This window comes from Flavobacterium columnare (assembly GCF_014844295.1).
Taxonomy (GTDB): domain Bacteria; phylum Bacteroidota; class Bacteroidia; order Flavobacteriales; family Flavobacteriaceae; genus Flavobacterium; species Flavobacterium columnare.
The window spans coordinates 2,578,357-2,693,699 of record NZ_CP054494.1 but is presented as its reverse complement, the minus strand read 5'-3'; the positions used below and the strand labels follow the sequence as shown (position 1 = coordinate 2,693,699).

102 protein-coding genes and 6 tRNA genes (2 of these 108 only partly in view) are annotated in these 115,343 nt (G+C 31.4%); 33 read left to right on the top strand and 75 right to left on the bottom strand.

The window, feature by feature from the left end; translation table 11 throughout:
• The 4 genes from HUE53_RS11740 to HUE53_RS11725 form a co-directional block, all read right to left on the bottom strand.
• A protein-coding gene (locus HUE53_RS11740) for a S8 family serine peptidase (protein WP_014165278.1) crosses the window boundary here: on the bottom strand, positions 1–227 show its 5' portion. The gene continues 1,387 nt to the left of window position 1, outside the view; the window shows 227 of its 1,614 coding nt (coding positions 1–227); its start codon is at positions 225–227; its stop codon lies off the left edge, out of view.
• Between the two features lie 50 nt (positions 228–277).
• A complete protein-coding gene (mnmA, locus tag HUE53_RS11735; protein ID WP_065213519.1) occupies positions 278–1,465 on the bottom strand; it encodes a tRNA 2-thiouridine(34) synthase MnmA in 1,188 nt (395 codons plus the stop codon).
• 28 nt (positions 1,466–1,493) lie between these two features.
• The gene (locus HUE53_RS11730) at positions 1,494–2,216 is read right to left on the bottom strand and encodes a toxin-antitoxin system YwqK family antitoxin (protein ID WP_192188516.1); all 723 of its coding nucleotides are present in this window, start codon (positions 2,214–2,216) and stop codon (positions 1,494–1,496) included.
• Between the two features lie 228 nt (positions 2,217–2,444).
• Positions 2,445–2,726, bottom strand: a complete 282-nt coding sequence (locus HUE53_RS11725) for a putative quinol monooxygenase (protein WP_014165275.1) — start codon at positions 2,724–2,726, stop codon at positions 2,445–2,447.
• Between the two features lie 158 nt (positions 2,727–2,884).
• On the opposite strand from HUE53_RS11725, the gene HUE53_RS11720 reads away from it, so the two are divergent.
• From HUE53_RS11720 to uvrA, 15 genes are all read left to right on the top strand, one after another.
• Positions 2,885–3,328 (top strand): MarR family winged helix-turn-helix transcriptional regulator, encoded by a 444-nt coding sequence (locus tag HUE53_RS11720; protein WP_014165274.1) that lies wholly within the window; start codon positions 2,885–2,887, stop codon positions 3,326–3,328.
• Between the two features lie 7 nt (positions 3,329–3,335).
• Positions 3,336–5,726: a 3-hydroxyacyl-CoA dehydrogenase/enoyl-CoA hydratase family protein gene (locus HUE53_RS11715; protein WP_014165273.1), complete on the top strand. Its 2,391-nt coding sequence runs from the start codon at positions 3,336–3,338 to the stop codon at positions 5,724–5,726.
• Positions 5,727–5,819: 93 nt separating this feature from the next.
• Complete coding sequence (locus tag HUE53_RS11710; protein WP_192188515.1) at positions 5,820–7,004, top strand: acetyl-CoA C-acyltransferase; 1,185 nt, start codon at positions 5,820–5,822, stop codon at positions 7,002–7,004.
• Positions 7,005–7,039: 35 nt separating this feature from the next.
• Positions 7,040–7,393, top strand: a complete 354-nt coding sequence (locus tag HUE53_RS11705; RefSeq protein WP_014165271.1) for a four helix bundle protein — start codon at positions 7,040–7,042, stop codon at positions 7,391–7,393.
• Between the two features lie 37 nt (positions 7,394–7,430).
• Positions 7,431–9,227, top strand: a complete 1,797-nt coding sequence (locus tag HUE53_RS11700; RefSeq protein ID WP_065213517.1) for an acyl-CoA dehydrogenase family protein — start codon at positions 7,431–7,433, stop codon at positions 9,225–9,227.
• Positions 9,228–9,968: 741 nt separating this feature from the next.
• Complete coding sequence (locus tag HUE53_RS11695) at positions 9,969–10,490, top strand: superoxide dismutase family protein (protein WP_077225181.1); 522 nt, start codon at positions 9,969–9,971, stop codon at positions 10,488–10,490.
• A gap of 602 nt (positions 10,491–11,092) precedes the next feature.
• On the top strand, positions 11,093–11,713 hold the full coding sequence (locus HUE53_RS11690; protein ID WP_225556146.1) for a Crp/Fnr family transcriptional regulator: 621 nt from the start codon (positions 11,093–11,095) through the stop codon (positions 11,711–11,713).
• Positions 11,714–11,798: 85 nt separating this feature from the next.
• On the top strand, positions 11,799–12,389 hold the full coding sequence (locus HUE53_RS11685; RefSeq protein WP_065213516.1) for a peroxiredoxin-like family protein: 591 nt from the start codon (positions 11,799–11,801) through the stop codon (positions 12,387–12,389).
• A gap of 4 nt (positions 12,390–12,393) precedes the next feature.
• A complete protein-coding gene (locus HUE53_RS11680; protein ID WP_077225179.1) occupies positions 12,394–12,789 on the top strand; it encodes a thioredoxin family protein in 396 nt (131 codons plus the stop codon).
• 7 nt (positions 12,790–12,796) lie between these two features.
• On the top strand, positions 12,797–13,816 hold the full coding sequence (locus HUE53_RS11675; protein WP_014165265.1) for a YncE family protein: 1,020 nt from the start codon (positions 12,797–12,799) through the stop codon (positions 13,814–13,816).
• A gap of 777 nt (positions 13,817–14,593) precedes the next feature.
• On the top strand, positions 14,594–15,082 hold the full coding sequence (locus HUE53_RS11670; RefSeq protein WP_014165264.1) for a hypothetical protein: 489 nt from the start codon (positions 14,594–14,596) through the stop codon (positions 15,080–15,082).
• Entirely contained in the window at positions 15,070–15,780 is a 711-nt protein-coding gene (locus HUE53_RS11665) for an NRDE family protein (RefSeq protein ID WP_014165263.1), read from the top strand. Before HUE53_RS11670 ends, HUE53_RS11665 begins: the two co-directional genes overlap by 13 nt.
• Positions 15,780–16,802, top strand: a complete 1,023-nt coding sequence (locus HUE53_RS11660; protein WP_014165262.1) for an ATP-grasp domain-containing protein — start codon at positions 15,780–15,782, stop codon at positions 16,800–16,802. The genes HUE53_RS11665 and HUE53_RS11660 overlap by 1 nt, the downstream gene beginning before the upstream one ends.
• A 71-nt stretch (positions 16,803–16,873) precedes the next feature.
• Positions 16,874–17,515 carry a LysE family transporter gene (locus HUE53_RS11655; protein ID WP_014165261.1) on the top strand — a complete coding sequence of 214 codons (642 nt, stop codon included), beginning with the start codon at positions 16,874–16,876 and terminating at the stop codon, positions 17,513–17,515.
• A gap of 451 nt (positions 17,516–17,966) precedes the next feature.
• Positions 17,967–20,774 carry an excinuclease ABC subunit UvrA gene (gene uvrA, locus HUE53_RS11650; protein ID WP_065213515.1) on the top strand — a complete coding sequence of 936 codons (2,808 nt, stop codon included), beginning with the start codon at positions 17,967–17,969 and terminating at the stop codon, positions 20,772–20,774.
• 165 nt (positions 20,775–20,939) lie between these two features.
• On the opposite strand, the gene HUE53_RS11645 is transcribed toward uvrA, so the two are convergent.
• Complete coding sequence (locus HUE53_RS11645; protein ID WP_192188514.1) at positions 20,940–22,130, bottom strand: M28 family peptidase; 1,191 nt, start codon at positions 22,128–22,130, stop codon at positions 20,940–20,942.
• 306 nt (positions 22,131–22,436) lie between these two features.
• Here HUE53_RS11645 and HUE53_RS11640 point away from each other — a divergent pair, with 306 nt between their 5' ends.
• Positions 22,437–25,241, top strand: coding sequence for an aminopeptidase (locus HUE53_RS11640; RefSeq protein ID WP_192188513.1), 2,805 nt, complete (start codon positions 22,437–22,439; stop codon positions 25,239–25,241).
• A gap of 179 nt (positions 25,242–25,420) precedes the next feature.
• Complete coding sequence (locus HUE53_RS11635; RefSeq protein ID WP_192188512.1) at positions 25,421–27,823, top strand: alpha-ketoacid dehydrogenase subunit alpha/beta; 2,403 nt, start codon at positions 25,421–25,423, stop codon at positions 27,821–27,823.
• Positions 27,824–28,126: 303 nt separating this feature from the next.
• Here HUE53_RS11635 and katG read toward each other — a convergent pair whose 3' ends face one another.
• The 10 genes from katG to HUE53_RS11590 form a co-directional block, all read right to left on the bottom strand.
• Complete coding sequence (gene katG, locus HUE53_RS11630) at positions 28,127–30,304, bottom strand: catalase/peroxidase HPI (RefSeq protein WP_014165256.1); 2,178 nt, start codon at positions 30,302–30,304, stop codon at positions 28,127–28,129.
• Between the two features lie 393 nt (positions 30,305–30,697).
• On the bottom strand, positions 30,698–31,081 hold the full coding sequence (gene gloA2, locus HUE53_RS11625) for an SMU1112c/YaeR family gloxylase I-like metalloprotein (RefSeq protein ID WP_014165255.1): 384 nt from the start codon (positions 31,079–31,081) through the stop codon (positions 30,698–30,700).
• 233 nt (positions 31,082–31,314) lie between these two features.
• Entirely contained in the window at positions 31,315–32,100 is a 786-nt protein-coding gene (locus HUE53_RS11620; protein ID WP_014165254.1) for a type 1 glutamine amidotransferase domain-containing protein, read from the bottom strand.
• A 93-nt stretch (positions 32,101–32,193) separates the two neighbouring features.
• Complete coding sequence (locus tag HUE53_RS11615; RefSeq protein WP_097609725.1) at positions 32,194–32,757, bottom strand: Crp/Fnr family transcriptional regulator; 564 nt, start codon at positions 32,755–32,757, stop codon at positions 32,194–32,196.
• A 199-nt stretch (positions 32,758–32,956) separates the two neighbouring features.
• Complete coding sequence (locus tag HUE53_RS14595) at positions 32,957–33,433, bottom strand: DUF3592 domain-containing protein (RefSeq protein ID WP_421638132.1); 477 nt, start codon at positions 33,431–33,433, stop codon at positions 32,957–32,959.
• Positions 33,433–33,582 carry a hypothetical protein gene (locus HUE53_RS11610; protein ID WP_192188511.1) on the bottom strand — a complete coding sequence of 50 codons (150 nt, stop codon included), beginning with the start codon at positions 33,580–33,582 and terminating at the stop codon, positions 33,433–33,435. The genes HUE53_RS14595 and HUE53_RS11610 overlap by 1 nt, the downstream gene beginning before the upstream one ends.
• A 431-nt stretch (positions 33,583–34,013) precedes the next feature.
• Complete coding sequence (locus HUE53_RS11605) at positions 34,014–34,415, bottom strand: DoxX family protein (protein WP_014165252.1); 402 nt, start codon at positions 34,413–34,415, stop codon at positions 34,014–34,016.
• 25 nt (positions 34,416–34,440) lie between these two features.
• Positions 34,441–34,974 carry a carboxymuconolactone decarboxylase family protein gene (locus HUE53_RS11600; RefSeq protein WP_014165251.1) on the bottom strand — a complete coding sequence of 178 codons (534 nt, stop codon included), beginning with the start codon at positions 34,972–34,974 and terminating at the stop codon, positions 34,441–34,443.
• Between the two features lie 67 nt (positions 34,975–35,041).
• The gene (locus HUE53_RS11595; protein WP_014165250.1) at positions 35,042–35,902 is read right to left on the bottom strand and encodes a helix-turn-helix domain-containing protein; all 861 of its coding nucleotides are present in this window, start codon (positions 35,900–35,902) and stop codon (positions 35,042–35,044) included.
• A gap of 567 nt (positions 35,903–36,469) precedes the next feature.
• Positions 36,470–36,751, bottom strand: a complete 282-nt coding sequence (locus HUE53_RS11590) for a hypothetical protein (protein ID WP_014165249.1) — start codon at positions 36,749–36,751, stop codon at positions 36,470–36,472.
• 73 nt (positions 36,752–36,824) lie between these two features.
• Between HUE53_RS11590 and HUE53_RS11585 the strand changes: the two genes are divergently transcribed.
• Positions 36,825–37,400, top strand: a complete 576-nt coding sequence (locus HUE53_RS11585) for a GNAT family N-acetyltransferase (protein ID WP_014165248.1) — start codon at positions 36,825–36,827, stop codon at positions 37,398–37,400.
• A gap of 138 nt (positions 37,401–37,538) precedes the next feature.
• Here HUE53_RS11585 and HUE53_RS11580 read toward each other — a convergent pair whose 3' ends face one another.
• The 3 genes from HUE53_RS11580 to glyA form a co-directional block, all read right to left on the bottom strand.
• A complete protein-coding gene (locus HUE53_RS11580) occupies positions 37,539–38,798 on the bottom strand; it encodes a dicarboxylate/amino acid:cation symporter (RefSeq protein ID WP_014165247.1) in 1,260 nt (419 codons plus the stop codon).
• Positions 38,798–39,865, bottom strand: coding sequence for a chorismate synthase (gene aroC / locus HUE53_RS11575; protein ID WP_065213510.1), 1,068 nt, complete (start codon positions 39,863–39,865; stop codon positions 38,798–38,800). The genes HUE53_RS11580 and aroC overlap by 1 nt, the downstream gene beginning before the upstream one ends.
• A 130-nt stretch (positions 39,866–39,995) precedes the next feature.
• A complete protein-coding gene (gene glyA, locus HUE53_RS11570) occupies positions 39,996–41,270 on the bottom strand; it encodes a serine hydroxymethyltransferase (protein ID WP_014165245.1) in 1,275 nt (424 codons plus the stop codon).
• 114 nt (positions 41,271–41,384) lie between these two features.
• Between glyA and fahA the strand changes: the two genes are divergently transcribed.
• Together fahA and HUE53_RS11560 are read left to right on the top strand one after the other, a co-directional pair.
• Positions 41,385–42,668 carry a fumarylacetoacetase gene (gene fahA, locus HUE53_RS11565; protein WP_014165244.1) on the top strand — a complete coding sequence of 428 codons (1,284 nt, stop codon included), beginning with the start codon at positions 41,385–41,387 and terminating at the stop codon, positions 42,666–42,668.
• 79 nt (positions 42,669–42,747) lie between these two features.
• Complete coding sequence (locus HUE53_RS11560; RefSeq protein WP_014165243.1) at positions 42,748–43,935, top strand: hypothetical protein; 1,188 nt, start codon at positions 42,748–42,750, stop codon at positions 43,933–43,935.
• A 199-nt stretch (positions 43,936–44,134) separates the two neighbouring features.
• On the opposite strand, the gene pheT is transcribed toward HUE53_RS11560, so the two are convergent.
• Complete coding sequence (gene pheT, locus HUE53_RS11555; protein WP_014165242.1) at positions 44,135–46,555, bottom strand: phenylalanine--tRNA ligase subunit beta; 2,421 nt, start codon at positions 46,553–46,555, stop codon at positions 44,135–44,137.
• A 764-nt stretch (positions 46,556–47,319) separates the two neighbouring features.
• Between pheT and HUE53_RS11550 the strand changes: the two genes are divergently transcribed.
• Entirely contained in the window at positions 47,320–47,937 is a 618-nt protein-coding gene (locus HUE53_RS11550) for an outer membrane beta-barrel protein (RefSeq protein ID WP_014165241.1), read from the top strand.
• A 281-nt stretch (positions 47,938–48,218) separates the two neighbouring features.
• Here the strand turns inward: HUE53_RS11550 and ytxJ are convergent, their stop codons facing one another.
• The 24 genes from ytxJ to HUE53_RS11430 form a co-directional block, all read right to left on the bottom strand.
• Positions 48,219–48,578, bottom strand: a complete 360-nt coding sequence (ytxJ, locus tag HUE53_RS11545) for a bacillithiol system redox-active protein YtxJ (protein WP_014165240.1) — start codon at positions 48,576–48,578, stop codon at positions 48,219–48,221.
• Between the two features lie 40 nt (positions 48,579–48,618).
• Positions 48,619–49,158: a peptide-methionine (S)-S-oxide reductase MsrA gene (gene msrA, locus HUE53_RS11540; protein ID WP_014165239.1), complete on the bottom strand. Its 540-nt coding sequence runs from the start codon at positions 49,156–49,158 to the stop codon at positions 48,619–48,621.
• Positions 49,159–49,171: 13 nt separating this feature from the next.
• On the bottom strand, positions 49,172–49,630 hold the full coding sequence (gene msrB, locus HUE53_RS11535; protein WP_192188510.1) for a peptide-methionine (R)-S-oxide reductase MsrB: 459 nt from the start codon (positions 49,628–49,630) through the stop codon (positions 49,172–49,174).
• A 282-nt stretch (positions 49,631–49,912) separates the two neighbouring features.
• A complete protein-coding gene (locus HUE53_RS11530) occupies positions 49,913–50,251 on the bottom strand; it encodes a DUF4280 domain-containing protein (RefSeq protein ID WP_065213507.1) in 339 nt (112 codons plus the stop codon).
• Positions 50,252–50,379: 128 nt separating this feature from the next.
• Complete coding sequence (locus tag HUE53_RS11525; protein WP_077225170.1) at positions 50,380–51,237, bottom strand: hypothetical protein; 858 nt, start codon at positions 51,235–51,237, stop codon at positions 50,380–50,382.
• A 1-nt stretch (position 51,238) separates the two neighbouring features.
• Positions 51,239–51,544 carry a zinc metalloprotease gene (locus HUE53_RS11520; protein WP_065213505.1) on the bottom strand — a complete coding sequence of 102 codons (306 nt, stop codon included), beginning with the start codon at positions 51,542–51,544 and terminating at the stop codon, positions 51,239–51,241.
• Positions 51,545–51,618: 74 nt separating this feature from the next.
• Entirely contained in the window at positions 51,619–52,266 is a 648-nt protein-coding gene (locus tag HUE53_RS11515; RefSeq protein ID WP_077225168.1) for a hypothetical protein, read from the bottom strand.
• Entirely contained in the window at positions 52,263–53,810 is a 1,548-nt protein-coding gene (locus HUE53_RS11510) for a hypothetical protein (protein WP_097609543.1), read from the bottom strand. Before HUE53_RS11510 ends, HUE53_RS11515 begins: the two co-directional genes overlap by 4 nt.
• Before the next feature lie 2 nt (positions 53,811–53,812).
• The gene (locus HUE53_RS11505; protein ID WP_225556145.1) at positions 53,813–54,538 is read right to left on the bottom strand and encodes a phage baseplate assembly protein V; all 726 of its coding nucleotides are present in this window, start codon (positions 54,536–54,538) and stop codon (positions 53,813–53,815) included.
• Positions 54,539–54,556: 18 nt separating this feature from the next.
• Entirely contained in the window at positions 54,557–55,174 is a 618-nt protein-coding gene (locus HUE53_RS11500) for a hypothetical protein (protein WP_138425104.1), read from the bottom strand.
• Positions 55,131–56,084 (bottom strand): hypothetical protein, encoded by a 954-nt coding sequence (locus HUE53_RS11495; protein ID WP_065213501.1) that lies wholly within the window; start codon positions 56,082–56,084, stop codon positions 55,131–55,133. Before HUE53_RS11495 ends, HUE53_RS11500 begins: the two co-directional genes overlap by 44 nt.
• 2 nt (positions 56,085–56,086) lie before the next feature.
• The gene (locus tag HUE53_RS11490) at positions 56,087–56,479 is read right to left on the bottom strand and encodes a hypothetical protein (protein WP_060383334.1); all 393 of its coding nucleotides are present in this window, start codon (positions 56,477–56,479) and stop codon (positions 56,087–56,089) included.
• Positions 56,480–56,481: 2 nt separating this feature from the next.
• The gene (locus tag HUE53_RS11485) at positions 56,482–57,153 is read right to left on the bottom strand and encodes a phage baseplate assembly protein V (protein ID WP_065213499.1); all 672 of its coding nucleotides are present in this window, start codon (positions 57,151–57,153) and stop codon (positions 56,482–56,484) included.
• 115 nt (positions 57,154–57,268) lie between these two features.
• Entirely contained in the window at positions 57,269–57,439 is a 171-nt protein-coding gene (locus HUE53_RS11480; RefSeq protein WP_155761355.1) for a hypothetical protein, read from the bottom strand.
• Positions 57,429–58,502, bottom strand: coding sequence for a DUF2931 family protein (locus tag HUE53_RS11475; RefSeq protein WP_075348581.1), 1,074 nt, complete (start codon positions 58,500–58,502; stop codon positions 57,429–57,431). Before HUE53_RS11475 ends, HUE53_RS11480 begins: the two co-directional genes overlap by 11 nt.
• 235 nt (positions 58,503–58,737) lie before the next feature.
• Complete coding sequence (locus HUE53_RS11470) at positions 58,738–59,337, bottom strand: hypothetical protein (RefSeq protein ID WP_123906709.1); 600 nt, start codon at positions 59,335–59,337, stop codon at positions 58,738–58,740.
• A gap of 127 nt (positions 59,338–59,464) precedes the next feature.
• Positions 59,465–59,950 carry a hypothetical protein gene (locus HUE53_RS11465; protein ID WP_065213496.1) on the bottom strand — a complete coding sequence of 162 codons (486 nt, stop codon included), beginning with the start codon at positions 59,948–59,950 and terminating at the stop codon, positions 59,465–59,467.
• 243 nt (positions 59,951–60,193) lie between these two features.
• Complete coding sequence (locus HUE53_RS11460) at positions 60,194–60,832, bottom strand: hypothetical protein (protein WP_123907317.1); 639 nt, start codon at positions 60,830–60,832, stop codon at positions 60,194–60,196.
• A gap of 2 nt (positions 60,833–60,834) precedes the next feature.
• Positions 60,835–61,854 carry a zinc metalloprotease gene (locus HUE53_RS11455; protein WP_192188509.1) on the bottom strand — a complete coding sequence of 340 codons (1,020 nt, stop codon included), beginning with the start codon at positions 61,852–61,854 and terminating at the stop codon, positions 60,835–60,837.
• Positions 61,855–61,907: 53 nt separating this feature from the next.
• Positions 61,908–62,222 (bottom strand): hypothetical protein, encoded by a 315-nt coding sequence (locus HUE53_RS11450; protein WP_192188508.1) that lies wholly within the window; start codon positions 62,220–62,222, stop codon positions 61,908–61,910.
• A gap of 2 nt (positions 62,223–62,224) precedes the next feature.
• Positions 62,225–63,094, bottom strand: coding sequence for a phage baseplate assembly protein V (locus tag HUE53_RS11445; RefSeq protein ID WP_225556144.1), 870 nt, complete (start codon positions 63,092–63,094; stop codon positions 62,225–62,227).
• 79 nt (positions 63,095–63,173) lie between these two features.
• Positions 63,174–63,404 (bottom strand): hypothetical protein, encoded by a 231-nt coding sequence (locus tag HUE53_RS11440; protein ID WP_192188507.1) that lies wholly within the window; start codon positions 63,402–63,404, stop codon positions 63,174–63,176.
• Between the two features lie 366 nt (positions 63,405–63,770).
• A complete protein-coding gene (locus HUE53_RS11435; protein WP_077225163.1) occupies positions 63,771–65,288 on the bottom strand; it encodes a hypothetical protein in 1,518 nt (505 codons plus the stop codon).
• Between the two features lie 3 nt (positions 65,289–65,291).
• Positions 65,292–67,211: a type VI secretion system Vgr family protein gene (locus tag HUE53_RS11430; RefSeq protein ID WP_192188506.1), complete on the bottom strand. Its 1,920-nt coding sequence runs from the start codon at positions 67,209–67,211 to the stop codon at positions 65,292–65,294.
• Between the two features lie 550 nt (positions 67,212–67,761).
• On the opposite strand from HUE53_RS11430, the gene HUE53_RS11425 reads away from it, so the two are divergent.
• Positions 67,762–68,235 (top strand): hypothetical protein, encoded by a 474-nt coding sequence (locus tag HUE53_RS11425; RefSeq protein ID WP_065213182.1) that lies wholly within the window; start codon positions 67,762–67,764, stop codon positions 68,233–68,235.
• A 236-nt stretch (positions 68,236–68,471) separates the two neighbouring features.
• Positions 68,472–68,678, top strand: a complete 207-nt coding sequence (locus HUE53_RS11420; protein ID WP_192188505.1) for a hypothetical protein — start codon at positions 68,472–68,474, stop codon at positions 68,676–68,678.
• Between the two features lie 422 nt (positions 68,679–69,100).
• Here the strand turns inward: HUE53_RS11420 and HUE53_RS11415 are convergent, their stop codons facing one another.
• The 8 genes from HUE53_RS11415 to HUE53_RS11380 all read right to left on the bottom strand — a co-directional run bounded on the left by HUE53_RS11415 (position 69,101) and on the right by HUE53_RS11380 (position 81,020).
• Positions 69,101–69,796 (bottom strand): M48 family metallopeptidase, encoded by a 696-nt coding sequence (locus HUE53_RS11415; protein ID WP_192188504.1) that lies wholly within the window; start codon positions 69,794–69,796, stop codon positions 69,101–69,103.
• Positions 69,796–72,846, bottom strand: a complete 3,051-nt coding sequence (locus HUE53_RS11410; RefSeq protein ID WP_192188503.1) for a type I restriction endonuclease subunit R — start codon at positions 72,844–72,846, stop codon at positions 69,796–69,798. The genes HUE53_RS11415 and HUE53_RS11410 overlap by 1 nt, the downstream gene beginning before the upstream one ends.
• A gap of 4 nt (positions 72,847–72,850) precedes the next feature.
• Positions 72,851–73,834, bottom strand: a complete 984-nt coding sequence (gene rhuM, locus HUE53_RS11405) for a RhuM family protein (protein WP_192188502.1) — start codon at positions 73,832–73,834, stop codon at positions 72,851–72,853.
• A 12-nt stretch (positions 73,835–73,846) separates the two neighbouring features.
• Positions 73,847–75,028 carry a restriction endonuclease subunit S gene (locus HUE53_RS11400; protein ID WP_192188501.1) on the bottom strand — a complete coding sequence of 394 codons (1,182 nt, stop codon included), beginning with the start codon at positions 75,026–75,028 and terminating at the stop codon, positions 73,847–73,849.
• Entirely contained in the window at positions 75,022–77,466 is a 2,445-nt protein-coding gene (locus tag HUE53_RS11395; RefSeq protein WP_192188500.1) for a type I restriction-modification system subunit M, read from the bottom strand. The genes HUE53_RS11400 and HUE53_RS11395 overlap by 7 nt, the downstream gene beginning before the upstream one ends.
• A gap of 51 nt (positions 77,467–77,517) precedes the next feature.
• Complete coding sequence (mnmE, locus tag HUE53_RS11390; RefSeq protein ID WP_192188499.1) at positions 77,518–78,915, bottom strand: tRNA uridine-5-carboxymethylaminomethyl(34) synthesis GTPase MnmE; 1,398 nt, start codon at positions 78,913–78,915, stop codon at positions 77,518–77,520.
• Positions 78,916–78,998: 83 nt separating this feature from the next.
• Complete coding sequence (locus tag HUE53_RS11385; protein ID WP_014165376.1) at positions 78,999–79,760, bottom strand: C40 family peptidase; 762 nt, start codon at positions 79,758–79,760, stop codon at positions 78,999–79,001.
• An 84-nt stretch (positions 79,761–79,844) separates the two neighbouring features.
• A complete protein-coding gene (locus tag HUE53_RS11380; RefSeq protein WP_014165377.1) occupies positions 79,845–81,020 on the bottom strand; it encodes an acetyl-CoA C-acyltransferase in 1,176 nt (391 codons plus the stop codon).
• A 378-nt stretch (positions 81,021–81,398) separates the two neighbouring features.
• Here HUE53_RS11380 and HUE53_RS11375 point away from each other — a divergent pair.
• From HUE53_RS11375 to HUE53_RS11350, 6 genes are all read left to right on the top strand, one after another.
• Positions 81,399–81,482, top strand: a tRNA-Ser gene (locus tag HUE53_RS11375).
• 16 nt (positions 81,483–81,498) lie between these two features.
• A tRNA-Pro gene (locus HUE53_RS11370) sits at positions 81,499–81,573 on the top strand.
• A gap of 27 nt (positions 81,574–81,600) precedes the next feature.
• Positions 81,601–81,674 (top strand) — tRNA-Arg (locus HUE53_RS11365).
• Between the two features lie 50 nt (positions 81,675–81,724).
• Positions 81,725–81,808: transfer RNA gene (locus tag HUE53_RS11360), tRNA-Ser, on the top strand.
• 16 nt (positions 81,809–81,824) lie between these two features.
• A tRNA-Pro gene (locus HUE53_RS11355) sits at positions 81,825–81,899 on the top strand.
• Between the two features lie 27 nt (positions 81,900–81,926).
• Positions 81,927–82,000: transfer RNA gene (locus HUE53_RS11350), tRNA-Arg, on the top strand.
• A 267-nt stretch (positions 82,001–82,267) separates the two neighbouring features.
• Here HUE53_RS11350 and HUE53_RS11345 read toward each other — a convergent pair.
• The 3 genes from HUE53_RS11345 to HUE53_RS11340 all read right to left on the bottom strand — a co-directional run bounded on the left by HUE53_RS11345 (position 82,268) and on the right by HUE53_RS11340 (position 84,684).
• Positions 82,268–83,191, bottom strand: coding sequence for an ISAon1 family transposase (locus tag HUE53_RS11345; protein ID WP_421498117.1), 924 nt, complete (start codon positions 83,189–83,191; stop codon positions 82,268–82,270).
• A gap of 49 nt (positions 83,192–83,240) precedes the next feature.
• The gene (locus HUE53_RS14590; RefSeq protein ID WP_421498119.1) at positions 83,241–83,522 is read right to left on the bottom strand and encodes an ISAon1 family transposase N-terminal region protein; all 282 of its coding nucleotides are present in this window, start codon (positions 83,520–83,522) and stop codon (positions 83,241–83,243) included.
• An 895-nt stretch (positions 83,523–84,417) separates the two neighbouring features.
• A complete protein-coding gene (locus tag HUE53_RS11340; protein WP_014165379.1) occupies positions 84,418–84,684 on the bottom strand; it encodes a hypothetical protein in 267 nt (88 codons plus the stop codon).
• A 186-nt stretch (positions 84,685–84,870) separates the two neighbouring features.
• On the opposite strand from HUE53_RS11340, the gene HUE53_RS11335 reads away from it, so the two are divergent.
• On the top strand, positions 84,871–85,281 hold the full coding sequence (locus HUE53_RS11335; protein WP_014165380.1) for a helix-turn-helix domain-containing protein: 411 nt from the start codon (positions 84,871–84,873) through the stop codon (positions 85,279–85,281).
• 644 nt (positions 85,282–85,925) lie between these two features.
• On the opposite strand, the gene HUE53_RS11330 is transcribed toward HUE53_RS11335, so the two are convergent.
• The 8 genes from HUE53_RS11330 to HUE53_RS11295 all read right to left on the bottom strand — a co-directional run bounded on the left by HUE53_RS11330 (position 85,926) and on the right by HUE53_RS11295 (position 96,979).
• The gene (locus HUE53_RS11330) at positions 85,926–86,702 is read right to left on the bottom strand and encodes an alpha/beta fold hydrolase (protein WP_077225151.1); all 777 of its coding nucleotides are present in this window, start codon (positions 86,700–86,702) and stop codon (positions 85,926–85,928) included.
• A gap of 23 nt (positions 86,703–86,725) precedes the next feature.
• A complete protein-coding gene (locus HUE53_RS11325) occupies positions 86,726–87,562 on the bottom strand; it encodes an ABC transporter substrate-binding protein (RefSeq protein WP_014165382.1) in 837 nt (278 codons plus the stop codon).
• A 45-nt stretch (positions 87,563–87,607) separates the two neighbouring features.
• Positions 87,608–88,435 carry an orotidine-5'-phosphate decarboxylase gene (gene pyrF / locus HUE53_RS11320; protein WP_014165383.1) on the bottom strand — a complete coding sequence of 276 codons (828 nt, stop codon included), beginning with the start codon at positions 88,433–88,435 and terminating at the stop codon, positions 87,608–87,610.
• A gap of 72 nt (positions 88,436–88,507) precedes the next feature.
• On the bottom strand, positions 88,508–88,849 hold the full coding sequence (locus HUE53_RS11315) for a hypothetical protein (protein ID WP_014165384.1): 342 nt from the start codon (positions 88,847–88,849) through the stop codon (positions 88,508–88,510).
• 305 nt (positions 88,850–89,154) lie between these two features.
• Positions 89,155–91,182, bottom strand: a complete 2,028-nt coding sequence (locus HUE53_RS11310) for a DUF5723 family protein (RefSeq protein ID WP_192188498.1) — start codon at positions 91,180–91,182, stop codon at positions 89,155–89,157.
• A 177-nt stretch (positions 91,183–91,359) separates the two neighbouring features.
• Complete coding sequence (gene prfA / locus HUE53_RS11305) at positions 91,360–92,433, bottom strand: peptide chain release factor 1 (protein WP_065213478.1); 1,074 nt, start codon at positions 92,431–92,433, stop codon at positions 91,360–91,362.
• 204 nt (positions 92,434–92,637) lie between these two features.
• Positions 92,638–93,939, bottom strand: a complete 1,302-nt coding sequence (locus HUE53_RS11300) for an amidohydrolase family protein (RefSeq protein ID WP_041253210.1) — start codon at positions 93,937–93,939, stop codon at positions 92,638–92,640.
• 34 nt (positions 93,940–93,973) lie between these two features.
• A complete protein-coding gene (locus tag HUE53_RS11295) occupies positions 93,974–96,979 on the bottom strand; it encodes an amidohydrolase family protein (protein WP_014165388.1) in 3,006 nt (1,001 codons plus the stop codon).
• 151 nt (positions 96,980–97,130) lie between these two features.
• On the opposite strand from HUE53_RS11295, the gene HUE53_RS11290 reads away from it, so the two are divergent.
• Positions 97,131–98,666, top strand: coding sequence for a YifB family Mg chelatase-like AAA ATPase (locus HUE53_RS11290; protein WP_065213476.1), 1,536 nt, complete (start codon positions 97,131–97,133; stop codon positions 98,664–98,666).
• A 248-nt stretch (positions 98,667–98,914) separates the two neighbouring features.
• On the opposite strand, the gene HUE53_RS11285 is transcribed toward HUE53_RS11290, so the two are convergent.
• The 3 genes from HUE53_RS11285 to HUE53_RS11275 form a co-directional block, all read right to left on the bottom strand.
• Positions 98,915–100,141 (bottom strand): Glu/Leu/Phe/Val dehydrogenase, encoded by a 1,227-nt coding sequence (locus tag HUE53_RS11285; RefSeq protein ID WP_192188497.1) that lies wholly within the window; start codon positions 100,139–100,141, stop codon positions 98,915–98,917.
• A gap of 91 nt (positions 100,142–100,232) precedes the next feature.
• Complete coding sequence (locus tag HUE53_RS11280) at positions 100,233–100,811, bottom strand: chalcone isomerase family protein (protein WP_225556143.1); 579 nt, start codon at positions 100,809–100,811, stop codon at positions 100,233–100,235.
• Positions 100,812–100,882: 71 nt separating this feature from the next.
• A complete protein-coding gene (locus tag HUE53_RS11275; protein WP_014165392.1) occupies positions 100,883–101,956 on the bottom strand; it encodes an anhydro-N-acetylmuramic acid kinase in 1,074 nt (357 codons plus the stop codon).
• 88 nt (positions 101,957–102,044) lie between these two features.
• Between HUE53_RS11275 and HUE53_RS11270 the strand changes: the two genes are divergently transcribed.
• A complete protein-coding gene (locus HUE53_RS11270) occupies positions 102,045–103,184 on the top strand; it encodes an acyl-CoA dehydrogenase (protein WP_014165393.1) in 1,140 nt (379 codons plus the stop codon).
• 846 nt (positions 103,185–104,030) lie between these two features.
• Here the strand turns inward: HUE53_RS11270 and HUE53_RS11265 are convergent.
• From HUE53_RS11265 to HUE53_RS11225, 9 genes are all read right to left on the bottom strand, one after another.
• The gene (locus HUE53_RS11265; RefSeq protein WP_014165394.1) at positions 104,031–104,261 is read right to left on the bottom strand and encodes a YdcH family protein; all 231 of its coding nucleotides are present in this window, start codon (positions 104,259–104,261) and stop codon (positions 104,031–104,033) included.
• A 61-nt stretch (positions 104,262–104,322) separates the two neighbouring features.
• Positions 104,323–105,024: a sulfite exporter TauE/SafE family protein gene (locus HUE53_RS11260; RefSeq protein WP_041253212.1), complete on the bottom strand. Its 702-nt coding sequence runs from the start codon at positions 105,022–105,024 to the stop codon at positions 104,323–104,325.
• A gap of 38 nt (positions 105,025–105,062) precedes the next feature.
• Positions 105,063–105,509, bottom strand: coding sequence for a FixH family protein (locus HUE53_RS11255; RefSeq protein ID WP_014165396.1), 447 nt, complete (start codon positions 105,507–105,509; stop codon positions 105,063–105,065).
• 112 nt (positions 105,510–105,621) lie between these two features.
• Complete coding sequence (gene ccoG / locus HUE53_RS11250; RefSeq protein ID WP_014165397.1) at positions 105,622–107,043, bottom strand: cytochrome c oxidase accessory protein CcoG; 1,422 nt, start codon at positions 107,041–107,043, stop codon at positions 105,622–105,624.
• Between the two features lie 119 nt (positions 107,044–107,162).
• Complete coding sequence (locus HUE53_RS11245; protein WP_065213472.1) at positions 107,163–108,104, bottom strand: cbb3-type cytochrome c oxidase N-terminal domain-containing protein; 942 nt, start codon at positions 108,102–108,104, stop codon at positions 107,163–107,165.
• 92 nt (positions 108,105–108,196) lie between these two features.
• Positions 108,197–108,391 (bottom strand): cytochrome c oxidase subunit IV, encoded by a 195-nt coding sequence (locus tag HUE53_RS11240; protein WP_041253213.1) that lies wholly within the window; start codon positions 108,389–108,391, stop codon positions 108,197–108,199.
• Between the two features lie 6 nt (positions 108,392–108,397).
• Positions 108,398–110,584, bottom strand: coding sequence for a cytochrome-c oxidase, cbb3-type subunit I (gene ccoN, locus HUE53_RS11235; RefSeq protein WP_065213471.1), 2,187 nt, complete (start codon positions 110,582–110,584; stop codon positions 108,398–108,400).
• Between the two features lie 2 nt (positions 110,585–110,586).
• Positions 110,587–110,775, bottom strand: coding sequence for a cbb3-type cytochrome oxidase assembly protein CcoS (gene ccoS, locus HUE53_RS11230; RefSeq protein ID WP_014165402.1), 189 nt, complete (start codon positions 110,773–110,775; stop codon positions 110,587–110,589).
• A gap of 123 nt (positions 110,776–110,898) precedes the next feature.
• Positions 110,899–113,280: a heavy metal translocating P-type ATPase metal-binding domain-containing protein gene (locus tag HUE53_RS11225; RefSeq protein ID WP_192188496.1), complete on the bottom strand. Its 2,382-nt coding sequence runs from the start codon at positions 113,278–113,280 to the stop codon at positions 110,899–110,901.
• A gap of 107 nt (positions 113,281–113,387) precedes the next feature.
• On the opposite strand from HUE53_RS11225, the gene HUE53_RS11220 reads away from it, so the two are divergent.
• Positions 113,388–114,068 carry a Crp/Fnr family transcriptional regulator gene (locus HUE53_RS11220; RefSeq protein WP_014165404.1) on the top strand — a complete coding sequence of 227 codons (681 nt, stop codon included), beginning with the start codon at positions 113,388–113,390 and terminating at the stop codon, positions 114,066–114,068.
• A gap of 677 nt (positions 114,069–114,745) precedes the next feature.
• Here HUE53_RS11220 and HUE53_RS11215 read toward each other — a convergent pair.
• A protein-coding gene (locus HUE53_RS11215) for a T9SS type A sorting domain-containing protein (RefSeq protein ID WP_192188495.1) crosses the window boundary here: on the bottom strand, positions 114,746–115,343 show its 3' end. Its footprint extends 1,949 nt past the window's final position; only the last 598 of its 2,547 coding nucleotides appear in the window; the start codon falls outside the window, past its right edge; it ends in the stop codon at positions 114,746–114,748.

Here is a 115,343-nt window from a genome sequence, read left to right as displayed (position 1 = left end):
GCTGTCATTATTTCATCTACATAAGGTTGATGAATCGGTACATCTGTAATATCCAAAGCTATCCCTTGGAAATTTCTCCTATCCAACGATCGTTGTCTTAACTCTAATAATGGATTTGAAAAAAAAACAGCTGCATTAGGTTTGTCTTTAAAAAACACCCACGCCTCTTCTTGAGCTAAAAGAAAATTAGAAATTAAGAGAATTATTCCAAATAATTTTGCTTTCATATATTTGTGTACTTTTCTTTTCAAATATACACAAAAAAGGCTTAAAGAACTTAAGCTATTACCCCAGAACCTATAAGTTCTTCCCCTATGTGCCAAGATACAAATTGTCCTTGCGTTATAGCTGACATAGGCTCTTCAAATTCTACATACATTCCTGAATCAAACTGGTGCAACGTGGCATTTTTTAATTCTTGTCGATAACGAATACGCGCTTTTATTTGCATCTTCTGACCTGTTTTTAGAGTTAAATCGGTTCGAATCCAATGAATTTCTTCTTTAGCAACAAATAATGCTTTTTTGAATAAACCTGGATGTGTATTCCCTTGACCTGTATAGATGGAGTTGCTATGTATATCTGTTGCTATTATAAATAAAGGTTCTTTAGTTCCTCCAATATTAAGTCCTTTTCGCTGACCAATAGTATAATAATGAGCTCCTTGGTGTTTGCCTACAAGCTTACCCATTTGTGGTGTATATTGGATATTGGACGCTTCAAACTTTAATTTTTCTTCTTCTGTACTAAATTCAGGTTTAGGCGTACTATATATCTTATTTGTAGCATCTATTTCGTATATAAGACCTTCTTTAGGCTGTAATTGTTGTTGTAAAAATTCAGGTAAACGAACTTTTCCTATGAAACATAATCCTTGTGAATCTTTTTTCTCAGCTGTAATTAGTTCCATTTTAGCTGCTATTTCACGTACTTGAGGCTTTGTTAATTCCCCAATAGGAAATAATGCTTTTGATAATTGTTCTTGGGATAATTGACATAGAAAATAGGACTGATCTTTGTTATTATCTACACCCGCCAATAATTGGTAAATGGTTTGTCCTTCTACTTGAATTTCTGATTTACGGCAGTAATGTCCTGTTGCCACATAATCAGCACCTAAAGACATTGCTATTTTAAGAAAAACATCAAATTTAATTTCTCGATTACACAAAACATCAGGATTAGGGGTACGCCCTTTTTCATATTCAGCAAACATATAATCTACAATTTTTTCTTTGTATTGCTCACTTAAATCTACTGTTTGAAAAGGAATTCCTAATTTTTGTGCAACCAACAAGGCATCATTACTATCTTCTAACCAAGGGCATTCGTTTGAAATAGTTACTGAGTCATCATGCCAGTTTTTCATAAATAAGCCTATCACATCATACCCTTGCTCTTTTAATAAATAAGCGGCTACACTTGAATCTACTCCTCCTGATAAACCTACAACAACTCTTTTCATTTATTCCTATTTTAGCCCACAAAGATAATTATTTCTTTTTAACCAGTGAAGGCTTCTTATAACCGTTAATAGTATCCGTATTTATTTCTTTTATTAAATTTTTATTGGCATCAAAATATTTCCAAAGTCCTTTTTTCTTTCCTTCTTTGTATTGCCCTTGAATTAAAATCACGCCATTATCTTCAAAAACCTTATAATCACCATGCATAAAACCTTGTACAAAAACGGCTTCTTCCTTTAGAGTCCCTGCTTTAGAATATATTTTAGAAACTCCATCTTTAACTCCATTTTTATACATTACTTCCTCAGCCAACATACCGTCTGTAAAAAAGACTTTTTTAATTCCTTCCACCCTATCATCTACATAGTTCTCGGTACACATAATTGCTTTTAATCCTTTATGATAATATTTCCATACCCCTTGACGCAATTTATTTACAACCTTACCTTCACTTACTTTTAATCCATTTTCATCAAAAAAAATAGTATGAGCCCCCCCTTTACCATCAAATTCCCGCGTAGCTTTTAAAATTTTTTTATCAGTATCAGCATAATATTTAAACACTCCAACCTCTACTCCATTTTTAAAATTGCCTTCGTAACGAATCCTATTCGATTGCTCATAATATCCTTTCCAAAAACCCATACGCTCTCCCTTAGTATTACTCTGATTTTCCAATTCCTTCTTAATCTGGGAAAAAACACTAAATGAGCTTAAACACAAAACAACAAATAACCTATGTATTTTCATCTTTCTACTTTAAAAACAAAACTCAAAAGTATTGGTTTTATTTCGTAAACAAAAAATAAAACTCATATTAATAATATAAAATGTGTAACTCTGTTCTGGTCAACTCTTATGAAAACGTTTTAATAAAAAATTAAAACCTGCCCTCTGATATAACAATTATATAATCTGGATAAACAAACAAGTAAAAGGCTTTACAATGATTATTTTATTAACCATAAAGTACCCATATCAAGAATACCACTTCACAATAGGATCTTCTTTTAAAATAGGAGTTAACTTTCTTATAAATTCTTTGTAATAATCTGTATTTACATGAATTTCAAAAGCTTCAGAATCTACAAACTCTTCAATAAAAATAAAGCTAGATTGATCATTGTACTCGTTATATAAAGTATATGAAACGTTGCCTTTTTCTCTTCTGGTGTTTTCTATCATTATTTTAGCCATTTCTAAAAAAAGCGATACGTATTGATTTTCTACTTTTATCTTAACAGTTAAATTTTTATTCATAATCTACAATTCTATTTTAAACTACTATAAATTGAAACTTATTTCTTCAAACAAATTTATTCCTTTTTATCATTAAAAATCACAAAAAACGATAGGAAAAAGAAAAAATAATATGCGTGCATATTATTTTTTTCGTATATTTGGATTTTAGAATCTAAATGAAAGATAAAACAATAGATTATTTACTTAGAACAACTTGGCAAGCCGTTTCTAGAATGTATAATGAAGAAGGATCTAAATATGAGGGTTCTATGGCAATTGGTTTTGCCCTTTTGAGCATAGACAAAGAAGAAGGTACTCCTTCTACCAGTGTAAGTACCCGTATGGGAATGGAAGCCACTAGTTTAACTAGAACCTTGAAATCATTGGAAGAAAAAGGATTAATTGAAAGAAAACCAAATCCTAAAGATGGAAGAGGCGTTTTGATTTATCTTACTAAAGAAGGAAAATTAAAACGAGAACTATCTAAACAAACTGTTCTTAGATTTAATGAAGTCATCAAACAACATATCAATGAAGAAAAATTAATGCACTTCATAGAGGTCACAGAAAAAATAAATGAATTAATACAAGATAAAAAAATATTCAATCAACCAGAGTAATTACAAAATGAAGAGAACAATTAAAAAAGTTGCTGTAGTTGGTTCAGGGATTATGGGTTCAGGGATTGCCTGCCATTTTGCAAATATTGGAGTCGAAGTTTTACTCCTTGACATTGTACCCCGTGAACTTACAGAAGCAGAACAAAAAAAAGGTTTAACGCTAGAAAACAAAGTAGTTAGAAACCGAATTGTAAATGATAGTTTAACAAACGCGTTAAAATCTAAACCTTCACCAATTTATCACACAAAATTTGCTGATCGTATTTCAACAGGAAATTTAACCGATGATATTGCAAAAATAAAAGAAGCAGATTGGATTATAGAAGTAGTCGTTGAAAGATTAGATATTAAAAAATCTGTTTTCGAACAAATTGACACACACAGAAAACCTGGAACATTAATAACTTCAAATACTTCAGGTATTCCTATTCATTTTATGAGCGAGGGTCGTAGCGAAGATTTCCAAAAACATTTCTGCGGTACACACTTCTTTAATCCAGCTCGTTATTTGAAATTATTCGAAATTATTCCTGGTCCACAAACTTCTTCGGATGTTTTGGATTTCTTGAATAATTATGGCGAACAATTCTTAGGAAAAACTTCGGTAGTTGCTAAAGACACCCCTGCTTTCATTGGAAACCGTATTGGTATTTTCGGAATCATGAGTTTATTCCACCAAGTGAAAGAATTAGGGCTTACTATTGAAGAAGTAGATAAATTAACAGGTCCTGTAATTGGTCGTCCAAAATCGGCTACTTTCCGCACGGTAGACGTAGTAGGTTTAGATACATTAGTACACGTAGCTAATGGTATTTACGAAAACTGTCCTAACGACGAAGCTCACGAATTGTTCAAACTACCTGAATTCATCAACAAAATGATGGAAAACAAATGGTTAGGTAGCAAAACAAAACAAGGGTTCTACAAAAAAGAAGGTAAAGATATCCTTTCTTTAGATTTAGATACATTAGAATACCGTGCCAACAAAAAAGCGTCATTTGCCACTTTAGAAATGACCAAAACGATCGAAAAACCTATCGATAGATTCAAAGTATTAGTTAAAGGAAAAGACAAAGCAGGTGATTTTTACCGTAAAAACTTCTCAGCGATGTTTGCTTATGTTTCTAACCGTGTTCCTGAAATTACAGACGACTTCTATAAAATTGACGATGCTATGAAAGCAGGTTTCGGTTGGGAAAATGGACCATTCGAAATTTGGGACGCAATAGGCGTTCAAAAAGGTATCGAAATGATGCAAGCAGAAGGCTATACGCCTGCTTCTTGGGTAACTGACATGGTTGCGTCTGGAAACACTTCTTTTTATAGTGTAAAAGAAGGAGCTACTCAATATTACAATACGGCATCAAAATCGCAAGTTAAAGTTCCTGGTCAAGACGCCTTTATCATCTTAAACAACATTAGAGAATCTAAAAAAGTTTGGGGTAATGCTGATTGTACCGTTCATAATATTGGTGATGGTATCCTAAACTTAGAGTTCCACTCTAAAATGAACTCTATTGGTGGTGGTGTTTTACAAGGAATCAACAAAGCTATTGATTTAGCTGAAAAAGAATACAACGGATTAGTAATTGGAAATCAAGGCGCTAATTTTTCTGTTGGAGCCAATATCGGAATGATTTTCATGATGGCGGTAGAGCAAGAATACGACGAGTTAAATATGGCCATCAAAATGTTCCAAGACACGATGATGCGCGCGCGTTACTCTTCTATTCCAGTGATTGCTGCACCACACGGAATGACTTTAGGTGGTGGTTGTGAACTTTCTATGCATGCGGATAAAATTGTTGCTGCTGCTGAAACATACATCGGTTTAGTTGAATTTGGTGTAGGTGTAATCCCTGGCGGCGGTGGTTCTAAAGAAATGGCATTACGCGCAGCGGATACCTTCCGTAAAAATGATGTGGAATTAAACGTTTTACAAGAATATTTCTTAACTGTAGGTATGGCAAAAGTGGCAACTTCTGCTTATGAAGCTTACGACTTAGGTATTTTACAAAAAGGTAAAGATGTTGTGGTGGTAAACAAAGACCGTCAAATTGCCGAAGCCAAAAAACATGCCTTGTTAATGGCTGAAGCAGGATACACACAACCGGTACGTCGTAAAGACATTAAAGTATTAGGAAAACAAGCTTTAGGTATGTTCCTTGTGGGTACAGACCAAATGGTTGCGGGACAATACATTTCGGAACACGACCAAAAAATAGCAAACAAATTAGCTTACGTAATGGCGGGGGGTGATTTATCAGAACCAACTTTAGTAACGGAGCAATACTTGTTAGATTTAGAAAGAGAAGCTTTCTTATCGCTTTGTACCGAAAGAAAAACATTGGAGCGTATCCAGTTTATGTTAACTAAAGGGAAACCGCTTCGTAATTAATATTTTAAATTATAAATGTTGAATTTTAAATGAAACATAAATAATTTGAAAAACAACAAATAATTTAAAATTTATAATTCAAAATTCAAAATAATGAGTAAAACAGCATATATAGTAAAAGGATATAGAACAGCAGTAGGTAAAGCACCGAAAGGACTGTTCCGTTTTAAACGTCCAGATGAATTGGCCGCTGAAACCATCGAACACATGATGGCTGAATTACCCAACTTCGACAAGTCAAGAATTGACGATGTAATGGTGGGTAATGCGATGCCTGAGGCGGAACAAGGACTAAACATGGGGCGTTTAATCTCTTTAATGGGATTAAAAGTAACTGACGTTCCTGGAGTAACTGTAAACCGTTACTGTGCTTCTGGTTTAGAAACCATTGGTATGGCTACTGCAAAAATCCAAGCAGGTATGGCACATTGTATCATTGCTGGTGGTGCCGAGAGCATGAGTTATATTCCAATGGGAGGTTATAAACCAACTCCTGATTATAAAGTAGCAGCAGCCGGTAACGAAGATTACTACTGGGGTATGGGATTAACTGCTGAAGCTGTAGCAAAACAATTTAATATTTCACGTGCAGACCAAGATGAATTTGCTTATCAGTCGCATATAAAAGCATTGAAAGCACAAGCAGAAGGTAAATTTGATGCTCAAATCGCGCCTATCACCGTAGAACAAACATTCATCAACGAAGCTGGTAAAAAAGAAACAAAATCGTATGTAGTTACTAAAGACGAAGGACCACGTGCGGGTACTTCTGTTGAAGCACTTTCAGGATTAAAGCCTGTATTTGCTGCAGATGGTTCAGTAACTGCGGGTAACTCATCACAAATGAGTGACGGTGCCGCTTTCGTACTGATTATGAGCGAAGAAATGGTGAAAGAATTAAATTTAGAACCTATTGCACGTTTGATAAACTTCGCTTCTTCGGGTGTTGAACCAAGAATTATGGGTATCGGTCCTGTAAAAGCAATTCCAAAAGCGGTACAACAAGCCGGTTTAAAAATTTCTGATATCGAATTATTCGAGTTAAATGAAGCTTTTGCTGCACAATCCTTAGCTGTTATCCGCGAGTTAGACTTAAATCCAGAAATCATCAACGTAAATGGAGGTGCCATCGCTTTAGGTCACCCACTAGGTTGTACAGGAGCTAAACTTTCAGTTCAATTATTTGACGAAATGAAGCGTCGTGGTAACAAATACGGTATGGTAACCATGTGTGTGGGTACTGGACAAGGTACGGCGGGGATTTTTGAGCTATTATAAATGATGGATTTTAAATTTTAAATTTTAAATGAATTATGAAGAACGATAATATAATTGCTATCAAAACATTTGAATTTGCACTATCTATTATCAATCTAACAATTCAACTTAAAAAAGAAAACGAGTTCATTATTTCAAAACAGTTAATGCGAAGTGCTACAAGTATAGGTGCAAATGTTGAAGAAGCTATAGCTGCTCAATCTAAAAAAGACTTTATAAGTAAAATGTCAATCGCTTCAAAAGAAGCCAGAGAGACTAAATACTGGTTGAGACTTTTAGATAAATCAGAAATAACCAAAATTAATATTGAAAATTATTTAACTGAAATTGAGCATATCATAAACATAATAACCAAAATTGTAAAAACTTCTCAGGAAAGTATAAACTAATTTAAAATTTATAATTCAACATTTAAAATAATAACAAATGGAAGATATTACAAGAGGCGGACAGTTTTTAGTAAAAGAAACGAAATGCGAAAATATATTTACTCCTGAGGATTTCTCAGAAGAACAAATCATGATGCGTGATTCTATCAAAGAATTCGTAGACAAAGAATTATGGGCTCAAAAACCGCGTTTTGAGAAAAAAGACTACGCTTACACAGAAGAATGTATGCGTAAAGCGGGTGAACTTGGTTTCTTAGGCGTAGCGGTTCCTGAAGCTTACGGTGGTTTAGGTATGGGCTTCGTATCTACCATGTTAACTTGTGACTATATTTCTGGCGCTACTGGTTCTTTCTCTACAGCTTTCGGAGCGCACACAGGTATTGGTACTATGCCAATCACTTTATACGGTACAGAAGAACAAAGATTAAAATATGTTCCAAAATTAGCATCGGGTGAATGGTTTGGTGCTTACTGTTTAACAGAACCTGGAGCAGGTTCTGACGCTAATTCTGGTAAAACAAAAGCAGAATTATCGGCAGATGGTAAATCATACAAAATCAACGGTCAGAAAATGTGGATTTCTAACGCTGGTTTCTGTAACGTAATGATTGTTTTTGCTCGTATTGAAGATGACAAAAACATCACGGGTTTCATCGTAGAGTATGACCCAGCAAATCCTAATGGAATTACTTTAGGAGAAGAAGAACACAAATTAGGTATTCGTTCGTCTTCTACACGTCAAGTATTCTTCAACGATACAATTGTTCCTGTAGAAAATATGTTAGCAGGACGCGGTGAAGGTTTTAAAATTGCAATGAATGCGTTGAACGTAGGTCGTATCAAATTGGCAGCTGCTTGTTTAGATGCTCAACGTCGTACGATTACAGAAGCCGTAAAATATGCTAATGAACGTATCCAATTTAAAACCCCAATTGCAAACTTTGGCGCTATTCAAGCTAAATTAGCTAACATGGCAACTAACGCTTATGTGGATGAAGCAGCATCGTACCGTGCCGCTAAAGATATCGAAACAAGAATTGAATTACGTGAAGCAGCGGGTAACACCCACCAAGAAGCGGAATTAAAAGGAGTGGAAGAATTTGCTATCGAATGTTCTATCCTTAAAGTAGCGGTTTCAGAAGACGTTCAAAGCTGTACGGACGAAGGTATTCAAATTTTTGGAGGTATGGGATTCTCTGAAGAAACCCCAATGGAATCGGCTTGGAGAGATGCTCGTATTGCTCGTATCTATGAAGGAACGAACGAAATTAACCGTATGTTATCAGTAGGTATGTTAGTGAAAAAAGCCATGAAAGGTCAAGTGGATTTATTAGGTCCTGCTATGAAAGTGGCTGAAGAATTAATGGGTATTCCTGATTTCAATACTCCTGATTACACGGAATTATTTGCAGAAGAAAAAGAATTAATCGGTAAATTGAAAAAAGCGTTCTTAATGGTGGCAGGATCTGCTGTACAAAAATTTGGTCCAGATTTAGAAAAACACCAACAATTATTAATGTGTGCTTCTGATATGTTAATCGAGATTTACATGGCAGAATCAGGAATTTTACGTACAGAAAAATTAGCGAAAGCTAAAGGAGCTGAAAATGTAAAAGAACAAATTGCTATGGCGCAATTGTACTTATACCAAGCGGTAGATATCGTTTCTCAAAAAGGAAAAGAGGGCATTGTTTCTTTTGCTGATGGCGATGAACAACGCATGATGTTAATGGGATTACGTCGTTTTACAAAATATACCAATATGCCAAATGTAGTAGCTTTACGCGAGACAATTACTGCTAAAATGATTGCAGAAAATGGATATTGTTATTAAGCCTTTAAATTTTAATTAGTTTGGTTAAAAAGGTCACTATTTAATAAATATAGTGGCCTTTTTTATAAATAAAATAGGCAAAAAAATTAAAAATATTCTTTTTATTACCCCGTATTAAGCATTAGAAATTGTTCACAGATCAAAAAGACTTTGAATCTAAAAAAATAATCCTTTTTTCCTCAATGTAGCAAAACTACATCTACGAGAAAAAATTCCCGTACATTTTTATCTTCTTTCTCCTTTTTATTTTCATCACAAAGGCTAACGCATAATCTGGATTAAATCTAAATTCTAGACTAGACTCCTATTTATAAATAGGTTTTGAAAAACAAGAAAGATCCCCGCTTTTTATTGATTTACAAAATCTGAAAAAAAAGCACAATTAAAAAAGGAGTTTCTTCTCTTTTTAGAATATAATTTTTTAAAGAAGAAATACAAATAAAATTACTAAACATAAAAACAATCATCCTAAATAGATCAGAGGAGGAGTAAATGCTATACAATCTCAACTAGATTTAAGCTCTTATTCAATAAAAAAAGATTCATTTGAAGGCGAAAAATCACATTCATTTTTTCTTTAACTTATATTTATATAAATTTTAACTATTGCAAATGATCAAATCATTGATTCTATATTTTAAATTTGCAATATAGTCTACTTCTATATATCTAAATAGAATATCTATCAAAAAAAGGATTAAAAAATACTTTTAAATTTTAATCTAAAACATTTTTAAAATAATGAAGAAAAAAATCGTATCTAGCTTTTTTATTTTGGCATTATATGCTAACTGTCAAAGCTCACATGTCATCAAAAATGAAATTAAAGTCGCACTTAGTTCAAAAAGTGATAGCCAAGTAAGCGGAACGGCTACCTTTTCAGAGAAAAATGGCATCATAACAATGGTAGCTAATATAAGCGGATTAGCTCCTGGAGAACACGCTATTCATTTACATGAGAAAGCAGATTGTTCTGCTCCTGACGGAACTTCAACAGGAGGTCACTGGAATCCTACTTTTAAAAAACACGGTAAATGGGGACAAACTGAATATCACAGAGGTGATATTGGAAACTTTATCGCGGATGAGAAAGGCAATGCTGTAGTTACATTTTCAACTAATGAATGGTGCATTGGTTGTGATGATCCAACAAGAGATATAATAGGAAAAGGTTTAATCGTACATAAAGGTGTAGATGATTTTACGACTCAACCAACAGGTAATGCTGGAGGCAGGATTGCTTGTGCAGGTCTCTTAAAATAATTCTAATTCCTGACAGACTTTAAATCTGTTGGGGATTTTTTTAACCCCTCTCTGTAATTATTTAGTAAAAGAACTTCAATACTCTTCTTTTTTCTTAAACTTTTCTATATTTCATAATACGTTATAAATTGTAGCTTACTGAATTTACTTTTCTTACTACCAATAAAAATTATTAATATCAAGTATTTTGAATATAAAACTACTATCTACATACCTTTGGGAAATAAACTTTTTAAGAAATGAATTTCCTCTTCATTTGAAACACTACAACCTTATTTACCCTTAGATGACGCATTAGAAATTTATTACAGACAAAAGGCCTTTGAATCAAAAAAAGTAATTCCTTTTTTACCCTCAATGTAGCAAAACTATATCTGCTAGAAATAATTTCCGTATATTTTATACTCTTTGTCCTTTTAATATTCATCACAAAAGTTAACACATAATCTGGGTTTAATTCAGATAAGTATAAACACAAAATTTTGTTAAGTCCTTCCCTTTATTAATCCAATTTATTACTTTTAGCATTCAATCTAACATTTATGTATGAAGAATTAAAATATTGGTATCTAAGGGATCATAAACTTTTTAAAACCTTAAGTATGTCGCAACTCAAACAGTTGTGCATTATTGTTGGTTTTAAAAAAGCAAAAAAAGGTGAAATCATTTATTTTTCTGATTCTGAAATGCCTCGTGTTTTTTTATTAAAAAAAGGGAGAATAAAAATTGTAGCTATAGATCAAGAAGGCAATGAAACCTTAAAAGATATAATTCAGAAAGGAGATCTTTTTGGTGAGTTAACTTTAGAACCCGACAAAACCTCTAATGAACTGGCTATAGCACTTACAGAAGAAGTTTCAATATGTAGTTTTTTATTATCTGATTTTGAAAACTTAATGCTTAAACATCCTGATTTAGCATTGAACTATATGAAATTTGTAGGTCTTAAGCTAAAACGAATTAAAAACAACTATTCAAATCTTATGTCAAAAGATGCTAAAACACGTCTTAAAGCATTTTTATTAGATTGGTGTGAAAGAGAAGGTAAAAATGAAAGAAATAGTGTGACTTTAGAAAATTATTTAACTCAAACAGATATTGCGCAAATTATTTGTACTTCCAGACCCACGGCTACCAAATTACTAATAGAACTAGAAGAGCAGGGAATTATTCAATATACTCGAAAAGAAATAATTATTCCAAATATCCATCTTTTGGAATAATTTTAAGGCTTTTGTAAACTACCTTACAAAATACATTTTCTAGTCCTCTTAATTTTACACTATAACAATAAAATAAAAGAGAATTATGAAAAATGTATTTTTTTATTTACTTTTTTTGCCTTTAACAATTTTGGGGCAAAAACATCTAGCACCTTCTTCTTCTGAAATTAGCCCTATACTGATAGGAGAAACGCTACCTAATACGCAAATTCAAAAAATAGATAGCAGTTTTGTTTCTACTCATTCTATTACTAACAAAAAGAAAACGGTATTAATTGTATACCGCGGTGGGTGGTGTCCTTATTGCAATGTTCATTTAAGCAATATAGCATCTGTAGAAAATGATATCATCAAATTAGGCTATCAAATAATTGCTGTCAGCCCTGATTCTCCTAGTTCCCTAGTAAAAACTTCTGAAAAGGATAAATTAAAATACACTCTGTATTCTGATAGCAAAGGGGAGTTACTAACTGCCATGGGAATTACATACGAAGCTCCTTTAACTTATAAACCTATCATTAGTAAAGGTTCTAATAATGTTAACAAAAATTTCTTACCTGTATCTTCTTTGTTCGTAATTAATGAAGATAATAAAGTTGTTTTTGAATATATAGCTCCCGACTATAAACATCGTATTTCTGATAAATTATTATTAACCGTATTAAAAAATTTATAACAACATGAGACTCCCTATCACAATTGCTATACTATTAATTAGTATTTCTTTTTTTGGACAAACTTCCAAAAATTTAAAAACAAATAAGCAAGAAAAAATAAAATTAGAAAAATTAACGATTGAAAAATACAATCAATTGGTTTCTCAAGATTCTATCATCATAGTTGATTTTAATGCTAAATGGTGCGGTCCTTGCAAAAAATTAGCTCCTATTTTAGAAAAAGTTTCTAAAGAGAAAAAAATAAAGCTTATTAAAATAGATACTGACAAAAATCCTGAATTAGCTCAAAAATTAAACGTTGAAGGTCTTCCTACCTTACATTACTATAAAAAAGGAAAATTACTTTGGGAAAATTTAGGTTTTATAACCGAAGAAGAGCTTCTTAAAAAATTAAATTAATCTACCTATGAAAAACAATTTTTTAATTCTAGCACTCAAAGCTTTTTTTACTAGCTTTTTTATTTTATCATGCGATAAAAATAATGATGATACTACTCACCTTTTGTACGAAGAAACTGTTGCCGTTGCAAATAGAGGATCTTCTTCAGTAAGCTTTTTTGATGCTAATACAAATGCCATTAACAGTACATTAAAAATTACAAACTCAGAACCTATGTATCTTGTTTTTGTTCCTTCAAAAGATAAACTATATGTTGGGGATCGAAAAAACAAACAGGTTCATATTATCAATCCTAGTACACAAAAATTAGAAAGTTCAATAAACGTAGGAAATGGGGTGTTTCATATGTGGGCTGATGGACTAGACAAACAACTTTGGGTTAATAATGATATAGATAATACCATTTCTGTTATTGACCTAAATACTAATTCCGTTATTAAAACTATAAATGTAGACATGAAACCTCATGATGTTTTTCTAACAAAAGACGGAACGAAGGCTTATGTATCTGTTTTAAATTCTGATCAAGGATTGCCTGACAAAGTATATATGTATTCTACTAATAACTATGAAAAGCTAAAAGAAGTAAACGTAGGAAAGGATCCTCATTTATTTCACTTATCAAATGATAATAGGTTAATTGTACCATGTCAATCTGGTGAAGTATATAATATAGATGGAGAAAAATTACAAATTATTTCTCAAAAGTTATATTCTGGTGCTCATGGTCTATATCCTAGTCCTAACTTAGAAAATATTTTTGTTACTAATATTACAGGTGGAGAAATATATTCTATTAAAACTAATGATTTAACTCAAAATCATACTCCTCTTTCAACCAGCAAACCTGTGCCTCATAATTTAGTTTTAAATAAAGATGGGAATAAAATTTTTACAACTCATTCTGGAGCAAACAATACTACAGTATCTGTGTACAAAGTAATTCAAAATAAATTAGTACACGAACAAGATATTACTGTTGATAGAAATCCATTTGGTCTGACTTATTATAAAAGAAACCAATAAAGTTTGTTTTTATCACTTAAATGATAATGATTGTAAATTTTTCTTTTAAATAAGAATTTCAATACTTTTTTAATGGAAAAGAGGCGTTTCTAATTTTTTAAACTTGTCATTAGGCTTTATTTTATTGTTTGATTAGAATAACGAAAGCTTTAAACTATAAAAGGGAATATCTTTTACCCTAATATAGATATTAGATACTAATTTTTGACTTTTGAACATCTCTTTTCCATAATTTTTTAAAGACAACATCTGAAAAAATACCTACAGAAAAATATTAAGACCAACGTAAGTACTTAATATTATTTTTTTTAGATATATATTTTATAATGTTATTAAAGTCTTAAAATAAAAACTTAAAAACAAAAACTAGTAGTAAGTTGATTTTTTTTACTCATGAACTCTTTTAAAATGCACTTTGTATTAACACTAAATTTAGTAATTATATTACTTCAAACAGTCTCTTATAAATTCATGACCAGCCCTGAATATGTTTATATCTTTAGAAAACTTGATATAAAACCTTTGGGTAGATTTTTTCAGGAATTATAGAATTAATTAGTTCTTTTTTATTATTTTTCAAGAGAACAAAGTTTTATACTTCCTTAACAATTTTAGGAATCATGACTATTGTTTTGTTATCACACGTATTAATTTTAGGTATTGAAATTATTCATTATAGAGAGGAGCTTTATACCTATTAGCCTGTGTTTTTTTACATTAAGTGCTTATTTTTCCTTTATGTATAAAAATATTTTAATCAATTGAAAAAAAATACTTATGAATTTTACCTCAATCATAAATACTCTTTTAGAGCTAAAAACAATCATTATGCAGTTAGATGATCCTGATTTTATAGCTCCTATTTCTTCTCTAAGCAACGCCTCAGTAGGTCAACATTCTCGACATATCATAGAATTATTTCAAACCCTCTTAAAAGGATATAATAAAGGTATGATTAATTACGATACTAGAAAGCGAAATGCAGCAATACAAACCGTAAGAACACAAGCTATATCGGCTATTGATCTAATTATTAATGAAGTAGAAAAAGAAAATAAAAAACTAATAATAGAGCATTGTATTTCTGGAATTCCAACTTTTATAGAAACTAATTATTTTAGAGAAGTACTTTATAATTTAGAACATTGTATTCATCATCAAGCCTTAATAAAAGTAGGTTTATTAAATTTTAGTTATGTTCAAATTTCTGAAACATTTGGTGTAGCACCATCTACTATTGAATATCGTAAAATATGTGTACAGTAAGTTATATTTTTAGTAATAATACAATTATAATCACCTCTAATAGAGATGAAAGAGTAGCTCGCCCTAAGGCTTTAGTTCCCAAATCATATATGGGTACGTATAAAAAAATGTTTTTCCCTAAAGATTCAAAAGCAGGTGGTACTTGGTATGTATTAGATGATAAAGGAAATATAATCGTTTTATTAAATGGAGCCTCAGAAAAACATACCCCTGAAGAAAATTACAGAAAAAGTCGGGGTTTAATCTTACTTGAAATATTTGACAGCTATAATTGCATTGACAAATGGCTAACTTTTAATCTTAGTAATATAGAACCCTTTACACTGGTAGTTTATGTTAACAAACAACTCTACCAGTTGCGTTGGGACGGCGCAATAAAAGACACAAAAACATTAGATCATCAAGGAAGATATATTTGGTCCTCTTCTACTCTATATCCTAACCATATTCGATTGGAAAGAGAGTTTTTATTCAATAAGTTTACTAAAAGTAAAGATATAATTTATGCTAATGATATAATTCATTTTCATCAATATACAAAAAAAGATGATACAGAAAACGGATTGGTCATTAACCGAAATAACGCTTTAATTACACAAAGCATTACCCAAACAATCATTAACCAAAACAAAATAGTTTTTACTTATAAAGACTTAATTGCTGAGCAAACTTATGAAAACACTTTTTTAATGTTATAATGAAACTTTTTATACACAAACTAACTCATTGGGAGTATTGGCCGTTTCAGGTTGTTTACATCCCTATTTATTTTTTATGGATCTATTATGCTATCCGTTCTCGTACCTTATTTTTCTTTAATACCGTAAATCCAACCATTAAAAATGGAGGTTTTTTTAATGAAAGTAAAAATGATATATACCAATTGATCCCACAGCAATACTATCCTAAAACATATTTAATAAATTACAGAGATTCTATTGAACAAGTTTCAACACATTCCCTAACTTTTCCTTTTATTGCAAAACCTGACATTGGTTTACGGGGAAGTGCTGTTAGACGAATTCACTCCTTAGAAGATTTAAAAAAATACCATACAAATGCTGGTTTTAATTACCTTCTTCAAGAATTAATTCCCTTTTCTAACGAAATTGGCATATTTTACGTTCGTTTCCCTAACGAAAAACAAGGACGTATCACAGGAATTGTTTCTAAAGAGTTTATGATTATTACAGGTGATGGAAAAAACACTATTGAAAACCTCATCAAACTAAATCCTCGTTATGAATTACAATTAAATGTCTTACGAAAAGAATTAGGCTCTAAAATTTATGATATTCTGCCCAAGGGAGAAATCTATAATCTTGTTCCTTTTGGCAATCATTCTAGAGGAACAAAATTTGTAGATATAAGCCATCAAATTTCCGAAAAACTAACACAAGTAATTGATGCTATGTGTCAACAAATAAATGGATTTTATTATGGTCGTATGGACTTAATGTATAATACTTGGGAAGAATTAGAAAATGGAAAAAATTTTATGATTGTAGAATTAAATGGCTCAGCAAGTGAACCTACCCATATTTACGATCCTAATCATTCTATTTTTTTTGCTTGGAAAGAAATTGCCAGGCATATTACCTATATGTTCCAGATTGGACAACAAAATCATACAAAAGGAATTCCTTACTTAAACCATACGGAAGGCATGAATGAATATCGTAAACATCAAGAACATTTTTATAAGCTTACTCAAATTTAGTCATTATTTTATGACTATTACCAACAGCAATTTAGGGTCGAATAATATCATCTAAAAATAAAATTATACAATTGAATCTAAAAATAAAAAATATAGCAGTAGGTTTTGCCATTAGCTTTATAGGCTCTATCCCCCTCGGTTATTTAAATATAATAGGCTTACATTATTATAAAAAAAGCAATATAGTTCCTACATTAGTTTACCTACTAGGCGTAGTACTTGTAGAAAGTTTCGTCATTTATTTTACAGCTAAGGGTATTTCTAAAATTAGTTTAAATCCAAAATTAAAATCCAAAATTTCTTTATTTAGCATCCTTTTCTTATTGCTTCTCTCCTATTTAGCTAAACAACCCATTGATTTAGAAAAGACAAACAATCAAACATTTATTTTAAAACAAATACAAAACTCCCCTTTTAGTACAGGAATACTATTCAGTGCTCTCAACTTTTCTCAAATTCCTTTTTGGTTGAGTTGGAATGTATATATGCTAAACGAAAAATATATAATCCCTTCTAAAAACGGACTCCTTTTGTATACTTTGGGGGCATTAATAGGAACTTATACTGGTATGCTAAGTTTGATCCTTTTTTTAGATAAAACGACAAACTATATCCAACTACCTCTTCAAAAATACATCTCTAGCATTTTTATCTCTTTAGCCATTTGGCAAAGTATCATTCTAATAAAAAACAGGCTTATTTATAAAAACTAAACATTCTTTTATCCAATCAAGCATTTACTTATATCAGACCAGTAATTTATAAAAGCATAAAACGCTACTATAAATATAAAAACAGTTATAGACTTGATATTATTGATTTTATAATAGATTAGTTCAATCAATAAATTACATTATAATTCGTTTAACAAATTGTATTCATCAATCAGTACACTCCGTACAATATTTTATTATATCTCATTTCTTATTTAAAACTAAAAATTTTAAATGGGTTGATTCAATTCATTCTTTTGTACTTGCAGTTAAATATTTATTTTTAAAGTATATAAAAGTCCTTATATAAATTAAAATTTTAATTATTTTTTTAAAATATTGAAGTCTATAAACCTTAACCTTTTATTGAAAAAGTCTGTAAAATGAAATTTTATATCTCTCCTTTTGAAATTATATTTCTTTACCTTTGTAGAAATTCGTTTTGCTTAAAATGATACAAGATATTCACACTCTAGACCCCAAAAAAAATATACTCATAAAAGGAGCACAAATTCACAACCTAAAAAATTTAGATGTTGCAATCCCTAGAAACAAACTCGTTGTTATCACAGGATTATCAGGCTCTGGAAAATCAAGCTTAGCATTTGACACATTATATGCTGAAGGACAGCGCAGATATGTAGAAAGCCTATCTAGTTATGCACGACAATTTTTAGGGAGACTTGATAAACCAAAAGTTGATTATATCAAAGGAATTGCACCAGCTGTAGCAATAGAACAAAAAGTAAATACTACAAACGCAAGATCTACTGTAGGCACTTCCACTGAAATTTATGATTATCTAAAACTGTTATTTGCACGAATTGGCAAAACCTATTCTCCTATTTCTGGTTTAGAAGTCAAAAAACACACAGTAACTGATGTAATAGAACACATCCAAAAGTTAGAAGAAGGAAATCGTTATTTACTTTTAGCACCAATACATTTAGAAGAAGGAAGAACATTAGAAAACAAATTAAAAGTTCTTTTACAACAAGGTTTTAGTAGAATATTAATCAATAATGAAACCATTCGTTTAGATGAGTTTACTGACTCTGAGGAAATAAATAAAAAAAACTTCCATCATGATAAAAACATCTTGTTAATTATAGACCGTTTAGTTATCAAGCATGAAGAAGATTTTTATAACCGGTTAGCTGATGCTGTTCAAACCGCTTTTTATGAAGGCAAAGGATTTTGTTATTTACAAGAATTTAATAGTACTGAAAAAATTACATTCAGCACTAATTTTGAATTAGATGGTCTTTCTTTTTTAGAACCTAACATCCATCTATTCAGTTTCAATAATCCTTATGGAGCCTGTCCTACATGCGAAGGATATGGTAATATAATAGGCATAGATCAAGATTTAGTAATACCCAACACCGCATTATCTGTGTATGAAAATTGCATAGCACCGTGGAAAGGAGAAAGCATGAGTTGGTACCGCGACCAATTAGTAAATAATTCACATAAATTTGATTTTCCTATTCATAAACCTTATTTCCAACTAGAAGAATCACAAAAACAATTAATTTGGGAAGGAAATCAATACTTTGAAGGACTTACCCATTTTTTTAAAGAATTAGAAGAAAAAAACTATAAAATTCAAAATCGCGTTTTATTATCACGCTATAGAGGCAAAACAAGATGTTCAACGTGCAAGGGAAAACGATTAAGACCTGAAGCTAGTTATATAAAAGTCCATCAAAAGACATTGCCCGAACTTGTAGATTTGCCTATCCGTAAATTAATACCCTTCTTCAAAGAGTTACCTCTATCTGAATACGATGCAAAAGTAGCCAAACGATTACTTATAGAAATCAATAATAGATTAGCTTTTTTAGAAAATGTAGGTTTAGATTATCTGACTTTAAACAGAAATTCTGCTACTCTTTCGGGGGGCGAATCACAACGAATCAACCTAGCTACGTCATTAGGAAGTAGCTTAGTCGGATCAATGTATATATTAGACGAACCTAGTATCGGATTACACCCTAAAGACACTGAAAAACTAACTAAAGTACTAGAGTCGTTACGCGATTTAGGCAATACCGTAATAGTGGTAGAACATGATGAGGATATCATGAAATCAGCTGATATGATCATAGATATTGGTCCTGAAGCAGGTACCTACGGAGGCAACTTAGTAGCACAAGGCACGTATGAAGAAATACTAAAATCTAGCTCACTTACTTCTCAATATTTAAATGGAAAACGCACCATAGATGTTCCTAAAAAAAGAAGAAAATTTAAGAATCATATAGATATTATTGGAGCTAGAGAAAACAATTTACAAAATCTAGATATTACTATCCCTCTAGATGTATTAACAATCATTACAGGTGTATCAGGATCTGGTAAAAGTACATTAGTAAAAAAAATACTATACCCTGCCCTACAAAAACAATTGGAAGGCATAAGTGAAAAACCAGGTCAATTTACTGAAATATCTGGCAACTATTCTCATATCAAGCATGTAGAATATGTAGATCAAAACCCTATAGGTCGTAGTTCTCGCTCTAACCCCGTTACGTATATAAAAGCATACGATGACATTCGTGATTTATTTGCTAAAGAAAAAGTTTCTAAACTAAGAGGATACCAACCCAAACATTTTTCTTTTAATGTAGATGGTGGCAGATGTGAAAGTTGCAAAGGAGAAGGAACAATCAATGTAGAAATGGTTTTCATGGCTGATGTTTCATTACCTTGTGAAACTTGTAATGGAAAACGTTTTAAAAAGGAAATTTTAGAAATACAATTTGAAGGTAAAAACATAGATGATCTACTTAAACTAACTATAGACGATGCCTTAGATTTCTTTAAAACAAACAATCAAAATAAAATTGTTCAAAAATTACAACCTCTACAAGATGTTGGTCTAGGCTATGTACAATTAGGACAATCCTCTTCTACTTTATCTGGAGGCGAAGCACAACGGATTAAACTTGCTTCTTTTTTAGTTAAAGGAGCTACAAAAGACAAAGCCCTTTTTATTTTTGACGAACCTACAACAGGTCTTCATTTTCACGATATCAAAAAATTATTAAAATCATTTGATGCCCTAATAGAAAAGGGACATTCTATTTTAGTCATCGAGCACAACCTTGATATGATCAAATGCGCTGACTATATCATAGATTTAGGTCCTGAAGGTGGTGAAAACGGAGGACAATTACTAGCCTTTGGTACACCTGAACAAATAGTAAAAGAAAAAAAATCAATTACTGGAAATTATTTAAAAAGCAAACTATAATTGGCATACTATTTGAATAATAACAACTTAAGAATTGAATTCATATTTAGTTTGATACTAATATAATAAGTTTTAGTTAGGTTGGTTTGTTTTTATGAGGCGGTCCGAAAAGTAACAATTTAGTGTTCCCTTTTCGGATCGCCTATTTTTTACAAATAAAAACGATTAACGTACTAAGATCTTTCTTTTAACTTTAAAATTATCACTCTGAAATACAACCAAATATACACCTTTTAACAAAGAAGCAACCTCCAATTTTTCTATTAATTGAGGCTGATAAAAACTCTTATCTATCACTTTTTTACCATTTATATCATACAATTCTACTTTATAATTGTTTAAGGAAACACCTTCTGTGTGAATTTGTAAAATATTTTCAGGCATATTTAAATAAAACAAAATCCTATTGGAATCCTCTAATTTATTCAAAGTAAGAACAGTTTCAGCCTTTGCAAAATGTAATAATCCTCCTAAAGCTGCCTGCGCTACTTTATAATTATAAACTGGATCCATATTTACTAACAAATCCGTAATCGTATGCTTATGTAAGGTTTCGTTAGTCTCAAAAAAACCAGTTATCACTTCATTATTAGACTGAAATGGCATATAATCAGATGCGTAAGCATACGACAATACAGCTTTTAAAGGCGAGTACAATTCTACACATTTCATCAATTCACGAGTATATGTATCTGAAAGTATGTTATTGGTAGAAGGCGAGTTATTTTCATCTCTTTCACAGGTAATTTTATCATTTACTAGATTGGTTACCCCTCCCACTTCATCTAAATTAAATACTAAACGAATATCCATCTTGGGTGAAGTAGCATTAACAAACGTATTCACATAATGTTCACTTCCCTTTAGATTGTCTTCTTCTCCACTAAAATTGATAAATTTAATTGAATATTCCGTATTTATATCTCTTATTAGCCGAGCCATCTCTAAAATAGAAACTATTCCACTCCCATTGTCATTCGTTCCCTTGCCATTAATACTATCATAATGCCCACAAACAATAATATAAGTATTAGGATAAGTGGTACCTGTCTTAGTTATAATTAAATTCTTACACATAGAACCAGAATAACTATAAGTATCTGTGGTTATTTGCTCATCTGTATATCCGTACGTTTTATAGCTATTAACAAGCCATTGATACGTATTTTCTAACGCTTCTGTACCACGATATTTTACTCCTAAATTTTCAAACTCAGTCAAATGATTGGTTATATTATCTTGTGATACCTGATTAACTATTTCGGCATATCGCTGTACAAAAGTTTGACCTACAAAAGTTTGACCTACAAAAGAGTGTACAAAAGTGAAAGTAAATATCAATGAAAGTTTTTTCATAGTTCTTTTTTGTTATAGTTTCTTATAAATAGCCTCTTATTTTTTTAAAAAAAAATTACAAACAACCATTTGGTTGCAAAATTTAACACAATTTTATATCCTTTGCCTTGAATTAATAAAAACCCACTAAAACTAGCATAAAAACCATTAAAAAGCATTACTATCCTATATTATTAAGCACAAATTAACAATTTATTAATACTAAGATTTTTCTGATAACAATATGCAATGAAAAAATTGATTTTCATTTATTTAGAATAATACATAATTCAAAATTCTTTATTTATATTGCAATAAAACTAAATTTTGAAAAAACAGTTCCTAATAATCATTCTATTTTTCACACTTGGTCATGTAAATTATACATACAGCCAGCAATCATTAAATTGTAAAGTTTTTCTAGAATCTCATTCTAAAAAACTAGTTGTTCAACAAAAAATAATTTATAAAAATCAGTACCCCTATCCTATTAATCAATTAACATTTAATGATTGGAATCATAGTTTTTCTAACAGACAAACCCCCCTTGGTAAAAAGTTATCGGATCAATTTGTTCGAAATTTTCACTTATCCAATAAAAGTGAAAGAGGAGAAACTTTTTTAAACACAATTACGGTCAATAACACCGTAGTGACACCACAAAGAATTCCGAATCAAATAGACCTATTTTCTATTCCTATTCTCAATCTAAAATCAGGTGATTCAATAGAAATACAATTAAACTACGAACTCCAAATACCCCATAATAAATTTACTCGATGGGGAACAAATAAAGAAGATTTTTATTTAAAAGACTGTTTTTTGTTAATCAACAAACAAATAAACAGTAATACGGGAGTTACCTATAGCAATGAAAATACAGAAGATGCTACTTATGAAGAAGTTAAGGAAATGCTGTTTTCCTTTGAGATTCCCGATCAATACAATATTATTTCTAACTTAAACTCAATAGACTCCAAAACGTTTAAAAGCATCCATTCAAAAGAATATCAATTCATAATAGAAAAAAATAAAACGTTTGAAACCCTTTCTAACGATAATACATCTATTATAACCAATTTAGAAAGTAAAAATGTTAATGAAATTCAAAAATTCCTTATCATTGATAGGATCATTAAGTATTTTGAAAAACACATAGGAAAGTCTAAAACAAAACGTTTGCTCATTTCGCAAGTTGACTATGATCGAAATCCTTTCTATGGGTTAAATCAACTACCAAGCCTTTTGAGTCCTTTTCCTGATAGTTTTTTATATGAATTAAAATTTTTAAAAGTGTATTCACAAAGTTTTTTGAAATCTAATTTAAACATTGATTGGCGAAAAGATCATTATTTATTAGATGCTATTCAACACTATTACCTGATCAATTACATTGAAGAATATTACCCCAATATAAATTTAGCAGGAACACTTAACCGATTTAAAATACTAAAAGGATATGAGTTCACAAATGCTGCGTTTAACGAACAATATTACCATGCGTACCTTATAATGGCCAGAAAAACACTAGATCAAGCGTTAAACACCCCTAAGAACAAACTCAGTAAATTCAACGAACAAATTGCACTCAAATACAAAGCTGGATTGGCATTTAAATATCTTGAAAATTACTTAGAAGATCAATCGTTAGAAAAAAGTATTCAAGAATTCTTTAATACTAATCAAAAAAAATTTTGCAACACGATTGATTTTGAAACTATTTTAAAAAAAAATACACAAAAAAATATAGATTGGTTTTTTCAGGAATTAGTCCCTTCTAAGGAATTAGTTGACTATCATTTTGGACCCATTCAAAATCAGGATAATCAAATTCAACTAGAAATTAAAAAAAGCCACAATTCTAATATACCTTTTACACTGAGCGGTTATAAAAACAAAGAAAAGATATTTCAAAAATGGATTGTTCCTCATTTTGAAAAAGATACTATTTTAAGTTTTAATACAAAAGAATTAGATCAATTCATTATCAACGAGAATAGTTATTTTCCAGAATTAAACAAAAAAAACAATTACAAAACAACCTCTTTTTTAAAACCTAACCGCCCAATACATTTTACTTTTTTTAGGGATCTAGAAAACTCTAAACACAACCAAATTTTTTATTACCCTAACATTGATTATAATGTATATGATGGTGCTTTACTTTCCTTGATTTTAAACAATGAAAGCTTTATAGCCCGCCCTTTTAACTACGAAATAAATCCTAGTTATTCGTTTAACACCCAATCCTTAACAGGTAGTGGATTTATAGGTTATTCATTAAACAAACCTTCTAATACTAATTTTCAAACTCGTTTTACCCTATCTAGTTCTTATTACCATTACATACAAAATGCTTCCTATTTTAGGGTTATACCCGCTCTTATCTTTCGATTTCGAAATTTAGATATCACAAAAAACGAATACAAAACCCTTTCTTTTAGACAAGTTTTTGTAAACAAAGAATTTAGTCCTTTATCCAAAGACACCCTATCGCCATTAAAATATTCCGTCTTCAATGCTCGTTATTCATTTGGAAATAATGAAACCGCAAAAGGATACCATATATCAAATCAAATACAAATAAGTAATGAATTTGGTAAATACATTAATGAAATTAGCTATAGAAAACTTTTTGAAAATAATTACCAAATTGGATTACGTTTTTACGGAGGTTTATTTCTTTATAAAAACACCAATTCTTCTTATTACGATTTTGGTTTAGATCGCCCAAAAGATTACCTTTTTGACTACTCTTTTTACGGAAGAAGTGAAAAATCAGGTTTCTTTAGCCAACAAATTATTATAGCAGAAGGAGGATTTAAATCAAAATTCAACAATCCTTACGCTAATCAATGGTTAACAGCTCTTAACATAACCTCCTCTTTATGGAAATGGATTCAACTATATGGAGATGTAGGTCTCTACAAAAATAAATATGGCAATCCTAATTGGGTTTATGACACTGGAATTCATTTTAATATAGTCCCTGATTATTTTGAAATATTTTGCCCTATTTATTCAAAAAATGGATGGGAAATAGGACAAAAAAATTATGCCGAAAAAATACGTTTCCAATTTACTCTTAATCCCAAAATACTTTTAGGTATTTTCAATAGAAAATGGTTTTAGAATAATAAAAAACCTATTTATATTAAATATATCTAATTAATAACAATATTTTCATAAGAAATAAACAATTAAAAAAGATTATATTGAATTAAAAATACGAATAATTAAATTTTATTTTTTCAAAATAAAGCACAACATAACCGCTTTTTAATTAAATTTGCGTACTTACATTTAAAAAAATGGCACAAGTAGAAGAAAAAAAAGAATTAACTTTTGAAGATTTTAAAACAGAAGTTTTAAATGATTATAAAATTGCACGCATCAGTCGCGAATGTAGTTTACTAGGTCGTAAAGAAGTTTTAACAGGAAAAGCAAAATTCGGGATTTTTGGCGATGGAAAAGAAGTTCCTCAACTTGCTTTAGCAAAAGCATTCCAAAATGGCGATTTTCGTTCAGGTTATTATCGTGACCAAACTTTTATGATGGCCATAGGTGCTTTAACTATTGAGCAATTTTTTGCAGGTCTTTACGGACATACAGATTTAGCATTCGACCCTATGAGTGCTGGTCGTCAAATGGGAGGTCATTTTTCAACACATTCATTAGATGAAAATGGAAATTGGAATGACTTAACCAAGCAAAAAAATTCAAGTGCTGACATCTCTCCTACAGCAGGACAAATGCCTCGCTTATTAGGTTTAGCACAAGCATCTAAAATATTTAGAAATGTAGAAGGAATAGACACTACTAATTTTTCAGTAAAAGGAAATGAAGTAGCTTGGGGAACTATTGGAAACGCCTCAACTTCAGAAGGATTATTCTTTGAAACAATCAATGCAGCAGGTGTATTACAAGTTCCTATGGTAATGAGCGTATGGGATGATGAATACGGTATTTCAGTACACGCACGTTATCAAACTACAAAAGAAAATATATCGGAAATCTTAAAAGGTTTTCAAAGAGACCAAGCAAACAATGGTTTTGAAATACTAAATGTAAAAGGTTGGGATTACCCCGGATTAGTAGAAACCTACCAACAAGCTTCCAAAATAGCAAGAGAAGAACACGTACCAGTACTAATTCACGTCAATGAATTAACCCAACCCCAAGGCCATTCAACCTCAGGATCGCATGAACGCTACAAATCCGCTGAACGTCTCGCTTGGGAAACAGAATTTGACTGCCTATCTCAAATGCGTAAATGGTTACTAGAAAATAGTTTAGCCACAACCGAAGAATTAGACGAAATTGATACTCAAGCTAAAAAGGATGTATTAGAAGGCAAAAAAACAGCTTGGAATAATTTCACAAATCCTATAAAAACCGAAAGAGACGAATTAGTAGCAATCTTACAAAACATTGCCTATCAAGCTACAAATAAAGTTTTTATAGAAAAATATGCTCATGATTTAAATAGCATAAAAGAACCTATTCGTAAAGACATTCTTACAACTGCACGCAAAGTATTAAGAATGCTAATACAAGAAAACAGCAAAATAACTCTAGCAAATTGGATCAGTCAATATATTGCTAAAATTCAACCTAAATTTAGCTCTCATTTGTTCTCCCAATCAGAAAACAATGTACTTGCTATCAATGAAATAAAACCTACTTATGATGAAAATTCAGAAGAAGTAGACGCTCGTTTAGTTATAAGAGACAATTTTGATGCTATTTTTGCAAAATACCCACAAACTTTAATCTTTGGTGAAGATTCTGGAAATATTGGAGACGTAAACCAAGGTTTAGAAGGAATGCAAGAAAAATATGGCGAAATGCGTGTAAGTGATGCTGGTATTCGTGAAGCCACTATTCTAGGTCAAGGAATTGGTATGGCTATGAGAGGATTAAGACCTATAGCAGAGATTCAATATTTAGACTACTTATTATACGCCATTCAAATCATGAGTGATGATCTTGCAACACTACAGTATCGTACAGCAGGTCGTCAAAAATCACCTTTAATCATAAGAACTCGCGGTCATCGTTTAGAAGGTATTTGGCATTCCGGATCACCTATGGGAATGATTATAAATGCAATTCGAGGCATTCATGTATTAGTTCCTCGTAATATGACAAAAGCGGCTGGATTTTACAACACTCTATTACAAACAGATGAACCCGCATTAGTAGTAGAATGTTTAAATGGTTACCGTTTAAAGGAAAAAATGCCTACAAATCTAGGCGAATTCAAAACACCTATAGGTATAACAGAAACACTCAAAGAAGGGAAAGACATAACTATAGTATCTTATGGTTCTACTTTACGTTTAGTAGAACAAGCAGCCAAAGAATTACTAGAAATAGGAATTGATATTGAAATCATTGATATTCAATCATTACTCCCTTTTGATATTAATCATGACATTGTAAAATCAGTAGCCAAAACAAATCGTTTGTTAATTGTTGATGAAGATGTACCAGGTGGTGCTGCTGCCTATATTTTACAACAAATTGTAGAAGAACAAAAAGCGTATAAATATCTAGATAGCCAACCAGAAACTCTTACTGCAAGGGCACACCGTCCAGCTTACGGTACTGATGGCGATTATTTTTCAAAACCTTCCGTAGAAGATATTTTTGAAAAAGTGTATGAAATTATGCACGAATCTAATCCTAGTAAATTTCCAAGCTTATACTAAAGTTCGATTTTTTTTTATTATAAATAGAAAAGGAAGGTATCCTAAAAAGTTACAATTTTATCATTCTGATCAAAGAATGTAAACAAACAATGCGAATTAAATAGTACTGATAATGAAGCTTTTCCTTCCCTCTAAGTAACCAAGCTAGAAGCTGCATTACTACTTTTAGACACTCTCTTTTTTATTTAGAGAATAAAAAAGACAAGGGAAATAAAAATATATGTAAATCTTATGTTAAGAAAACTAACCTCATTAATTATTTTAAACGAGGTTAGTTTTATTTTTATTATCTTATAGTAAGGACTATTTTACTAAATCATAGCGATCAGAGTTCATAACTTTTACCCAAGCTTTAACAAAATCATGTACAAATTTTTCTTTATTATCATCTTGTGCATAAACTTCTGCATAAGCTCTTAAAATAGAATTTGATCCAAATACTAAATCAACTCGTGTAGCAGTCCATTTTGTGATTCCACTTTTTCTATCAACAATGTTATAAAGATTTTCTGAAACAGGGATCCAAGTATAATTCATATCTGTAATATTTACAAAAAAGTCATTACTTAAAATACCTTCTCTTTCTGTAAAAACACCTTGTTTTACACCTCCATAATTAGTACCTAAAACTCGCATACCACCAAGTAAAACGGTCATTTCAGGAGCCGTAAGTCCCATAAGTTGTGTTCTATCTAGAAGCAACTCTTCTGGGGCAACAGCATAGTCTTTTTTTAGCCAGTTCCTGTACCCATCATGAATTGGTTCTAGAACAGAAAAAGAGTCTACATCTGTCATATCTTCTGTTGCATCCCCTCTTCCTGCATTAAAAGGTACTTTAATATTTATCCCTCCTTCTTCTGCTGCTTTTTCAATAGCTGCACAACCTCCTAAAACAATCAAGTCTGCTATACTAATATTGTGAGCCAATTCGGTTTTAATTTCTTGAAGTTTATTTAATACTTTTTCTAATCTTTGAGGCTCATTTCCTTCCCAATTTTTTTGAGGTGCTAAACGAATTCTCGAACCATTAGCTCCCCCTCTAAAATCAGAACTACGGAAAGTTCTTGCACTATCCCATGCTGTATTAATTAGTTCTGTTTTAGTTAGTCCTGAGTTCAAAAGTTTTATTTTTAACTCTTCTATTTCAGTATCATTTAATTTGTAATCAACAACGGGGATAGGATCTTGCCAGATTAAATCTTCTTTTGGTGCATCAGCTCCAAGATATTTACTTTTAGGACCTAAATCACGATGTGTTAATTTAAACCATGCTCTTGCAAATACATCTTCAAAATAAGCTGGATCTTTATAGAATTTTTCTGATATTTTTCTATATTCAGGATCTAGTTTCATAGCCATATCAGCATCTGTCATAATAGGATTTCTACGAACTCCTTGTATATGAGCATCCAACGGTTTGTCTTCTTCTTTTATGTTGATTGGTTCCCATTGCCAAGCATCTGCTGGACTTTTTCTTAGTTCCCATTCATAATTTAATAAAAGATGAAAATACGTATGATTCCATTTATCTGGAGTGGTTGTCCATGCTCCTTCTAACCCACTGGTCACAGTATTTTCGGCATTTCCTTTCCCTTCTGGATTGATCCAACCAAAACCTTGTGTTTCAACATCTGAAGATTCAGGATTTGGTCCCAAGATAGAAGCATCACCATTTCCGTGTGCTTTACCTACTGTATGTCCTCCTGCTGTTAATGCTACGGTTTCTTCATCATCCATAGCCATACGTTTAAACGTAGTTCGAACATCTTGAGCTGTTTTTAACGGATCTGGCTCTCCGTTAACTCCTTCAGGATTTACATAAATTAATCCCATTTGTACCGCTGCTAAAGGATTTTCAAGAGATTCACTATCCGCATCATCAGAATATCTTTCTTTTGCTAACCATTCTTTTTCTGCTCCCCAATAAATATCTTTTTCAGGATGCCAAATATCTTCACGTCCGCCTGCAAAACCAAATGTTTTAAACCCCATTGATTCATAAGCCATATTGCCTGCTAGGATCATTAAATCTGCCCAAGAAATTTTATTCCCATATTTTTTCTTAATGGGCCATAACAATCTACGTGCTTTATCTAAATTACCATTATCAGGCCAACTATTAAGTGGAGCAAAACGTTGATTTCCTGTATTGGCTCCACCTCGTCCATCTGCTAAACGATACGTACCTGCTGCATGCCATGCCATTCTAATCATTAAACCTCCATAATGTCCCCAATCTGCAGGCCACCAGTCTTGGCTTTCTGTCATTAGTTTTTTTAAATCATTTTTTAATGCTTCAAGATCAAGTTTTTTAAATTCTTCTGCATAATTAAATTTTTCACCTAAGGGATTTGTCTTAGTATCGTGTTGATGTAGAATATCAAGATTAAGTGCATTAGGCCACTTATCTACAACTGAATTTTGAGATTCTGTGTTAGCTCCATGATGAAAGGGGCATTTTCCTTCTTTTGAATTGTTCATTTTTTTAGTTTAAATTTTAGTTATTATTTCTCTTATCATTATTATTTGTATTAATACCCTTCTTTTTAGATTTCCCTAAAGGGTTGTTTATGAATCGAGTAATAACTTTTTAAAAAGTGTAAAACTAGATTTGGGTACTGAATTGATTACTTACAAGTATAAAACACACTTATCATATTATGGAATACTTTTACTCAAATATATTAAAAAACGATGTATTAATCAGGGAAGAATAGTTAAATTATTCGTTATTATTAACCTAAAATAGTTCAATTCAATTTATTTATAGTTTTTACAAAAAAGCCTCATTTGAAATTATCAAATGAGGCTTTTAGTTTTAATTATTTTTTTAAAATGGTAATTAGTTAGTAAATAACTTAATTGTATCTGTTTTTAAGTTTCATATAATTCAATAGGTAATTGATCGGGGTCTTGAAAAAAAGTAAATCTTTTTTGAGTAAACTCATCAACTCGTATACTTTCGGTTACAATGTTATGCTTCTTTAATTTTCTTATCATATCGTCTAAGTCTGATACTTCAAAAGCTAAATGCCTTAACCCACACGTTTCGGGTCTTGAAACCCTCATTGGGGGATTAGGAAAAGAAAATAACTCTATAACATAATTACCATTTAATGCTAAATCTAGTTTGTAAGACTGTCTTTCTTCTCTATATACTTCTCTAATAATTTCTAATTCTAAAATTTTTGTATAAAAATGTTTTGACTTTTCGTAGTCTGAACAAATAATAGCTATATGATGAATAGTCTTTAACATATTTTGTTTTACCCAGATTAGGCATTAGAATTTTATTACAGATACAATGCTTTTGAAACTAAAAAAGTACTTTTTTTGTCCTCAATATAGTAAAACTACAGCTGTGGTAAAAAATTTCCGTGTATTTTTACTTTCTTTGCCCTTTCTTTTTTCATCACAAAGTCTAACGCATAATCTGGGTTTAAATAGATTTAAGACAAAAATGATTGAATTAAATGATTTTTGAGAATTAATTAGAGTTTTTGAAGTTCTTTTAAAACAGCTTCTCCAACTCCATGAGCGGATTGTGGATTTTGTCCTGTTACGACTCTTTGGTCAACTGCTACATGAGATTGCCATAATCCTGATTTTTCAAATTTTGCACCGCGTTCAATAAGTTTAGTTTCTAGACTAAATGGTACAACATTTTCTAATTTTACAGCAATTTCTTCTTCATTAGTAAAAGCGTTGATTTTTTTACCATCAACCAAATATTTACCATTACTAAGTTTAATATTTACCAAACCTGCTGGTCCATGACAAACGGCACTTACTACTCCATTGTTTTCATAAATTTTTTGTGCAATTAGAGCCAGTTCTTCATTGTCTGCAAAATCCCACATAGTGCCATGTCCTCCTGCATATAAGATAGCTACATAGTCCGATGGATTAACATCCGATGGTTTCATTGTGTTTTGGATTTTAGCTTGATATTTTTCGTCTGCTAAAAATCTTTGATCAATAGGATCCTCATTATTTTCGCCATAATATGATGGATTACCTCCTTTAGGACTAACAAACTCTATTTCATACCCTGCATCGCTCAAAACAGCCCAAGGGTGAGTTACTTCTCCTAAATAATACCCAGTAGATTGACCTGTTTCTCCTAATTTGTCGTGGCTTGTAACCACAAATAAAATTTTTTTATTCATTTTTTTTCTATTTAAAGTTTGCGCATTTACTTGGCATAAACCACTAAAAATAACATAACTCAGAATTACTATAATTCCTGTCAAATTGTTTTGAAATAATTTATTCATTACCCTACTATTTTTAGTTGGTTACAAATTTCAACACATTCTTACTCTTATCACAGGAGATAAATCACAAGTTTTATGTGATGTATATCACACTTAAGAACTAAGACGGCTAAGGGTTTCTCTTGAAACACCTAAATAAGAAGCAATTAGGGTTTTAGGCACTCTTTGAAATAATATTGGATAATTTTCACGAAGTTGCTCGTATCTTTCTTTGGCATTGCTATTTAATAAAGAAAGTATTCTTCTTTGTAAGGCCATATAACCTGAATTGGATTTTTTTCTAAAAAAGTGTTCTATTTTGTGCATATCTGCACATAATTTTTCTCTATTACACAAGGATAGACAAAGTACTTCTGTTGCTTCAATGCAGTCTATATTTAGTATTGACTTTGTTTCATTAAAATAGGCTTGATAATCCGTAATCCACCAATCTTCCATTGCAAACTGCATGATGTGTTCTTTCCCGTCTTGATTGACATAATAAGCTTTTAAAAGACCTTTTGTGACAAAATGATCATTTTGTACAAAGTCTCCTTCTTGAATCAAATATTGGTGTTTTTTTAACTTTTTGGTTGTAAAGTGAGACAAAATATATGCAAACTCTTTATCTGTTAATGGCGTAATTTTTTCTATTTGATGTCTTAGTATCTCACTCATCTTTTTGTAAACTGTATTTTTTAAAATCGGATATTCCTTTTAGTGGCTTGACTTGCCATTAGGTAAATATAGTGTAAAAGATAAAAAATACAAAGTTAAGTTAGATGGTTTTCTGTTAATATTGATATAAATAAGTATGATTTTTTAGAAATATTTGTCCTCTAGGACTGATAACGTTTTGTATGTTTTCTTTTCTATATTATTCAGCTTTAGCAGACTCATTTTCAATTATTTTTATTTTTTCTGCTATGGAAATACAGATTGGTTTTGTAAATATTAAGTAAAAACCAATACTCCATATTATGAATACAATTTTCAATTTTTTTTTATGTCTATTTACAGAGTTCTCTTTTGTGAATAAGGGAATTAAAAATAGTGAAAGCAAGGAGTTCCACATTATAGAAAAAATTAGCATCTTAATTATTGAGTCATTGAGTCCTCTAACTAATATGGAATCTGAATAATTATACGGATTTATATAAATTCTTATTTTTTTAGCTATTTTTAATTTATTAAATAACGTTTCATGATCTTCCACGCCATTAGATCTATAACCAAAAGCAATTTTATTATTTTTATATTTTTTGTTTTTAACAATATATACGTACCTAATCTTAACTTCAGATAACTTGCCTTTGTTATTATAAGCAGGCGTTACATTTTCAACCTCAGCAATTACTTCAATCCAATACTTTTTTTTTCTGATTTACAAATATTTATTACACTAAATACTAAGGTCCATAACCCTATTAAAATAAAAGGGATAAAGAATACTATGGCACATCCTATTAAATTCTTTTTTTGTGATAATTCTTCTTTCTTCATTTTTTCCTTGAACACTATTTTCGTGGAATAACTTTTTTATTAAGCTTTTATTAACTATAAATTAAGCTTTAAAGAGACTATCAAATGGTATAAAAACTCTATATCTTATTTTAGTTAATTGAATTATTTTTTGGTGGTATTTAAAAAGAATTATTTTTAAAAAATTAAATAAAAGGTTTAATAAAAAAATTATAAATATTTATAAATCAATAAATATAGTTCCTTTATCTCATTTATTAATTCATTTATTGTGCAATCTATAATACGTAATATGCACTGCTCTAAAAAAGTTAAATCTATTTAAGTGCAGTGCATTTTTATACGTCCTTGTAATTTGCAAGTCAATTCTTATTTTTTTATTAATTTGGTTATGGTATGTGTTCCGTTAGTAATAATACATTGGTATCCTTCTGGTAAATTTTTTATCTTGATTACTGCTCCCATAATGGTTTTTCTTTTTTAAATTGATCTAATGCTAAACCTAATAATGAACCAAATAATGCTATATGAATCATAATATTCATCCAATTTGCGGAAGGTATATGAACTGTGGTTAGAGCAACAAACATAACAAATGATAAAAAGCTATAGGAATAAAATAGTTTTTTATTACTAATGAGTAAAATTCCTGCAAGCAGTTCTAATGATGCTAAAACAATTGCTAAAATAAAAACGCCTGTATCTCCTAAAAAACTCCAACCTGTGGACTTTAGAAAACCTGCCATATTTTGTAAACCTGCTCCTCCTAAGAAGCCTTCAAAGAATTTTTCAAGTCCTCCCCAAATGAATAATAAGCCAAAGGCTATTCTTATAATTAAATTTCCTAAATTCATTTTGTTTTTTTTTAAAGTTAATAAATTAAATTTCAGTTGCTATTGGAAAATCAATTTCAAAACCAGCTAAATTATGAATATAATTACTGATGATTTTATCCCCTACAGTAATAACTAAGTCTATTAAATTGGCTTCTGTATAACCCACTTCAAAAAAAGCCTTTTTACTTTCTTCCGTAGCTCTTCCTTTATTTTCTACTACTGATGCGGTAAACTTAACTAGGGCATCTAACTTAGAATCAAAAGAAGCTGTTCCTTTTCTTAATTCTATGATTTGATCATTAGTAAAACCATTCATTTTTCCCAAAACAGTATGGGCTGATTGGCAATAACGACAACCATTAATTTGACTTGTAACAAGGTTAATAACTTCTCTTTCTTTTGCTTTTAAAGTACTTTTTCTGTTTTGTAAAGTTAAATAATCCCCTAATGCTGTTTCATTTTTTGCATAATAGGCATATAAATTAGGTACGAAGCCTAAGTCTTTTTGTAAATTATCAAAAATTACTTGATTGTTTTCGGATACTTCTACTCGTGTAGGAACTGTAAACTTTGTCATTGTTTTTAATTTTAAATATTAATAAATTAATTACAATGCAAAGATGAGGTAAGAACAAAGGAATGTGTTAGGTTATCGTTCCCGATGAGTTGTCCATATTTCCCAAAAGATGTTTTTTAAATTCTGACGGACTTAGATTTTCAGATTTTTTAAAGAAACGACTGAAAGTTTGTATATCTTCAAACCCTATTTCGTATGCTATTTCTTTTATAGGTTTATCTGTATATCTAAGCATTCTTTTAGCTTCTAAAAGTTTTCTTTCATGAATAATTTGTAATGGACTTTTGTCCGAAACTTTTGAAAAAAGATTAGCAAGGGTTTTGGCAGATTTATTTAATAATTCGGCATATTCTTTTACGGTATGTTTGTTTCTAAAATGTTGTTCTACTAAATAATGATATTCTCTAACTAAATCTACTTCTTTTATCTCTAATTTAGAAAAGTTCATTTGAGATTTATAGACACGTGTACAAAGTATGATAAATCTTTTTAACATCATTTGCAACATTTCTAATTGTAAATCATCTTTTGATTGCATTTCTACTTGAAACATTTGCCAAAATATTTCAAATTTATCAATTTCTTCTTTGGGTATTTGAAAATAGGGTAATTGATTGGCTCCATAAAATAAAAGTCCTTTACAACTTACCTCACTATCATGGTCTTTAACACAATAAAACTCTCGATTGAATTTTATGATTCTTGCTGTTTCTAAGTTTACAAATTCTATTTTATGGAATGCTGTCAGACAAAAAATAGTATTATTATCAAGAGATAATTTTATGCCTTCATAAGATACTTCGGATTCATTTCCTTTTATCCATACAAATAAAAGAGGATAAGATGATGTATCATCAAAGGTTAATGAACTTCCTTTTTGTAAGTTTATTAACTCTATGTATTCGTCATTTAATCCTCTGTATATCATTTAAATTTTATTTTGTAAATGGTGAATATTTTCTTTGTTATGACTTGTTATTATTTTATAAATAAAATTGTATACAAATATAAATGAAATAATAACAGTGATAATCTTTTTCGAAATACTCAAAATCAAAACAAACAAAAGATACAAAAACAATCGTACAATAAAAAATAAAAAGTCAAATCTTGACCAGTTAACTCAATCATTTTTTTACTTAAATAAAAATACCTATTATTTTCAAATTGAACGTGAAAATTTTTTGAGATTGAGTAAACAAAGTAATAGACTAATAAATTCTTATTGCCAGATCGACTATTTTTAAAACGCTCTCTTTCATATCCTAATCAAAAGATAAAACTGATGGAATACTATTAATTGATAAGCTATATTAACCCTTAAAAAAAACAGGCAAATAGAAATCTTTTGTATTAAAACCAAATTGCCATCCGTGATCTGAAAATCCAAAATCGATAGTTTTTCAGGCATTTTCTTAAATTAACAAATAAAAAACTTCTGTTAATCTAAAAAAGCCTAACAGAAGTTACAATCATCCTTTATTTCATTAAGTTCTTACACAATTTTATAAATACGATGTATTGGAATAGTAACTCCTTTTTTTAGAATTATTTCTTGATCTGTTACTCCCCAAACTGTTGTATCCACTACTTTTTTTGAAACGGCATCTTCAAAATAAATTTTAATTTTAGCATGCTCTACATTTCCTAATACCTGTGCTCTTTCTAACTCTGCTTTTAGTTGTGTTCTATCCTTTAATTCTTCCAATACTTGTTCTGTAGGAAAATACAGATTTTCAATCAATTCTTTTTCTATTAATTCAAATTTTGTTTCCATATATTTACACTTATTTTTATGGGTCTGAGATATTATAAATTTAATGATTTTTTACACTAAATTACATTTTTTTATGAATTCCTTTACTTTTTTACCGTTTCAAAATTTAGAATCAGAACGATTAATCTTAAGAAAAATGACTCATAAGGATGTAGATGAGGTATTTGCCTTACGAAGTAATGCTGATAATATGCAATTTATACCGCGTTCGTTACTAAAAAACAAAGTAGAAGCCTTAGAACTGATTGATACAATCAATAATAAAATTGAGCAAAATGAAGGAATTAATTGGGCGATTACTGAAAAACCAAACGATAAATTAATAGGTTTTTTAGGTCATTATCGTATACAAAAAGAAAATTATCGTTCTGAAATAGGTTATATGATATTACCCGAATATAGTGGCAAAGGTATCATTACAGAGGCTACTGAACTTATATTAGACTATGGTTTTAATCAAATGGGGTTGCATTCTATAGAAGCTGTAATAGACCCTAGAAATCAAGCTTCTGCACGAGTATTAGAGAAATTGGGCTTTATAAAAGAAGGTCATTTACGAGAGAATGAATATTTTGAGGGTAAATTTTGGGATTCTGTCATTTATTCAATCTTAAAATCGGAATTTAACTTAAAAGATACAAAGAAGTAGCATTCATATTAAGCATAAAAATTTGATCAAAATATGAAACTCCATTTTTTAGACAAAAGCTCTAAAAAATGGAGTTTTAAAAAAATATGAGATCCGTCTGAACTTAGGTTCAGAAACCTCTATGAATTTATTTTTTTACTATTCTTTTTCCCAATTTCCAACTACAGAAGTTGCTAAGGCATTACCCAAAACATTCGTTGCACTTCTGAACATATCACAAAAATGATCTATTGGCAATATCAAAGCAATGCCTTCTACGGGAATATCAAACATTCCGCAAGTGGCTGCTACAACTACTAAACTAGCTCTTGGAACTCCAGCTATTCCTTTGCTTGTTAGCATTAAAACTAATAACATAGTTAATTGGGTTCCTAAGTCTAATGAAACACCGTAGGCTTGTGCTATAAAAATACTGGCAAAAGTCATATACATCATACTCCCATCTAAATTAAAAGAATAACCTAATGGCAGCATAAATGATACAATTTTGTCTTTTATACCAAATTTTTCTAATTCTTCTGTTAATTTAGGAAAAACAGCCTCGCTACTTGTTGTACCAAACGCAATTACTAAGGGTGAAACAATATGATTTAAAAGTGTTTTTATTCTTTTTCCTAAAAACAAATAACCTATGATTAGTAATACAATCCATAATGAAGTAATTCCTACTAAAAAGGAACCAAAATACTTAGCATAAGTTAATAAAAGTTCTCCTAAATCACGAATGGCAAATACACCTGCTATAGCTCCAAAAACACCTAGTGGGGCAAACTTCATTACATAGTTTACCATTTTTAAAATGATATGAGACGTTTTATCTAATGCGTTTATAACCGATTTTGTATGATCTCCTAAAGAAGCAGCTGCTAAACCAAAAAAGATTGAAAAGATTACAATTTGTAAAATTTCATTGGTTGCCATTGCTTCTACAACACTTTTAGGAATTATGTGCTCAACAAAATTTTGTGCAGAAAAATTTTGTGTTTTTTCGGTAACTTCCGCTGCTGTGGTTACATCCACTCCGCTTAAGTTTAGTCCAGCTCCTGGTTGCAAAATATTTACCCAAAACATGCCTATTAATAACGATATAAAAGAAGCGGTAAAAAACCACCCTAAAGCCTTTCCTCCTATTCGTCCAACCGCTTTGATATCTCCTAATTTAGCAATACCTACTACCAATGTTGTAAAAACTAGAGGTGAAATAATCATTTGAACTAAACGAATGAAAACAGTAGCGAACATCTTTATGTATCCACTAAAATCTTTAGCGGTAGTGTCATCACAAGTATTGTGTATAAAAATCCCTAATGCTGCACCTAAAAGCATTGCTAATAAGATTTGTACAGTAAGATTTGAAAAAATAGATTTCTTAGAAACCTCGTTTTTAGTTATTTCCATTATTTAAATTGATAAATTTTATTTAATAAATAATAATCTGCCATTACTAAAGCAGCCATGGCTTCTACAATTGGTACGGCTCTTGGCACTACACAAGGGTCATGCCTGCCTTTTCCTTGTTGTTCTACAATATGTCCATCAACCGTTAGGACTTCTTGTTTTTGAATTAGAGTTGCCACAGGTTTAAAAGCCACCCTAAAATAAATATCCATACCGTTACTTATTCCTCCTTGTATTCCTCCTGATAAATTGGTTTGGGTGGTTCCATCGGGATTAAAACGATCATTATGTTCACTCCCTTTCATTTTAGCTCCACAGAAACCACTTCCATACTCAAAACCATGAACTGCATTTATAGATAGCATAGCTTTTCCTAATTCAGCGTGTAATTTATCAAAAACAGGCTCACCTAAACCTACTGGTACATTTTGAATTACACAAGTTATGGTTCCTCCTATTGTATCGCCTTGTTTTTTGATTTCTTTAATGTGGTTTTCCATTAATTCTGCAACCTCTGAATCAGGGCATCTAACGGGATTAGATTCTATTTTAGAAAAATCCAATTCTTGATACGGTTTGTTTATACTTATTTCTCCTACGGAAGATACGAAAGCGTTTATTTTGATTTGAGGAATTATTTGTTTTGCTACGGCGCCCGCTAATACTCTACAACTCGTTTCTCTTGCAGAACTGCGTCCTCCTCCTCTGTAGTCACGAAAACCGTATTTTTGATCATAGACATAATCGGCATGACTAGGTCTGTATGTATTTTTTATATGACTATAATCCTCTGATTTTTGATTGGTATTAGGGATTATAAAACCTATAGAAGTACCTGTTGTTTTTCCTTCAAAAATTCCAGATAAAAATTGTACTTCATCTTCTTCTTTACGTTGTGTAACAATAGAGGATTGACCAGGCTTACGTCTTTGCATCTGTTGATGAATGAAGGACATATCTAACTCAATTCCTGACGGACATCCTTCAATTACACCTCCCAAAGCTTGTCCATGTGATTCTCCAAAAGTAGTTACTTTTAATATATTTCCAAAAGAATTTCCTGCCATTAGATTAGTATTATTAACGAATAGTAAAAGAATGTTTTTTAGATAAGTTTATTTTGAAATTTTTGCAGAACATTCAAAAAAATTAAGGCTGTCTATCTAAAACAGCCTTATTTAATTTTTGTACTATCAATTAAAAAACGAACATAGCTCGCTCGCTCATCATTTCGTTTACTTCATTAGCAACTTCTTCAAGAACTTCTTCGTTTGTATGATTCATCAATACACGATCTATCAGTTCTACGATCTTATCCATATCCGCTTCTACTAGACCACGAGTCGTAATAGCGGGTGTTCCAACACGAATACCTGAGGTTATAAAAGGTGATTTATCATCAAAAGGAACCATATTTTTATTTACTGTAATCTCTGCTTTTACTAATACATTTTCAGCTTCTTTTCCTGTTATTCCCTTATTACGCAAATCTATTAACATCATGTGATTGTCTGTTCCACCTGATATAATGTTATAGTCTCTTTTTATAAATGCTTCTGCCATTGCTTTTGCATTTTTTTGTACTTGCATTGCATAAGTAAAGAACTCATCTGATAAACATTCACCAAAAGCAACTGCTTTAGCAGCTATAATGTGCATTAGAGGGCCTCCTTGATTACCTGGAAAAACAGCCATATCTAATAAGTTAGACATCATCTTTACTTCTCCTTTAGGGGTTGTATAGCCCCAAGGGTTTGGAAAATCTTGTCCCATCATGATCATGCCTCCACGAGGACCACGTAATGTTTTATGAGTAGTGGTTGTTACAATATGGCAATGAGGAATTGGGTCATTCATTAATCCTTTTGCTATTAACCCTGCTGGGTGAGAAATGTCTGCCATTAAAATAGCACCTACAGAATCCGCAATTTCACGAAAACGTTTAAAGTCCATATCACGAGAATAAGCGGAAGCACCTGCGATAATTATTTTAGGTTGTTCTTTCGTAGCTATTTCCTGAATTGTATCATAATTTAACATTCCTGTTTCTTGATCTACTCCATAAAAAACAGGGTTGTATAATTTTCCTGAAAAATTCACCGGAGATCCGTGCGTTAAATGTCCCCCATGTGATAAATCAAAACCTAAAATTGTGTCTCCTGGTTGTAAACAAGCTGCAAAAACGGCTGTATTAGCTTGAGATCCTGAATGAGGTTGTACATTTACATACGCTGCTCCAAACAAAGCTTTTGCTCTATCAATAGCAATTTGTTCTACCACATCTACTACTTCACAACCTCCATAATACCTTTTACCTGGGTAACCTTCTGCATATTTATTAGTTAAACAAGAACCTGCCGCTTCCATTACTTGGTCGCTTACAAAATTCTCAGAAGCAATTAATTCAATACCGTGAATTTGTCTATCTTGTTCATCAAGAATTAAATCGAATATTTGTTCGTCGCGTAACATTTTTGAATATTTTTTTATAAATGGTTGTCAAAAATACAAAAAGTGTTTGGTATAATCCCAATAGAAACTATATTTGAGGTGTAAAAATTAATTAAAATCACAAAAAAATATAATATGCCTATTACAGCTAACAATCCTGAAAGAAGATCATGGCTAGAAGTATCATCTACCAGCGATTTTCCTATTCAAAATATTCCATTTGGTGTTTTTTTAACAAAGGACGATATTGTAACCGTTGGTACTCGCATTGGAGATTATGCTATTGACTTGGGAGCATTACATCAATTAGGATATTTTGAAGGAATTGATTTAACAGATGATGTTTTTCTTCAAGATGTTTTAAATGAATTTATTTCTTGTGGAAAAAAAACATGGCGATTAGTTCGTAACCGCATTGCGGATATTTTTGATGCTGAAAATGCAGATTTAAGAGATAATGCTAAACATCGTGAAGTAGTCATTTTTAAAATAGAAGATGTAGAAATGCAACTTCCTGTTTTTGTAGGGGATTATACCGATTTCTTTTCGAGTAGAGAACATGCTACAAATACAGGAAAAATGTTTCGTGATCCCGCTAATGCTTTATTACCAAACTGGTTACACATCCCTGTAGGGTACCATGGAAGAAGTTCTACGATTGTACCATCAGGAATTCCAGTGCATCGCCCTATGGGACAAACTATGCCTCCTGATGCAACAGCTCCAGTATTTGGTCCTTCTCGTTTGGTAGATTTTGAATTAGAAACAGCCTTTATAACTACAGATGCCAACCTAATGGGCGAAAATATTCCAGTAGCAGAAGCTGAGGATTATATTTTTGGTATGGTATTACTAAATGACTGGAGTGCTCGTGACATTCAAAAATGGGAATATGTTCCTCTGGGTCCTTTTTTAGCTAAAAATTTTGCAAGCTCTATCTCTCCTTGGATCGTTACTATGGATGCTTTAGAGCCTTTCCGTTGTGCATCACCTGTTCAGGAACCAACACCTCTTCCTTATTTACAACAAACTGGGGAGCACGCTTTTGATATCAAATTACAAGTAAGTATAACTCCTGAGGATTCGGAAGAAACAATCATCAGTAATACTAATTTCAAGTATATGTATTGGACTATGAATCAACAGTTAGCACATCATACTATTAACGGTTGTCGTATCAATTCTGGTGATATGATGGGATCCGGTACAATATCAGGGCCTACCCAAGACTCTCTTGGATCTATGTTAGAATTAACATGGGGTGGAAAAAACCCTATTCTTTTAAAAGATGGTTCTGAAAGAAAATTTATTAATGATGGAGATACTGTAATCATGAGAGGGTATTGCCAAAATGAACAAATAAGAATTGGTTTTGGAGAGGTTTCAAGCAAATTATTACCTCCTATTGCTACTAAATAAAACACTTTTTTAATACTCCGAGAGACTCGGAGTATTTTTTGGCTTGAATTTTGCGTAATCAGATTTAAAATTAAATTGTATGAAAAAAATTACTTCTCTGGTAGTACTTATTGGATTTTTGTTTAGCTGTAGTGGTGTTAAACAAACTCAATCAATGCTGAGTGATGGCAATTATGATGGAGCTATTGGTAAATCAATTGAAAATTTAAAAAACAATAAAAATTCCAAAGGCAAACAAGACTATGTTTATTTACTAGAAGAAGCTTTTTCTAAAGCCAAACAAAGGGATTTAGAAGCTATTTCTCTTTGGGAAAAAGAAGGCAATCCTAATCACTTAGAAAAAATATACAATACATATATCAAGCTACAAAACCGTCAAGAAAAAATACAACCTTTATTACCTCTAACTTTAATAAAAGAAGGTAGAAATGCACAATTTTCTTTTGAAGATTATTCAACACCCTTGGTTACTACTAAAAGTAAACTTTCTGATTTTTTATATGAAAACGCATTAAAATTAATGAAAACAAAAGATAAGATTAGTTTTCGTCGTGCTTTTGATGACTTTGAATATTTAAATACTATAAATCCAGGATATAAAGATTGTAATAAATTAATGGATGAATGTCATCTTAAGGGAACTGATTTCGTACATGTTTATACTAAAAATGAAACCAATATGGTCATTCCATCGCGTTTACAAAATGATCTTTTAGATTTTAGCACTCTTGGATTAAATGATAAGTGGACCATATATCATAGTAATAAACAAAAAAATACAAATTATGATTTTGCGATGGTTGTTAGTTTTAGAGGCATTAACATTTCTCCTGAAAAGGTTTTTGAAAGAGAGTTTTCAAAAGAAAAATTAATTAAAAATGGTACTAAACCTCAATTAAATTCAAATGGTCAACCCGTAAAAGATGAAAAAGGAAATACCATTATGATAGATAACATGATTACTGTTAGAAGTACTGTATATGAGTTTAGACAAAACAAATCGTGTAGTATTACTGCCAAAATTGATTATTTAAATTTAAATACTAATCAGTTAATAAATACCTTTCCTATAACCAGCAATTTCGTATTTGAAAACATTTATGCTAATTACAATGGCGATCCTAGAGCTTGTGATGAAAACTATTTGCCGTATTTTAATCGTAGAGCTACTTCTTTTCCAACAAATGAGCAAATGATATATGATTCAGGAGAGGATTTAAAAAATAAGTTAAAAAGTACTATTACAAGAAACAAATTTAGGCGATAACTATTTTTATTTTCTATTTTACATTTTATCGTTCTTTTTTGGTCGATTTGTTTTTAAATTTTTATAGGCTTAGCTGTATTCCTTTTTAAACCTATATTTTAGGTCGTTAAAAAGAAACCAATTAACAAGTACAATCATAAAATAAGGCTCGGATTTACAAACAAAATCCGAGCCTTATTTTGTACTTTCTATCTCTGTTTTATCTTAGAGTAGCTCCTAATTCCGTTTCAAAATTTTGAGTCAATTTACTCATTACTTTATCAATTTGCGAATCCGTAAGCGTTTTAGTACTATCTTGTAATAAGAAACTTATTGCGTATGATTTTTTACCTTCTGGTAAATTATTTCCTTGGTATACATCAAATAAATCTACTCTTTTTAATAGATTTTTTTCCGTTTTATTTGCTAAATCAAGGATTTTTTCAAATTCAATATGTTCATCTACAAGTAAGGCTAAATCACGACGTACTTCTGGATATTTTGAAATTTCTATAAATTTCACATTAGTTGATAAATGTTTTAATATAGCATTCCAATTAAAATCTGCAAAAAACACTTCTTGTTTGATATCAAAATGTTTTAGAATTGATTTTTTAATAGTTCCAAATTCTACTAAAGAAGAGGCTCCTAATTCATAAATCATCCCTTCGCTAAAAATATCACTTTTCATTGGCATAGTAACAATATTTTTGATTCCTAATCTTTCAAAAATATTTAAAATATAACCTTTAAACTGGAAAAAATCACTTGGTCTTTGGGCGTTTGTCCAAGATTCTTTTGAACGATTTCCGCTCATAGTTAAAGTTAGGTGCATTTTTTCTTCATGCCCTGCCAATTGTTTGTGATAAGTCTTACCAAATTCAAATAAACGTAAATCTGCATTTTTACGGTTTATATTGAAAGAAACGGCTTCTAACGCAGAAAACAACATAGATTGACGCATAGCGGACAAATCGTTGCTTAAAGGATTAAGCATCAAAACATTGTTTTTTTCATGTAAACTATTACTTAAATTCACATAATTTGGAGAGGTTAATGAGTTAGCCATCATTTCATTAAAACCATTCCCTACTAATAAGTTGGCAACAATATTTTGTACTTTATAATCTTCTGTTTTTGATGAATGTGCGGTTGTAGCATTTAATTTTTGTGAAAATTGTATGTTATTATAACCATAAACTCTTAGAATTTCTTCAATTACATCTATTTCACGAGTTACATCTACGCGGTAAGCTGGAACTGTCAGTCCTAATCCTACTTTAGATATACTATTTACTTTTATATCTAATGAAACTAAAATATTTTTAATTTCTTCATCGGGAATTTCTTGCCCTATAATTTTTTTAACTTTTTCTAAATTTAAGAAAACAGGAAAGTCTTCAATTTTTTTAGGATACACTTCCATGATATCGGAAGTCATTTCTCCACCCGCAATTTGACATATAAGGATTGCTGCACGTTTTAAAGCATATTCTGTGATGGTTGGATCAATTCCTCTTTCAAAGCGAAAAGACGCATCAGAATTAATTCCATGACGTTTAGCTGTTTTACGTACAGATACGGGATTAAAGTAAGCACTTTCTAAAAAGATAGAAGTAGTTCTTTCTGATACTCCTGATTTTTTACCTCCCATTACTCCTGCAATACATAAAGGTCCTTTTTCATCACAAATCATGATATCCTCTTTATGTAAACTTCTTTCTACATCATCTAGAGTAATAAATTTTTCTCCTTCTGTTGCATTTTTTACAATGATCTTACCATGTATTTTAGAGGCATCAAAGGCATGCAAAGGCTGTCCTAATTCATGCAAAACATAATTTGTTATGTCTACAATATTGTTTTTAGGTGTAAGTCCTATCGCTTTTAACCTATTTTGTAACCATGCTGGTGAGGTACCTACTTTTATATCTGAAATTGTAACGCCACAATATCTAGGGACTAATGTTGTATTTTCTACATTAACATCAATTTTTAAAGTTCTTTTTTCTACTTTATAAGAACTTACAGATGGTGTAATTAGTTCCGTGCTAATATCCTGTTGAAGCATACCTGCTCGTAAGTCTCTAGCAACCCCCCAATGACTCATAGCATCTGCCCTATTAGGAGTAAGTCCTATTTCAAAAACTTCATCAATTTCTACATTAAAAACTTTTGAAGCTAATGTTCCAACCTCTATACTTTCGTCTAGGACCATAATGCCTTCATGGCTGTCTCCTATACCTATTTCGTCTTCAGCACAGATCATTCCGTGGCTTTCTTCTCCTCTAATTTTACCTTTTTTTATTTCAAAAGAATTTCCTTCTTTATCATATAGCTTTGTGCCTATAGTTGCTACTATTACTTTTTGACCCACTGCTACATTACTGGCTCCACAAACTATTTGAACTGGCTCACCATTCCCTAGATCTACTGTAGTAATTTTAAGTTTGTCAGCATTGGGATGCTTTTCACAAGTCAATACATGTCCTACTATTAAACCTTCTAATCCTCCCTTAATTGAAAAAAACTTTTCAACCCCTTCTACTTCAAGACCTAAATCAGTTAATAATTCAGCGGTCTTTTCCGAACTCCAATCTGTCTTAATAAATTGTTTTAACCAGTTATATGAAATTTTCATTTTGAATATTTATCAAATTTTTAAAATATTGCAAAGATAAAAAATTACTTAGGAGTTTTAAGATAAATTTTTATTCTCTCTTTGTAGTCTATAATAATTAATTGCTTTTTTATTAGCTCGTTTTTTTGCTTTGACTGCCATTCAATTGTTTTTTAAAAAAATACGACGAAAGCATGAATAGTTGTTTTGATGAAGAATGAATATATTTATTGGTACAAAAAATTGATTTTGAAAGTGTTGTATATTCATTTCTATTATTTTGTCCGTTATAAATACTTTATTTATCTATGTTATATTTTCTTTGGATTTTTATGCTTTATTATTCTTTTTCATAAATCAGACAATCAATAAAAGGCAAACATCTTATTTCTTTTTATAGAATATAAAGCAACTATGTTTTATTAGACAAGTATCTTATAAGTCCACTTTCTACAACAGCATTTTAAAGAAAGTACTACATAGAACAAATAGACGGTTAAACTGCCATTTTTTCCTGTCATATTTTCACAAAAAAACACTTAGTGTCATATTGTTATATTTTTTTACCTAAAGTTATTTTTTATTATTTTAATAACATAATATTAACATACAAATATTAAATGTTTTATTTTAGAACTAAATTTCAATTTAAATCATTTTTGTTGTATTTATTTAAAAAATGATTTAAAAATAACATTAAGAAAATACCTTGCTAAAAATTTTAACTTTTTTTTTGGAATAAAATTTGAAAAAGTCACTTCGTTAATCTTTAAAACATAGTTTTTATGAAAAATTTTTTAATTGCAAGCGCAATATTAATTACCTCAGGGGTATTTGCTCAAAAAGGGAGTTTTTATGTAGGTGGTCAAGTAGGCTATTCAAGTAGTAAAACAAAAATAGAGAGTACAACTACATCAGAGGGTTCAACGTGGAACTTTTCACCAGAAGTAGGTACTTTTTTAACAAATAATGTACAATTAGGTGTGGGCTTTACAACTCAAGGTTCAACAAAAGAATCTGGAAATACAGAAATAAAAGAAAATCAATATGGAGGTACTCTTTATGGTCGTTATTTTTTTGGAGAAGGGAGCAAGGCTTTTAGACCTTTTGTAGGACTTAACATTGGATTGTTACCTGGAAACTCTACTACTACTAGAAAAACTATTTTAGGGAATCTAGAATCTAAAAATACCACTTTTGAACTTAATACAAATCTAAATGCAGGATTTGGTTATGCTCTTTCTCCTAAAATTACAGTAGTAGGTTCTTTAGGTGTTTTAGGTTTTTCATCGCATACATCAAAGAATAAGGAAACGGATGTAAAGGAAGAAAAGAATACGTTTAATTTTGATATTAATTCTCTAGGAAATAGATTTAACGTAGGTATTTACTATACTTTGTAGAATAAATAATTATTCATACTAAAAAACAATAAAATATTTGATCAAGAGGCTGTCTAAAAGCAGTTGGATTTGTCATTTTAATTCTAAAGAAGATTGGGTAACTGTAATAAGTAAAATCAATTTATTTATTTCTTCTTTTGTTTTTATGCTTGTTTAAACTCTAAACTGCATCTTTAGACAGTCTCTTTTTATAATTTTATTCATATTTCTTGTTTTCGATTTTCGAACTGAAGATATGAATCGAATCTTTCCTTTTTCAATATAATGGTTTGTTGATACTGTTATGCTTTTATGAAGGCATCTATTTTATCTGCTATTTTTCGTGCTTCAATAGTATGATGAGAATCTCTATAAATTACTTTACCGTTTATAAGAACTATGATTTGTGGCGATTGATGAATTACGTCTAATCTTTCAGCTATAAAGTTTGACACGGATCTGTAAGCTAGTAAATCTAAATAATTAAAATCACATCTATTTTCTATTAACTTAAAGTCGTTTGTCAATCGTTCTTTTGCAAAGGCACTAATACCACAAGTTACACTATCTTTAAATATAACTTGTGGTTTGTTATTAGATTTTTCAATAATATCAAGCACTTCGTTTTCTGTTTTAATCGCATTCCATTTTGTTGTTTCCATATAATATACTTTTATTCAATATTTTTTAAGTTGTTAAATTTTAGGTGTTTTCTTTGAGTTTGTCAGCATACTTTTCTTTTAGTTTAGCTATTTTGGGCGAAATCACTACCTCACAGTACCCTTGATTGGTATTTTTATTATAATAATCTTGATGATAATCCTCTGCTGGATAAAAGATATCCAATGGTGCCAATTTTGTAACAATCTTGTTTTCAAAGACAGGGTTTAACTGTTCAATCACTTCTTGTGCTAATAATTTTTGTTCTTCATTATGATAAAATATAACGGATCTATATTGAGTACCATAATCTGCTCCTTGATAATTGAGTGTTGTAGGATTGTGATTGGTCATAAAAACACCCAATAATTCTGCGTAAGATAAAAAAAGAGTATTAAAGGTTACCTGTATTACCTCAGCATGATCTGTATCCCCGTTGCAAACTTCTTTATATGTAGGATTTTTTGTTTTACCTCCTGTATAACCTGATACGACTCTTTCAACTCCTTTTAGTCTTTGAACTATTGCTTCAATACACCAAAAACACCCTCCACCAAAAGTGGCTATTTCTGTTTTTTCCATACTTTTTATTCCTTTATTTTTGATCTTTATATAATGATGTCGAGTTTACGCAATAACGTAATCCATTGGGTTCTGGTCCATCAGGAAAAACATGCCCTAAATGACTATCGCATATATTGCACATTACCTCTACCCTAATCATTCCATAAGAACTATCTTTTATGTATTGAGTAGTGTTTTCTTTAATTGGTTGTGTAAAACTGGGCCATCCTGTTCCAGAATCAAATTTTTCTCTGGAATCAAAAAGAGGTGTATTGCAACAAACACAATTGTATACTCCTGGTTTGTATTGGGTACAATGTTCGCCCGAAAAACGAGCCTCAGTACCTTTTTTTCTCGTAATATAAAATTGTTCTTGGGTTAATACCTCCTTCCATTCATCATCTGTTTTTTCAATTCTTCTGTCTGGAGTTACGTTTCCTTTAGTAGCAAATCTAATTACGTCTGCCCAATTTAATTTTTTGTTTTTCATAACTCTTTCTTTTTATTTTGTTATACAAAGTTACAATTAAGTAACTTTAGAAGAGTTGTTCATTTTTCCTTAAAATTTGCAAATACTTCCCTTTTGTTTTAAACTAATTTCTTATATGTTTGAAAAACGTAAAACAGCTCATTAAAATAATGGTCCGCCCCATATTAGGCATTAGAAATTTATTACAGGTAAAATGACTTTGAATCTAAAAAGCAATTCGTTTTTTGTCTTCATTGGAACAAAACTACAGCTGTCGTGAAAATTTTTCTTATCTTTCTGTCTTCATGTTATTTCATGTTGCTCTCCATGTCCTTTATTTTCTACAGAAATTTTTCCTCCAATAGAACATTGACAAGTACTTTCTTCTGTAAGAATTTTATAATTATTAATACTGTCTTTTTCTGTGGTATTCTCCCATTTTTTGATGGCAGAAGTACATCTACTTTTAGTAATAGCACAAACCCCAAAACTGGGAATATTAGTTTCAGGCTGTTTGTCTTCTTCTGTGGCAATGAGTTTTCCGTCTACTCTACTAAAAGTCTGACTAGTTACTTTTAATGAACTTGGTTTTGTTCCTTTGTTGCAAACTAGAAGTCCATTTTCCGTGAGTTTTTGTGGCATGATCTACCGTTTTTATTTGAACAGGTTATTCCAAAAACCTTTTTTCTTTTGGGGGCATGCTTATCTCCTTTTTCTAAATCGTCTGCAATAAAAGAATTTTTCTTAATGGTGTCTTCCCTTTTCGTAACTTAGTCTTTGGGGGTATAGGCTCTACCTGTTTTTCTACAATATTCTTCGTATTGCTTTTCTTCAAATTCTTCCCATTCGGATTGTGTATAGGATTTGCCTTGGTGAATTTTATAAACCTCTGATCCCTTTTTTTCTTTTTCTCCTTTTTGAAGAAATTTTGTTTTTGAGTGGGGAATTTTATCTCCGTTGGGTAAATTTAAACTCCTTGATTCTTCATACAAAATTTTTCCGCTACTCCCATCTATATATACCACTTTTATTGGTGGTAATATCTTATCTCTTGGTTCTATATCTGGATTACCATAAGTAAAAGATACAAGATACAGATGTTTCAATGTTGAAGGATCGTAACTTCTACTTACTCTATATTGTAGCTCTTCTTTATTAGGATTAGGCTTTACCATTAAATCTACATCATATTCTTCTTTAATTAATTTGCATAAATCTTCTGCTTTAAAAGGGTAATTTTTATCATTATCTGTTTCTTTTATAAGCTTACCGTTTTCGTCGTATTCTTTATCAATTCCTACAGAAAAACCATAAAAATTACTTCCGTTAATACGTAACGATAAATTTTTATGATAAATTTTTATTGTTTCATAGGGTGAATTTAGTTGCTCTATTTCTTCTCTATATCCTTCGTTACTTATAATAATCCTTACCCATATATTTTCTTTTATATATCTTTTATCAGTTGTAAAACTATTTTCCTTGTCAAGTTCCCAATTTTTATATTTTTCTTCGCTAAAATATTCCATAGAATCTTTTTTAATATTTTTGTTTATTTCTTCTCTTTTTTGACTTTTACAACCAATTGTATTAAATATCAGTATTACAAACAATATACTTTTTCTCATCTTACTGTACATTAGATTTTACAATTTTCCATTGCCAATGCCAAGTAGTTACTTTTGTATTGGCTGGAAATCCTGCCGAAGCACTTGCATACGACATAATATTTGTCGTTTTGTATTTATTATAAACAAATTTCTGATTTTTATTGGTTATGGTTCCATCTTTATGAGTATGAAATAATCCTAATCCGTGAAGGCCTTCGTGATTTAGTGTATAATCATTTCTGATTTTAAATAAACATACATTTTTTTTGCCTATATCTTGCACCTGACCTAATGTTCCTGAATAGCCACCTGGAAATACGACCATATCATAAGGCAATTCTGCAAAGCAAAAAAATAAAATAATTTGCGTATCTACTATTAACTGTTAGGGCAAGTAGTTTAATTTTTTTTAGAATTTAAGTATTGATCAAGTAAGCTTCCTTGCTTGCCTTCTATAAATCTTTCTCCAACGTAAATAGTTTCTCCTGTTGTACCGTTTATAATATAACAAGTGAATTTTAACGTGTTAGTTTTATGATTAGTCCAAATTTCGTATAAAGGTGTATTTAAATGCTTTTTTTCTTCATACCTGTTCATAGAATGAATTTGTTTCACGTTATAAATATCAACATCGTACTGAGTTTTCATTTTTTTTTCTAAATCTTCTATCGAAAATTTATAAGGTAAATCTAAATTAGTTTCTTTAATTAGTTTTCCTGTTTCATCATATTCTTTAATAGAATTAATAGGGAAATTATAAAAGTCATTTCCTTCAGCAACAAGATTTAATTTATCATTATACACAAATGTTTGGGTAGATGGTTTATTCTGCTTTTTTATTTTCAATATATAACCATTATTATTCGGAAAATATTGGATCATATCTCCATTCTTTTGAATTTGCATCCCAGTTATGTCATCAGTTGGCAAATCTATATATTGATTTACATCAAATTTTTTCATATTATTAATTTCTGTGTTTGATTTTATTTGGCTCCTACAAGATATAAAGATAAAAATACTTGTAATTAATATTATACTTCTCATTTTGCATTTTTTTTAATAATTTCCCATTGCCATTTCCATGTTGTTTTTCTTAATACTCCATTATAGCTCATAATGTTATCTGTACCATGAAGAGAATCTGTATGTGCATGTTTGTATGCAAATTTTTGATTTGGATTGGTAATTACACCATCTTTATGCGCATGGAATAGACCTAATCCGTGTAAACCTTCGTGACTTAATGTTAAATCATTTCTACCTTTAAATAAAACTAAATTTTTAATCCCAATTTCTTGAATTTGTCCAGCTGCATTATCATAAACATCATCAGCAATCACAAATACTGTAAAATAATCCTTGTATTTGCTATTCCCCGGTAATGCTAAAAATTTGGTACGCATATCTTTAAAAAAATGAGGAACTTTATCAGTGGCACCACTTCTATAATCCTCATTATATTTACCTCCTAAGTCAAATTTACCACCTCTACTATAATCAATATCAGTTGTTAAATCAAATGTCAATATATTTCCAGATGTATCTTTATCTTCTATTTTTGGAAAAATTAAAGATTGGTATAATGAATTTCGAAAACTTTTTTTCTCCGAATCTGTAAAAATTCCTAACTTAATATTTGTTAAACCTCCTAATAAATTAGTTCTTACTTGCACAAACACAAACTTTTGTTCTTTAATATTTTTCACTGCATTTTGTCCTGTTGTATTCTTATTAGGTAATACAATAATCTCGCCAGCCAATTTACGGGCAAAAATTTGTTCGGCTGCGGGTTTTGCAAGTGTACCTTTAGGGTAAACAAAAACTTTTATTTCTTGTTTTGTTGTAAATCCCTCAATACATTTTATTTTTATGGTATCGGCAGTAGCTTCACGTTTTGCTCCAAGTGCTTTGTCGCTGATTAATACAGGATTTGCATCGCTTCCATCTTTACCATTTATTTCAAAATAGCGTTTGTCAAAAACTATTCTTATTTGGTCAGGCTCGTCTGTTCCGCCTACTTCTACTAGTGTGCGGAGTTCTGCTTCAAAAGGAGGTTTTGGCATACCCGTAGGGACTGTTGCTGCGTCACTATACGGTTTGGGGAATAGGTTTAGGTAAGGAACAAAATAATCTTTTGTAAACGGTGCAGTTGCTGGTCTAGGAATTATATCAATAGGTATTTTATTGTATTCTTTTTGTAGTGCCTTAAAGCCTTCGTCTTTAGATTCGTATTCAGTGTTTACGTCTCTATGTGGAGCTCTGCCATTAGGGGCTTCATAACCATTTTCTAAACAATCGTAGTACTTAGCTTCTGTTGTTAAACCATTATCATCTTCACGCAACCAGTCAAAACCAAATTGTCCGGTATAACTGCCGTCTTGTTTTGTTCTAAACTCAACAATACATTCGGTGGTTATTTTGCTAACTGTAGGAGCAGTTTCTGGATTTCCGTGCGTAATTCCTTGTCTTGCGGTTATATTAACACTTCCTTCTAAAGAAGTTAAAGTAATAGGTCCTTTAGAATAAATGTTATATTCACCTCCAACAATTTCTGTAATTTTCCCTCCAACAATTCTAGTTCTACTCATAATTAATATTGCTTAGATTTATTAGCTGAATTTATTTGAACTTCTTCGCCTGAATGTTTATTTAAATTTTTTGTACTTGTTATATCCATTCCTTTACCTGAGCTGACGGAGGTCTTGCCTTTTTTAGTCTCACTATGCACATCTCCTTGAATAACTTCCGTCAACTTACCTGTTACTATCGTCATCATATCCATTGCAACTGTAGTATTTTTCATGGCTCCAATGGTTTCGTTTTTGTTGATTCCTGCACTTTCGGAGATATTCATACCAACAGTTGTGCTCATGTTTTTGCCTACATTAATAATCATATCTTCGCCTGCGGTAATGATCATGTTTTTTGGTGCATTCACACTAATATTCCCCTGTCCGTCCATCGTCCAAGTGTTGCCGCTAGGATCCTCTATAAAAACAGAACCTTGGGCATCGTTTAGAATAATTTTAGTTCCAGATCGGGTATGAATGGCTTTTACATCATTGCCGCTAGTATGGTACCCACTGGTTTCGCTTCCGTTATAATGAGTGCCTAGTACAAAAGGTTTTTCTGCATTGCCGCTTTCAAAACCTACAAGGACTTCTTCGCCTATTTCGGGGATAAAATGAAATCCTTTGCCCGAGCCTGCGTGCGAATTAGTCACACATAAATATGAGGTTGTTTTCCAAACGTTCCCAAGATTTACTCTTCCTAGTCTTTGGATTCTTAACGAGTCTAGCGGATAGTAGTGTATCAAACAAGGATTAATGTTTACTTACTGCAAATAAAAATTAAAATATTTGAAAAGGTTATTAGTTTTAAACTCATTTATATCCAATTCAAAACTCTCTTCTCTTAAAAAATTATCTTTAGAATAACCTTTTTCGTTAAGTGCTATATATATTAGATTGTTATTTTTTTTAAAAAGTAAAATTAAATATACATCATGTAAGTTGTTTTTACATGTTACTGATTCTATTGTGAATATACCTTGACTTTTATCTCTGTAATAATTAAATAATATATCGGAAACATAGTTCTTTTGTTCTTGAGTTAGCAACTGTTTTTTTAAATAATTTTTTTCATCCGAAAAATAGTCATCCGTTACGTCCTCTTGATGTTTTGGTATTGCAATAAAAATAGAATCATATTGTTTAAAAGGAAATAGATTCAACCTAATGTTTGCTGGAATATTAAACATTTTAAAAGTTTTTGTGCTTTTAAAGTTTGTAGGAAATTTAAATTTATCATTCTTTTTAAATAGTATTTTATTATGCAATTTTTTATATTCCTTTTTACAATATTTTGATTGAATTGAATTTAAGTTTTGACTAAAAACATAGCTTATATTAATCGTTAATAAGCTTATTATGATAATTTTTTTTAATTTCATTTTTCCAATTTTTATATTCAATTTCATTACTGTTTTTTAAAAACCAATTTTTAACTTTTTTTGAATAATACAGTATTACATATATATAATCTTGACCTTTTGTATAAAAATTTCTCTCTATTAGTTTATAAGGAGTTTTACCAGTGCCTTTTAAAACCAAATCTTTATTTGTAATAACAACTTTTTTTTCTGCTGTATCAAAATATTTCCAACCCAGTTTGTTATCCCATGAGTCTGTTAACGGTATATTTAATATTGAACCAACACCTGAAACATCGATACCTTGATATTTGTATGTAATTGAATACCCAATAGTAGTTAAATTAGTATTTCCAAAAATTTTTATTTTTTTTTCTGTTAAATTGCCTAATGCTTTCAGAGTTTCATCAGTATCGGCCTCATCACAGGCGATTGAGAAATAATTCCCATTATCTGAAATAGATGAAATCATTTTTTTTAAATATAAATATCCTATAAAATATTTCCTTTCAATACCATTTTTATAAAGAAATTTAGAACGTTCATGCATAATATCTGCGACTATTTCAATATCTAAAGATTTTTCATCATTTGATAATGCATCAAATACATTAGGAATATATTCGCAAATCATCTTCTCGTTTAGTTTGATTTTTTCTATATCATTAGTAATTATTGATGAATACAAACCACCATGATGAATCAAAGCAATATTATTAATTTCTTCAAATTCATTTAATATATTTTTTAAATCACTAATATGATTCAAGCGTCTAATTTCCCAATTAAATTGTATTGTGTCTGAAAATTGAGTATATGATAGATTTTCAAAACAAATTAAAATGTTTGTTTTAAGTTTTACATTTAATTCTTTATTTTGAAATTTCTTACTGTCTTCAATTTGTGAAAAATAAAATTTGATTTTACCCATATTTATATCAAATTTAAATAGATATTTTGAACTAAAACTTCTCCTTTTTCATCAACTTTACCATTTATAAAAATATCATCATTATTAAAAGTATTCTTTATTGAAATTTTAATAATTTCATCTTTTTTATAGTTTCTTGTTTTAACTAAAATGGATACTTTGTCACCAATTTCAATTAATTTTTCATTTGAAGTATTTGGTATCCATTCAGCACTTAATATTTGTTTCATATTTGAGTCTTCCTCAATTTCTAAATCTTTACGATGAACACCCCCTTTTGCATTTAAAAAAACTTTATTTCCTGAAATTAGACTTATATTTTCATTTGAGTTGATATAATAATTTCCACCTATCATTTTAGTGTATTTTCCTCCAATAATTCTTGTTCTACTCATATTTAAAAAATGTTTGTGTTTTCAGAACTAGTTATGAATATTTTTTTATCAGAATTTTTAAAAATAGATTCGTTGCTTAATATAATTATTGGCTTTTCAGATGTTTCTTTACGTTCGTTTTTTGTTTCACTATGCACATCCCCTTGAATGACCTCTACTAATTTACCCGTTATATGAGTCATCATATCCATTCCTATATACGTGTTTTTTACACCTCCTATACTTTCTGTAGATGTACCACTTATGGTATCATTTTCGTTCAATGCTACCAATTTATACAAATTCCCTCCTATGGTTATCGTAACATCATTACCTACCATTATATTGAAGTTTTTAGGGATATTAAGTGTAGCATTGCCTTGTCCATCAAATTGTAAGTAGTTACCATCTGGGGTGCTTTGTTTCCAGCTTCCCTCAGCATCGTTTGCAAGGGTTTCTATACCGCTACGGGTATGAATGGCTTTTACATCATTGCCGCTAGTATGGTACCCACTGGTTTCGCTTCCGTTATAATGAGTGCCTAGTACAAAAGGTTTTTCCGCATTGCCGCTTTCAAAACCTACAAGAACTTCTTCGCCTATTTCGGGGATAAAATGAAATCCTTTGCCCGACTCTGCGTGCGGAGTCAGAATCCTAATCCAGTTACTCCTAGTGCTTCTTTTATCGTATTGCAACTTATAGTAAGCAAAAGTAATAGTACCATTGCTTGTTGTATTAATTTATCCATTTTGTATTTCTCGTTTGCGTTACCAAAAACTATTTGCGATATACCATAATTATCCGCTTCTATCAGTTTAATGAAATAATAGTAGGAGCTTTAGGATACGCTATAATATCAATAGTACGGTTTGGGTATTGATCTAGCAGTGCATATTTTTCAAAAGGATAGACTATTCCTTTTTTGCTGGTAATAGTTATATAACCACCCGCTCGTAGTGTTATACGCTGTTTATTTTTCATTTTCTTTATAGGAATCTTTGTATTCGCCAGGTTCATAACTAGGCCATATACGCATGCTATCTACTTCTATTTTTGTGTTGTCAACAAAAAGCTCCATATCAGAATTATCAGCCGCTATTTTTACATGAAAACGATGGGTACTTCCCTCAGGGATGTTTTTAAAATGATTAAAAATAGCCTCTTCGTTTAAAAATACCAATCCTCTATACGTATCTTTATACCCCGTTTCCCAATCTATAATAATTCTATTGGGCAAGGCTCTACTCACGGGAGTAGGTGTGAGTATTTCGGGTCTAAAGTAAGACTTATTTTCACCATTAAAAGACCACCATTCTTTATAAAATAATTTAAATTTTTTGTTTTCAGAGGTAGCATCAAGGGCAATATGGTAACGCTTACGGTAAGTGTCCCATAGGGCACAAGAGGCATTGGGCATAAAATCGCGGGCTTTTACCTGTGCTCTATTCATAGACCAGCTGGCAAACAATCGTTTTTCAAAAGCTTTATCCTCTTCTTTGTTTGTAATTTCTTTTGCCTGAAAACGTCCTACTTCTATTTTTGCTCCAAGATACCCTGCCCATACCACCACCATACCTTGTGGGGCAAAACCAAAGATAAGCGAATTAAACATTCCTGGTTTATAAGGCTCATCAGGATTTAAATCTTCTTGGTACAAAAAAGATTCATCAGGATAATGAATTTCTTTTACGAGTCTTTTCATTTTTTCTACGTCAAATTTCGCCTCTAGCCTATAAAACTTGTCTTCATAGCCTGCATAATATACAATAGTAGCGCCTATAGGAGTGCCGTATTGATCTGTATAACTTTTACCAGAAGCCCCCCATTCACCAGAGGAACCGCCAAAGGGCATGTGGGCTATTTTTCCTTCAAGGGTGTATATTTCGTCTTCTACTAGTTCTATATTATAAATACTTTCATTGCCGTTAATATTAGGCTGACACATCTCGGGTGTCCATTGCGGTGGTGCTTCTTTCTTCATCGTATTGCAACTTATAGTAAACAAAAGTAATAGTACCATTGCTTGTTGTATTAATTTATCCATTTTGTATTTCTCGTTTGCGTTTGTCAAAAGTTTGTGGACCAGGTTCTATCCCTAAGGCATTTGTACGCTCATTAAGCCCAAATGCATCTGCGCGTACAGACCAATGAAAATAATTTTACAACAACAGTCACCCTATAAAGGTATTCTGATAAATATTATTAAAAAGACTTCCAGTTATTTTTGGAAGTCTTTTTATTTATTTTTCCTCTGTTACTTTTCCAGTTTCGCCATCCATTTAAAAAAGTATAGGTAACCAGCCACTTGGTTCGCCAATACTGTTTTCTGGTGGTGTTTTTATAACTTTTCCTTCAACAACTGTGATGTACCACATATTGTTAGACTCACTATAATCTAATTCAAAAACTGGACTTTGATTTCCGTTTTCTCTTCCTTTTCCTGTTTTTAAATCGATATAACCCTTTTTCTCTAAAAATGCTAGACAATCTGTATATTTAATTTTGCCAAATTTTTCGTCTTCATTTACCTTTTTATCTAAAGTACCGTCTTCATTATAATATTCAGAAATACCTATTTTGACATTTTCTCCTATGTAAGTTTCTTTACTATTTAGATTACCATTACCATAAAACCTTTTATAGATTTTTTTAAAAGATGGTTTAGGCTCAAATTCTCTTTGAAAACCTTTTTTATCTTTTATAAAAGCCATTTCAATAATTTCAAACCCATCCTTTTTTAAATATCTATTTTCACCATATTCTGTTTTTTTATACACTTCAAAATTAAATTTTTCAATCATAGTATTTTTAGCCTGTCCCTTACAAGCCACTAAACTCATAAAGAAAGTTAAAAGTAAAATTTTTAAAAATGTCCTCATCGTTATAATATTTTGGAATTTAAAACTTTCCATTGCCAATTATAAACTACTTTTATGCAAATATTACAACACTTATTTTAACAAAAAATAAACTTTTTTTAACCCTTAATTAGGTTATTAATAAATTTTATTCTATATCTAATTTATTAATAGAAATTATTTCTTTATTATTGTTCATTTTAAATTCAAAATATAAGTTTTGAATATTTTTTATTTCACTAAAAAATAAATTTTGAGCATCTTTGCTTGTTGCATCTAAATGTTTTGACGCTGAAGAATAATAAGTAAATTTTTCAGCTAATATATATTCTTTAGAATAATCGGTTACACACTCAATATCATATAGATTTGCGCAATATTCACCCTCTCTATTTTCATCTTCAACTGAAGCAATTCCTATTGATAAATTAGCACAATTAAATTTTAATATATTTTTATTTTCTCTTTTATTCAATTGAATTTTTGTTGCATAAAAAACCGTATCAGGTTTAATTTCGTTTTCACAATTACAATATTTTGATAATCCTAAACTTGATTTTATCTTTCTGTTATCACAAGATAACAAACTAAAAAGAAGCATAATACCTAGTATAATAACTTTAATTCTCTTCATAAGTTGAATTGTGTTTTTTAAAATCTATTCATTTTAATTTTATTTTAGTATTTAATATCTTCCATTGCCAATGATAAATGATTTTCCTTCTAACATAGCCAAATTGTGGTTGATGCGAAAATCCATAATGTTATCTGTTGACCTGTTATATAGATAAATTTTGCAGTAGCAGAAAAGTCCATCAAATGTATGCTGTGAAATATCATTAAAAAGGCTTCCAGTTATTTTTGGAAGCCTAAAAAATTATTTTTCTTCTGTTACTTTTCCAGTTTCGCCATCCATTTTAAAAACTATAGGTAACCAGCCACTTGGTTCGCCAATACTATTGTCAGGTGGTGTTTTTATAACTTTTCCTTCAACAACTGTGATGTACCACATATTGTCAGACTCACTATAATCTAATTCAAAAACAGGACTTTGATTTTCATTTTCTCTTCCTTTACCTGTTTTTAAATCGATATAGCCCTTTTTGTCTAAAAAAGTTAAACAATCACTATATTTAATTTTGCCGAATTTTTCATCTTCATTTACTTTTTTATCTAAAGTACCGTTTTCATCATAGTATTCAGAAATGCCTATTTTGACATTTTCTCCTATGTAAGTTTCTTTACGTTTGAGATTACCATTCGCATAAAATTCTTTGTACATTTTAAGAAATGAAGGCAAGGGTAACATTTCATCTTGTGAACCTCCTTTATTTTCAGTAAATTCCATACCAATTATACAATTTCCATTTTCCTTCGAATATCTTTTCAAACCATATTCCGTCTTTTTATATATCTCAAAATCAAATTTTTCTATCATAGTATTTTTATTTTGTCCTTTACAAGCCACTAAACTTATAAAGAAAGTTAAAAGTAAAGTTTTTAAAAATGTCTTCATTGCTATAAAATTTTGAAATTTAAAAGTTTCCATTGCCAATAGTAAATGATTTTCCTTCTGATATTACCAAATTGTGGCTGATGGGAATAATCCATAATATTATCTGTTTGACCTGCCATATAAGTAAATTTTGCAGCTGCAGAAAGTCCATCAAAGGTGTGTGGTAATTGCATAGCGTGCATTAATTCGTGTGCTAATGTTCCCTCGTTATGCCCGTTGAAATAAACGCCAAAGGTAGTGTTAAAATAAGAAAACCCGTTTAAATAACCTGTATGCACCCCGTTTTTAAAACTATAAAACTTTTCTCCAATAAAAAATACGGTGTAATACCCTTTGTATTTATCGCCAAATTGATCTTTTAATTGATCTTCTAAATAATTCCTAAGTCCAGCATCGGACGAAAGTACATTTTTTGTTACCCCTTTCTTATCGGTTATCGTTTGAGGACAAAATTTATTTTTAAAAGTATTCCATAGTAAGTTTCCTGTACAGTCTAAAAAAGTTGATTCTATCACTAAATTCGGAATTACTAAGGCTTGGTTTAAGCATTTTTTGAAAAAAGCATCTCCTCCTGTAATAGGTAATCCTTTAACAACTTTTCCATTTATATCAGTCTTTACTTTTACAAACACTACATTAATTTTCTTTTGGAATTTAGGAGTATTGGGGTGTATTTTTAAAGCACCACAAATTTCACCATCTGCTTTTACATACAAGGTTTGTGTCGTATCAAAAGCTTTATTGCACGTTATTTTTAAAAAATTCGATTTGGTTTGTTTGCCTTTACTCAAACCGCTTATTTGCTGTACATTTAGTGACAAATGTTTTGTTGCTTCCTTTTCTTTAAATTCAAGTGTTAGTTTTTTAGGTAATTCTTCTATTTCTATTTTTAAATTGAAAGTGGCTGTTTTTCCTTCTAATAATGTGATAATTGGTGTGGGGTATATAAAAGCATTTTTTCCTTTTTTTTGTTTCCAAGGAATGTTAAAAAGGGTATAATCACGTAGTAAACGATCATACATTCGAAGGTCTTTTTTAAAATTGACATTCCAATGATTAGTGTCTTTAAAAACGGTTACATTGTCGCTTTCATAATATTACCAAACCAAGAATCTCCTTTTTTTTTGGTGTCACCAGTTCGAAGCCAGTCAAAACCAAACTCACTGTCATAATTATCGTGCGGTCTAAAATATACTAAACATTTAGGCTTAATCTCGGGGTTTGGGCCTATAGGAGGGCTTTCAGGCTCACCATATTTTATATCTTTTTTGGCGGTTATATTAACACTTCCTTCTAAAGAAGTTAAAGTAATAGGTCCTTCAGAATAAATGTTATATTCACCTCCAACAATTTCTGTAATTTTCCCTCCAACAATTCTAGTTCTACTCATAATTAATATTGCTTAGATTTATTAGCTGAATTTATTTGAACTTCTTCGCCTGAATGTTTATTTAAATTTTTTGTACTTGTTATATCCATTCCTTTATCTGAGCTGACGGAGGTCTTGCCTTTTTTAGTCTCACTATGCACATCTCCTTGAATAACTTCCGTTAACTTACCTGTTACTATCGTCATCATATCCATTGCAACTGTAGTATTTTTCATGGCTCCAATGGTTTCGTTTTTGTTGATTCCTGCGCTTTCGGAGATATTCATACCAACAGTTGTGCTCATGTTTTTGCCTACATTAATAATCATATCTTCGCCTGCGGTAAAGATCATGTTTTTTGGCGCATTCACATTAATATTCCCATGACCGTCCATCGTCCAAGTGTTGCCGCTAGGATCCTCTATAAAAACAGAACCTTGGGCATCGTTTAGAATAATTTTAGTTCCAGATCGGGTATGAATGGCTTTTACATCATTGCCGCTAGTATGGTACCCACTGGTTTCGCTTCCGTTATAATGAGTGCCTAGTACGAAAGGTTTTTCCGCATTGCCGCTTTCAAAACCTACAAGGACTTCTTCGCCTATTTCGGGGATAAAATGAAATCCTTTGCCTGCTCCTGAGTGGGGTTGTATTAGGCGAATCCATGGGGTTTTTTGGTTTTTTCTTTCTTGCCATGGAAATTGTACGCGTACACGCCCCATGCTCATAGGATCGCTGTTGTCTACTACCCGTGCGGTTTGTTCTTCGCAATTAGGATAGGTGTTGTCGTCAAAATAAGGAGGGGTCCATAAATCGGGAATGGCTACGAACTCGTTGTAATAGCTATTGCCATCATGAAAATGTTGAATTTCTATGATGCGATAGGTTTCCATAGGGCGGTCGTTTATATCAACTAGTTTGGTTAGATCGCCTTGTTTGAGTTGGGGTCTTTGCTTTTGCCTTTTACGATCATCAGGTTTTCTCTGAGTTCTTTTTGTTTTCGTACGGCATCTTGTAGCTCTTTATCGGTTCGGTTGTTGATGATAGTCTATTTTTATTGACAGGCAAATCTTTATATTTATCTTTATTAAAGTATTCCATTGTATCTTTTTTTGGATTGTTAGTGTTTTTAGCGTAGGTTATTTGTCCTTTACAATTCATCATTAATAGTGATAAAATTGCATTAATTATCAATTGTTTCATTGCACATTTTTTTAACGATTTTCCATTGCCAGTGTAAGGTGCTTTTTCTATCTTTCCTGTAGCTCATTTAATTAAAAAAAACGGAAATCAATACTTATTTATTAACATAATAAAGAGTATGATTATCATTATTATTATTGTAATTATTGAAATGCTTACTGGAAATAGCCAAACAGAATTTCTTAGATTTGAAACATAAAAATATGCTAAAATCAATATAATTATATTAACCCCTGAAAAAATAATAAATTCAATAAAATCTGATGGAATTTTTGAACTTTGATATTTATGCACATACCAAAGTCTTACAATTGATAATAATTGAAATATAAATATTATAAACGGAATAACTTTATTCATGATTTTTTATTTTTTATAAGCCTCGAGAGATCCTCCCGCAATTTTGTTTTCTTGTCCTTTTTCTATAGGATAAATTTTTTCAAGCAACACATTTTCAAGGACTTTTATTGAAACTTTCAAGTCTTTCCATTCTTCTCGGTGTCGTTTAAAAACTAACAATACAATTTCAGAAGCCACAGTTGCCTTCATAGCCTCCTTTGATTTTCCTTGTTTGTCAGGCTCCCCATGCTTGTGAGAATCTTGTGCATCATAGCCCTGAAATTTAATTATTTCATCTTTACTATTTCTCTGCACATGCGATAATGAATATGAATCTTGTACCATATGCAATATCTTTCCTATTTCAAATAAACCATCATCACCTTTCCTCTTAATGGCTTCAGTAAACCAAATTTTAGCCTGGTTAACAATTAAACTTCTAACTTGTTCATTGGTGTTTTTCCCTTTTGGTGCCATTGAATGCCAAAATTGTTTACTTCCATTGTGACTTTCGTAGGCAAGTGTGCCCTTCTTATCTAAATCTCGCCAAGTTCGATAGTAACAAGTTTCAATATTGTTACTATTACAAGGAACATCTGGCCATGCACATCCTTCATCTAAACGATAGTCATAAACAAATCCTACCTTCTTAGCCGCTGTTTTTGTAATCTCTTCATGGATAGCACCACCACCTCTAATTTTAAAAAACTCTACATTTATTTTTTCACCATTTTTAAGGGTTACCAAGCCATGGTCGTCTAAATCATCTTCAATGAAGATTAGATCTTTTGATTTTTCTTCTCTTGATGGATTATTACTATCCACTTTTCCTTCAAAATCACGAATTTCTCCTTTTGAATTTTTAATCTTGAAAGAAGCATAATTAAAATCCTTATTTAATAAATTATTATATTTTATAAAATCAGCCGCAAAAATTGTTCCTTCATCACCAGACGTTTCTCCACCAATATCATCATAATAATTTCTTAAAAGATCCTCAATGTAATGACCTGTCTCTTCAATCATTACTCTAAATAATAACCAACTCTTTTTTGAATCTTTTTCCGCTTCAAATATTAAATTTTCATTTAAGTAAACTGTTTTTTGATCATAAAAACCTAACTCTGATTCTGAAAGTCCTTTTTTAGCTTTCCAATTTAACTTTGGGACAGATCCATTTTTTAAATTTTCCATCAATTTCTTAATTGAAGAATGTTTAATATCTTTCCCAAAGATCCCTTTTATTCCAGCAACAAATGGTTTTGAGGTTATATAATCAAAAACATCTTTACTGTTTAAATAAGGGGGCTTTAATATTCCTGTGTTTTTAAAATATAAATCAGATTCTATAAATACTACTTGTTCTTGTGACTCAATTTTAAATTCTGGAGGATCTTCAGGCTTCCCATAGCTCACACCTTTTTCATCACCTTTAAAACTTATAGATTTAAGTGAATTTAATACTATATCTTCTTTGGCATACCAAATATCATTTCCTTTTGTTGTCTCTATAATTTTTCCGCCAACATTTCTTATCCTAGTCATTTTTTAAAAAGATTTAGATTGTTCAGCACTGTTTATTTTTGCTTCTTTTTTGGAATGTTTAGCTATTTCGCCTTCACTACTAGAGGTAATTCCTTTTTGGCTATTTGTAATCCTTTCCTTTTCAGTGTGCGATTCTAGATTTCCAATAATATTCTCTATTAAGTTACCTTTGACATCTATTAAACTATTGCCTGCTACGAATAAACTATTGATCATACCCACTGTTGCTGATTTATTAGCTCCAGCACTTTCAGTTATATTCATACCAGCGGAGGTTGTAATATTCATTCCTGCTGTCATGCTAATATTTCCACCAGCATTCATAGTAATATCATTAGGCGCATTCACATTAATATTCCCATGACCGTCCATCGTCCAAGTGTTGCCGCTAGGATCCTCTATAAAAACAGAACCTTGGGCATCGTTTAGAATAATTTTAGTTCCAGATCGGGTATGAATGGCTTTTACATCATTGCCGCTAGTATGGTACCCACTGGTTTCGCTTCCGTTATAATGAGTGCCTAGTACAAAAGGTTTTTCTGCATTGCCGCTTTCAAAACCTACAAGAACTTCTTCGCCTATTTCGGGGATAAAATGAAATCCTTTGCCTGCTCCTGAGTGGGGTTGTATTAGGCGAATCCATGGGGTTTTTTGGTTTTTTCTTTCTTGCCATGGAAATTGTACGCGTACACGCCCCATGCTCATAGGATCGTTGTTGTCTACTACCCGTGCGGTTTGTTCTTCGCAATTAGGATAGGTGTTGTCGTCAAAATAAGGAGGGGTCCATAAATCGGGAATGGCTACGAACTCGTTGTAATAGCTATTGCCATCATGAAAATGTTGAATTTCTATGATGCGATAGGTTTCCATAGGGCGGTCGTTTATATCAACCAGTTTGGTTAGATCGCCTTGTTTGAGTTGGGGGTCTTTGCTTTTGCCTTTTACGATCATCAGGTTTTCTCTGAGTTCTTTTTGTTTTCGTACGGCATCTTGTAGCTCTTTATCGGTTCGGTTGTTGATACCCGTGGGGTTGTGGAGCTTGTTGGGTTTTTTATGGAATACGTTTTTTGAGGCTTTTAGGGCTACTAGTTGGTAGGGGTTGACTTTGTTTTGTAATTGAGCTGAGGCGCTATCTCGTTGTAGGCTGGTGCCTGATTCTACATCGTAGGTGGTGTAGGTAAATTGTTGTGGTTTTACTGATATTTCAAAGGATACGTGTACTAGGTCTACACTTTCGTCTAGGTTTATGATTTTAGGGCCTACTTTGTTGCCTAACACTAGGCTCTGTCCGTTGTAATACAGGTATTCGCCATAGCGTATGGCAAGTTGTTGTAAAAATTGGTAATCCGTTTGGTTGTATTGTACGGTGTAAGGCAACACATTTTGGGTGTTGTTGTTTCGGACAATGGTATGAAGGGTGTCTTTGGGGTATTGGGCGGTTATGTCTTGAAAGATTTCTTCTAGGGTTTTGTTTTCAAAACTTTGGGATTCAAGTCCTTGTTCTAACATAATGGTAGGAGCGTGTCCTGTAATATATAGTCTGCCGTAACCGTCTTTTTTTAAAAGGTTTAAATGGGTTATAATGCCTGTAAAGGTTTGTTTTATTTCTCCAAATCGGTGCAGGTGGATGTGTATGGTTTTTCCTAGGTAGCTTTTAGAATGTTCCATGATGTAGGCTTCTTCGTTGTCTAGGGAATCGGCACGGGTATCTAGGGTAAAGGTGTCGTGTTCGTTGGTTTTTTGATGGAACTGTAGGTTAAAATGGGATTTTTCTAGGAAGGATTTGCCTTCTATGGTAAGGGTGCAGTAGACTAATGGACTGGATTTGTCGGCTAAAAAGTCTTTAAAGGAACGTAATGAGGCGTATTTTGCTATGTCGTCAGGATGGTTGAGTCTTCCATAATCGCTGTTGAAAGTATCCATATCGTTTAGTTATTTGTTACAATTTATTTGATTTGTTTTTTTTTGTACTATTTATGTTATTTTTTCATTATTCAAATATAAAAAAAATATATAATATTTGATTTTTTGTTTTTATACTTTTAATCGGGTTCTTGTCATCCCGACACAAGGAGGGTTCTCATAAAGGGCGTGACATTCGGAGGAATAATCAAGAGGCTAAAAATAGAATCTAAAAAGTTGAAAATAATAGTCTTTATCAATTCAATAAAGGGGTAATATACCACGAGCTTTGTAGGTTAAAAAAGGATTCCTCCCTCCTATTGTGTGAATCATAACTGTTTTTTTTATCCTTTTGTAGGAAAACGAAGTTCTGGGTGAAGTGTAATTTATATGAAGTTTTTGGTTTTTTTATAGGTATTTGAGGTGTTTTCGCGGTTTATATACAATAAAAATGCAATACAATATTTCTTAAAATATTTCGTTTTTACTTTGTTTTTTTATTAATTTATTAAACTAAAAATATCTTTTTATATCTTTTAATAACTTTTGTTTAATTGCAAAACTACAATCAATGGCAACTAAAAATCAAATGAGTATCACAATTCCTCAAGAAGTAATTGATACGGTAACACTAAAATTACAAGAATGCAAAACAGCTTTAGCGCCTTATTTGCAGGGCTTAACTGCCGAAGATCGTTCGACGCTGTTTAAAATGGGTAATAAAACTGTGGCTACGGTGCAAAAAATCAAGTCGTATGTAGAAACCAATCCCGAGTTTGTGCCTGTGTATATGGACAAAGCGGAGTTTTTAAAGGATGAGGCGGTGGTGAGTTCTTTAAGTCCTATAGGCAATTTAGCTTCTCAGTTATCTACTGATGTAAACGATACGATTATGTTAGCGGGTAGTGAAGCTTTGCAATCGGCGTTGTTGTATTATGGCCAAATTAAGGAGGCGCAAAGTAAGGGGATTGCTACGGCTAAGCCTATTTATGAGGATTTGAGCCAACGTTTTATTCGTCCGTACCGTAAAAAAACAGATCAGTAAAGGTTCTAAGTCCCAAGTGGTTTAAGAAGGGGCTGTCTGAAAAGTAATCCATCTGTCGTTTGTCACTCTGAGCTAAGAAGGAGACCTGCTATTAATAGCTGGTAAATTCTCGCTTTAGTAGCCATGACAGGATGGTGCATTTTTTGGACAGTCTCTTTTTTTACGCCCCATTTTTTCAAGACGTGCAGCATTTGGGAATCATTTTTATCAGCAAAAACTTGCCAATATGAATCTTTTTGCATTTTAATCGAGTAAAAAAGACTCGTCGTCCAGTAAAAAAGACTCGTCGTCCAGTAAAAAAGACTCGCCGTCCAGTAAAAAAGACTCGTCGTCCAGTAAAAAAGACTCGTCATCCAGCCAAAAAGGCTCGTCGTCCAGTAAAAAAGGCTCGTCGTCCAGCCAAAAAGAGTGGCGGTGGATTCTTAGCGGTATTGTTTAATTAATGGGGTAGTGTAGGAACTGTAACATACCCGCTTTTTTTATTATTGGGGTATTTTTAGCGGGTGCCACCAGACGTTAGGGTACGGACACAAGTACGGACACAGGTGTCCGTTCGTTTTGTCCGTTTTGTTCATGTCCTTATCGTAGGGTTGGTTTTCTAAAAAAGGTAATCGCTATCTTAATTTGGGGTGTAGGGGCATTGGTTTTACGCTTTTGTGTAAACCAATTTCAGTACAATACAAGTCAAACATTTTGACTATTTTCCACTTTTTGTCTTGAAGTTTCGATATTAGGATTTATTATTTTGAATTCATTATCAAGGGAATAAAAACTATAACTGAATAGTTGCAAATATTGTAATCAATATCTTTAGATTTTTATGCTGTTAAACTGATAAATGTATTTATATAAAATTAATTGAGAATTAAATTGGCAACTCACTAAGCGCTTTTTTTCTTAACTGCCAGTTAGGCATATATTTATTCATAAGAATTATAAAATTTTTATTGTGCTTTCGTTCTATAAGATGTACTAGTTCATGTACAATAATATAATCAATACATTCTTTAGGTTTTTTAGCTAGTTCAATATTAAACCAAATAGTTTTTGTCTCATCATTACAACTTCCCCATTTAGTTTTTACTTTTCTAATACCGAAACTCTTTGGTGAAACATTCATCATTTTTTCATACTTCTCGATCGTTGAAAGCAAATAACTTTGAAGTTCTTTTCTATACCATTTGTATAATTTTTCTTTTTTGTATTGGATTGTACTACCTGCAGGAACAATTAATTCAATTTTGCTGTGATGTAAAATTACTTGGGGTTTATCTTCAGATTCTGTAACACTTAACAAATATCGTTTACCAAAAAAATAGTGACTTTCATTGGTTACAAATAAGTATTCTGGCTCTCTTTTTTGAGATATAATTTTATTTTTTTGACGACGAATCCAACCTAATTTTGAGCTTACATAAATTCTAAGATGTTCTTTATTCATACTTTCTGGAGCAGACAAAGTAACTCTCCCTAGAGGTGGATGAACTCTCAGGTGTACATTTTTTATCTCCTTTTGAGATAATTCTACTTCAATATCATTGAATTTTAAAATCTCAGGCATTAATAATCTGATTTATTATTTTCTACAATTCTATAAATTTCAATGGTTTTTTCTTCATCTTTCACTACAGAATAAATTGCGGCTTGAATTTCATTTTGCTTTTGAATATTTTCTCTAAAACCATCTTTTCTAGAATACTGAATAGCTTCTTCACAAGCTATTGTTAATTCTTCGTCTCTCTCTAAATAATTATAAATAGCTCTTTTACCAATCGTATTCATTGAGGTTGGTATATCATCACTTTTTCCAGCATTTACTTTTTTGATTAACGAAGCAGCTTTTTTAAGATACTCTCGATATTCAAAACTTCTTTTTTTTCTTTGCTCTATCAATTCATAAAGTAATTGAGACATTTTTTCAAAATACTTAGGGTCTAAAAGATGTTTCTCAACTATTTTTGAACTAATACTGTTTTCAATTACTTCTGCAACTGCTTCTGGATTGCTTTTGATTCCTTCTGGTAAGGTTTCAATTGCACTGAATATATCCGATTCCATTAAGTCTAAAAGCGAAATATCTTCAAAAGGTGTAATTGTTTTAGATTCTTCTGCTTGAATGTAGTTATCAATTAAATGTCGCATATCTGCTTCATACGCTTTCAAATCTAAAGTTTCACCACTTGCAATTCTTATGGTTTCTCTAAGTTTTAAATAGAAGTCTAAACGCTCTTCAAAATGATTTATTTGTGCTGTTGTAAATCCTGCTAAATCTAACTCTGCTTTTATATTGGCATAGGCTCTTATATAGGCAACAATTGCTTTATAGAGTGCTACACGTTTAAATTCATTTTCTTTTAAATCTGTTGGAATTTCAGTATTTCCACAAAAATAGTGGATATATTCTAAGTCGGTTCTTGGTGCTTCAACAGGTTCACATAAAATTTCAAGTTCTTCTAAAGCGTTTTCAATGCGTTCACTCGCCAATTTTAAACGGTCTTTTAGTTGAATTTCTACTTCTTCTTTAGTGAAATCTTCGGTGTCTAGTTCGCTGGTGTAAACATCAATAGCATCGGTAACTTTACCAAATAGTTCCATATAATCGACTATGTAACCAAAATCTTTATCATCAGTATCTAACCTATTGGTTCTACAAATAGCTTGAAACAAAGTATGGTCTTGCATCTTTTTATCAATATAAATGTAGGAGCAAGGAGGCGAATCAAATCCAGTTAAAAGCTTTGAAACTACGATTAACAATTTCATCCTTGCAGGTTGCTTTATAAAAAGCTCTTTGCAGTTGTCTTCATAAGTTTCGGTTTTTGTTTTACCAGCTACTACAACAACATTTTCTAAAATGTTTTCGTATGTTTTATAGATGAACTCTTTATCAGTTTCACTATCCTCTCCGCCATCCTCAGTGGTTATATCTTTGCTTTGAGGATTGTACGAGGTAATAATGGCACATTTATTTTTAAATGGTGTGTTTAAAAACAATTCGTAATATTTACAAGCCTCGTAAATACTAGATGCCACCAAAATAGCATTTCCTTTTTCAGAGGCTAGACGTGGTTTAACACTAAAATCAAACAAAATATCGGCTACAATTTTATCCATTCGAGAACGAGAACTTAAGACATTTTGCATCGTTCCCCATCTTTTTTTAAGTTCTGATTTTTGGAAATCGTTTAAACCTTTTGTTTTAGCTTCAAACCAAGCATCTACTTTGTCTTGAGAGGATAGTTTTTGCTCTATATCTCTGCCTTCATATACTAAATCTTTTACCACACCATCTGTAACTGCTTCGTTAAATTTATAGGTATGAATATATCTACCGAAAATATCCATAGTGGTTTGTTTGTCTTTTTGGAGTAACGGAGTTCCTGTAAAACCAATGAATATAGCGTTTTGTAACACCGCTTTCATTGTTTCGTTTAGTTTTCCTCCTTGGGTACGGTGACATTCATCTACAAATACAAAAACATTACCTTGTATTGGTATTGGATTGCTTTTTATTTCTTCAATAAATGTTTTATAATCTGTTTCGCCTTTGTTTCCGAATTTATGAATAAGCGATGCTATTAATCTAGGTTTTGGCTGTGTTAGAAAATACATCAATTCATTACCTGAGCGTGTTCTTGCTATATCTTTTTCTCCAATTCCTTCAAAAGTATCTGCAATTTGTTTATCTAACTCTGTGCGGTCTGTTAAAATAACGACTCTTGAATTGGTTACATTTTCCAGAATCCATTTAGCTAAAATAATCATCAAGATACTTTTGCCTGATCCTTGTGTATGCCAAATAATACCTCCTTCCTTTTGTTGGATGAATTTTTGTGCTTCTTTCAAGGCAAAATATTGATGTGGTCTAGGTAGTTTTTTTCTCCCAGCATCAAAAACCACTCCGTTGTATATAATATCCAGGAAACGTTCTTTGTTACAAAGCTTGGTAAGGTATTTGTCTAATTTATAGCCTGTATTATCGGTTTCGTCTTCTTTCCAAGCCAAATAATGTTTTTCAGTGGTTTCTATGGTTCCATAACGTAACCCTTGTGTATTATTTCCTGCCAGAATAAATTGAATGGTGGTAAAAAAGTTTTCGTTGAATTTCTCCTTTTGATTAGAAATGTTTTGACGAATACTTTCGGCTATATCGACTGTGCCTCTTTTTAATTCTAAAACACCAAGTGCAATTCCATTTACATATAACACAATATCTGGGCGACGTGTTTTGTTCCCTTTTAGCGTTACTTCTTCTGCAATACCAAAATCGTTATTTTCCCAATTTTCCCAATCAATTAAATGAACAGTTTCATTTTGTTTGCCAACTGTTTCTTTTGCTTTTACCCCATAGCGAAGCAACGAATAAAAATTCTTATTGCGTTCGTAAATAGTACTAGCGTTGGTATGTGCTAATTGGGTGGTTTCTGTAATTGCTTTTTCAATTAGAGGAGTAGCATAGTTTTGTTTTTGCAAGTAAGTACGCAAATATAATTCTTCAACATTGCTGTTGTTTTCTCGCTCTTCCCAATTGCCATAATAGGTATATCCTAAACTTTTAAAAAGCTGGATAATTCTATTTTGTGTAGTACGTTCTAGAGGGTTAATAGTCACAATTTTAGTTTTTTAGTTTTTTTATATCTGCTTCTAATTCTTTTAAGTTTTGTTCTTTTTGTATTTCAATTTGAACTTTTTTATATTTTTCAAATTCTATATTCGATTTTTCTAGAGCCATTTCGTGACTTATTTGACCCGCGTGCGTTAGTATTTCTTTACCATTGAGTTGCAACAAACCGTCTAATCTTGTAATCCAATCTTTCATATACATAGGCGTTTGTTGTTGTGCCATTGTTTCGGCAAAGGCTAAATATTGTTCTACCAGTAAACCTAAAAGCTTCATTTCTTCTTCATTTAGATAATTTTTAGCAATACTGACTTCCTGTTTTTTAATACTTTTTGTATCTTTTTTATCATAAGCCAACATTCCTAATAGCGGTAAACTAGCATCGACTCTTCTATACACTAATTCGGCAGCTGTGTTTTTTGAAATTGCCCAAAGTAATTTGTTTTGTACCGTTTTAAAAAATTGTATGGTTTTTTCGTCTTTAGGGTCATAGTCTATACTGGTGGTATAAATATCTTTTATTTTTTGATAAAAAAAACGTTCCGACAAACGAATTTCACGAATGCGGTTTTGCAACTCATCAAAATAATTCATTGCATTTCCGGTTTTAAAACGCTCGTCGTTTAATACAAAACCTTTTATAAGATATTCTTTGAGGCGTTGGGTTGCCCAAATACGAAAGTGCGTACCTTGAACCGATTTTACACGATAGCCTACAGAGATTACTACATCTAAATTATAATGATTGGTTGGTTTTGTAGAAAAATCGGAAATTCCGATTTTTCTAATACTGTTTTCTTCCAGCAATTCATTTTCTGCATAGATGTTTAAGATATGCTCATTAATAGTCGATTTTGCTTTGCCAAATAGTTTAGCCATTTGATCCTGTGTAAGCCAAACGGTTTCTTCTTCTAAGCGAACTTCTATTTTTATGGTTCCCTCTTGGTTTTGATAGAGTAGTATTTGCCCATTTTCCATACTCAAATATAATTAATCCCCAGCAATTAAGCGTATTTTACCCGTAAGTAACTGTTGCATTATCCCTTGTTTGAGTTGCTTGGCTTTGTTGAGTTTCTTTTCTAAATGTTCTATTTCGGCATCCATATCGGACAGAATGGTTGCGATACGTTGTTGTTCATCAAGTGACGGAAATTCTATTTTTACGTTAGAAATAGGACCTAGATTTATTTTTTTAGGAATTGCAGATTGTAATGAATTTATATCTATCTCTTTTTTGAAATTTTCTGTTTTTGAATAGTGACATAAATAATTAGCTGAAAATATGGGTTTTACTTTTAATAATGCTAAGCTTACATAAAAACTTGCATTGACATCCCAATCAATTAATTTACAATCTCCAATTGACCCAATTCGTGTCATTAATATATCGCCTTTTTCAATTCTAAAGGACTTTGTAAGAATTTTATGTTCTTGTTCTGAAATGTATTTTGTATTCTTGAAATCGTTTTTAGTGACACTTTCTACACTATAAAATGGTATTCCACTTTCTACGTAAGTTGGAGTTTGGTGAGTACCATCTCTAACTTCAGCTATTTCTCCCAACTTCTTTACCTCCCAATCCTCTTTGGGTGTTAAAAGTTGTTGCATTGCTCCTTGTTTTACCAAGCGTTTTTTAGTAATAAGTTTTTCAAGGCTTTCTATCCAAGCATCGGTATCAGATAATACTTCGGCGATGGCTTGTTGTTCTTTTAAAGAAGGAATTGGAATTTTTCTTTTTTCCATTGATTCCTTAGTTATATGAAACATTGTTCCACCTTGTGATTGATTTAAAATATTCTCTTTATCCTTTTCAAGTACATAAAAAAGATAAAACTTATCTAAATATTCAGATAATTCGATTTTCCAAATATGATAATGGTAAATTGTCTTTTCGTTTTTCCAAAATTTTGGACCAAAGGATGCAGACCAAGCATACATTAAATCCCCTTTATTTACATAGAATTTACTTGCTAATTCTAAATTACTCCAATACCATTTGTCACTTGAAAAGAAATTTCCAACTCTCAAAACCCTGTATTTTCCATTAAATAATAATTCATTCTGAGAATATGCTCGACCATTAATTAATGTTATAACTTCTCCTAATTGTTTCACTTCCCAATCCTCAGGAATCAACCCGATATCCGTATTTTTAAATTGAGTTTCTACCATTGCCAGCCCATTTTTTGTAAATATTGTTTTACTTTGCTCTCGTAGTCGTTTAAGCTGGTTTCCATAGCGGGTAGTGTTTCTTCATAACGATCTACTAATTCTGTAATACGGTTGGCTACCGTTTGGCTTAAACGCTCTTGTTCGTTGTGTAAAGCTTCGGTAAGGTAGTGCATCCACTTTTTATTGATAACCAAATTTTTGATTTCATTTTCGGTTAGTTTTGGATATTTTTCTATCACTAATTTTTCAATTAATGCTTTTTCGATTTTAATTAATTTACTTACACTAGTCAAAGCTTCATTGAGCTCAATATAGTTTTCAATAACGGCTATTTCTTCTTTTGGCGCTTTTTCACTTTTTCTTTTTTTCAACAACGCTTTTACGCTAGTAAGATTCACTTTCTCTAAATCACTAAAAATTCCATCTTCTACTTCATTTTCTTGTTGCATTTCTTCTAACTCCGCTTTGATACTTTCTACTTTTTCTTCAAAGCTAGTAACGGCTTCCCATTGTGTCGCAAAGTATTCCTGTATCAATAGTGAAGGAGGTATCAATTTTCCAATAATCCCTTCTAAGCCTTCTACAGTTTTATCTTTGGCTGTTTTTCCATCTTTGTTCGTCTTGCCTTTTATTATCAGTCGTTCCCAGTCATTTCCAGCTTTCCAACCTTCTAAAGCAATGGCATAAAAATCATCCTGTAAAGTTTCTTCCCAGTACTGCATTAAATGCTGATACATATCATAACCTTCCAATAATGGGTCGTTGTAAAAAGTAGCTAAAATAGACTCGCCCAGTAGCGCAATTTCTTGTTTAGGATGAATGCCTTTTTCAAAAGCAGAAAGTTGTTTTTGGGTAGTTGTCTTCCAAATATCAAGAGTGTCTTGTAACTTTTTCTTGTAGGCTACAAATTCTTGAAAATTGAAAATCGTATTTTTTATTTGGCTACGGTCTATTTTTAAATCGTAATAGCCTTTTCTTTGAAGGACAAACAAATCATTTTTTAGGTTAGGAAAAATGTTCCAGTATTTCCCTAGAGCCTCAATATCTCTTTCTGGTATGCCTCCAAAAATGTGGGCATCTATGTCTTGAATGTCCTCTTCTTCTTGTGCATCTATATATCTTGGAATATTAAGATTGTAATCGTTTTTATCGTCAGAAATTTCTTTTATTTCAACTTTACGGCTGTATTTTGGAACTTCCAATTCGTTGTTAAATACATCTACAATTTTATGAATGTTTTTTTCTTGTAATCTGTTTTTATTACCGTCTTTTGTAAATCCTTTGCTTGCATCCATCATAAAAATATGACTTCTGTTGTGCGCATTTTCTTTATCTAAAACGATAATACAAGCAGGAATCCCTGTACCATAAAATAAGTTAGCAGGTAAACCAATGATTCCTTTTATGAATCCTTTTTTAATGATCTCTTTGCGAATCTCGGCTTCTGCATTTCCTCTAAACAAAACACCGTGAGGTAAAACAATGGCTGCCTTACCTGTCGATTTCATTGATTTTATAATATGAAGTAAAAAAGCGTAATCACCATTTTTTTCTGGTGGAACTCCTAGTTCAAAACGTTTGTATGGGTCGTTTTTAATAGATACACCATTACTCCAGCTTTTAAGAGAGAACGGGGGATTTGATACAATGTAGTCGAAAGACTTTAAATTGTCGTCGTCGTTATCACTTTTAAAATAAGGGTGCGAAAGGGTATCATCTGCTATAATTTCTGCCGAAGGATTACCGTGCAGAATCATATTCATTTTGGCTAAATTGGCAGTAGCAAATTCCTTTTCTTGACCGTATAAGTCAATTGTTTTTTCGGCTGCTTCCGCTACTTTTAATAGTAGGGAACCCGAACCACACGTAGGATCGTAAGCGGTAGTTTGTGCATTTGAGTTTTGCGGTGTAATTCCAATTACCTTTGCTAATACCTTACTTACTTCTGAAGGTGTATAAAACTGCCCTTTTGATTTCCCAGAATCTGTAGCAAAATGACGCATTAAATATTCATAGGCATCACCTAATAAATCATCGTCGTTTGCATTGTTACTAGAAAAATCTAAATCAGGCGAATTGAAAATTAAAATTAATTTGCCAACAGTATCTACAAGGTTTTTTCCTTTTCCTAGTTTAGTCTCATCATTAAAATCAGGAAAATCATTTAATTTGTTGGCTTCCTTTATAGGGTTTAATATTTTTTTATTGATATCATCACCAATATTTGGTGTTCCCACTAAAGCTACCATATCATCAAATGAAGCGCCCTCTGGAACTTTAATAGCGGAGAATTTTTTCCCTTTGTATTTATCTGAAATGTATTTTACAAATAACAATGTTAAAACATAATCTTTGTATTGTGAGGCATCCATACCTCCACGTAGTTCGTCACAACTCTTCCAAAGCGAGCTGTATAATTCCGATTTTTTTATTGCCATTTTAAAATTTTGTTATGCTTTTACTCAATTGCTTGAGTAATAAAATCTATATTACTTCCCAATACAAAAGTTTGCAAAGATATTGCCTAACAACTCATCGTTAGTGACTTCACCTGTAATTTCTCCAAAATAGTATAGGGCTTGGCGAATATCTATGGCCATCAAATCTGAAGGCAAACCTTGTTGCATGCCCCATTGTACTTTTTGAATTTCTTCTAGGGCTTTGAGTAACGAATCGTAATGACGGGTATTGGTTATAATCGTTTCGTTGTTGCGCAGGGCACCAGTATTTACAAATGACAGTAAGGTGTTTTTTAATTCGTCTATACCAATATTCTGTTTTGCAGAGATTAGAATTTGTTTCAAGTTTAAAGTTTCCAGTTTAAGGTTTAAGGTTGAAATTTCTTCTAACGTTAAAACATCTTTTTTATTGATTAATACGATTAATGGTTTTTGAGGGTATTTGTTTTTAATTTGTTCTATTTCAAGGATGAGTTGTGAACTTGAAACTTTAAACTTTGAACCATCAAACAAATAAATTACGACTTGTGCTTGTTCGATTTTTTCAAAGGTTTTTTGGATTCCTATGCTTTCTACGACATCTTTTGTTTCGCGTATGCCTGCGGTGTCTATAAAACGAAAGCCTATGCCGTTGATGACTAGTTCGTCTTCGATGGTATCGCGTGTGGTACCGGCAATGTCTGATACTATGGCGCGTTCTTCGTTTAACAGGGCATTTAATAGGGTCGATTTGCCCACATTAGGTTCGCCTACAATGGCTACGGGGATTCCGTTTTTAATCACGTTACCTACAGCAAAGGAGTCGATTAAGCGTTTTAAAACAAATTCGATGCGGTTTAATAAATCTATAAATTGACTTCTATCGGCAAATTCGACGTCTTCTTCGGCAAAATCCAATTCCAATTCAATTAAGGAAGCGAAGTTTAATAATTCCTCGCGTAGTTTTGCTAATTCGTTGCTAAAGCCGCCGCGCATTTGTTGCATGGCAATTTGATGACTGGCTTCGTTGTCCGAGGCAATCAAGTCGGCTACGGCTTCGGCCTGTGAAAGGTCCATTTTACCGTTTAGGAAAGCGCGTAGGGTAAATTCGCCTGCTTGTGCCATTCGAGCGCCTTTGCGAAGTAGGAGCTGGATGATTTGCTGTTGTATGAATGTAGAGCCGTGGCAGGAAATTTCTACGGTGTCTTCGCCCGTGTAGGAGTTGGGGCCTTTGAATAAGGAAAGAAGGACTTGATCTAGAATTTTATCTCCATCTACAATATGTCCTAAATGTAGCGTATGGGATTTTTGTTTGGCTAAGTCTTTCTTTTTAATGGATTTAAAAACTTGTTGTGCTTTAACAATTGCCTCTTTACCTGAAATACGGATTACAGCTATGGCTCCCGCTCCTGATGGAGTAGCAAGCGCTACAATAGTGTCTTGATTCATGGATGTCTTAAAAAATTTAGTGGCAAAGTTAACTATATTTTTTAAGAATAAATGAATGCTAATGATCTATTAAAAAAGATGAATTAGATAATTTTTTTTATCACTCTTAATTTGTGTGTATGTTTATTTTGTTCGGCATTGTATATTCCTAAATGGTCTAAGCGATCTATCCTAACTTTTCCACTGGCATGTATGATATAATTGTTTTCCATTATGATTCCTACATGAATAATATTGCCATCTTCGTTGTCAAAAAAGGCTAAATCACCTGGTTCGCTTTCTTCTATAAAACTTAGAGCATCACCTTGTGCGGCTTGTTGGGAAGCATCTCTGAGTAGTTTATAGCCGTTTAATTTATATACCATTTGAGTGAAACCGGAACAATCTATTCCAAAGGGTGTTTTCCCTCCCCATAAGTAGGGACTGTGTAAGTACATAAAGGCTGTATTAATAATTTCGGCTTTTGATTTTTGTCCTGTTACTTTTAATCCTTCAAAATGATAGTTTTCTGTATTTATGGTCGGCAGATCTAAAAAACGTAGAGAGGCTCCAAGCGGAATAGACATTAGTCCCTTTTCAGAAGATGTAACATATTCTATAAAATCGCCATTTAGTAGTAAATCCGAGTTTTCAAGTATTTGATAGGTTTGAGCTGTTATAGGTTTAAATTGTTTATTGTCTACCCATCCTTCATACGCATCAAAGGCTAATTTTATTTTAGACCATTTTGGGGTTTCTTCTAGTATCTGAAAATGCTCACCAAATAAAACTTGTGAAACGAGTTCACTGCGATCACTGGGTTCAAAACGTAAAGGAATATTAGCTAAATTACAAATGCCAAACATTTTATGTATTCTATTTTTTAAATTATGAGTTATGAAAAAATCCTTTTTTAAGGACTTTGCTCATAACTCATAGGGATTTTATTATTAGATTTTTTCTATTACAATAGCAGAGGCTCCTCCTCCACCGTTACAAATGGCTGCTGCTCCTATTTTTGCATTGTTTTGCTCTAATACGTTCAATAAAGTAACGATGATTCTAGCGCCAGAACATCCTAATGGATGACCTAATGAAACGGCTCCTCCATTTATGTTTACTTTTTGATTATCTAATCCTAGTATTTTAGCATTTGCTAATCCTACTACTGAAAAAGCTTCGTTAAATTCAAAAAAGTCTACTTGATCTAAGGTTAGACCTGCTTTGGCTAAGGCTAATGGTAATGCTTTAGCTGGGGCTGTTGTAAACCATTTAGGTTCTTGTGCGGCATCCGCATATCCTTTGATATAGGCTAATGGTTTTAATCCTAATTCATTTGCTTTTTCTTCGCTCATTAAAACTAATGCGGCCGCTCCATCGTTAATTGTTGAAGCGTTTGCTGCTGTAACAGTTCCTTCTTTTGTGAATACAGGGTTTAATGCTGGGATTTTATCTAGTTTTACATTTGTATATTCTTCATCTTTAGAGACTACAATGGGTTCTCCTTTTCTTTGAGGAATTGTAACGGGAATAATTTCGTTATCAAATTTTCCTGCCTCCCAAGCAGAAGCTGATCTTTGGTAGGATTGGATCGCAAAATGGTCTTGTTCTTCACGGGTAATATTGTGTTCTGTTGCGCATAAGTCTGCACATACTCCCATAGCATTATTATCGTAAGCGTCTGTTAATCCATCTTTTTGCATTCCATCTATAAATGTGGTAGGACCAAATTTTACACCATTGCGCATGTGTACATAATGAGGAATTAACGACATATTTTCCATTCCTCCTGCCACAATAATATCTGCATCACCACACATAATGGCTTGTGCTCCCATCATAACCGCTTTCATACCTGATGCACATACTTTGTTTACAGTAGTACAAGGAACCTCATTTGTAAGTCCTGCAAATAATGCTGCTTGTCTAGCTGGGGCTTGTCCTACTCCTGCTTGAATAACATTTCCCATATATACCTCATTTACTAAGGCTGGATCTAAATTTATCTTATTTAAAGCACCTTTAATAGCAACAGCACCTAGTTGTGGAGCTGTAACCGTTGATAAAGCCCCCATGAAACTTCCTATTGGTGTACGGGCAGCTGATACTATAACCACTTTTTTCATTACGAATAATTTTCTAAATTAGTTTGTGCGAAAATACTAATTTAAAATAGAAATAATAAACTCTTTTAATGATTATTCACATAAGAAACTTAGGAGTAATTTTTGTTTTATCTTCTTGGATTTTAATTTCTTTTATGATGAGTGTTCTTATTTTTTGATTTCGTTTATTTTTAACCTTACTTTCTGTTGGGAGTATAAAACTAAAAGATTGCTAACATTTTTTACTAGAACTAAACATTTCATGTTTAAGACGTTATGTTTCTAAATCCAATAGTCTTCGTTTTTTTTTAAAAAAAAACGAATAAATACTTGTAAAAACACAATCTTATTATATCTTTGCAACCGCAAAACGAAATAAAAGTTCTTATAAAAATCGTTGGAGAGGTGCCGGAGTGGTAACGGAGCAGATTGCTAATCTGTCATCGGGTAACCGATGCCAGGGTTCGAATCCCTGTCTCTCCGCTTTTAGAAAGCTTTTCGGGGTGTAGCGTAGCCCGGTCATCGCGCCTGGTTTGGGACCAGGAGGTCGCAGGTTCGAATCCTGCCACCCCGACAAAGAAAAGTTAGATTTTATCTAAAGGGTCCAATAGCTCAGCTGGATAGAGCAACTGCCTTCTAAGCAGTAGGTCTCAGGTTCGAATCCTGATTGGATCACAAAATTGACTTAAATAGGTCGAAAGTTCATTAAAATATTTAAAAACTAAGGAGAGGTGCCGGAGTGGTAACGGAGCAGATTGCTAATCTGTCATCGGGTAACCGATGCCAGGGTTCGAATCCCTGTCTCTCCGCTTTTAGAAAGCTTTTCGGGGTGTAGCGTAGCCCGGTCATCGCGCCTGGTTTGGGACCAGGAGGTCGCAGGTTCGAATCCTGCCACCCCGACAAAGAAAAGTTAGATTTTATCTAAAGGGTCCAATAGCTCAGCTGGATAGAGCAACTGCCTTCTAAGCAGTAGGTCTCAGGTTCGAATCCTGATTGGATCACAAAGCAAATGTTTTATTTTATCAAGACTCACAAATCATTCTATTTTAGAGCTGTGGGTCTTTTTTTTACCCCCTTATCTCTACTAACATTCCAGAATCAAGCCTAAAAGTTTGATTAGATAATACTCATGACTGGTTATTGAAGGAAAAAAAACTCTTTATAAGGTTTATTATTTAAGTTAAACCTGGAGTTATCCTTACTAAATCTTTTAATATATTTTTTTTAGGAGTAAAGGGATCAAGTCTAAAACCTGTGGATTTGATAAATTAGGCATATAAATTTGTAAGTCTAAAAAGAAAGAATTCTATGTTTCTTACGCCTCTAAATTTACTTCTAAAAGCCTTTATTTTTGCATTAAAAGATTCGGCTGAAGCATTGGTACTTCTGTTGTCAAAGTAATTTAGTATTGTTTTATAATGATTTGTTATTGTTCTTGATATTGTATTAAATGTTTTGAATCCAGATTGATTTACTTTTTCATGCCATTTAGCCAATTTGGTATAACCATAAATTTTATCTTTTGTTTCTTTAAAGATATCTGATAATTCCATTGATAGTTGGTAAGCTGTTTTTAAATCCGGATAGTTTTTAAATAAAACTTTAGCTCTTTCTTTTTGATTTTCTGTCCATTTATTTTCCCTTTTATACAACAAGTATCTACTTCTGGCTAGAAGTTGTTTTTTAGTTTCACCATTTTCAAGAATTATGGGGTTGAATTTTTTCTTATTTCGTTTGGCTTTTTCAATGGCTTCGTTTTCATCATCTATTGCTTGCCATCGATGTTTAATTCTAATTTCCTGTAAGGCTTCAATGGCTAATTTTTGCACGTGGAATCTATCAGTTACCAGAGTAGCGTTAGGGAAAGATTTTTTCACAATTAGTTCCATATTGGGAGCCATATCTAAAGTCATCTCTTTAACTTTATTTCTTATTTTTAAGGGTATTTTATTTAATACTTCAATAACATTATCTGCTTTAGTCCCTTTGATGATAGCTACAATGCTTCCAGCTTTGCCTTTAGCTTTCTTGTTAGTGATTATGGTGTAAAGTTCATCATAAGAAAGAGCTGTTTCATCAATAGATAAATTCTGCCCTATGTTTTGAGGATATAATAACCATTCTTTAGCATGAGCTTTTTGATTCCAGTTAGAATAATCGCTTAAAAAATCTTTATACTGATTTTGAAGTATTTTGCCTTTAACACCATAAAATTTGGCAATACTTTTAGTATCATGAGCATTAGTATCTATTGACTTCTTTTAAAAAAGAGGCGAACTCTTGTGTTAAGCGAGTGCCTTTTGCTACTATATTCCAATCTCTAAAAACAACTTTATCGGTAGACAAATTAAGCCATCTTCTTCTTTTTATATGTAAATAAACTACGTGACCTCTTATTGGAAAATCTTGAACGGTAATAGATTCAAAAAAACCTTTTGATTGTAATTTATCTTTTGAATATTCTATAGGAATTTCATTTAATTCTTCTAAATATAAATGTAAAACTTCTTCTTCTTTATCAATTGAAGTTAGTTCAAAATAATGGGTTAGATATTCAGGTAATAAAAGTGTTATTAACGTATTAAAAGAACAGTCCTTTTCTATAATTTAATCAATACAAAGTAAACTATTTTAAAATTTCTCCACAACTTTTTGACTTGAGCCGAGTAAAGTATTAAAAAAGATTGACAACAAAAAAAGGAATGCCTGAGTTTTGTTTAATAGTTTGTCTTTTCATTAAGAAAATAGAAGAAAAAAAATACTCCCAACCACCAAGTTTAGTATTTAAGACTCTCCTTTCTACAAAACAATCAACTCTAGACATTCCTAAAATAATACATTCCAAACTCGCATTAGCAAACCTAAAATTAAAAACTAAAAAACTAAAAAACTAAAAAAAACTAAACTTAAGCTTAACGAACAACAATACATAAAGGCCAGAAAAGCTATTCGTATTTTTTTATTTTAGGCGTTATTAATTAGCGATTCAAAAGCAAAATCTATGCTTATTTCAAAATATATTATTTAAATACAATCATAATATCAAATATAGAATAACTTGAACTAGTAAGTTTAGTACTACTCCAATTAATAACCAGAATACACAGTTATTGCACATAGTTATTTTTTTTATAAATTTCATATAGAATTTAAATATTAATACAGAATACACTTCATAGTCCCAACAAGTGTTTTACCTTTTAGCTCTACTTTATTTTCTTTAATACCTTCATATTCCATTCGTTATTTTAGTATATTCTTTTATTTATTACGGTTTTATTTTCAAAGAAGAAGATTTTTATTTATTTCTTATTCTTAATTGAAACGCCTTTATTCTTTCGTTTTTTACTTAGCAAGATGCTTGCTTTTAAAACTTCTTTTACAGATTACAGGCTGAATTAGTTTATCTCGTTACTAATTATGATCGATTAAATAATAACTCGAAAACTAGTTCTATTTTATCACAGATTTCTTCACTTACATTCCTAAAATGCCAAAAATCAAATATTTTTGATTCTGGTATTTCGGGGTAATAGTTTTGAATAACCGCCTTGAACGCATCAAAACTTCTAAATCCTTTGTTAAAAAAGCACATCAAAAGACTACTTGAACGCTGAATTATCTCAATACGTTTTAATGTAGTTAGTTCTCTCTTCTTCATCGTATTTTTAGAATCAACTGACATAACTTTTGTATATTTGTTTTTAATGTATACACAAACTATTTACATAAGTAGTTTGTGTAAACTATGTGTGAAAATCAGCAATACAATTTACACGCATAAACTAGATGTGAAAATTAGATATACAAATATATAAAATATTTGATACTAAACAAATAAAAAATCAAATAATTTATAAAATAATAAACAATGTTAAAATTAGACAAAAGCATAAGGAAATCTATGACGCCAGAAGAATTAAAGATTGCTCGAAAAAGGAAAGGTTTGACTCAAAAGGAAGTAGCTGATCTAATAGGTGTATCCTTTCAGACGTACAACGGATATGAAAATGGAAAGAAAATTCCAACGACAAAATATCAAATTTTAGAGAATGTCTTATATTCTTTCAATCAGGTGAATGAACCTTCTGCAATCTATTTTACAGAAAATGGTCATGATAAAACTATTAAACATTTGAATGAGTTGATTGTTCAACGTGAGGAAATTTTAAAAATTCTAAATCCAAATTCTCTTGATTACTACCATAATTTAGAAATGATTCAGATGTACAAGGATAGGATTAAATATATTAATGTGGCAAAACAGGAGGGTAGGAAGTAATTTTTTGCCTTATAGTTAACTCCTCCCTCCTATTTCTTTAGGAATGTTTTACTAAGTAGTTTAAAACCAGAGTATTCATTAGGTTTTATACTATTTAAACTTAAAATATACTGGATTAAAAGTAAAGTTCTCGATACGTTTTTTTTTCATTTTAAAAACAGCTCGAACAGACGGTTGAGTATATAATTGAAAATCATCGTTCGTTCGAGCGCGAAGCGCATCGAGAACCAACACTACTATTTGTTGCTTTTGTAGATGTACTATTTAAAAAAAAAAAATTCAAAGTTTAAATGGTATTATACTATAAGATAAAAGGGTAAAGAAGATAAAAATATGTGATTTTTTTCTGTAAGCTATTTATAGTTTTGCAAGATTGGGGGATGAAATTACTTTCTTAGTCTTAAATTACTTTTTATCTGTAGTAAATTTCTAATGCGTAATCTGGGTTAAAAGTGATGCAGATTAGTAATGGATGGGTTTGTATAATCTATCTTTGGAACTTTGGTGGGTATTCTTTTTAGAATTATGGTTCCATGGGGAGTAATGAGTTATTTTTTTACTCGATCTGAATAAATTGTTTTTAATCCTTATCTGTAGACTTTTTACTGTGTCTGTTCCTAAAATATTTTTTAGATGCGTTAGGGTTATTGTAATTTTCTTAAAAACTCAATTGCTCTTTTATTAAATAGATGGGCCTGTTCTACATTTACAACGTGTCCACATTTTTGAATAATGGTTAATTTTGCTGATTTATAATGCAAGTCTGCTACTTTTTTTACGGTTGGTAAAAACATATAATCTTCTTCTCCCATAATATACAGGGTTGGTATATTTAGTTCTACTTGTCTGAACCATCTCAAAACGGGATTTATTTCTGTTGTTAGTCTAAACCATTTTAGAAATTCTTTTTGGTATAATTTTTTTGCTTCATTTATAAACATTAAGCGAGATTGTTTATGATTTTCTTTAGGCATTATAATAAATGCAAATAGTCTATAAAGAACTAAATAAGGCAGTATGTATTTAAAAATATTTCCTAATTGCATTAATATCTGTGAACGAAAATTCATTTTTAGAATTGCGCCTCCCATAATCATACTTTTAACTCTTTCTGGATACATTTCTGCTAATTGTCTAATGACTATAGTTCCTAAGGAAATTCCGATGAAATGGGATGATTGTATCTTTAGAAAATCTATAACTTCTAAGACATCATGAGCTATGGATTTGAAGGTGTATTTTTTAGCGAATCCTGTTTTTTTAGAATCTCCATGTCCTCTTAAATCTAACAGTAGAACATTAAAGTGTTTTTGAAACTCCCTAATCTGTTTAAACCATATTGAAGAACTTCCTCCTGCTCCATGTACAAAAGTAACCCATTGGCTAGTGGAGGTGTTTTCATAAATGGTATAGTGTATCATGTTTTTAATGTAAATATAGAGTTTTAGTGTGAATGTGTATGATGTAAATGCTGTTCACCAATACGCAATCGCAATTTTTTAAAATAATCAAAGGCTTTAACTAGTCTTGAGCCGTACCAAGAAAACATTTCTCCATCAACAAAAACGGTTTTTGCATGATGCGAATACCTCCCTAATTCGAATGCGTGTTCATCTTTAAATGGATAAGGTTCTGATGATAGAAAAATGAGATCAGGATCGCCTTGAATTCGCATTTTTTGCACAACAACTTCTGGGTAACGCTCAGGATATTTTTCATTAGCTGCGTATATGTTTTCTAACTTATTTAATTCTAATAAATGATTGATAAAGGTATTTCTTCCTGCTACCATATAGGGTTTACCCCAGATAAAATAGGCTACTGTTTGCGCTTCGTACTCCTTAATGAAATTAAGAAAGTCTTCTTTTGCAAAATTGATTTTGTTAATCCATTTTTGCGCTTCTGTACGAACATTAAATAGCTTCCCGAAGTCTTCTATCATTTTGTTATTATCCTCAATAGTATAGATATCTGTTACCCAAACTGGGCAAATAGATTCTAGCTGTTGTACTATTTCTAGTGTATTTTCTTCTTTATTACAAATAATCAGATCGGGCTGTAGTGCTTCTATCTTTTCTATTTTTATATTTTTAGTTCCCCCTACACTAGTCTTAGTGGTTTTAAAATGAAAAGGGTGTACACAAAATTTTGTAATACCTACAATTTTTTCTTCTAATCCTAAATCGTATAATAATTCTGTTTGCGAAGGTACTAAAGAAACTATTCTTTTAGGAGTTGTTTCTAATTTGTGTTGATTTCCTATTTGATCTGTATAAATCATTTGTTTCTGTTTATTATTCAATGCTTTATTTTATCACTCTAGATCTTATAATGCAGCATTTGAATTTAAAATATCTTCCATTTCTTTTTGTAATTTCAGGGCTTCTTGTCTTGCTTTTAGATAAAAGTCTTCATTAGTAGAAGCGTATATGATTCCTCGAGAAGAGTTTACTAGGAGTCCTACTTTGTCGTTCATTCCGTATTTACAAACTTCTTGTAGGCTTCCTCCTTGTGCCCCTACCCCTGGGACTAATAAGAAGTTGTTGGGTATTATTTTTCTAATTTCTTTAAAATATTCTGCTTTAGTTGCTCCCACTACGTACATTAAGTTTTGAGAATTTTTCCAAGTTTTAGAAGTTTCTATTACTTGTTTGTATAATTCTTTTCCGTTGACACTTAATGTTTGAAAATCAAAGGCTCCTTCATTAGATGTTAGAGCTAACATAATTGTATGTTTGCCATCAAATGATAAAAAGGGTTCTACTGAATCCTTTCCCATATAAGGCGCTACTGTAACTGAATCAAATTGTAAGTCTTGAAAAAATGCTTTAGCATACATATAAGAAGTATTACCTATATCGCCTCTTTTAGCATCTGCAATGGTAAAAATTTCAGGGTATTTTTCATTGATATATTGAATTGTTTTTTCGAGTGCAACCCACCCTTTAATTCCGTAGGCTTCAAAGAAAGCTATATTAGGTTTGTAGGCTATGCATAAATCGTGTGTAGCGTCTATAATGGCTTTATTAAATTCAAAAATAGGGTCTTCTTTTGTTAATAGGTGCTGTGGAATTTTTTCTAAATCTACATCTAAACCTACGCAAAGGAATGATTTTTTTTGTTGAATTTGTTGGATTAATTGTTGTGTTGTCATCTTTTTGTTTTGTGGTGCAAAAATAAAAAAAGGATGTTCAATTTGAACATCCTTTTAAGAAATATATTAATCTTAGAATTGATAGGAAATTCCTCCGTTTAAAATTCCTTTATAACCTAATCCTACTTCTGCGCTGATTCCTAATTTTTTTCCATACCTAAATCCTATCCCTGTGATTTGAAAATTAAATCGGTTTGAATTGTCAAAGGATAATCCTTCTGATGATAATTCATTTGTTTTATTACGTATCAGGGTATATCCTACTCCTAGTCCTGAATATAATCTAAAGTTATCGTTTGACAAATAGTTATAATTAGATTTTAGGGCTAAAGTAATGTCTTCTTCATTTTGCTTATTAATAACTTTTCCATTAGATAGTATGTCTGATTCAAAAGTTTCATAAGCTAGATCCAATCCTAAATTTAATTTATTAAGTATCGCATAATTATATTCTAGGGTAAATACCCCTGTACTGACTTTATTGTCAATTTCTATTGTTCCTAAACTTGCTGGTGCGGTTAGAATATTAGTAACGGTATTAATAATGCCATTTGTAGAAACTATTCCGTAGCTCTTAATTCACTCGTTCCTTTTTCTTGAGCTGTGGTAGAAAAAAATGAGCTTAATAGTACTATTAAGCTCATTTTTTTAAAATTTATTTTTTTCATATTGTTCTTTCGTATGATTTAACAATGAACAATATACGAAAAATAGGTAAATTATTCAATAATTAATTTTACTTCTACTCTTCTATTTAAAGCTTTTCCTGCTTTTGTTTTATTAGAAGCAATTGGTTTTGATTCTCCATAGCCTATAGCTTTTAGTCGTGATTTATCAATACCTTTACTCACTAGATAATTCATAATAGCAGATGCACGAGACTCTGAGAGTTTTTTATTAACTTCTGCTTTCCCAACACTGTCAGTATGTCCTTCTAATGAAAATTTAGCCGTAGGGTATTCATTTAACAAGGCTGACATAGCTTCTAAAACTGGATAAGTAGAAGATTGAAAAGTGTTTCTTCCTGCATCAAACAAAATTGTTTTTGCATAATCGTTTAATTTTTTAACAACTGCTTGTGTAACTTCTGGACATCCATTATTTTTTATTGTTCCTGGAACGTTTACACATTTATCGTCTTTATCTAAAACCATGTCTCCATCAGTATCAGGCCAAGGGCAACCGTTGTTTTCAGCAGGACCTACTACTGTTACACATTTATCTTCAGGATCTATAACACCATCATTATCCGTATCTTTATAAGGACATCCACCATTTTCTTTAGGTCCTTTTTCGTTGATACATTGATCTACGTTATCTAATAACCCATCATTATCTGTATCGGGTATTATTGTTTCTTGAACTACAGGTGCTGGCTCAGATTTTTTGATTTCTTTTGGTTCTTTTATGCGTTTTTCTCCTTTATAAATAGGTACCTTTAGACCTACATACGCATCAATTCCTTTAGATTCTGATGATACTAAATTACTTAAAATAGATCCTGACCCTAGGAATAGAGGTCCTAAGCGCAAACTAGTTCCTACATTTAGCCCCCTGTATTCCAAATAATTAACTGGCAATGCAATACTAAACCATTTAGTTTCGTAACGTGGCGTTAGCATATAACTGTTAGCAATAGATAAAGTATTTAAAGCTTTTCTATCATTTAGATTAAAATCCCCGTTAACATTTAAATAGAATTTTCTAAAAAAATTCCAATCTATATTAGTATGCAAGGCTGTTGGCAGCGTTACTTTTTGTGAAGAATAGATTTCTGGTCTTGTATCAAATAGGGCTAATATCTTTTCTAAATTACCTGCTGATTCTACTAATACTTGATTTACGGTGATGCTATTAAATTCGTAATGGTTTTCAGTATTTGTTTTATAATTAATAGTACCTATATCTGTTACAGATACTCCAAATTTCCATTTATAATTAGGTCCATATTTTTTTTGAACATTTTGGTTTTTTATTTCAAAAATTAATCCTAGATCACCTCCAAAACCATTTGAGTTTGGGTTGTATTTTAGTTCTTTATCTAGGTTATTAAAATCTTTTGTACCTCCATAAACAAAATCTCCTGTAGCTGTAATTTTTTGATTATTAGGAAAATTGTTTGCGTTGAAAAATAGGTTTATGTTTTTTCCATAAGCGTAGGAGTTAGCAAATCCTTGTAAGTATTTTAGTGATATACCTCCTTTTAATGAATATTGCTCATTATTTAATATAATAGCTCCATAAGATAGCCCTAATTCTGCCCAGCTATTTGCTACCATATTAAAGTCTCCTTCATCTATGTTGTAGTCCTTAATGTCTTTAAAGTCTTTTCTAAATTTATCAAATAGAGTACCATTTAGTTCGTGTATGTTTGCATTTCCTCTAGCTCTGGAGAAGAATCCAATAGAATGTTTTGGTGTTATATTAAACATAAATGAAGGACCTAGTATGTCTGCATTTACCATTATATTATTATTTGATGAAGCAAATTTTTTAGATTGTAAATCTATGTCAAAATCTTTTTTTAAAAGATCTGTAATTTTTACACCAAAATAATCATTGCCTAGCAAGGCACTCCCTGAAACTAGATTTAAATCCAAACGATAAGGAGATGCTACTATAGTAGCAGGGTTATAAATCATCCCATGCACACCGCTGTAATTATCGGGTACAAATCCTATATAGGATTGTGCTTCTATTTGTTCTGTACAAAGAAATAGGGAAAATAATGCTAAAATTTTTTTCATTTAAATTTATTTGATGGTTAAAAAGTTTTTTTTTTCGTGGGGTCTGAAAAGTTAAAGATCAGTATCTATTATAGGATAAACACATTATTAGTATTATATAATTTACTTTTACTATTCACTTCGTTGGAGTTTCTATTCGGTCAAAATGAAAAGACTGTTCCTTTCGGGACAGTCTTATTAATATACTTCTGATTCTTTTAGTTTTTCTGTATTAGCTACTAATTGTAATTCGTCTATAAATTTTTGAATTTTCCCACTCATCACCCCATCCATATCAAAGATATCCATTCCTATTCGGTGATCTGTTACACGTCCTTGTGGAAAGTTATAAGTTCTAATTTTTGCAGAACGGTCACCTGAACTAACTTGCGAATTACGTTTTTTAGCGTCTTCTTCTTGTTTTTTAGCTAGTTCCATTTCATATAAGCGGGAACGTAGTACTGATAAGGCTTTATCTTTATTTTTATGTTGGGATTTTTCGTCTTGACATTGTGCCACTAATCCTGTTGGAATATGTGTCATCCGAACAGCTGATTTAGTTGTATTTACGGACTGTCCGCCTGGTCCTGAAGAACAGAATAAGTCTATACGTACATCATTCATATCTATATGTACATCAAATTCTTCTGCTTCTGGTAATACCATAACAGTAGCTGCTGAGGTATGTACTCGTCCTTGCGTTTCTGTTTGTGGTACACGTTGTACTCGATGTACACCTGCTTCATATTTTAGAGTTCCATAAACGTCTTCCCCTGTTACTTCAAAAATAATTTCTTTAAATCCACCTGCTGTTCCTTCGTTTAGATCTACAACAGAGGTTCTCCATCCTTTTGTTTCACAGTATCTGGTGTACATTTTGTATAAATCTCCTGCAAATAAAGAAGCTTCATCTCCACCTGTACCTGCTCTAATTTCTACCATTACATTTTTAGCATCTTCTGGATCTTTAGGAATAAGCATAAACTTGATCTCTTCTTCTAATTGAGGAAGTCTTTGTTGCGCTTCTTCTAATTGCATTTTAGCCATTTCCACCATCTCGGCATCAGAACCATCTGCTAAAATTTCTTTGGCTTCATTAATATTTCCAACAAGATTTACATACTCTTCGCGTTTTTCAACTAAAGCTTTTAAATCTTTATATTCTTTATTTAATTGCACATAACGTTTCTGATCAGCAATAACATCGGGTTGGATGATTAGGTCTGATACTTCGTCAAAACGTTGCTTTACATATTGAAGTCTTTCTAACATATTGTAATTCTTCTATTTTGGATTGCAAAATTACAATTTTTGTTTCAAGAACCAAGAATTAGAGATTCAAGTTTTAGGATCTGGGTTAAATATATCTTTTCTTTATTAAAAAAGATAGACTTGTAGTCTACCTGAATATTATAAAATAGGCATTGTTATTAAAATTAAGATTATAAAAATGATTCCATGATTTTTGTTGCTTCTTTATTGAATGCCATATTTACTTTTATATTTATCGTTTAACTGAGTTTGATGAGATTGTAAAGAAATTTTTCTTCCTTGTATGTAGGCGTACGATAAATTATTGGTGCGCATATCAAGTGCGTCACCTTCTGATACAAATAGAGTAGCATCCTTACCTGTTTCTAGAGAACCACAAAAGGAATCTATTCCTAGGATTTTAGCTGTATTTAGAGTAATTAACTGTAAAGCTTGTTCTTTTGTTAATCCGTATGCTACTGTTGTGCCTGCTAAAAATGGCAAGTTTCTTGTATTCATTCGCTCCATATCACCACTATTTTCTAATCCTACTAAAACGCCTTTATCTATTAAAAGTTTTGCTAGTTTAAAAGGCTGATCTATATCATCATGATCTAAATTGGGCAAACTGTGTACTCTTCCTAGTAAAACTCCTATATTATTTTGAACTAAAAGAGGTGCTACTTTATCTGCTTGATACCCTCCTATTATTACGCTTTTTTGTATTTGATTTTCTTTTGCTATTCGAATAGCGTCTATGATTTGTTTTTCTTCGTAGGCATTTATGTATAGTGTTTGGGTTCCGTTAAAAATGCCTCTTAAGGATTCAAAAACAGTATTTTTTTCTATTGGTTCGCTCTTCAAGTAGGCTTTAGCTTGTTTTAAAAAATCAGAAAATTCAGTTACTTGTTTTGAATACTCTTTGTTTACTTCTATAATTCCAGGTTCGGCCCACCATCCTGATTTTTTAAATGTAACTGGAAAATGGCAATGAATTCCATCGTTTTGTTTAATTACCGCATCTTCCCAAGTCCACGCATCCATTTGTACTATAGAAGAAGTTCCTGCTATATACCTTCCTCTAGGGGTGATTTGAGCTGTTAAAACTCCATTAATCCGTGCAGTTTCTGTTATTTTTGATTCTGTATTGTAAGCTATAAGACTCCTTATATTAGGGGTAAAACCTCCTATTTCTCTTTCATCATCGGTAGCCTTTACGGCATCAATTTCAACTAACCCTATAGTGGAATTAGGCGCTATAAAACCAGGGTATAAGTGTTTGCCTTCCGCGTGTATTACCTCATCATAAGAGGTTAAATCAATACGTGTAAGAGAGGCGTCAGCTACTAAATTTAGTTTACCTTCTTTAAATCCTATAGCACTATTTTTTATTAGCTCTCCATTCCCTAAATGAGCTACAGCATTTATAATAAGTATTGATTTGGTTTGTTGAGGAGCTGGTGTTTGTTGAGCATACATTCCTGTTATAAACAATAGGGAACATAGAAATTTTATATATCTTTTCATTCATTGAAATATTTACTGTTTATCATGACGTTTTTTACTCTTCCATTGTATCGCAATGGTAGTGTCTTTTTTCTGTTTTAGCTACTGGTCGTGTAGAGGCTCCTTGATTTTTTTGCTGCAACATTTGATTTATCAACTCTATTTTTTCTAGCTGAATCGACTGTCTGTGTTGCTGGTCTAGTATTCTATCATAATATAAGGTTCCTTCGATTATGGTCTTGTCTACTTTTGCATATACTGATAATGGGTTATCATCCCATAAAACTAGATCTGCGTCTTTACCTATTTTTATACTTCCTATTCTATCATCTAAATGGAGTAATTTAGCTGGATTTAATGTTACCATCTTCCAAGCTTCTTCTTCTGATATACCGCCATATTTAACTATTTTTGCTGCTTCTTGATTTAATCGTCTTGACATTTCGGCATCATCAGAGTTTATTGCTACAAGCACTCCTTGTTTATGAAGAATGGATGCGTTATAGGGAATGGCATCATTTACTTCATATTTATAGGCCCACCAATCGGAAAACGTGGAAGCTCCTGCCCCATGTTTTTTTATTTCATTAGCTACTTTATATCCTTCCAAGATATGAGTAAAGGTATTTATCTTAAAATTAAATTTTTCAGCTACTCGCATTAAAGATAAAATTTCAGACTGAACGTAAGAATGACATGAGATGAATCGTTTTTTATTTAAGATTTCAGCTATTGTTTGTAATTCAAGATCAATACGTGGTTCTTTTAATTTACCTGATTTTCCTTGTGTGTGGTAGAGTTTCCACATTTTATCATATTCTAATGCTCGGGTAAAATAATCTATAAATACTTGTTCTACTCCCATACGGGTTTGTGGAAAACGGGTTGGATTTGAAATTCCCCAATTAGATTGTTTTACATTTTCTCCTAAAGCGAATTTGATAAATTGAGGTGCGTTTTGAAAAATCATTTCATCGGGTGGTAATCCCCATTTCCAACGTACTATAGCTGAACGCCCACCAATAGGATTAGCTGAACCGTGTAGCAATTGAGAGGTAGTTACTCCGCCTGCTAAATTTCTATAAATATTAACATCTTCAGAATTAACTACATCTTCTATTGTTACTTCTGCTGATGAATTATGTCCTCCCTCATTTACCCCATTGGATATTGCTATATGCGAATGCTCGTCTACAATCCCAGTTGTTAAATGTTTGCCTTTTGCATCTATTACTTCAGCTGTCGTCTCATTAATAGACTTTCCAATTGCTACTATTTTTCCATTTTTTATCAAAACATCGGTTTCTGGTAGAATTCCATCTTTTTCATTGGTCCAAACGGTGGCTTTTTTAAACAATAGGATTTTATTTTTTGGTTTTTGAAGATTGCCGTAGGGCAAATTAGGATAGGTTACAGGAAAAATTTTATTTGCCTCTTTTTGGGGTAATTCTTCTTGATTTGGTACAAAAACATCTGTTTGTTTAGCTTCCCAAATAGATTCTAATCCTTGAGCTGTTACTACTTTTCCTGTAATTTTTTTGGTATCTGAAATAAAACCTGTTAGTCTATGAAATTCTGTTTTAGTGGTATCTGCTGTTTGCAATAGGATATTCATCCAATTATCGGATATTGTTAATTTAGAATTTACTTTTTTGTTTTCTTTTGTTTTAATTTCTACTTTAGGAGCATTTATTTCTCCTTCGATTTTCATTTTGTAATTTTCGTCTCTAAAAGTTAGATCATAATTTCCTCTAACATCTTTAGTTTCTAAATTGTTTATTACATACTTTTTACCATTAACCCAATTTTCAAATAAGGTAGTTTTTACATCAAAAATATCTCCTGAAGTAATTAAAAAATTGGCATACGCTCCTATTTTTAAACAACCTACTTGATTGGTTTTTCCTAATAATTTAGCAGGAATGGTAGTTAGTGCTTCTAATGCTATTGTTTTATTTAAGCCATATTTTATAGCTTTTAATAAATTGGTTTTAAAGTCATCTATTTTCTTTAATTTGTCTGTTGTTAAAGCAAAAACTACGTCATTATCAGCTAATATTTTAGGATTTAAGGGGGCTTGATTCCAAAATCGTAAATCAGCCAATTCCATTTGATTGGCTATATAAGGATCTGATACGTCATAAGCTTCAGGAAAATTAATTGGAATAATAAATTTAGAATTATATTTTTTTATTTCGTCAATACGTTCAAATTCATTACCTGACCCTTTAAAGATATAATTAACACCAAATTGTTTTCCTATTTTAGCTATTCGTAAACTGTTTAATTTATCTTCTGTGGCAAAAATTTGAACTAATTTTTCATTTTTTATCAAAGATTCTAAAGAAGTATCTTTATACTCTGAATTTCCTTTTTTATACCAATTAGCATCGTGATACATCTGCTTCAACAGCGCTAATGTTCCCATTAATGAAGATGGATACGCTTGATTAGAAGATGTACTTCTCTTTAAAGAGAAATGATGAGTTATTGTTTTTTCTAAAAAATGATGGGTTTCTTTTTCATTATTCAAAAACACTAAAGCGCCTGTACCCCTAGCAATTCCATCTGGAATATGGGTACATAAAAGACCAAATCCTGCTTTTAAAAATTCTTCTGCTCTTTGGTTGTCATACTTATAAACTTCAAAAGCATTATTTTCTGTTTTAATGTGTTCATTCCAATAATATCCTTTTCTTTGGGTATCATACAAGGGATTATCATTTCTATTGGTATTAGATTTTGTCGTTGTTTCGATTCCAAAATTAGTATACAAATCAATAAATGAGGGATAAATAGTTTTTCCTTTTAAATCAATAGTAATAGTTGAATTAGGAATTAGGCAGTTTTTACCAACTTCTGCTACTTTCCCGTCTTTAATTAATAATATTCCATTTTCTATCACTTCTGAAGGAGTAATATAAATTTTTGCATTAATAAAAGCAGTCAAATTAGAGACTTTATTTTTTACGCTTTCATTATTAGGAAAATACTCTTGCGCATTTATTGTATGCAAAAACACTAAATTTAAGAGTAAAAACGCCTTTATTTTTTTCATCATTGAAGCTTTGTTTTATTCTTGAAAATTAAAAATAATCACTCAATATATTTTATTTTAATTAATTTTTAACAAAAAATTAAGTTAAAAACAAACATTTTTACTCTTTTTTCATTAATTTTATTAAATATAAGCCTTTAAAATAATTTAAGCCATGTTAGTAAAAGTATTTGGAAGCGCTGTTTTTGGCGTAGATGCTACTACTATTACAGTAGAAGTAAACACAGAAAAAGGGATAGGTTATCATCTAGTAGGATTACCCGATAGTACCATCAAGGAAAGTTGCTTTAGGATAGCAGCTGCTCTTAAAAATAATCATTATCAATTTCCAGGAAAAAAAATAATCGTCAATATGGCTCCTGCTGATTTACGTAAGGAAGGATCTGCTTATGACTTAACGATTGCCATTGGCATTCTAGCGGCTTCTGGACAAATCAACAAAGATAAAATAGAGCAATATGTTATAATGGGCGAACTTTCCTTAGATGGAAGTTTGCAACCTATAAAAGGGGCTTTACCTATTGCTATAAAAGCTAGAGAAGAAGGTTTTAAGGGGTTTTTCTTACCTAAACAAAATGCTAACGAAGCCGCTATTGTATCTGATTTAGAAGTATATGGCATTGAAAATGTGAGTGAAATTATTGATTTTTTTGAAAATAAAATACAACTAGAACCTATAAAAATAAACACTCGCGAAGATTTTTTTAAAACTATTGATTTTCCTGAATTTGATTTTGCAGAAGTAAGAGGTCAAGAATCAATTAAAAGGTGTATGGAAATAGCAGCAGCTGGGGGACATAATATTATATTAATTGGTCCACCTGGAGCAGGCAAAACCATGCTAGCGAAACGATTGCCCAGCATTCTACCTCCTATGACGTTAAAAGAGGCATTAGAAACAACGAAAATACATAGCGTTGCAGGAAAATCAAAAGATTCAGGCTTAATCAATCAGCGTCCTTTTAGGGCTCCTCATCATTCTGCCTCAAGTGTTTCTCTTGTAGGTGGAGGTAGTTATCCGCAGCCTGGAGAAATTTCCTTAGCACATAATGGTGTTCTTTTTTTAGATGAGCTCCCTGAATTTAAAAGAGAGGTTTTAGAAGTAATGCGGCAACCATTGGAAGATCGAGAAGTAACTATCGCTAGAGCTAAATTTACAATTACCTACCCTTCTTCCTTTATGCTTGTTGCCAGTATGAATCCTAGTCCGAGTGGCTATTTTCATGATTCCTCTTCTAAATTAAGTTCAAGTTCTAATGAAATGCAGCGGTATATGAACAAAATATCAGGTCCTTTATTAGATCGAATAGATCTGCATATAGAGGTAACACCTGTTCCTTTTGAAAAACTTTCAGACAATCGTCCCTCCGAAAGTAGTTTAGAAATTAGAAAAAGAGTCTGTAAAGCACGTGATATTCAGAGTTTAAGGTTTGAAAAATATGATTATTTACATTACAATGCTCAAATGACTACGAAACAAATAAGAGAATATTGTTCTTTAGATGATGATTCTCTTCATTTATTAAAAACAGCAATGGAACGATTAAGTTTATCCGCCAGAGCTTATGATAGGATATTAAAAGTATCTCGTACTATTGCTGATCTTGAAAATTCAGATGATGTACATGCTCATCATATAGCGGAAGCTATTCAATATAGGAGTCTAGATCGAGAAGGTTGGCTTGGCTAGATCCTATAAATTTAAAAAGAGAATATTCAAAAAATGTGATATTCTCTTTTTATATAAATCTATAACAACTAAGATTATCCAAAAGTTCAAAACCTTATCCATTTAACTTAATCAACTATCTTTATTTGAATGATTAAAGACATCGTTGAACAAAATAAAAGACAGAAATAAAGTATCTAATTTTTACAATATTATTTATGTGACTAAAGTTTTTCTTTTTGGAAATTTAATTTTTTAAACAATAAAAATTAAACTAATTGTTTTAATGCTATTTCAAAAGCTCTTGCGCTTATATTCTTTTTATCAGAACTTAAATCAAATGTTTTTTGGATAGCTTTTTTAATAACATCTGAAGTATCATTAAAAATAGCTTCGTCTGTCATTTGTACTTTTCGTTCCATAAAGTATGCAAAAACACGAGCCATACCACAATTTGAAATAAAATCAGGAATTAAACTTACTTTGCTATCTGTTTCTTCCATAATAGGACCAAAGAAAATTTCTTTGTCTGCAAAAGGAACATTGGCTCCACAAGAAATTACTTCTAATCCTGAAATAATCATGCTTTCAACCTGTTCTTTTGTAACTAAACGTGATGCAGCACATGGTGCAAAAATATTTGCTCCTATAGACCAAATTTTTTCATTAATTTCAGTAAAAGGAATCATATTATCCGTTACCAGTTTATTCCCTTCTTTATTAAGGAATAATGTTCTGATTTCTTCAAAATTAAAACCATTTTCATTAATAAGCCCCCCTTCTCTATCTATAATACCTACGATTTTAGCCCCCATTTCTGCTAAATAAAAAGCAGCAGCTGACCCTACATTACCAAAACCTTGAACAATGGCTTTTTTACCTACAACACTACCTCCATAAATATCATAATAATGTCTAACCGCTTGTGCCACTCCATACCCTGTAATCATATCTGCTACAGTGTATTTTTTATGAATATCGGGTGAAAAAGTAGTATTTTCTATCACTTTTACAACTCCTTGGCGTAATTGTCCTATACGGTTTATTTTATCGGCTTCAGTAGGTTTAAAATGCCCATTAAACACTCCTTCTTGTGGATGCCAAACACCACATTCTTCAGTCATTGGTATTACTTCATGAATTTCATCTACATTTAAATCGCCACCTGTTCCATAATAACTTTTCAACAAGGGCGATACCGCTTTGTACCAACGTTGTAGAACTTCTTTTTTTCTAGGATCATTTGGATCAAAATTAATTCCTGACTTTGCTCCACCTATAGCTGGTCCTGAAACTGAAAACTTAACCTCCATTGTTTTAGCTAAGGATAAAACTTCGTTCATATCTAATCCTTTACGCATACGAGTTCCTCCTCCAGCAGCACCTCTACGCAATGAATTAATTACGGTCCATCCTTCTGCCTCTGTTTCTGGATCTTTCCAATGAAATACTACTTCTGGTTCTTTATTTTCAAATTTCTTTAAAAGTTCTTTCATGCTGTTTTATTTAAATTTAGATGTGTATTTTACAAAAAAAGTCGTGCAAATGTAAATATTTTGCACAACTTTTTTAATGACTTATGTTTTTTTAATGTCTTCCTAAAAGCTCGTTCTTTAAATCTTCATCCGCTGGTTCTTGTGATAACCAAATGCCGAAAAGAGCCTTTTTAAAATCTTTCCCTTCTACTTTTCCTTTTAATTTATCATTTTTAGTAACTGAAATAGTTTCATCTTTGGGATTGTATGATAAAATATAAACATCTCCTTTTACTATTTCATCTGAAAGTAATGCTTTAAATTGGTTGATTTTAGGCATCATGACGTTCAATCTTTCTCCACATGATTTTTCAAACCCTTTTTCCATTGCATTGGTTAACTTACGAGACGTAACCATTTTTGAAATAATTTCAATACGGATAGCCATATCGGTCTCACTGTCCATAATTATTTGCGAATCTTGGGATAAAGCGGTTAAATATAACGCTTGTACATATACATCAACCCAAGCTTTTGATCGCGTTCCAAATCCATTTAATTGAATTTTCTTTCCTCCATTCACTTCTATAGTTCTAGGAACAATTACACCATCTGTCTCAAATTGCGTTTGTGCATTAGACAAGAACGTCGTAAGCATAAGAGTCGTAAAAAATATTTTTTTTAGTTTCATATATTTGAATATTTTAGGGTAATACAAATGTATTATATTTAAATATGATTCCAAAAATGAACTTTTTATTGTTATTTTATTCTATAAATAAAACCTGCCGAATGATCTTCAAAAGCTCCAGTAACACTTGACAATACATTTATTTTATTTTCTAATTTTAGAACTCCTAAAAAGGCAAAAATTAGTGCTTCTTTGAACTCAACTATTTTTTTATCAGGTACTATAATTTCTATATTTGGGTTATATTTTCTAATTCTTTCCACTAGATCATCATTATAGGCACCCCCTCCAGTGACTAACATTTTTCCTGATTTTGTTAGCAATATATTTCTAATTTGGATAGCAATATGTTCTGAAAACGTACATAAAGTATCTGGGATACTTAAACTACTAAATTTATTAATTATAGGGATTATGTGGCTTTTTACATATTCAATCCCTAAAGATTTAGGGAAGGGTAATTTATAAAAGTTCAGTTCGTTTAGTTCTGCTAATAAAAGATCATTGATAGACCCCGAAGCGGCCATTTTTCCTTTATCATCAAATTTTTTTCCTGCTTTTTCTGATAAATAGTTTAAAACTGTATTGACTGGAGAAATATCAAAAGCAATTCTTTTTCCTTGCATTTGAAATGAAATATTAGAAAAACCACCTAAGTTTAAACAATATTCGAAATCAGAAAACAAAATTTGGTCTCCTATAGGAACCAAAGGAGCTCCTTGTCCGCCTTTTTTAACATCCTGAACTCTAAAATCGCATACTACCGTTTGTTTGATTAATTGGGCTATTTCTGGTAAATTTCCTATTTGTAAAGTAAAGCCATTTTGTGGTTGATGTAGAATAGTATGTCCATGTGAACAAATGGCATCTAAGTCTTTTAATTGGTGCTTTTCTATAAATTCACTAATTATAGAACTCAGATATATTGTGTATTCTTTATCTAACATTTTCAAATCTTGTGGATTGAAGCTAACAGCAGATTGTAATCTAAATACCCATTCATGATGATAAGGTATGGTTTCCACTTCTAACATTTCAAATTCCCAAGTTTGGTTCTTTTTTTTAAGGAATACATGAGCTAAATCTATCCCATCTAAAGAGGTACCAGACATAACACCTATAACGTTAAAAAACTTATTTTTCATAACTTGCAAAAATAGACAAACTTATTGGTAAATTCGCATAAATAACTATATTTGAAAACTTTTATAAAAACAAAAACACAAAAATACAATGAACTTTAATTTAAGCGAAGAACATTTAATGATTCAGCAAGCAGCAAAAGATTTTGCGCAAACTGAATTATTACCAGGTGTTATAGAAAGAGATGAACATTCTATATTTCCAGCGGAGCAAGTAAAAAAAATGGCAGAACTAGGCTTTTTAGGTATGATGGTTGATCCCAAATACGGAGGAGCAGGTTTAGATAGTGTTTCTTATGTATTAGCTATGGAAGAAATAGCTAAAATAGATGCGTCTGCCGCTGTAATCATGTCCGTAAATAACTCTTTAGTGTGTGCAGGTTTAGAAAAATTTGCTAGTGAAGAGCAAAAGATGAAATATTTAGTTCCTCTTGCTAAAGGAGACGTTATTGGTGCATTTTGTTTATCTGAACCAGAAGCTGGCTCTGATGCTACTTCTCAAAAAACAACAGCAATTGATAAAGGAGATTACTATTTATTAAATGGTACTAAAAACTGGATTACAAATGGTGGTTCAGCTTCTACCTACATCGTTATTGCTCAAACAGATACTGAAAAAGGACATAAAGGAATTAATGCTTTTATTGTTGAAAAAGGTTGGGAAGGATTTTCTATAGGTCCAAAAGAGAAAAAAATGGGAATCAGAGGTTCTGACACACATTCACTTATGTTTTCTGATGTAAAAGTACCTAAAGAAAACCGCATTGGTGAAGATGGTTTCGGTTTTAATTTTGCTATGGCTGTTTTAAATGGGGGTCGTATTGGTATTGCCTCTCAAGCATTAGGTATTGCTTCTGGTGCGTATGAATTAGCTTTAAAATATTCACAAGAACGAGTAGCATTCAAAAAACCAATTTTCCAACATCAGGCTATCGCTTTTAAATTAGCCGATATGGCTACTCAAATTACGGCTGCTAGAATGCTTTGCTTAAAAGCAGCTTGCGAAAAAGATGCTGGACAAGATATATCTCATTCTGGCGCAATGGCTAAATTATTTGCTTCAGAAACAGCCATGAACGTAACAATAGAAGCTGTTCAAATACATGGCGGTAATGGATATGTTAGTGAGTATCATGTAGAAAGAATGATGCGTGATGCTAAAATTACTCAGATCTATGAAGGAACTTCAGAAATTCAGAGAATCGTTATTTCTAGAGGTTTAGTAAAATAAAATCTATAAAACTACGTAAATAAAGTGGGTGTCTAAAAAGTAGTAACTTAACATCTAGTTTGTCAATGGGACGACAGGAGAAGTTACATTATCAGTACTATCTGATTTGCTTCGTTCGATCCTCTCTTGGGGCGAAATGACAAGATTACTACCTTTGGACACCCTCTATCCTTTTTGTATCTACAAATCTTAGCTTTTCGGTTTTGATTCCTAATTCTTTGTATTTTCTGTCCTTACCGTTTAACCTCATTTTCACTAGACTTGAAGTAAGCCGAAAAAACGAATCTATTTTGCTTTATTTTTCTTCAATTTCAAACTTTTACTCAAATTTTCTATGAGTATTTAATGTATTATTTTTTTGTCATAAACAATGTATAATCCCAGATTATGTGTAGACTTTATAACGAAGATAAAAAGGGCTAAGAAGGTAAAATACTCGGGGATTTTTTACCACAGTTGTAGTTTTAGATTGAGGACAAAAATGGAGTCCTTTTTATCTGTAATAAATTTACTGCTTCGCCTGTACACTTCATTCGGGTCTAATATTGTAATCTGGGTTAGTCTTAATTTTGTTTAATACCTTTTAAACTTAAAATATACTGGATTTAAAAGTAAAGTTCTCGATACGTTTTTTTCATTTTAAAAACAACTCGAACAGACGGTTGAGTATATAATCCAAATCATCGTTAGTTCGAGCGCGAAGCGCATCGAGAACCAACACTAATTTTTGTTGCTTTTATAGATGTACTATTTTTAAAAAGAAAATTCAAAGTTTAAATGGTATAACACGCTTCTTTGGTAAAAGAAAAAAGTGAAAACCTAAAAAGGTTTTCACTTTTTATCAAGCTAATTTTTTAACATTAAAAAAATTTCATCTTTTAAAAACAATAATTTAGCTTTCAATTCGTGCATGTGTGAATCTGTAGTAGCTTCTGCACCAGAATTGTATCTATGAATTTCATGTTCTATTTCATGGTATTCATCAAATAATTTTCTAAAATGATTATCTGTTGTTTTTAAATCGTGGATTTTTTCGGTGAATTCTGGGAATTCGTTCAGTAGGTTGTGTCTTTCCATTTTTGCTTATATTTAAATTATTAGTATAATTCTATATTTTTACTTGTACTTATTTTTATTATTATTTGCAATGCGGTGTATTTTGAATAAATAAACTCATGGTACTAGGGGAAAAAAAAGGAATATCCAATCCTAGTCCTCTGAAAATAAATAGGACTCCTACTCCAGCTATTGCTATGGGTATTGTTTTTTGAATTTTGTTTCGTACAGGTATTGTTAATAAATTAGAAACATATACCACTGCAGTCATCATAGGAATGGTACCTATTCCGTATAGAGCCATATAGCTCATACTTAAGAAAACCTCTTGCATGGCTATAGCGCCAAAAAGTGCTACGTATACTAATCCGCAAGGTAAAAATCCGTTGAGTATCCCGATCATAAAGATAGATTTATAGGTTCTCTTTTTAAATTGCTGACCTAGTAGTTTTTTTACTCTACTCAACAGTCTAAATACTGGTTTGGAAAAGTTGTATTGGGCGAAGACTTTTTCTGGAACTAAAACTATTACTATCATTAAAACGCCAATAATAATTGACATTTTTTGCTGAAAACCAGCAAGAAAAAGCCCTCTGCCCAACAAACCAAAAAACAATCCTAATAAAATATAGGACATGATTCTTCCTGTGTGATAAATTGTAATTTGTATAATTTTTTTAGCTTGATTTGTTCTGTCAACGGGTAACATCATTGCAATAGGCCCGCACATACCCACACAATGCAAACTGCTAACCAAACCTAATATGAATGCTGAGTATATCATTTTTGATTTAAAGAAATAGATATTTTTTTTGTTTCTTTTTATAAATTAACTTTCTCTTTATTTAAATATCCTTTTTCTTGGTATTTCCAATCAATAGTAATGTCCCAACGACCGCCAATCAGCTTGGTTTTAGGTATGAGCAAATTGGAAGAAGATAACGATATGGGCACATCGAAATCTAATTGCTGATTAGACGGTCTATAAAAGGACACCTTACCTATTATATTTTTATATTCAAATGATTTTGGAAATTTTATTAGAAGTCCTTCGCTTGTAATTTCTAAAAGGACTTTTTCTTTTAAGTTACTGGCATTTTGTTCTTTATCTAATTGATCTTGATATCCTATTTCTTTTTTATAATATTCCTCTGTAACCATTTCATGATCATATTCTTTTGTTCCTTGTACTTTAAATACAAAGTATAATATAAATGTGATAAATAACCCAAATGCTATCACAATTCCTGTTCCCCAATTTGCTCTCATAATTCTATTATTACATACCTGTTTTATATTCTAACCCTAAGAATTAAGAAGTTAAGTTCTATTTTCCTAAAATTCTTTTTCTTAAGGTTTGAAAAGATTACCTTGCTAGTTGCTAATTAAATTTTCTTGGCCCTAAAAAATTACTAGTAGTGGTTTCTATCAAGTTATTATTATTGTAAACTTCTATTTTTATTTTTGTTTTATCACCTTCTAAAAATGCTGGGTGAATTTCTACAAACAAAGTACCTTGAGCTAAATTGTCTTTTCTTACCTGAATACTTTGTTTGCCCACAATTTCTATTTTACCTTCTGGGCTTACTAATTTAAATGTTACGTTTTTAAAATCATTCATGGTTTTATTAACAACTTTGTAAGTAAAAACATTTGTGATATTTTCTCCCTTGTGCTGAAATAATTGCCCTGGCAAACGTAATACTGTAGCTTCTACATCATTTCTTAAAAATAACATCCCTATAAAAATACCTATAAGAATACTTAAAACAGCTACATATCCTTTCATTCGAGTTGTAAAAACAAATTTTTCTTTTTTTACAATTTCATCTTCACTTGCATAGCGTATTAAGTTAATAGGTAGATTTACGCTTTTCATGATGGTATTACACTCATCAATACAAGCGGTACAGTTAACACATTCTAACTGAACTCCGTTTCTAATATCAATCCCTGTAGGACAAACATTTACACATTGATGACAATCAATACAATCTCCTTTACCAGCTAAAGCTCTATCTTCTCCTTTTTTGAATTTTGCTCTTCCTTTTTCGCCCTCTCCTCTTACATGATCATAGGCTACGTTAATGGTTTTATTATCTAATAGTACGCCCTGCATACGACCATAAGGACAAGCTATAATACAAACTTGTTCTCTAAACCATGCAAATACAAAATAAAAAACTGCTGTAAAAATTAAAAGAGCAATTAGAGTACCTGTATTGTGTAGTGGTCCTTGACGTACCATATCTAATACATGATCTCCCCCCATTAGATAAGCTAAAAAAACATTAGCGATAAAGAAAGAAGCTACAAAAAAGACAATCCCTTTTGTTATTCTTTTTCTAATTTTTTCAGCATTCCATTCTTGCTTAGCTAACTTTATTTGAGCTCCTCTATCGCCTTCTATCCAATATTCTATTCGTCGAAAAACCATTTCCATAAAAATAGTTTGAGGACAAATCCAACCACAAAAAATACGTCCAAAAGCAACTGTAAATAATGCTAACCCAACGACCCCAATAATCATAGAGATCACTACTAGGTGAAAATCTTGAGGCCAAAAAGGAAATCCTAAAATGGAAAATTTTCTTTCTATTACATTAAATAATAAAAACTGGCTTCCATTTACTTTTATAAAAGGTGCTGAAAAAAGAAAAACTAATAAGAAGTAACTGACTATTTTTCTTCTATCATAAAATTTCCCACTTGGTTTTTTAGGAAAAATCCAAGCGCGCTTTCCTTCTTTATCAATAGTTGCAATAGTATCTCTAAAACTATCTGATGGTGAATGGCCTGCCATAATTTATTGTTTTTCTATCTTTTTGGATTAAACAAAGTGAAATGAGAAATCTCATAAAACATCTCTTTTTTTTATGAGATTTCTCTCTTTTGTCTAAATAAGACCTAATTTCACTTTAATTATTTAGCTTTTGTTGAATCAACAACTGCTGAGCTTGTTTCTGTAGCCGGTTGTTTAGTAGCTCCCCCTTCTTCCCATACATCTCCTTCAGGAGCCTTAGCTCCAGCAGGATTAGTTCCTTGTAAGCTAAGTACATAACTAGCTATTTTTTGTATATCCGAAGGTTTTATTTGATCTTTCCATGAAATCATACCTTTTCCTGCACGTCCTCCTTCCATAATGGTATTAAATACGTTTTTAATTCCTCCTCCTAAAATCCAATGTTTATCCGTTAAGTTTGGTCCTATAGCACCTCCTCCATCGGCTTTATGACAAGCAATACAATTGGTTTGAAAAATAGCTTTACCTGCATTAATACTTTCCGCGTCTGTTAATAAAGTAACTGTTTCTTTATCCATTAGATCTGGTGCTGTTTTTTTGTATTCTTCTACTTGTACTTTTGCTATAGCCATTTCTTTTTCAAATTCAGCGGTTTGATCATCATGTCCTAGCATGTGGAAACGTACTAAATAAATGAATGCAAACGCAATGGTTCCGTAAAATAAATAGACCCACCAAGGAGGTAAAACATTATCTAATTCTTGAATACCATCATAATTATGGTTCATAATTAACTCATTTTCTTCTTCAACTTTACGAGAACGAGTCAACTTTTGTAAAATTCCTTTGAAGAACTGAGTTTCTGTAAAAGGTAGATTATCTTCTAGTTCTTTTGCTTTTCTTTGTTCATCCGTTAATAAAGTGTCTAAGACTTTGTCAGTTGCATTAAGAACTAGTTCCACAGCTACTAATATTAATAGAAATATTAATAGGATAACATTTAATATGGGATACTTAATAAAAGCTGGACGGTCACCCGAGTCAATAAAGAATTCCATGGCAATGAAAAACATTGCAAAAAATACAGGAATTCTTACATATATAGGAAATATTTTTTTCATAATGCTTAAATTTTATTTTTTAGCAGTACATATCTATTGCCTTTTAATAATCTTATCATCTTTCTATCTATTATAAAAGGCCCTTTTATGTTTTATAAGTTTAAAAATTCGTCTGTAGTACCTTCCGCAAAAGGCAAATTACTCAGTTGATTAATCTTATCTTTTTTATAAGTAAAAACCCAAAAATATAATCCTACAAAAAAGAAGAAAAAGATTAATAATGAAATGATGGGATATATCTCGATACCTACGATATTTTCCATAGTGTGTTTGACAAACTTCAACATAGTCTTTTAATTTTGTGAATTTTTAACCTTAATATCTGTTCCTAAACGTTGTAAATAAGCTATTAGAGCTACAATTTCACGATCTCTCATAGGAACAAATTCTTCTTTACGCATCTTCGCGTTTTTCTCACTTTCTGTGTAACTTTTTACAAAGTCTGGATCGTTTTTCAGATTGGCTTCAATTTTAGTAGACTGCTCAGCAATAGATGCTTTTGCTTTTTTAATATCTTCTTCAGTATAAGGAACACCTAATGTTTTCATTACCTCCATTTTTTTCTCAATTTGAGAATAATCGGCTGGTTTGTTATCAAACAACCATTTATAGGCAGGCATAATGGAACCAGCTGATGTACTTTGAGGATCCCACATGTGATTAAAATGCCAGTTATCATTATATTTTCCTCCTACTCTAAACAAATCGGGTCCTGTACGTTTAGATCCCCATAAGAAAGGATGATCGTACACATATTCACCTGATTTAGAATAGTCCCCATAACGTGCAACTTCTGAACGGAAAGGACGAATCATTTGAGAGTGACATCCTACACATCCTTCACGAATATATAGGTCACGTCCTTCTAATTCTAAAGGTGTATAGGGTTTAACACTTGAAATGGTTGGAATATTAGATTTTACAACAATCGTTGGAATAATTTGTATAATCCCTCCTATCAGAATTGCAATTGTAGCTAAAACGGTTAATTGAACCGGTTTTCTTTCTAACCAAGCATGAAATTTTTCGTTTTTCAAACGATATGGAGCAATAGTACTTAATGCTGGTGCTTCTGCTAATTCATCTTCAACTGATTGTCCGTTAGCAACCGTTTTGTACGCATTATAAACCATTACTAACATACCTAATAAATACATGGTTCCACCTATAGCTCGGATAGCATACATAGGCATAATTTGAGTAACTGTTTCTAAGAAATTACCATAGACTAATGAGCCGTCGGGATTAAACTGTTTCCACATAGAAGCTTGTGTAAAACCAGCTACATACATTGGTAGAGTATACATGATGATCCCTAATGTTCCTATCCAAAAATGGAAATTAGCTAGTTTTTGAGAATATAATTGTGTTTTAGTTAATCTAGGTAATAACCAATAAATAATACCAAAAGTCATAAAACCATTCCAAGCTAAAGCTCCAACGTGTACGTGTGCTACAATCCAATCTGTAAAATGTGCGATAGCATTTACATTTTTTAATGATAACATAGGACCTTCAAAAGTTGCCATACCATAGCCTGTAAGTGCCACTACAAAGAATTTCAATACTACATCCGTACGTACTTTGTCCCAAACACCTCTTAAAGTTAAAAGCCCGTTAATCATACCTCCCCAAGAGGGCGCAATTAGCATTACTGAAAATACTACCCCTAAGTTTTGCGCCCAATCGGGCAAAGCGGTATATAACAAATGGTGAGGCCCCGCCCAGATATATAAGAAAATTAAAGACCAAAAGTGAATAATTGATAACCTATAAGAGTATACAGGTCTGTTAGCTGCTTTTGGCATAAAGTAATACATTAATCCTAAGAAAGGTGTTGTCAAGAAAAACGCAACTGCGTTATGCCCATACCACCATTGAACTAATGCGTCTTGAACCCCTGCATAAACAGAGTATGATTTTAACCCATTAACAGGTAATTCTAAACTATTAAAGATATGTAGTACTGCTACTGTTACAAAAGTGGCTATATAAAACCAAATGGCTACATACAGGTGTCTTTCTCTACGACGTAAAATAGTCATGATCATGTTAACACCAAATACTACCCAAATTAATGCTATAGCAATATCTATTGGCCACTCTAACTCAGCATATTCTTTAGAGGTAGTATAACCTAAAGGCAAAGAAATGGCTGCAGCAACAATAATTAACTGCCATCCCCAGAAATTTAAGTTCGTTAAAAAATCGCTATACATTCTGGTTTTTAATAATCGTTGAATAGAGTAATAATAACCAGCAAACATTGCGTTACCCACAAAGGCAAAAATTACTGCATTTGTATGCAAAGGGCGTAAACGTCCGTAGCTCAACCACGAAATACCATCTGTAATATTAGGGAATAAATACATTGTTGCTAACAATAGCCCTACTAACATACCTACTACCCCAAAAACTATGGTTGCGTATATGAACTTGTTTACAATTTTGTTGTCATAATAAAATTGTTGCATTTCCATAATTAAATTTGATTTTCTGAATTTATATTTGTTTTGGGTTTACTATTTTTTAACTCATCTTCGAATAGCATACGTACCGAAGGAGTATAATCATCGTCAAACTGACCACTCCTTACCGCCCTAATAAAAATATAGAGAAAGGTAACAGCCAATACGATGCTGATACAGATTAACAAATAAATAATACTCATACCTTTATTTTTACACTTCAAAGTTACCTTGACTATATGGGATAAAATATGACTTTTATCATACTCTCCTTTTTGTTTAACATTTATACTATCTTTTATTTTAAGTATCTTAAAATAAAAGATTTAAAATGCTTTTTTAGACGCATAAAAATTACTCATCAATGTTACAAAACTCACAATAGTAACAGTACTCAAAGGCATTATAATAGCCGCTATGATAGGTAACAAATTACCTGTTACAGCATAACTTAAGCCGACAACATTATATAGGAGCGATAATCCGAAACTCATATAAATAGTTTTCATCGCATTTTTTGAATACTTCATAAAAAAATCAATCTTTGAAAATTGGGTAGCATCCAAAATCCCATCACAGGCAGGAGAAAACACATTTACATTTTCTGAAATAGCAATTCCTATATTACTTTGAGCCAATGCTCCTGCATCGTTTAACCCGTCTCCTACCATCATTACATTCTTGCCGTTTGTTTGAAGATTTTCTATATATTGTAATTTTTCTTCTGGTTTTTGATTGAATACTAAATTTGTAGAAGAGGGTAACATTTTTTCTAAAATCTTCCTTTCTCCATCATTATCACCTGATAAAACAACCAATTGGTATTTTTTTGATAAATTTTCAAACAATTGTTCTAATCCTTCACGATACTGATTATTAAACACATAACTTCCTTTATATACCTCATTAATTGCAACGTGAACCTTCGTTTTCTTATGAGTATTTTCACTCATGTGTTGTAAAAATTGTGAAGAACCTAATTTAACTGAATGGTCGTTCAATTCTGCAAAAATTCCTTTTCCTGTTATTTCTTCAAAATGAGTAATTTCTATTTTTTCTTGAGTTGGAATAAAATCATACAACCTTCGGCTTAAAGGATGATTAGAAGTGCGAAGTACATTTTTTAAAAGTCTTAATTCATCTGCATTTAATTCACTTCCTTCATAGGTTATAGATGTTTTTTTGTTCGTTGTAATGGTTCCTGTCTTATCAAAAACGATTGTATCTACTTTTGCTAATTGTTCTATAACCGTAGCATTTTTCAAATAGAATTTTCTATATCCCATTATGCGAAGGACATTTCCTAATGTAAAAGGAGCGGTTAATGCTAATGCACACGGACAAGCCACAATTAGAATTGCTGTAAAAACATTACATGCTGTAGAAACATCTTGAAATATCCAAAAAACAAAAGACACAAAAGCCAACAACAATAAAGCAGGTGTAAAATACTTACTAATTGTATCTGTAATTGTTTTGTATTTTTGTTCTACTCGTTTTTGAAAAACATCATTACTCCATAATTGCGTTAAGTAACTTTGTGAAACCGAATGCAAGACTTCTATTTCTATAACTTTTCCTATTTGTTTTCCTCCTGCATATACCTTGTCCCCTGATTTTTTCTTCATTGGTACCGCCTCTCCCGTAACAAAACTATAATCAATAGATGCCTCTGACGAAATTAGAATACCATCTACGGGTATTAATTCTTGGTTTCTAATTAATAGTCTATCCCCTTTTATAATATCATATACTTGAATGGGTTCTTCTAATCCATCTGTTGTAATTTTAGTAACGGCTATAGGGAAATAGGATTTATAATCACGCTCAAAAGACAAAAAATTATATGTTTTTTGTTGAAATAGTCGACCTAACAACATGAAAAAGATCAACCCACACATACTATCAAAAAAGCCTTGTCCATAATCAAAAATTATATCTATTGTGCTTCGTACAAACATTACTATAATTCCTAAAGCAATAGGAATGTCTATATTTAGCATTTTTGATTGGATGCTTTTCCAGGCAGATACATAATACCCTGAGGCAGAATAAAAAAAAGGAGGTAATGATAACGCAAAAATCAACCATCTAAAAAATCCCTTATATTGCTCAATCCAAAACTCTCCTACTTCAAAATATTCTGGAAAAGAAAGTAACATGATGTTACCAAAAGAAAAAAATGCAATCCCTATTTTGTAAATTAAAGTTCTATCTACTTGTTGTTTTTTATTTTCGTAATTTTCTAGACTGATATAGGGTTCATACCCAATTTTGCTAAGTATTTCAACTATACCTTTTAAATTGGTCATATCTGGACTATACGTAATTCTAACTTTCTTTTGATGAAAATTAACTTGGGAACTAGCTATTCCTTGAATTAATTTTTGAAGATTTTCTAAAATCCAGATACAAGAACTACAGTGTATATGTGGTATATATAATGTAACTATATGGGTTCCTTTCTCTTCAAATTCTAATAATTTAGAAACAATTTTTTCGTCATTTAAAAAATCATATTTCCCCTTAATATCTTGCGGTGCGGCACCTGGTGACTGTTCGAAATCATAATAACAAATCAAATCATTTTGACTAAAAATCTCATATACTGTTTTACAGCCCACACAGCAAAAAGACTTATCTTCAAAAACAATTTTTTCCTTTTCTACAATATCGTTTCCACAATGAAAACAATTCATTTTATCCATAAATTAATTTGCTCTTTTAAACCTTAAACAAAATTCCTTTGTTATTGATAATTTTACTATGATATTTATCATACTTTGAATATCTTTGAATGCTGAATTTTGTGTTTATGAGCAAATGTGAACAATGTATCGTTAGGCAATTCAGTTCTTTGAAGGCCCTAACAAAGGACGAATTATTACGAATGGCCGAATGCAAAACGTCATACACCATTAAAAAAGGGGAACCTATCTTTGAAGAAGGTGAAATGACTAACGGAGTCTTTTGTATAAAAGATGGTATTTGCAAAATGACCAAACTGAGTACTAATGGTAAAGATCAAATTGTAAAACTGGTAAAAGCAGGTGAACTTTTAGGACAACGATCAATGATAAGCGAAGAACCCGCTAATTTGAGTGCTGTTGCCTTAGAAGATATGGAAGTGTGTTTTGTACCTAAAAGTGAAATTTTAAAATTTTTTAATCAAAACAATCAGTTTTCTATGAATGTAATGAAGACTATTTGTGGCGATTTAAAAGAGGCTGATGATCACATGGTATCAATGGCTCAAAAAAGCGTAAAAGAACGTTTAGCCGAAACGCTCATTTATTTGGAGGAAACCTTTGGCAACAATGAGGACGGTTCACTCCGTATCCAACTCTCTCGTGAAGAATTAGCTGGTATAATAGGTACTGCCACCGAAAGTTGTATCAGGCTCCTTTCTGAATTAAACAAACAAGAATTAATCAGCATATCAGGAAAAAAAATTGCCATTAAAAATAAAAACCAATTACGAAAAATGGCCGAGTAATTTTTAAAATTATTAATCATTTATACATTCTTTTTCTTTAAAATCTAAATTTTAAATCATCTTTTCATATAATTCAGGATTTATAGTTATTTCAGTCTATTGTAGAAGCCAACCTCTTGATTCAAATACGATCTAGTAAAAATTTAGATACTCATTAATAAGTACTTATTCTGTATCTACTAATAGAAATTCTAACAATATGTTTTTCAAACACTCCTATTATAGCATCCCTTTTATAGTATAAGAACAAACAAAAAGTCTCAAATAATTTAGTTCAATAATCCCTAATTACATTATGTGACTCCTTTATGTAATTTCCTCGTTTGGGATAACAATCAAACAATGGATTAGTTTCTTACTATTTTATTATAAATAAATTTGTTTCCTTCGTCATCACTACAACCAGAAAAAGAATATATGATAAAATTCTCCTGTCTTTTTAAAAGTAGCTACCCTCATCCTAGAAATAATCCAATTACAAAATAAAAGAACAAACCCTATTTTGTGCTATTTCACTCAAAACAGGGTTTTAAATTCAAAAAAAATAAAAACTTAATACTAGGAAACTTTTTGCATTTTTACTATTCTTCTAAACTTACTTTTATAATATAAATAAAAGAGTATTTACCATACAAAAACCAATCTAGCAACTCATTAAAAAACACTTTAAAATTAAGTTATTTTATTAAAATCTTTTTTCTAGTAGTGTACTGATCTGATTTTATATCTAACAAATAAACTCCTTTAGGATTATCTGAAATATTAATTTCATCATTAGATGTTAATGATTGGAATGCTTTTTCAAAAACTAATTTACCTGAAATATTATATACAGCCATTTTTAAAGGTTCCTGAATATTAACATTTAGTCTAAAAATACCATTAGAAGGATTAGGAAAAACACCTCCTTTATTTACATCCAATTGATGATCTTCTACGGCAAGCGTTCCACTTGGTAAAGCTACTCTCCATATTCCTCTTCCATAAGTAGAAGCCGTTAAATTGTTCTCAGAAGTATTAATTTTTAACTCTGTTACCTTAACTCTAGGCAAACCATTGCTAAAAAGACTCCAAGAATTCGACTCTTCATCAAAATAATACACTCCTAAATTTGTCCCTACATAAACAGAATTCTTTTGATTTCCTTGTGCAGCTATACAATAACTAACCGAATAAGGTAAATTATAAGTTATATTTATCCAAGTCTTTCCTGAGTCGGCTGTTTTATACACTTTTGTACCATATATTATATAGAAAATATTAGGATTTACAGGA

Bases quoted from the DNA above. Each gene is read 5' to 3' on its own strand.
- HUE53_RS11240 (WP_041253213.1), bottom strand. From the start codon at position 108,391: ATGTTGAAGTTTGTCAAACACACTATGGAAAATATCGTAGGTATCGAG.
- HUE53_RS11440 (WP_192188507.1), bottom strand. From the start codon at position 63,404: ATGAAACAATTGATAATTAATGCAATTTTATCACTATTAATGATGAAT.
- HUE53_RS11425 (WP_065213182.1), top strand. From the start codon at position 67,762: ATGGCAACTAAAAATCAAATGAGTATCACAATTCCTCAAGAAGTAATT.
- ccoG (WP_014165397.1), bottom strand. From the start codon at position 107,043: ATGGCAGGCCATTCACCATCAGATAGTTTTAGAGATACTATTGCAACT.
- prfA (WP_065213478.1), bottom strand. From the start codon at position 92,433: ATGTTAGAAAGACTTCAATATGTAAAGCAACGTTTTGACGAAGTATCA.
- HUE53_RS11295 (WP_014165388.1), bottom strand. From the start codon at position 96,979: ATGATGAAAAAAATAAAGGCGTTTTTACTCTTAAATTTAGTGTTTTTG.
- gloA2 (WP_014165255.1), bottom strand. From the start codon at position 31,081: ATGTTAAAGACTATTCATCATATAGCTATTATTTGTTCAGACTACGAA.
- HUE53_RS11605 (WP_014165252.1), bottom strand. From the start codon at position 34,415: ATGAATTTAGGAAATTTAATTATAAGAATAGCCTTTGGCTTATTATTC.
- HUE53_RS11480 (WP_155761355.1), bottom strand. From the start codon at position 57,439: ATGAAAAATAAACAGCGTATAACACTACGAGCGGGTGGTTATATAACT.
- HUE53_RS11700 (WP_065213517.1), top strand. From the start codon at position 7,431: ATGGAAGATATTACAAGAGGCGGACAGTTTTTAGTAAAAGAAACGAAA.
- HUE53_RS11590 (WP_014165249.1), bottom strand. From the start codon at position 36,751: ATGGAAACAAAATTTGAATTAATAGAAAAAGAATTGATTGAAAATCTG.
- HUE53_RS11665 (WP_014165263.1), top strand. From the start codon at position 15,070: ATGTGTACAGTAAGTTATATTTTTAGTAATAATACAATTATAATCACC.
- HUE53_RS11395 (WP_192188500.1), bottom strand. From the start codon at position 77,466: ATGGCAATAAAAAAATCGGAATTATACAGCTCGCTTTGGAAGAGTTGT.
- HUE53_RS11340 (WP_014165379.1), bottom strand. From the start codon at position 84,684: ATGTCAGTTGATTCTAAAAATACGATGAAGAAGAGAGAACTAACTACA.
- HUE53_RS11445 (WP_225556144.1), bottom strand. From the start codon at position 63,094: ATGGAAACCTATCGCATCATAGAAATTCAACATTTTCATGATGGCAAT.
- HUE53_RS11255 (WP_014165396.1), bottom strand. From the start codon at position 105,509: ATGAGAGCAAATTGGGGAACAGGAATTGTGATAGCATTTGGGTTATTT.
- HUE53_RS11260 (WP_041253212.1), bottom strand. From the start codon at position 105,024: ATGATATACTCAGCATTCATATTAGGTTTGGTTAGCAGTTTGCATTGT.
- HUE53_RS11520 (WP_065213505.1), bottom strand. From the start codon at position 51,544: ATGGTCGTATTTCCAGGTGGCTATTCAGGAACATTAGGTCAGGTGCAA.
- HUE53_RS11270 (WP_014165393.1), top strand. From the start codon at position 102,045: ATGAACTTTAATTTAAGCGAAGAACATTTAATGATTCAGCAAGCAGCA.
- msrB (WP_192188510.1), bottom strand. From the start codon at position 49,630: ATGAAAAACAAAAAATTAAATTGGGCAGACGTAATTAGATTTGCTACT.
- HUE53_RS11710 (WP_192188515.1), top strand. From the start codon at position 5,820: ATGAGTAAAACAGCATATATAGTAAAAGGATATAGAACAGCAGTAGGT.
- HUE53_RS11705 (WP_014165271.1), top strand. From the start codon at position 7,040: ATGAAGAACGATAATATAATTGCTATCAAAACATTTGAATTTGCACTA.
- HUE53_RS11475 (WP_075348581.1), bottom strand. From the start codon at position 58,502: ATGGATAAATTAATACAACAAGCAATGGTACTATTACTTTTGTTTACT.
- HUE53_RS11470 (WP_123906709.1), bottom strand. From the start codon at position 59,337: ATGAGGACATTTTTAAAAATTTTACTTTTAACTTTCTTTATGAGTTTA.
- HUE53_RS11725 (WP_014165275.1), bottom strand. From the start codon at position 2,726: ATGAATAAAAATTTAACTGTTAAGATAAAAGTAGAAAATCAATACGTA.
- HUE53_RS11435 (WP_077225163.1), bottom strand. From the start codon at position 65,288: ATGACTAGGATAAGAAATGTTGGCGGAAAAATTATAGAGACAACAAAA.
- HUE53_RS11400 (WP_192188501.1), bottom strand. From the start codon at position 75,028: ATGGTAGAAACTCAATTTAAAAATACGGATATCGGGTTGATTCCTGAG.
- HUE53_RS11635 (WP_192188512.1), top strand. From the start codon at position 25,421: ATGGCACAAGTAGAAGAAAAAAAAGAATTAACTTTTGAAGATTTTAAA.
- HUE53_RS11720 (WP_014165274.1), top strand. From the start codon at position 2,885: ATGAAAGATAAAACAATAGATTATTTACTTAGAACAACTTGGCAAGCC.
- HUE53_RS11325 (WP_014165382.1), bottom strand. From the start codon at position 87,562: ATGATTTATACAGATCAAATAGGAAATCAACACAAATTAGAAACAACT.
- HUE53_RS11695 (WP_077225181.1), top strand. From the start codon at position 9,969: ATGAAGAAAAAAATCGTATCTAGCTTTTTTATTTTGGCATTATATGCT.
- mnmE (WP_192188499.1), bottom strand. From the start codon at position 78,915: ATGAATCAAGACACTATTGTAGCGCTTGCTACTCCATCAGGAGCGGGA.
- HUE53_RS11560 (WP_014165243.1), top strand. From the start codon at position 42,748: ATGAAAAAAATTACTTCTCTGGTAGTACTTATTGGATTTTTGTTTAGC.
- HUE53_RS11385 (WP_014165376.1), bottom strand. From the start codon at position 79,760: ATGTTTGGCATTTGTAATTTAGCTAATATTCCTTTACGTTTTGAACCC.
- HUE53_RS11595 (WP_014165250.1), bottom strand. From the start codon at position 35,902: ATGATATACAGAGGATTAAATGACGAATACATAGAGTTAATAAACTTA.
- HUE53_RS11715 (WP_014165273.1), top strand. From the start codon at position 3,336: ATGAAGAGAACAATTAAAAAAGTTGCTGTAGTTGGTTCAGGGATTATG.
- HUE53_RS11220 (WP_014165404.1), top strand. From the start codon at position 113,388: ATGAGCAAATGTGAACAATGTATCGTTAGGCAATTCAGTTCTTTGAAG.
- HUE53_RS11415 (WP_192188504.1), bottom strand. From the start codon at position 69,796: ATGCCTGAGATTTTAAAATTCAATGATATTGAAGTAGAATTATCTCAA.
- HUE53_RS11500 (WP_138425104.1), bottom strand. From the start codon at position 55,174: ATGAAATTAAAAAAAATTATCATAATAAGCTTATTAACGATTAATATA.
- HUE53_RS11515 (WP_077225168.1), bottom strand. From the start codon at position 52,266: ATGAGAAGTATAATATTAATTACAAGTATTTTTATCTTTATATCTTGT.
- HUE53_RS11495 (WP_065213501.1), bottom strand. From the start codon at position 56,084: ATGGGTAAAATCAAATTTTATTTTTCACAAATTGAAGACAGTAAGAAA.
- pyrF (WP_014165383.1), bottom strand. From the start codon at position 88,435: ATGACAACACAACAATTAATCCAACAAATTCAACAAAAAAAATCATTC.
- rhuM (WP_192188502.1), bottom strand. From the start codon at position 73,834: ATGGAAAATGGGCAAATACTACTCTATCAAAACCAAGAGGGAACCATA.
- HUE53_RS11275 (WP_014165392.1), bottom strand. From the start codon at position 101,956: ATGAAAAATAAGTTTTTTAACGTTATAGGTGTTATGTCTGGTACCTCT.
- aroC (WP_065213510.1), bottom strand. From the start codon at position 39,865: ATGGCAGGAAATTCTTTTGGAAATATATTAAAAGTAACTACTTTTGGA.
- HUE53_RS11680 (WP_077225179.1), top strand. From the start codon at position 12,394: ATGAGACTCCCTATCACAATTGCTATACTATTAATTAGTATTTCTTTT.
- HUE53_RS11450 (WP_192188508.1), bottom strand. From the start codon at position 62,222: ATGAGTAGAACTAGAATTGTTGGAGGGAAAATTACAGAAATTGTTGGA.
- HUE53_RS11380 (WP_014165377.1), bottom strand. From the start codon at position 81,020: ATGAAAAAAGTGGTTATAGTATCAGCTGCCCGTACACCAATAGGAAGT.
- HUE53_RS11670 (WP_014165264.1), top strand. From the start codon at position 14,594: ATGAATTTTACCTCAATCATAAATACTCTTTTAGAGCTAAAAACAATC.
- HUE53_RS11645 (WP_192188514.1), bottom strand. From the start codon at position 22,130: ATGAAAAAACTTTCATTGATATTTACTTTCACTTTTGTACACTCTTTT.
- HUE53_RS11550 (WP_014165241.1), top strand. From the start codon at position 47,320: ATGAAAAATTTTTTAATTGCAAGCGCAATATTAATTACCTCAGGGGTA.
- HUE53_RS11620 (WP_014165254.1), bottom strand. From the start codon at position 32,100: ATGAATAAATTATTTCAAAACAATTTGACAGGAATTATAGTAATTCTG.
- ytxJ (WP_014165240.1), bottom strand. From the start codon at position 48,578: ATGGAAACAACAAAATGGAATGCGATTAAAACAGAAAACGAAGTGCTT.
- HUE53_RS11245 (WP_065213472.1), bottom strand. From the start codon at position 108,104: ATGAAAAAAATATTTCCTATATATGTAAGAATTCCTGTATTTTTTGCA.
- HUE53_RS11525 (WP_077225170.1), bottom strand. From the start codon at position 51,237: ATGAGAAAAAGTATATTGTTTGTAATACTGATATTTAATACAATTGGT.
- HUE53_RS11490 (WP_060383334.1), bottom strand. From the start codon at position 56,479: ATGAGTAGAACAAGAATTATTGGAGGAAAATACACTAAAATGATAGGT.
- HUE53_RS11465 (WP_065213496.1), bottom strand. From the start codon at position 59,950: ATGAAGAGAATTAAAGTTATTATACTAGGTATTATGCTTCTTTTTAGT.
- HUE53_RS11600 (WP_014165251.1), bottom strand. From the start codon at position 34,974: ATGACAAAGTTTACAGTTCCTACACGAGTAGAAGTATCCGAAAACAAT.
- HUE53_RS11510 (WP_097609543.1), bottom strand. From the start codon at position 53,810: ATGAGTAGAACTAGAATTGTTGGAGGGAAAATTACAGAAATTGTTGGA.
- HUE53_RS11730 (WP_192188516.1), bottom strand. From the start codon at position 2,216: ATGAAAATACATAGGTTATTTGTTGTTTTGTGTTTAAGCTCATTTAGT.
- HUE53_RS11290 (WP_065213476.1), top strand. From the start codon at position 97,131: ATGTTAGTAAAAGTATTTGGAAGCGCTGTTTTTGGCGTAGATGCTACT.
- katG (WP_014165256.1), bottom strand. From the start codon at position 30,304: ATGAACAATTCAAAAGAAGGAAAATGCCCCTTTCATCATGGAGCTAAC.
- HUE53_RS11430 (WP_192188506.1), bottom strand. From the start codon at position 67,211: ATGGATACTTTCAACAGCGATTATGGAAGACTCAACCATCCTGACGAC.
- HUE53_RS11300 (WP_041253210.1), bottom strand. From the start codon at position 93,939: ATGAAAAGATATATAAAATTTCTATGTTCCCTATTGTTTATAACAGGA.
- HUE53_RS11610 (WP_192188511.1), bottom strand. From the start codon at position 33,582: ATGAAGAAAGAAGAATTATCACAAAAAAAGAATTTAATAGGATGTGCC.
- HUE53_RS11310 (WP_192188498.1), bottom strand. From the start codon at position 91,182: ATGAAAAAAATTTTAGCATTATTTTCCCTATTTCTTTGTACAGAACAA.
- HUE53_RS11455 (WP_192188509.1), bottom strand. From the start codon at position 61,854: ATGTATGATCGTTTACTACGTGATTATACCCTTTTTAACATTCCTTGG.
- ccoS (WP_014165402.1), bottom strand. From the start codon at position 110,775: ATGAGTATTATTTATTTGTTAATCTGTATCAGCATCGTATTGGCTGTT.
- HUE53_RS11690 (WP_225556146.1), top strand. From the start codon at position 11,093: ATGTCGCAACTCAAACAGTTGTGCATTATTGTTGGTTTTAAAAAAGCA.
- HUE53_RS11580 (WP_014165247.1), bottom strand. From the start codon at position 38,798: ATGGAAATAACTAAAAACGAGGTTTCTAAGAAATCTATTTTTTCAAAT.
- HUE53_RS11460 (WP_123907317.1), bottom strand. From the start codon at position 60,832: ATGAAGACATTTTTAAAAACTTTACTTTTAACTTTCTTTATAAGTTTA.
- HUE53_RS11530 (WP_065213507.1), bottom strand. From the start codon at position 50,251: ATGCCACAAAAACTCACGGAAAATGGACTTCTAGTTTGCAACAAAGGA.
- fahA (WP_014165244.1), top strand. From the start codon at position 41,385: ATGCCTATTACAGCTAACAATCCTGAAAGAAGATCATGGCTAGAAGTA.
- ccoN (WP_065213471.1), bottom strand. From the start codon at position 110,584: ATGGAAATGCAACAATTTTATTATGACAACAAAATTGTAAACAAGTTC.
- HUE53_RS11285 (WP_192188497.1), bottom strand. From the start codon at position 100,141: ATGAAAGAACTTTTAAAGAAATTTGAAAATAAAGAACCAGAAGTAGTA.
- HUE53_RS11585 (WP_014165248.1), top strand. From the start codon at position 36,825: ATGAATTCCTTTACTTTTTTACCGTTTCAAAATTTAGAATCAGAACGA.
- HUE53_RS11675 (WP_014165265.1), top strand. From the start codon at position 12,797: ATGAAAAACAATTTTTTAATTCTAGCACTCAAAGCTTTTTTTACTAGC.
- HUE53_RS11330 (WP_077225151.1), bottom strand. From the start codon at position 86,702: ATGATACACTATACCATTTATGAAAACACCTCCACTAGCCAATGGGTT.
- HUE53_RS11685 (WP_065213516.1), top strand. From the start codon at position 11,799: ATGAAAAATGTATTTTTTTATTTACTTTTTTTGCCTTTAACAATTTTG.
- msrA (WP_014165239.1), bottom strand. From the start codon at position 49,158: ATGGAAAAAACAGAAATAGCCACTTTTGGTGGAGGGTGTTTTTGGTGT.
- glyA (WP_014165245.1), bottom strand. From the start codon at position 41,270: ATGTTACGCGACGAACAAATATTCGATTTAATTCTTGATGAACAAGAT.
- HUE53_RS11280 (WP_225556143.1), bottom strand. From the start codon at position 100,811: ATGAAACTAAAAAAAATATTTTTTACGACTCTTATGCTTACGACGTTC.
- uvrA (WP_065213515.1), top strand. From the start codon at position 17,967: ATGATACAAGATATTCACACTCTAGACCCCAAAAAAAATATACTCATA.
- HUE53_RS11615 (WP_097609725.1), bottom strand. From the start codon at position 32,757: ATGAGTGAGATACTAAGACATCAAATAGAAAAAATTACGCCATTAACA.
- HUE53_RS11265 (WP_014165394.1), bottom strand. From the start codon at position 104,261: ATGGAAAGACACAACCTACTGAACGAATTCCCAGAATTCACCGAAAAA.
- pheT (WP_014165242.1), bottom strand. From the start codon at position 46,555: ATGAAAATTTCATATAACTGGTTAAAACAATTTATTAAGACAGATTGG.
- HUE53_RS11225 (WP_192188496.1), bottom strand. From the start codon at position 113,280: ATGGATAAAATGAATTGTTTTCATTGTGGAAACGATATTGTAGAAAAG.
- HUE53_RS11660 (WP_014165262.1), top strand. From the start codon at position 15,780: ATGAAACTTTTTATACACAAACTAACTCATTGGGAGTATTGGCCGTTT.
- HUE53_RS11335 (WP_014165380.1), top strand. From the start codon at position 84,871: ATGTTAAAATTAGACAAAAGCATAAGGAAATCTATGACGCCAGAAGAA.
- mnmA (WP_065213519.1), bottom strand. From the start codon at position 1,465: ATGAAAAGAGTTGTTGTAGGTTTATCAGGAGGAGTAGATTCAAGTGTA.